General features: G+C 70.5%; 103 protein-coding genes, 4 tRNA genes and 1 pseudogene (1 of these 108 running past the window's edge). 83 read left to right on the top strand and 25 right to left on the bottom strand.

Annotation, left to right across the window (positions count from 1 at the left end):
* Positions 1-350 precede the first annotated feature (350 nt).
* From recR to M1L56_RS16050, 7 genes are all read left to right on the top strand, one after another.
* Entirely contained in the window at positions 351-947 is a 597-nt protein-coding gene (gene recR, locus M1L56_RS02305) for a recombination mediator RecR (RefSeq protein ID WP_067948856.1), read from the top strand.
* Positions 948-998: 51 nt separating this feature from the next.
* Positions 999-1352, top strand: a complete 354-nt coding sequence (locus tag M1L56_RS02310; RefSeq protein ID WP_067948854.1) for a nuclear transport factor 2 family protein — start codon at positions 999-1001, stop codon at positions 1350-1352.
* A 131-nt stretch (positions 1353-1483) separates the two neighbouring features.
* A complete protein-coding gene (locus M1L56_RS02315) occupies positions 1484-2758 on the top strand; it encodes an aspartate kinase (protein ID WP_248597990.1) in 1275 nt (424 codons plus the stop codon).
* Between the two features lie 154 nt (positions 2759-2912).
* Complete coding sequence (locus M1L56_RS02320; RefSeq protein WP_067948849.1) at positions 2913-3968, top strand: aspartate-semialdehyde dehydrogenase; 1056 nt, start codon at positions 2913-2915, stop codon at positions 3966-3968.
* Between the two features lie 253 nt (positions 3969-4221).
* Complete coding sequence (locus M1L56_RS02325) at positions 4222-4881, top strand: LPXTG cell wall anchor domain-containing protein (protein WP_248597991.1); 660 nt, start codon at positions 4222-4224, stop codon at positions 4879-4881.
* Positions 4882-4960: 79 nt separating this feature from the next.
* Positions 4961-6634 (top strand): PAS domain-containing sensor histidine kinase, encoded by a 1674-nt coding sequence (locus M1L56_RS02330; RefSeq protein ID WP_248597992.1) that lies wholly within the window; start codon positions 4961-4963, stop codon positions 6632-6634.
* On the top strand, positions 6631-7788 hold the full coding sequence (locus tag M1L56_RS16050; RefSeq protein ID WP_248597993.1) for a diguanylate cyclase domain-containing protein: 1158 nt from the start codon (positions 6631-6633) through the stop codon (positions 7786-7788). Before M1L56_RS02330 ends, M1L56_RS16050 begins: the two co-directional genes overlap by 4 nt.
* A gap of 9 nt (positions 7789-7797) precedes the next feature.
* Here the strand turns inward: M1L56_RS16050 and M1L56_RS02340 are convergent, their stop codons facing one another.
* Entirely contained in the window at positions 7798-8433 is a 636-nt protein-coding gene (locus M1L56_RS02340; RefSeq protein WP_248597994.1) for a hypothetical protein, read from the bottom strand.
* A 162-nt stretch (positions 8434-8595) separates the two neighbouring features.
* Here M1L56_RS02340 and M1L56_RS02345 point away from each other — a divergent pair, with 162 nt between their 5' ends.
* Positions 8596-10098 carry a glycosyltransferase gene (locus M1L56_RS02345; protein WP_248597995.1) on the top strand — a complete coding sequence of 501 codons (1503 nt, stop codon included), beginning with the start codon at positions 8596-8598 and terminating at the stop codon, positions 10096-10098.
* A gap of 25 nt (positions 10099-10123) precedes the next feature.
* On the opposite strand, the gene M1L56_RS02350 is transcribed toward M1L56_RS02345, so the two are convergent.
* Positions 10124-11029: a response regulator transcription factor gene (locus M1L56_RS02350; RefSeq protein ID WP_248597996.1), complete on the bottom strand. Its 906-nt coding sequence runs from the start codon at positions 11027-11029 to the stop codon at positions 10124-10126.
* A 31-nt stretch (positions 11030-11060) separates the two neighbouring features.
* Complete coding sequence (locus tag M1L56_RS02355) at positions 11061-12092, bottom strand: glycoside hydrolase family 6 protein (protein WP_248597997.1); 1032 nt, start codon at positions 12090-12092, stop codon at positions 11061-11063.
* Positions 12093-12222: 130 nt separating this feature from the next.
* Here M1L56_RS02355 and M1L56_RS02360 point away from each other — a divergent pair, with 130 nt between their 5' ends.
* The 9 genes from M1L56_RS02360 to M1L56_RS02400 all read left to right on the top strand — a co-directional run bounded on the left by M1L56_RS02360 (position 12223) and on the right by M1L56_RS02400 (position 22171).
* Positions 12223-13722: a malate:quinone oxidoreductase gene (locus M1L56_RS02360; protein ID WP_308198806.1), complete on the top strand. Its 1500-nt coding sequence runs from the start codon at positions 12223-12225 to the stop codon at positions 13720-13722.
* 414 nt (positions 13723-14136) lie between these two features.
* Positions 14137-15894 (top strand): ATP-binding cassette domain-containing protein, encoded by a 1758-nt coding sequence (locus M1L56_RS02365; protein ID WP_248597998.1) that lies wholly within the window; start codon positions 14137-14139, stop codon positions 15892-15894.
* 132 nt (positions 15895-16026) lie between these two features.
* Entirely contained in the window at positions 16027-16518 is a 492-nt protein-coding gene (locus M1L56_RS02370; RefSeq protein ID WP_248597999.1) for a cupin domain-containing protein, read from the top strand.
* A gap of 98 nt (positions 16519-16616) precedes the next feature.
* Complete coding sequence (locus M1L56_RS02375) at positions 16617-17672, top strand: Rv2578c family radical SAM protein (protein ID WP_248598000.1); 1056 nt, start codon at positions 16617-16619, stop codon at positions 17670-17672.
* Between the two features lie 154 nt (positions 17673-17826).
* On the top strand, positions 17827-19029 hold the full coding sequence (locus tag M1L56_RS02380; protein WP_248598001.1) for a sensor histidine kinase: 1203 nt from the start codon (positions 17827-17829) through the stop codon (positions 19027-19029).
* The gene (locus M1L56_RS02385; protein ID WP_248598002.1) at positions 19026-20168 is read left to right on the top strand and encodes a hypothetical protein; all 1143 of its coding nucleotides are present in this window, start codon (positions 19026-19028) and stop codon (positions 20166-20168) included. Before M1L56_RS02380 ends, M1L56_RS02385 begins: the two co-directional genes overlap by 4 nt.
* Positions 20158-20868 carry a response regulator gene (locus M1L56_RS02390; protein ID WP_248598003.1) on the top strand — a complete coding sequence of 237 codons (711 nt, stop codon included), beginning with the start codon at positions 20158-20160 and terminating at the stop codon, positions 20866-20868. Before M1L56_RS02385 ends, M1L56_RS02390 begins: the two co-directional genes overlap by 11 nt.
* Positions 20869-21483, top strand: a complete 615-nt coding sequence (locus M1L56_RS02395; protein WP_248598004.1) for a thymidine kinase — start codon at positions 20869-20871, stop codon at positions 21481-21483.
* Positions 21484-21727: 244 nt separating this feature from the next.
* Positions 21728-22171: a hypothetical protein gene (locus M1L56_RS02400; protein WP_248598005.1), complete on the top strand. Its 444-nt coding sequence runs from the start codon at positions 21728-21730 to the stop codon at positions 22169-22171.
* 30 nt (positions 22172-22201) lie between these two features.
* Here M1L56_RS02400 and M1L56_RS02405 read toward each other — a convergent pair whose 3' ends face one another.
* Positions 22202-22933: a CPBP family intramembrane glutamic endopeptidase gene (locus M1L56_RS02405; protein WP_248598006.1), complete on the bottom strand. Its 732-nt coding sequence runs from the start codon at positions 22931-22933 to the stop codon at positions 22202-22204.
* 332 nt (positions 22934-23265) lie between these two features.
* On the opposite strand from M1L56_RS02405, the gene M1L56_RS02410 reads away from it, so the two are divergent.
* The 17 genes and pseudogenes from M1L56_RS02410 (at position 23266) to M1L56_RS02485 (ending at position 41836) form a co-directional block, all read left to right on the top strand.
* Positions 23266-24669, top strand: a complete 1404-nt coding sequence (locus M1L56_RS02410; RefSeq protein ID WP_248598007.1) for a polysaccharide biosynthesis tyrosine autokinase — start codon at positions 23266-23268, stop codon at positions 24667-24669.
* Positions 24666-25265 (top strand): low molecular weight phosphatase family protein, encoded by a 600-nt coding sequence (locus M1L56_RS02415; protein WP_248598008.1) that lies wholly within the window; start codon positions 24666-24668, stop codon positions 25263-25265. The genes M1L56_RS02410 and M1L56_RS02415 overlap by 4 nt, the downstream gene beginning before the upstream one ends.
* Before the next feature lie 43 nt (positions 25266-25308).
* Entirely contained in the window at positions 25309-26217 is a 909-nt protein-coding gene (locus tag M1L56_RS02420) for a hypothetical protein (protein ID WP_248598009.1), read from the top strand.
* The gene (locus M1L56_RS02425) at positions 26211-27689 is read left to right on the top strand and encodes a sugar transferase (protein ID WP_248598010.1); all 1479 of its coding nucleotides are present in this window, start codon (positions 26211-26213) and stop codon (positions 27687-27689) included. Before M1L56_RS02420 ends, M1L56_RS02425 begins: the two co-directional genes overlap by 7 nt.
* A gap of 100 nt (positions 27690-27789) precedes the next feature.
* On the top strand, positions 27790-28599 hold the full coding sequence (locus M1L56_RS02430; protein WP_248598011.1) for a glycosyltransferase: 810 nt from the start codon (positions 27790-27792) through the stop codon (positions 28597-28599).
* Positions 28596-29564 carry an NAD-dependent epimerase/dehydratase family protein gene (locus tag M1L56_RS02435; protein ID WP_248598012.1) on the top strand — a complete coding sequence of 323 codons (969 nt, stop codon included), beginning with the start codon at positions 28596-28598 and terminating at the stop codon, positions 29562-29564. The genes M1L56_RS02430 and M1L56_RS02435 overlap by 4 nt, the downstream gene beginning before the upstream one ends.
* Positions 29565-29594: 30 nt before the next feature.
* Positions 29595-30680, top strand: a complete 1086-nt coding sequence (locus tag M1L56_RS02440; RefSeq protein WP_248598013.1) for a glycosyltransferase — start codon at positions 29595-29597, stop codon at positions 30678-30680.
* A gap of 329 nt (positions 30681-31009) precedes the next feature.
* Entirely contained in the window at positions 31010-31183 is a 174-nt protein-coding gene (locus tag M1L56_RS16190; RefSeq protein ID WP_374255822.1) for a hypothetical protein, read from the top strand.
* A gap of 100 nt (positions 31184-31283) precedes the next feature.
* Positions 31284-32285 carry a hypothetical protein gene (locus tag M1L56_RS02445; RefSeq protein ID WP_248598014.1) on the top strand — a complete coding sequence of 334 codons (1002 nt, stop codon included), beginning with the start codon at positions 31284-31286 and terminating at the stop codon, positions 32283-32285.
* Positions 32270-33601 (top strand): O-antigen polymerase, encoded by a 1332-nt coding sequence (locus tag M1L56_RS02450; RefSeq protein WP_248598015.1) that lies wholly within the window; start codon positions 32270-32272, stop codon positions 33599-33601. Before M1L56_RS02445 ends, M1L56_RS02450 begins: the two co-directional genes overlap by 16 nt.
* Before the next feature lie 90 nt (positions 33602-33691).
* A complete protein-coding gene (rfbA, locus tag M1L56_RS02455; RefSeq protein ID WP_248598016.1) occupies positions 33692-34561 on the top strand; it encodes a glucose-1-phosphate thymidylyltransferase RfbA in 870 nt (289 codons plus the stop codon).
* Positions 34561-35559, top strand: coding sequence for a dTDP-glucose 4,6-dehydratase (rfbB, locus tag M1L56_RS02460; protein ID WP_248598017.1), 999 nt, complete (start codon positions 34561-34563; stop codon positions 35557-35559). The genes rfbA (M1L56_RS02455) and rfbB (M1L56_RS02460) overlap by 1 nt, the downstream gene beginning before the upstream one ends.
* Positions 35560-37008, top strand: coding sequence for a bifunctional dTDP-4-dehydrorhamnose 3,5-epimerase family protein/NAD(P)-dependent oxidoreductase (locus tag M1L56_RS02465; RefSeq protein ID WP_308198808.1), 1449 nt, complete (start codon positions 35560-35562; stop codon positions 37006-37008).
* On the top strand, positions 37005-38834 hold the full coding sequence (locus tag M1L56_RS02470; RefSeq protein WP_248598018.1) for a DUF4012 domain-containing protein: 1830 nt from the start codon (positions 37005-37007) through the stop codon (positions 38832-38834). The genes M1L56_RS02465 and M1L56_RS02470 overlap by 4 nt, the downstream gene beginning before the upstream one ends.
* A 94-nt stretch (positions 38835-38928) precedes the next feature.
* On the top strand, positions 38929-39435 hold the full coding sequence (locus M1L56_RS02475) for a hypothetical protein (protein ID WP_248598019.1): 507 nt from the start codon (positions 38929-38931) through the stop codon (positions 39433-39435).
* 172 nt (positions 39436-39607) lie between these two features.
* A pseudogene (gene galU / locus M1L56_RS02480) lies at positions 39608-40488 on the top strand (UTP--glucose-1-phosphate uridylyltransferase GalU).
* 46 nt (positions 40489-40534) lie between these two features.
* Complete coding sequence (locus tag M1L56_RS02485; RefSeq protein ID WP_248598020.1) at positions 40535-41836, top strand: UDP-glucose/GDP-mannose dehydrogenase family protein; 1302 nt, start codon at positions 40535-40537, stop codon at positions 41834-41836.
* On the opposite strand, the gene M1L56_RS02490 is transcribed toward M1L56_RS02485, so the two are convergent.
* Entirely contained in the window at positions 41833-42252 is a 420-nt protein-coding gene (locus tag M1L56_RS02490) for a VanZ family protein (RefSeq protein ID WP_248598021.1), read from the bottom strand. The two genes, M1L56_RS02485 and M1L56_RS02490, sit on opposite strands and share 4 nt — an antisense overlap.
* A gap of 202 nt (positions 42253-42454) precedes the next feature.
* Between M1L56_RS02490 and M1L56_RS02495 the strand changes: the two genes are divergently transcribed.
* The 5 genes from M1L56_RS02495 to M1L56_RS02515 all read left to right on the top strand — a co-directional run bounded on the left by M1L56_RS02495 (position 42455) and on the right by M1L56_RS02515 (position 49185).
* The gene (locus M1L56_RS02495) at positions 42455-43933 is read left to right on the top strand and encodes a sugar transferase (protein WP_248598022.1); all 1479 of its coding nucleotides are present in this window, start codon (positions 42455-42457) and stop codon (positions 43931-43933) included.
* A gap of 89 nt (positions 43934-44022) precedes the next feature.
* On the top strand, positions 44023-44898 hold the full coding sequence (gene rfbA / locus M1L56_RS02500; RefSeq protein ID WP_248598023.1) for a glucose-1-phosphate thymidylyltransferase RfbA: 876 nt from the start codon (positions 44023-44025) through the stop codon (positions 44896-44898).
* A complete protein-coding gene (rfbB, locus tag M1L56_RS02505) occupies positions 44895-45905 on the top strand; it encodes a dTDP-glucose 4,6-dehydratase (RefSeq protein ID WP_248598024.1) in 1011 nt (336 codons plus the stop codon). The genes rfbA (M1L56_RS02500) and rfbB (M1L56_RS02505) overlap by 4 nt, the downstream gene beginning before the upstream one ends.
* Entirely contained in the window at positions 45902-47341 is a 1440-nt protein-coding gene (locus M1L56_RS02510; RefSeq protein WP_248598025.1) for a bifunctional dTDP-4-dehydrorhamnose 3,5-epimerase family protein/NAD(P)-dependent oxidoreductase, read from the top strand. The genes rfbB (M1L56_RS02505) and M1L56_RS02510 overlap by 4 nt, the downstream gene beginning before the upstream one ends.
* A gap of 5 nt (positions 47342-47346) precedes the next feature.
* Positions 47347-49185, top strand: a complete 1839-nt coding sequence (locus M1L56_RS02515) for a DUF4012 domain-containing protein (RefSeq protein ID WP_248598026.1) — start codon at positions 47347-47349, stop codon at positions 49183-49185.
* A gap of 7 nt (positions 49186-49192) precedes the next feature.
* Here the strand turns inward: M1L56_RS02515 and M1L56_RS02520 are convergent, their stop codons facing one another.
* Positions 49193-49723: a GtrA family protein gene (locus M1L56_RS02520; protein WP_248598027.1), complete on the bottom strand. Its 531-nt coding sequence runs from the start codon at positions 49721-49723 to the stop codon at positions 49193-49195.
* Positions 49724-49786: 63 nt separating this feature from the next.
* Here M1L56_RS02520 and M1L56_RS02525 point away from each other — a divergent pair, with 63 nt between their 5' ends.
* The 3 genes from M1L56_RS02525 to M1L56_RS02535 are packed head-to-tail and all read left to right on the top strand — an operon-like array spanning position 49787 to position 53321.
* Positions 49787-50551 carry a glycosyltransferase family 2 protein gene (locus tag M1L56_RS02525; protein ID WP_248598028.1) on the top strand — a complete coding sequence of 255 codons (765 nt, stop codon included), beginning with the start codon at positions 49787-49789 and terminating at the stop codon, positions 50549-50551.
* Positions 50548-52122 (top strand): glycosyltransferase 87 family protein, encoded by a 1575-nt coding sequence (locus M1L56_RS02530; RefSeq protein ID WP_248598029.1) that lies wholly within the window; start codon positions 50548-50550, stop codon positions 52120-52122. Before M1L56_RS02525 ends, M1L56_RS02530 begins: the two co-directional genes overlap by 4 nt.
* A complete protein-coding gene (locus tag M1L56_RS02535; RefSeq protein WP_248598030.1) occupies positions 52119-53321 on the top strand; it encodes a DUF418 domain-containing protein in 1203 nt (400 codons plus the stop codon). Before M1L56_RS02530 ends, M1L56_RS02535 begins: the two co-directional genes overlap by 4 nt.
* A 64-nt stretch (positions 53322-53385) precedes the next feature.
* On the opposite strand, the gene M1L56_RS02540 is transcribed toward M1L56_RS02535, so the two are convergent.
* From M1L56_RS02540 to M1L56_RS02550, 3 genes are all read right to left on the bottom strand, one after another.
* Positions 53386-53459, bottom strand: a tRNA-Pro gene (locus tag M1L56_RS02540).
* A gap of 97 nt (positions 53460-53556) precedes the next feature.
* Positions 53557-54531 (bottom strand): metallophosphoesterase, encoded by a 975-nt coding sequence (locus M1L56_RS02545; RefSeq protein WP_248598031.1) that lies wholly within the window; start codon positions 54529-54531, stop codon positions 53557-53559.
* The gene (locus M1L56_RS02550; protein WP_248598032.1) at positions 54531-57113 is read right to left on the bottom strand and encodes a transglycosylase domain-containing protein; all 2583 of its coding nucleotides are present in this window, start codon (positions 57111-57113) and stop codon (positions 54531-54533) included. The genes M1L56_RS02545 and M1L56_RS02550 overlap by 1 nt, the downstream gene beginning before the upstream one ends.
* A gap of 132 nt (positions 57114-57245) precedes the next feature.
* Here M1L56_RS02550 and M1L56_RS02555 point away from each other — a divergent pair, with 132 nt between their 5' ends.
* Positions 57246-57473, top strand: coding sequence for a DUF4177 domain-containing protein (locus M1L56_RS02555; protein WP_248598033.1), 228 nt, complete (start codon positions 57246-57248; stop codon positions 57471-57473).
* A complete protein-coding gene (locus tag M1L56_RS02560; RefSeq protein ID WP_248598034.1) occupies positions 57473-57949 on the top strand; it encodes a RidA family protein in 477 nt (158 codons plus the stop codon). The genes M1L56_RS02555 and M1L56_RS02560 overlap by 1 nt, the downstream gene beginning before the upstream one ends.
* Before the next feature lie 126 nt (positions 57950-58075).
* Here the strand turns inward: M1L56_RS02560 and acs are convergent, their stop codons facing one another.
* Positions 58076-60031 (bottom strand): acetate--CoA ligase, encoded by a 1956-nt coding sequence (acs, locus tag M1L56_RS02565; RefSeq protein WP_248598035.1) that lies wholly within the window; start codon positions 60029-60031, stop codon positions 58076-58078.
* Positions 60032-60571: 540 nt separating this feature from the next.
* Here acs and M1L56_RS02570 point away from each other — a divergent pair.
* Genes M1L56_RS02570 through M1L56_RS02585 form a run of 4 tightly spaced genes read left to right on the top strand, consistent with a single transcriptional unit; the run spans position 60572 to position 63335 of the window.
* On the top strand, positions 60572-61696 hold the full coding sequence (locus M1L56_RS02570) for a TadA family conjugal transfer-associated ATPase (protein ID WP_248598036.1): 1125 nt from the start codon (positions 60572-60574) through the stop codon (positions 61694-61696).
* Positions 61690-62700: a type II secretion system F family protein gene (locus M1L56_RS02575; protein WP_248598037.1), complete on the top strand. Its 1011-nt coding sequence runs from the start codon at positions 61690-61692 to the stop codon at positions 62698-62700. Before M1L56_RS02570 ends, M1L56_RS02575 begins: the two co-directional genes overlap by 7 nt.
* Before the next feature lie 55 nt (positions 62701-62755).
* On the top strand, positions 62756-63010 hold the full coding sequence (locus tag M1L56_RS02580; RefSeq protein ID WP_374255701.1) for a DUF4244 domain-containing protein: 255 nt from the start codon (positions 62756-62758) through the stop codon (positions 63008-63010).
* Between the two features lie 16 nt (positions 63011-63026).
* Positions 63027-63335, top strand: a complete 309-nt coding sequence (locus M1L56_RS02585; protein WP_248598038.1) for a TadE family type IV pilus minor pilin — start codon at positions 63027-63029, stop codon at positions 63333-63335.
* A 186-nt stretch (positions 63336-63521) separates the two neighbouring features.
* Here the strand turns inward: M1L56_RS02585 and M1L56_RS02590 are convergent, their stop codons facing one another.
* The 3 genes from M1L56_RS02590 to M1L56_RS02600 form a co-directional block, all read right to left on the bottom strand.
* Positions 63522-63938, bottom strand: coding sequence for a hypothetical protein (locus tag M1L56_RS02590; protein ID WP_157356776.1), 417 nt, complete (start codon positions 63936-63938; stop codon positions 63522-63524).
* Between the two features lie 181 nt (positions 63939-64119).
* Positions 64120-65343, bottom strand: coding sequence for a hypothetical protein (locus M1L56_RS02595; RefSeq protein ID WP_248598039.1), 1224 nt, complete (start codon positions 65341-65343; stop codon positions 64120-64122).
* A 104-nt stretch (positions 65344-65447) separates the two neighbouring features.
* On the bottom strand, positions 65448-66440 hold the full coding sequence (locus tag M1L56_RS02600) for an o-succinylbenzoate synthase (RefSeq protein WP_248598040.1): 993 nt from the start codon (positions 66438-66440) through the stop codon (positions 65448-65450).
* A 139-nt stretch (positions 66441-66579) separates the two neighbouring features.
* On the opposite strand from M1L56_RS02600, the gene M1L56_RS02605 reads away from it, so the two are divergent.
* The 4 genes from M1L56_RS02605 to M1L56_RS02620 are packed head-to-tail and all read left to right on the top strand — an operon-like array spanning position 66580 to position 70089.
* The gene (locus tag M1L56_RS02605) at positions 66580-66834 is read left to right on the top strand and encodes a hypothetical protein (RefSeq protein ID WP_248598041.1); all 255 of its coding nucleotides are present in this window, start codon (positions 66580-66582) and stop codon (positions 66832-66834) included.
* A gap of 51 nt (positions 66835-66885) precedes the next feature.
* Positions 66886-67815: a 1,4-dihydroxy-2-naphthoyl-CoA synthase gene (locus M1L56_RS02610; RefSeq protein WP_248598042.1), complete on the top strand. Its 930-nt coding sequence runs from the start codon at positions 66886-66888 to the stop codon at positions 67813-67815.
* A gap of 16 nt (positions 67816-67831) precedes the next feature.
* Positions 67832-69097 carry an AMP-binding protein gene (locus M1L56_RS02615; RefSeq protein WP_248598043.1) on the top strand — a complete coding sequence of 422 codons (1266 nt, stop codon included), beginning with the start codon at positions 67832-67834 and terminating at the stop codon, positions 69095-69097.
* The gene (locus M1L56_RS02620) at positions 69094-70089 is read left to right on the top strand and encodes a 1,4-dihydroxy-2-naphthoate polyprenyltransferase (protein WP_282573162.1); all 996 of its coding nucleotides are present in this window, start codon (positions 69094-69096) and stop codon (positions 70087-70089) included. Before M1L56_RS02615 ends, M1L56_RS02620 begins: the two co-directional genes overlap by 4 nt.
* Before the next feature lie 9 nt (positions 70090-70098).
* Here M1L56_RS02620 and M1L56_RS02625 read toward each other — a convergent pair whose 3' ends face one another.
* Complete coding sequence (locus M1L56_RS02625) at positions 70099-70407, bottom strand: DUF4229 domain-containing protein (RefSeq protein WP_248598045.1); 309 nt, start codon at positions 70405-70407, stop codon at positions 70099-70101.
* Between the two features lie 74 nt (positions 70408-70481).
* Between M1L56_RS02625 and M1L56_RS02630 the strand changes: the two genes are divergently transcribed.
* From M1L56_RS02630 to M1L56_RS02640, 3 genes are all read left to right on the top strand, one after another.
* Positions 70482-70919, top strand: a complete 438-nt coding sequence (locus tag M1L56_RS02630) for a PLD nuclease N-terminal domain-containing protein (RefSeq protein WP_248598046.1) — start codon at positions 70482-70484, stop codon at positions 70917-70919.
* A complete protein-coding gene (gene menD / locus M1L56_RS02635; protein ID WP_248598047.1) occupies positions 70912-72699 on the top strand; it encodes a 2-succinyl-5-enolpyruvyl-6-hydroxy-3-cyclohexene-1-carboxylic-acid synthase in 1788 nt (595 codons plus the stop codon). Before M1L56_RS02630 ends, menD begins: the two co-directional genes overlap by 8 nt.
* 72 nt (positions 72700-72771) lie before the next feature.
* Positions 72772-73629 (top strand): PPK2 family polyphosphate kinase, encoded by an 858-nt coding sequence (locus M1L56_RS02640; protein ID WP_248598048.1) that lies wholly within the window; start codon positions 72772-72774, stop codon positions 73627-73629.
* 124 nt (positions 73630-73753) lie between these two features.
* Here M1L56_RS02640 and M1L56_RS02645 read toward each other — a convergent pair whose 3' ends face one another.
* Positions 73754-75067 (bottom strand): isochorismate synthase, encoded by a 1314-nt coding sequence (locus tag M1L56_RS02645; protein ID WP_248598049.1) that lies wholly within the window; start codon positions 75065-75067, stop codon positions 73754-73756.
* Between the two features lie 30 nt (positions 75068-75097).
* A complete protein-coding gene (locus M1L56_RS02650) occupies positions 75098-75382 on the bottom strand; it encodes a DUF427 domain-containing protein (RefSeq protein ID WP_067950319.1) in 285 nt (94 codons plus the stop codon).
* A gap of 190 nt (positions 75383-75572) precedes the next feature.
* On the opposite strand from M1L56_RS02650, the gene M1L56_RS02655 reads away from it, so the two are divergent.
* The 13 genes from M1L56_RS02655 (at position 75573) to M1L56_RS02715 (ending at position 89015) form a co-directional block, all read left to right on the top strand.
* Positions 75573-76292: a demethylmenaquinone methyltransferase gene (locus tag M1L56_RS02655; RefSeq protein ID WP_248598050.1), complete on the top strand. Its 720-nt coding sequence runs from the start codon at positions 75573-75575 to the stop codon at positions 76290-76292.
* A gap of 105 nt (positions 76293-76397) precedes the next feature.
* Positions 76398-77519, top strand: coding sequence for a polyprenyl synthetase family protein (locus M1L56_RS02660; protein ID WP_248598051.1), 1122 nt, complete (start codon positions 76398-76400; stop codon positions 77517-77519).
* 19 nt (positions 77520-77538) lie between these two features.
* Entirely contained in the window at positions 77539-78918 is a 1380-nt protein-coding gene (locus M1L56_RS02665; protein WP_248598052.1) for an FAD-dependent oxidoreductase, read from the top strand.
* Positions 78919-79102: 184 nt separating this feature from the next.
* Positions 79103-80935 carry a thiamine pyrophosphate-requiring protein gene (locus M1L56_RS02670; protein WP_248598053.1) on the top strand — a complete coding sequence of 611 codons (1833 nt, stop codon included), beginning with the start codon at positions 79103-79105 and terminating at the stop codon, positions 80933-80935.
* A gap of 95 nt (positions 80936-81030) precedes the next feature.
* The gene (locus M1L56_RS02675; RefSeq protein WP_248598054.1) at positions 81031-81696 is read left to right on the top strand and encodes an A24 family peptidase; all 666 of its coding nucleotides are present in this window, start codon (positions 81031-81033) and stop codon (positions 81694-81696) included.
* Positions 81697-81906: 210 nt separating this feature from the next.
* Positions 81907-82089, top strand: coding sequence for a Flp family type IVb pilin (locus tag M1L56_RS02680; RefSeq protein ID WP_248598055.1), 183 nt, complete (start codon positions 81907-81909; stop codon positions 82087-82089).
* A gap of 85 nt (positions 82090-82174) precedes the next feature.
* Complete coding sequence (locus M1L56_RS02685; RefSeq protein ID WP_282573095.1) at positions 82175-82567, top strand: TadE/TadG family type IV pilus assembly protein; 393 nt, start codon at positions 82175-82177, stop codon at positions 82565-82567.
* On the top strand, positions 82555-83547 hold the full coding sequence (locus M1L56_RS02690) for a pilus assembly protein TadG-related protein (protein WP_248598057.1): 993 nt from the start codon (positions 82555-82557) through the stop codon (positions 83545-83547). The genes M1L56_RS02685 and M1L56_RS02690 overlap by 13 nt, the downstream gene beginning before the upstream one ends.
* Positions 83548-83616: 69 nt before the next feature.
* Positions 83617-84381 carry a Flp pilus assembly protein CpaB gene (locus tag M1L56_RS02695; RefSeq protein WP_248598058.1) on the top strand — a complete coding sequence of 255 codons (765 nt, stop codon included), beginning with the start codon at positions 83617-83619 and terminating at the stop codon, positions 84379-84381.
* On the top strand, positions 84378-85748 hold the full coding sequence (locus M1L56_RS02700; protein WP_248598059.1) for an AAA family ATPase: 1371 nt from the start codon (positions 84378-84380) through the stop codon (positions 85746-85748). Before M1L56_RS02695 ends, M1L56_RS02700 begins: the two co-directional genes overlap by 4 nt.
* Entirely contained in the window at positions 85745-87199 is a 1455-nt protein-coding gene (locus tag M1L56_RS02705) for a CpaF family protein (RefSeq protein ID WP_248598060.1), read from the top strand. Before M1L56_RS02700 ends, M1L56_RS02705 begins: the two co-directional genes overlap by 4 nt.
* A complete protein-coding gene (locus M1L56_RS02710) occupies positions 87199-88152 on the top strand; it encodes a type II secretion system F family protein (protein WP_248598061.1) in 954 nt (317 codons plus the stop codon). The genes M1L56_RS02705 and M1L56_RS02710 overlap by 1 nt, the downstream gene beginning before the upstream one ends.
* A 38-nt stretch (positions 88153-88190) precedes the next feature.
* Positions 88191-89015, top strand: a complete 825-nt coding sequence (locus M1L56_RS02715) for a type II secretion system F family protein (protein WP_248598062.1) — start codon at positions 88191-88193, stop codon at positions 89013-89015.
* Positions 89016-89034: 19 nt separating this feature from the next.
* Here the strand turns inward: M1L56_RS02715 and M1L56_RS02720 are convergent, their stop codons facing one another.
* Positions 89035-89697 (bottom strand): isoprenylcysteine carboxylmethyltransferase family protein, encoded by a 663-nt coding sequence (locus M1L56_RS02720; RefSeq protein ID WP_248598063.1) that lies wholly within the window; start codon positions 89695-89697, stop codon positions 89035-89037.
* Positions 89698-89815: 118 nt separating this feature from the next.
* On the opposite strand from M1L56_RS02720, the gene M1L56_RS02725 reads away from it, so the two are divergent.
* Entirely contained in the window at positions 89816-90943 is a 1128-nt protein-coding gene (locus M1L56_RS02725) for an alpha/beta hydrolase (protein ID WP_248598064.1), read from the top strand.
* Here M1L56_RS02725 and M1L56_RS02730 read toward each other — a convergent pair.
* The 6 genes from M1L56_RS02730 to M1L56_RS02755 all read right to left on the bottom strand — a co-directional run bounded on the left by M1L56_RS02730 (position 90930) and on the right by M1L56_RS02755 (position 98636).
* Positions 90930-91418, bottom strand: coding sequence for a YajQ family cyclic di-GMP-binding protein (locus tag M1L56_RS02730; protein ID WP_067950348.1), 489 nt, complete (start codon positions 91416-91418; stop codon positions 90930-90932). The two genes, M1L56_RS02725 and M1L56_RS02730, sit on opposite strands and share 14 nt — an antisense overlap.
* 82 nt (positions 91419-91500) lie before the next feature.
* Positions 91501-93192: a glycoside hydrolase family 13 protein gene (locus tag M1L56_RS02735; protein WP_248598065.1), complete on the bottom strand. Its 1692-nt coding sequence runs from the start codon at positions 93190-93192 to the stop codon at positions 91501-91503.
* A 103-nt stretch (positions 93193-93295) separates the two neighbouring features.
* The gene (locus M1L56_RS02740) at positions 93296-94213 is read right to left on the bottom strand and encodes a carbohydrate ABC transporter permease (RefSeq protein ID WP_067950350.1); all 918 of its coding nucleotides are present in this window, start codon (positions 94211-94213) and stop codon (positions 93296-93298) included.
* Positions 94213-95148 (bottom strand): carbohydrate ABC transporter permease, encoded by a 936-nt coding sequence (locus M1L56_RS02745; RefSeq protein ID WP_082847317.1) that lies wholly within the window; start codon positions 95146-95148, stop codon positions 94213-94215. Before M1L56_RS02745 ends, M1L56_RS02740 begins: the two co-directional genes overlap by 1 nt.
* A gap of 1 nt (position 95149) precedes the next feature.
* Positions 95150-96478 (bottom strand): ABC transporter substrate-binding protein, encoded by a 1329-nt coding sequence (locus M1L56_RS02750; protein WP_248598066.1) that lies wholly within the window; start codon positions 96476-96478, stop codon positions 95150-95152.
* 31 nt (positions 96479-96509) lie between these two features.
* Positions 96510-98636 carry an alpha-galactosidase gene (locus tag M1L56_RS02755; protein ID WP_248598067.1) on the bottom strand — a complete coding sequence of 709 codons (2127 nt, stop codon included), beginning with the start codon at positions 98634-98636 and terminating at the stop codon, positions 96510-96512.
* 120 nt (positions 98637-98756) lie between these two features.
* Between M1L56_RS02755 and M1L56_RS02760 the strand changes: the two genes are divergently transcribed.
* The gene (locus tag M1L56_RS02760) at positions 98757-99908 is read left to right on the top strand and encodes an ROK family transcriptional regulator (protein ID WP_248598068.1); all 1152 of its coding nucleotides are present in this window, start codon (positions 98757-98759) and stop codon (positions 99906-99908) included.
* Positions 99909-99936: 28 nt separating this feature from the next.
* Here M1L56_RS02760 and M1L56_RS02765 read toward each other — a convergent pair whose 3' ends face one another.
* Complete coding sequence (locus M1L56_RS02765) at positions 99937-100959, bottom strand: LacI family DNA-binding transcriptional regulator (protein WP_248598069.1); 1023 nt, start codon at positions 100957-100959, stop codon at positions 99937-99939.
* Positions 100960-101134: 175 nt separating this feature from the next.
* On the opposite strand from M1L56_RS02765, the gene M1L56_RS02770 reads away from it, so the two are divergent.
* The 5 genes from M1L56_RS02770 to M1L56_RS02790 all read left to right on the top strand — a co-directional run bounded on the left by M1L56_RS02770 (position 101135) and on the right by M1L56_RS02790 (position 105384).
* A complete protein-coding gene (locus M1L56_RS02770; protein WP_248598070.1) occupies positions 101135-101302 on the top strand; it encodes a hypothetical protein in 168 nt (55 codons plus the stop codon).
* Positions 101303-101321: 19 nt separating this feature from the next.
* A complete protein-coding gene (locus M1L56_RS16055) occupies positions 101322-101975 on the top strand; it encodes a PH domain-containing protein (protein WP_248598071.1) in 654 nt (217 codons plus the stop codon).
* A gap of 149 nt (positions 101976-102124) precedes the next feature.
* Positions 102125-102209: transfer RNA gene (locus M1L56_RS02780), tRNA-Tyr, on the top strand.
* Positions 102210-102332: 123 nt separating this feature from the next.
* Entirely contained in the window at positions 102333-103163 is an 831-nt protein-coding gene (locus M1L56_RS02785) for an inositol monophosphatase family protein (protein WP_248598072.1), read from the top strand.
* An 835-nt stretch (positions 103164-103998) separates the two neighbouring features.
* The gene (locus M1L56_RS02790; RefSeq protein ID WP_248598073.1) at positions 103999-105384 is read left to right on the top strand and encodes a M23 family metallopeptidase; all 1386 of its coding nucleotides are present in this window, start codon (positions 103999-104001) and stop codon (positions 105382-105384) included.
* Between the two features lie 123 nt (positions 105385-105507).
* On the opposite strand, the gene M1L56_RS02795 is transcribed toward M1L56_RS02790, so the two are convergent.
* Complete coding sequence (locus M1L56_RS02795; protein WP_248598074.1) at positions 105508-107190, bottom strand: alpha-amylase family glycosyl hydrolase; 1683 nt, start codon at positions 107188-107190, stop codon at positions 105508-105510.
* 241 nt (positions 107191-107431) lie between these two features.
* Here M1L56_RS02795 and M1L56_RS02800 point away from each other — a divergent pair, with 241 nt between their 5' ends.
* The 8 genes from M1L56_RS02800 to M1L56_RS02835 form a co-directional block, all read left to right on the top strand.
* The gene (locus M1L56_RS02800; RefSeq protein ID WP_067950848.1) at positions 107432-108670 is read left to right on the top strand and encodes a maltose ABC transporter substrate-binding protein; all 1239 of its coding nucleotides are present in this window, start codon (positions 107432-107434) and stop codon (positions 108668-108670) included.
* 86 nt (positions 108671-108756) lie between these two features.
* Positions 108757-110376 carry an ABC transporter permease subunit gene (locus tag M1L56_RS02805; RefSeq protein WP_248598226.1) on the top strand — a complete coding sequence of 540 codons (1620 nt, stop codon included), beginning with the start codon at positions 108757-108759 and terminating at the stop codon, positions 110374-110376.
* Positions 110376-111359 carry a sugar ABC transporter permease gene (locus M1L56_RS02810; RefSeq protein WP_157356878.1) on the top strand — a complete coding sequence of 328 codons (984 nt, stop codon included), beginning with the start codon at positions 110376-110378 and terminating at the stop codon, positions 111357-111359. The genes M1L56_RS02805 and M1L56_RS02810 overlap by 1 nt, the downstream gene beginning before the upstream one ends.
* Before the next feature lie 110 nt (positions 111360-111469).
* Entirely contained in the window at positions 111470-111895 is a 426-nt protein-coding gene (locus M1L56_RS02815) for a DUF4190 domain-containing protein (RefSeq protein ID WP_248598075.1), read from the top strand.
* 74 nt (positions 111896-111969) lie between these two features.
* A tRNA-Thr gene (locus M1L56_RS02820) sits at positions 111970-112041 on the top strand.
* A 34-nt stretch (positions 112042-112075) separates the two neighbouring features.
* Positions 112076-112149, top strand: a tRNA-Met gene (locus M1L56_RS02825).
* Between the two features lie 144 nt (positions 112150-112293).
* The gene (locus M1L56_RS02830) at positions 112294-113100 is read left to right on the top strand and encodes a hypothetical protein (protein WP_197467055.1); all 807 of its coding nucleotides are present in this window, start codon (positions 112294-112296) and stop codon (positions 113098-113100) included.
* Positions 113090-113951, top strand: the 5' portion of a protein-coding gene (locus tag M1L56_RS02835) for a cation:proton antiporter (RefSeq protein WP_248598076.1). It continues 392 nt past the right edge of the window; only the first 862 of its 1254 coding nucleotides appear in the window; it begins with the start codon at positions 113090-113092; its stop codon lies beyond the right edge, outside the window. The genes M1L56_RS02830 and M1L56_RS02835 overlap by 11 nt, the downstream gene beginning before the upstream one ends.

Here is a 113951-nt window from a genome sequence, read left to right on the forward strand (position 1 = left end):
GGGGGCCCCCCCCGGCCGGGGGGGCCCCCCCCCCGTTCGGGCGGCCCCCCCCGGCCCCCCCCCCACGGCCCGGCGTCGATGCCGCACCGATCGACGACGTCCCGCCGCCCGATGACGCCGATGCGCCTCCGGCCGACGACGAGCCGCCGTTCGACGCAGCACCGGCTCCCGCGCCGGAGCCGTCCGCGCCGGCGGCCCGACCGGCGCGCGCCGCGACCCCGGCGCGTGCGTCCTCGGGCACCGCTCCCATCCAGCGCTACGGCGAGGCGGTGGTGCGCGACCTGCTCGGCGCGACCTTCCTCGAAGAGGTCGAGGCGCCGCCCGCCCGATTCGGCGAGCGGAGCTAGCGCGTGTACGAGGGCATCGTCCAAGAGCTGATCGACGAGCTGGGCCGGCTGCCGGGCATCGGTCCGAAGTCGGCGCAGCGCATCGCGTTCCACATCGTGCAGACCGAGCAGTTCGACGTGTCGCGGCTCGCCGAGATCCTGCTCGAGGTGCGCGACAAGGTGAAGTTCTGCGAGATCTGCGGCAACGTGGCCGAGCAGTCCACGTGCTCCATCTGCCGCGACCCGCGCCGTGATGCGTCGCTCATCTGCGTGGTCGAGGAGGCGAAGGACGTCGTGGCGATCGAGCGCACGCGCGAGTTCCGCGGCCTCTACCACGTGCTCGGCGGCGCGATCAGCCCGATCGACGGCATCGGGCCCGACGAGCTCCGCATCCGACAGCTCATGCAGCGCCTCGCCGACGGCACCGTCACCGAGGTCATCATCGCCACCGACCCCAACCTCGAGGGCGAGGCCACGGCCACGTATCTCAGCCGGCTCCTCACGACCCTCGAGATCCGCGTGACGCGCCTCGCCTCGGGCCTGCCCGTCGGCGGCGACCTCGAGTACGCCGACGAGGTCACCCTGGGCCGAGCGTTCGAGGGTCGGCGCGTCGTCGGCTGACGCCCGCGCCACCCATTGACGACCGGATGCCGCGCCGATAGAACGGACCACATGAGCGCAGGCAGCGACTGGGTCGAAGGCTACGTCCGAGCGTGGGAGACCAACGATCCCGACGACATCGCGGCGATCTTCACGGATGACGCGGTGTACGAGTTCAGTCCCGACGATCCCGATGCCCTGCGGGGTCGCGAGGCGATCATCGCCGGGTGGCTCGACTCCAAGGACGAGCCCGACGACTGGGAGTTCGACTGGGAGGTCCTCACCGAGACCGACGATCTCGTGATCGTCCAGGGCCGCACCGACTACCCGGACTCGAAGCTCTACGACAACCTCTGGGTCATTCGGCTCGCGCCCGACGGCCGGGCGACGCGCTTCACCGAGTGGTACATGGAGCGCGACCGCTGATCTCCGGCTGCCTGCGCGACGCTCGGGCCGGTCGTCACATGGCAGGGCGAGAATGCGGCCCGCCGTATGATGGACGTTCCGGCGCCGGGTGATCATCTCCCCGGCCCAGACACACCCCCGGGAGCGCCCACGTGAGCTTGATCGTGCAGAAATACGGCGGATCGTCCGTCGCCGATGCGGAGAGCATCAAGCGGGTCGCGAAGCGCATCGTCGAGACCCGCAAGGCGGGCAACGATGTCGTGGTCGCGGTCTCCGCCATGGGCGACACGACCGACGAGCTGCTCGACCTGGCCAACGAGGTCACGCCGCTCCCGGCACCCCGCGAGCTCGACATGCTGTTGTCGGCGGGCGAGCGCATCTCGATGGCGCTGCTCGCGATGGCGATCAAGAGCATGGGCCACGAGGCGCGCTCGTTCACGGGCAGCCAGGCGGGCATGATCACGGATGCCACGCACGGCGCCGCCCGCATCGTCGACGTGACCCCGGTCCGCCTTCGCGAGGCGCTCGACGAGGGCGCGGTCGTCATCGTCGCCGGGTTCCAGGGCTTCAACCGCGACACGCGCGACATCACCACCCTCGGCCGTGGCGGCAGCGACACGACCGCGGTGGCGCTGGCCGCGGCGCTCGACGCCGACGTGTGCGAGATCTACACCGACGTCGACGGCGTGTTCACGTCCGACCCGCGCGTGGTGAAGAAGGCACGCAAGCTCGACCGCATCACGAGCGAGGAGATGCTCGAGCTCGCGTCATCCGGTGCCAAGGTGCTGCACATCAGGGCCGTCGAGTACGCGCGCCGTCACGGGGTGACCCTGCACGTGCGCTCGTCGTTCAACAACAGCGAGGGGACCGTCGTCTACGACCCCGAGCGCCTTCCCGAAGGAGAAGCTGTGGAAGAGTCCGTCATCGCCGGTGTGGCGGTCGACCTGGGCCAGGTCAAGATCACGGTCGTCGGCGTGCCCGACGTGCCGGGGGCCGCGGCGAAGATCTTCAAGATCGTCGCGAACACGAACGCGAACGTCGACATGATCGTGCAGAACGTCTCGGCCGCGGCGACGGGTCGCACCGACATCTCGTTCACCGTCCCGAAGTCCGACGGCGAGCGGTCGCTGAAGGCGCTGTCCGAGGCGCAGGAGTCGCTCGGCTTCGAGTCGCTCCAGTACGACGACCAGATCGGCAAGCTGTCGCTGGTCGGCGCCGCGATGCGCTCGGCGGCGGGCATCTCGGCGAAGCTGTTCGAGGCGCTGTACGACGCGGGCATCAACATCGAGATGATCTCGACGTCCGAGATCCGCATCTCGGTGGTCACGCGCGCCGACTCGGTGAACGACGCGGCTCGCGCGGTGCACACCGCGTTCGAGCTCGACGGCGACGCCGACGCGGTCGTCTACGCGGGCACGGGCCGCTAGTCGCGAACGGATGCCGCGACGCGGCGTCCTGCGCGACATCCGTCGAACGACTGCCGGATTTGAGGAGAAGGCTGCCAGATCAGGACCGAGCGAGGCGCTTTCGGCGGTCGCCCGGACGAACTCCTGAATACTGGATGCCACGAGAGGGAGCACCATGCCACACGGAGTGAACATCGGCGTCGTCGGCGCCACCGGACAGGTCGGCGCGGTCGTGCGCCGGCTCCTCGAGGACCGCGACTTCCCCGTCGCGTCGATCCGCTACTTCGCCTCGGCGCGCTCGGCGGGCACGACGCTGCCGTTCCGCGGCGAGGACGTCGTCGTCGAGGATGCCTCGACGGCCGACCCCACGGGCCTCGACATCGCGATCTTCTCGGCGGGCGCGACCCTGTCGAAGGCGCAGGCGCCGCGGTTCGCCGCAGCGGGCGTCACCGTCATCGACAACTCGAGCGGATGGCGCATGGACCCCGACGTGCCGCTCGTGGTCAGCGAGGTGAACCCGCACGCGATCGCCGAGGCGCGCAAGGGCATCATCGCGAACCCCAACTGCACGACGATGGCTGCGATGCCGGTGCTGAAGGTACTGCACGACGAGGCGGGCCTCGAGCGACTGATGGTCGCCACGTACCAGGCCGTGTCCGGCGCCGGACTCGCGGGCGGCGAGGAGCTGCTCGAGCAGGCGAAGGCCGCCGTCGAGCAGGATGCGATCGAGCTCGTGCACGACGGCTCGGCCGTGACGATGCCCGAGCCGAAGAAGTTCCCCCGCCCCATCGCGTTCGACGTGATCCCGCTCGCCGGCTCGATCGTCGACGACGGCGACCTCGAGACCGACGAGGAGAAGAAGCTCCGCAACGAGAGCCGCAAGATCCTCGAGCTGCCGGGCCTCCGCGTCGCGGGCACCTGCGTGCGGGTGCCGGTCTTCACGGGGCACTCGCTGTCGATCCACGCCGAATTCGCCAACGACATCACGCCCGAGCGCGCGACGGAGCTGCTCGCCGAGGCGCCCGGGGTCCAGCTCAGCGACATCCCGACGCCGCTGCAGGCGGCCGGCACCGACCCGAGCTATGTCGGACGGATCCGTCGCGACCAGTCGGCGCCCGAGGGCCGCGGACTCGTGCTCTTCGTGTCGAACGACAACCTGCGGAAGGGTGCGGCGCTGAACGCCGTGCAGATCGCCGAACTCGTCGCCGCGGAGCTGCCGGCGAAGGTCTGACGACTCGCGAATTCACGCCCCGGGCGCGGCAGACGGATGCTGCGCCCGGGGCGTTCGCGTGCCGTGACCGAATCGTGATCGAATCGGCCGATCGGACTCCGTTCAGGGCATATCTCTCCGCTTCGCGCGAGCCCTAGGCTGAGCATGACCCTGACGTGGTGAACGGCGGCCTTCCCACCCGCCGTTCGACCCTGCCCACGCGCCCGGTCGACTCCGTATCCGAACACCCACTTCCCCCCAGGAGCCCCCTTCCATGAAGTCACCCCGTGCGTTCGCTGCTGCCCTGATCCTCGCCGCCGGCGCCGTCGCATTCACCGCCGCCCCGGCGTACGCCACCCCCAACAGCACCAAGGTCTGCCCCGAGTTCGACACCGGCCACCTCTCCGCGAACGGCGAGAAGGAGTGGACCGCGGTCGCCCCCGAGGGGCAGCTGATCGCCCAGATCTGCGTGAAGGCCGGTTCGGCCAAGCAGGGCCTCGGGCCCGAGCTGATCACGCTCGACCCCTACGCCGAGTCGGTCACCTTCCGCCACAGCTCCGGCAAGGACATCAGCCACTACTCGGTCGCGTACGTCGAGGTCACCGAGACCATGCCGCCGGCGACGCCGGGCGACGGCGACCCGGTGGGTGGCGGCGACCCGGTGGGTGGCGGCGACGGTGACGGCGACCCCGTGGGCGGCGGCGACGGCGACGGCGAGCCGGTCGTCGGCGAGCCGATCGGCGGGGAGACCGACCCGATCGGCGGCGGTGACGGCGAGACCGACCCGGTCGGCGGCGGCGAGGCCACCGAGACGAAGGCGCAGCTGGCGGCGACCGGCTTCGAGAACGGCTGGCTCCTCTTCGCGGGCTTCGCGGCCATCGCGGCGGGCGCCGGTCTGGCGGCCACCCGGATCGTCGCAGCGAAGCGTCGCTGAGCCACCGAACCACGCGAACGCCCGCCCCGCCACCGCGCGGGGCGGGCGTTCCGCGTTCCCGTCCCGCTAGGCTGCACCCGTGACGGCTTCGGGGGGAGGCCGCACGGGCGCATCTGCGACCCTCGACCGATCGGTGGTCCTGTCGCAGTTGCTGTTCGGCGCGGTCGTGGTGGTGGTGGTCTTCGTCCTGTACGTCTTCGCGCCACTGACGGCGGCATCGCCCCTGATGCTCACGGGCGTCGTGATGGTGTTCGGGGCGTGCGGCGTGGCCGTGGCGGTGCCATGGCATCGGTTGCCTCGGGACGTCGTCATCGCGGTGCCGCTCCTGGACGCGCTCGCTGTGGGCGTCATGCGTCTGGGCGAGCCGGCGAGCGGCGTCGGCCTGCTCTGGGTGTTCCCCACGCTCTGGCTCGCCACGTACTTCGGGGTGCGCGGGGCGGTCATCGCGTTCGTGTCCACCACGTCGCTGCTGTGGGCCACCGAGCTCGCCACGGGTCGGGCGTTCACCCCCGCGAGCCTGCCGAGCGTCGTGATGCTGCCGGTGGCGCTGGTGTTCGTCGCGACGAGCGCGCTGCTCACGAGCCGTCGCACGAGCGCGCAGCGGATCCTGCTGCGACGGCAGGCGGAACAGCTCGAGCGTGCGGTGCGGCGACTGCGCCGTCAGCAGGCGCTTCTCGCCGACGTGCTGGCGGCGGTGGGCTTCGGGGTCGTCCGGATCGACCGCGACGGCCGACCCGCCCTCGTCAACCGCGCATACGCGGAGCTCTACGGCCTGGAGCCTGCCCGCCCGGACCTGTCACGAACCGGCATCGAGTACGCCGAGGACCGGACGGCCAGGCTGCGGCCGGAGGAGGTGCCGTTCGCGCGCGCGGCGCGCGGCGAGGAGTTCGACGACGTCGTCACGTGGATCGAGCGCGGCGACGGGACCGCGGTCGCGGTCGCGGTCACGGCCCGCCGCCTGTTCGACGACGGCGACGAGCCCGACGGCAGCGTCCTGGTGGCCCGCGACGTGACCACCGAGCTCCGTGCGGTGAAGGCGCGCGACGACCTCGTCGCATCGGTGTCCCACGAACTCCGCACGCCGATGACGGCGGTGCTCGGCTACGTCGAATTGTCGCTCGACACGCCCGGCGTGCCCGAGCCGGTGCGACGCAACCTGCAGGTGATGGAGCGCAACGGAGAACGGATGCTGCGCCTCGTCGGCAGCATCCTCGAGTCGGCGCGGCGGACGGGCGATGAAGCGCGGGTCGACCTCGACCTCGCGCCGACCGACCTGGCCGAGGTGCTGTCCGAGGCGGTCGAGTCGCTCCGCCCCCGCGCGGACGAGCAGGGAGTGGCCCTGCGGATGACGGAGTCCGATCACGAGCCCGTCATCGCCGACGCGTTCCGCATCCGACAGGTGCTCGACAACGTGCTCTCGAACGCCGTGAAGTACAACCGGGCGGGCGGCGAGGTGATCGCGGGGGTCTCGGTGTACGGCGACGCGGCGTGGATCGTCGTCCGCGACAGCGGCATCGGCATCCCGTCGGCAGAGCTGCCGCGCGTGTTCGACCGGTTCTACCGCTCGGAGTCGGTGCGCAGCAGCAGCACGCACGGCAGCGGCCTGGGCCTCGGTATCGCACGCGACCTGGTCGAGCGGCATGGCGGTCGGGTGCGGATCGACAGTGAGGAGGGCAGCGGCACCACGGTGATGGTCCGGCTGCCCGTGGGTGGCCCGGCAGCAGGCGAGGCGGGGCCGGGGGAGGCAGCGTGAGCATCGACCTGTACACGATCCAGTTGGCGGTGAGCGCGGTGACGATCGTCGCCGGCGTCATGTTCATCCTCGACACGTTCCTCCGGCGAACGGATGGCGCGGGCCGCCTCTGGGCGGTCGCGTTCATGTCCGGCATCGTGGCGTCGTTCGCCTACTCGACGTGGGTGGTCCTGCCGGGCGCGTGGTGGGCGATCGCGGTGGGCAACGCGTGCATGGTGCTGACGCCGGCACTGCTGTGGGCCGGCTCGCGCGCGTACAACGGGCGGCCGGACGCGGCGTGGGCGGCGGTGGGTGGTGCGGCGGTCGCCGCGGTGGCGGTGCTGGCCGGCGGGCCCGACGGCGGAGACTGGGCGGGAGCTCCGGCGATGTTCCTCCTCATCTCCCTGTTCTCCGCGCTGGCGGCGGCGGAGACGTTGCGCGCACCGATGAACGAGCAGTGGGTGGCGAAGGGGCTGACGCTCGCCTTCTCGTTCGTCGCGACGTTCTATGCGGTGAGGACCACCGGCTTCATCCTGCTCGGCCCCGGCGATCCCTGGTTCGACGCGTTCCTCGGTACCGCGGCATCCGCGTTCGTGCTGATCTCGTTGGTCATCGTGACGGTGGTGGCGATGGTGATCCTCCAGGGCGAGCGCGTGCCTCGGGCGCCGCGGCGGGGCGCGCCGATCGCGCTGTCGTACACGCCCGACGCGGTGCTCACGGCGCAGTCGTTCCGGGAGATCGTCGAGGACTGGCTCGAGCGGGCGAACTTCCACGATGAGCAGCTGGTCTTCATGCGCGTCGAGCTCGACGAGCTGCAGGCCGTCCATACGGCGTTCGGTCGAACGGCCGCCGCGGAGCTCACGGCGAGGTTCGTCGAGGCGGTGCGCCGGTACGGGTCGCCGCACTCCGACATCGGGGCGGTGGGCGAGGGCGCGCTCGTCCTGGTCGCCCCGTTCGAGCGGATGTCGGACGCCGAAGCGAGTGCGGAGAACATCCGGACGGGCCTCCGCGAGAATCCCATCGAGGCGTCGGTCGGCCTCAGGCTGTCGGCGAGCATCGGGCTCGCGGGCACCGACCGGTTCGGGTACGAGTTCGACCGCCTGATGCGCGAGGCGGCGCAGGCGGGTGCGCAGGCCCGCGCGCTCGGTGGCGACGAGGTCGTGCTCGCGGTCTGAGGGGCCGGCTCAGCCCGACGGGGCGATCGCGATGGTGAGCGTGTCGACGGCCGTCTGCTTCGCGTAGTCGTTCGACTGCGGCGTCGACTGCTGCAGCAGTTCGTACCGCAGGTCGACCTGGATCGCGATCGCGGTGGGATCGACGGCGGGCAACGTGACGGTCTGGCTGTAGCTGTACGGATCGAGGATCAGGTAGCCGGGTGCGACGGTGGCCTGGTCGACGATCGGCGTGGGGGAGTCGAGTGCTCCGTCGGGTCCGACCACGACGGGGGCAGCGGTGAGCCGCGAGAGGTAGATCCGCTGCCCGTCGTCGGGCGTGATGGTGGCGCGCATGGCGATGCTGAGCGGCTTGGTCGCGGCGGCGGTCCACTGGTCCATCGTGAGCGTCGACCAGTAGTCGATCGTGAGGGTCATGGCGCCGACCTCGAGGGTCTTCGTGGCGGAGCCGGCGGCGAGGTCGTTCTGCACCGGCGCGGCGCTCGGCGTCGTCGTCGCGGACTCGGTCGGCGAGGTGGTCGCGGGCGTGGTGGCGGAGGTCTCGAGCCAGGGCGGGGTCGTGCAGCCGACGGTGGCGAGCAGGACGACGGTGACCGCCGGGATCGCGGCGGCGCGCGACAGCGCTCGGAACGGGCGTGGTCCGGGCACGCGGGTCCTTCCGGGTTCGGCGACGTCTGGCCCCCCAGACGCCGAATCTTGAGGAGATCCTGAGGTGACGTTAGCGCATCGCTGCGCGGTTCCCGCGGTCGGGCGCGCAGACTCGGTGACGTGCGGCGGGGACGCTGCACCCGAACCGTCGGAAGGACCGAGATGCCCGAGCTGATCGCGTCACCCCAGCACCTCCCCCCGGTGCAGGCGCAGAACAGCGAAGGCGTCCACCCGAACCGGTCCTCCCGTCCGCTTCCCGTACCCGAACTCGAAGCGTACGCCGACGGATTCGCCGCGATCGTCGAGATGCTCCCCTCCGCGAGGGCGACCATCGGATGCATCGTCCCCGCCTACAACGAGGAGGCGTCGATCGGCGCGGTCCTGCACTCGCTGCTCGGACAGACGCGTCTCCCGGATGTCATCCACGTAGTCGTGAACAACACCACGGATCGCACAGTGGACGTCGCGGCGGCCTACGCCGGCCGGCACGCCCGTGTCGATGCGGACGGCGTCGAGCAGTCCACCGAGGTGTTCGTCCACGACATCGGCCGCAACCCCGACAAGAAGGTCGGGGCGCTGAACTACGGCTACACGCTGGTCGAAGGGATGGACTTCCTCCTCGGCGTCGACGGCGACACGGTCGCCGATCCGCGCGCGGTCGAGTTCCTGGAAGCCGAGATCGCGTCGGACAGCCGCATCGGCGGCATCTCGGCGATCTACTCGATCGACGACCGGCCGTTCACGGGGCTCGTCGCACCGTTCCTCATCGCTGGTCAGCGCGCGCAGTTCGCGGCGTTCAACCTGCAGAACATGCTGCGCGGCCGCAACATGGCCGTGCTCGGCGGCCAGTACTCCATCTTCTCCATCCGTGCGCTGCGCGACGCGATGACGGCGAACCGGCAGACGACCCCCTGGGTCAAGGACAGCGAGGTCGAGGATTCGCTGCTGTCGCTGCAGATCAAGAGCGCAGGCTACCTCACGAAGATCAGCGCGCGCGCCCGCGCCGACGTGGGCGGGATGACGACCCTGCGGGCGCTCGACGCGCAGCAGGTCAAGTGGAACTACGGCGCCATCGAACTCATGTGGCCGGGGCAGCGCGGCGACACGAAGGGACAGCCGTTCCACCCGAACCTGCGGCTGCGGTGGTGGGAGAACCTGGGCATGGCGGTCAACGCCCTGACGCGCGTGCTGTTCCTGGTGCTCCTCGCCGGGTCCCTTTCGATCGGTGCCTTCGTCTTCAGCCCCTGGTGGCTGATCCCGCCGGTGGTCGCCGTGGCGCTGAACCTGCGGATCGCCCTGTCGATGAAGAACCTGGGCGCTCGCGACATCCTGTTCGCCCTGCTGGTCGTGCCGGCCGAGCTGTACATGTGGATCCGCATCGGGCACTTCGTGCGAGCGTGGTCGAAGTTCGGGAGCAAGAAGCAGGTCGACAACTGGGCCGAGCAGGCGAAGGCGGAACGCGGGTCCGGTCACGCGTACCTCGCGCCGCTGCTGCTCGCGATCGGCGCGGTGGTCGCGGCCGTGGCGGTGTGGTTCCAGCTGACCCCGGTCGTGCAGTCGTCGATCCTGTGGGCGGGCTGGCCGGTGCTCGGCACGATCACCGTGCTGCAGACGCTGGCCATGTTCTCGAAGCTGGTGCGGCGTCACCACGGCTACCGGGTGTGACGGATGCCGCGGCATCCGTCATCGGTCAGGTCATGTCGTCGGCGGTGAGCCGGTATCCGACTCCGCGGACCGTCTCGATCCACCGAGGCTGGGCGGCGCTCTCGCCGAGCTTTCGGCGCAGGTTGGCCAGGTGCACCTCGACCGCTCGCTTGTCGGCGTCGCTGACGTAGTACGAGGTGACGTAGCTCTCGCCGCGCAGCGCGAGCGCGAGGTCGGCCTTGCTGCGGACGCGGCGGCGGGAGGAGACGATGAGCGCGAGCAGGTCGAACTCGCTGCGGGTGAGGTCGACGGGCGTGCCGTCGACGTCCGTGAGCCGCATCTCGGGGTGCAGGCGGAGACCGCGGTGCTCGAGCCATCCGTCGTCGGCGTCGGGCGGCGCCGTCGCGGCGGTCGACGTTCGAGACGGGGGAGCGTCGGGCCCGGGCTGGGCCTCGGGCGCGGCGGTCGGCGCGGGCGCAGCGGTCGGCGAGGGCGCGGTGGCGGCCGGCGGCGCGAGCGCGGGATCGGCGGGCGGCGTGGCGTCGCCCGTCACCGGCGTCGCGATCGGTCCGGTGCCCGCGCGCGGCCGCCGCAGCATGGCGTCGACGCGAGCCCGGAGCTCCCGGGGCCGGAACGGCTTGACGACGTAGTCGTCGGCGCCCGACTCGAGGCCGATGAGGGTGTCGATCTCCTCGTTCCGCGCGGTCAGCATGATCAGGTAGGTGTCGCTGAACGTGCGGATGCGCTTCGCGGTCTCGAACCCGTCGATGCCCGGCATGCTGACGTCGAGCGTCGTGAGCACCGGCCGGTGGCGGCGCACCTTCTCGATCCCGTCCAGGCCGTTGGCGGCGCTGTGGGTCTCGAACCCGCCCTGCTCGAGCACGTCCTCGAGCAGACGACGGATGTCGGGGTCGTCCTCGATGATCACGGCGATGCGGTCCATCTCCGCCATGGTGCCTCCTGTTCGTTCGGGTCGGTGGGCGTCAGCGCGACGCGGGTGGTTCGGCGGCCAGTTCGACGGCCACCTCGGGCCACCACCGGCCGGCGCGCGGGCCGCCGTTGCATTCGCCGTCGCTCTCGCCGGGCGGCTTGATCCAGAGCAGGGCGTCGACGACGGGGTGGTCGATGACATGCGGTGCGTCGCCGAGCGCGCGGCCGCGGGCGTTGCACCACTCGCCGTCGGGGGGCGGGCCGGCGCCGTTGCGCGAGGTGTCGATGACGGCGTGCGCGCCGCCCAGCCGGTCGGCGAGCGCGGTCGCGTACGCCAGTTCGTCGTCGGTTTCCCGGGTGTTGGCGACGTTGGTCGCGAAGCCACGGGCGCGGTCGATGCCGGCGCCGCGCAGCAGGTCGGCCATCCGCTCCACGGCGAGCCAGTCGGAGTGGCCGCCGTCGAGGTAGACCGCGGTCCGGTCGCCGTCGAGCCGTTCGAGCGCCGAGGCGACGAGGTCGATGCGCTCGCCCGGGTCGGCGCAGTCGGTCGACATCGCGAGCGAGTCGGGTTCGAGCACGACGGCGGCGGGCTGGTCGGCGATCCCCGCGGCGATCTGGTCCACCCAGTCCAGGTAGGCGCGCGGCGGCAGCCCCCCGGCCGAGTGTCCGCCGCAGTCGCGGTCGGCGATGCCGTAGACGACGAGCACCGGCTGGGCGTCGGCGGATGCCGCGTCGGCGACGATCGCCCCGACGTGCTCTCGTACGTCGCCGGCGGGCACGTGCTCGGGGGTCAGCCAGATCGCGGCGGGCTGTGCGGCGATGACCGCGGCGGCCGCGCGCTCGGCGGGGTCGGTGGTGGTGCTCGCGGCGCGGGCCGCGGAGCCGTCGGGGTCCAGGTAGAGGTCGCGACCCGCGAACGGGTCCGTCGTCCCGGCGGAGTTGCCGCGGGCGATCCCGACTGCGAGGCCGACGGTAGCGGCGGCGGCGACCCCGACGATGAGCGCGACCGCGACCGTGCGGCCCCGGCGCGGCGACGAGACCGGCGCGCGTCGAGGCGCGCCGAGTCGTCGGTCCTGCTGCGACACGTCGTCCCCTCCCGAAACGCCCGCTGTCCCCCGGTCAGCAGTCTATGGGGGACACGGGGGCCTTCCGCGGCCCGCCACGGGCCCGATCGGCTGGTCGAGCACACATCCGCGCCCACTTACACTGGAACCCGTGACTTCCGAGGAGACCGTCGACGTCGTGCTGATCGGCGGGGGCATCATGAGCGCGACGCTCGGCTCCCTGCTCTCGAGGCTGCAGCCCGACTGGAGCATCCGCGTCTACGAGCGGCTGGGTCGCGTGGCGCAGGAGTCGTCGAACCCCTGGAACAACGCGGGCACCGGCCACGCGGCACTCTGCGAGCTGAACTACATGCCCGAGGCGCCCGACGGCAGCGTGAGCGCCGCGAAGGCCGTGCAGATCAACGAGCAGTTCCAGGTGAGCCGACAGTACTGGGCCCACCTCGTCGAAGACGGCTCGCTGCCCGAGCCTCGCAGCTTCATCAACTCCACCCCGCACATGACGTTCGTGCGCGGCAAGGCCAACATCGAGTACCTGAAGAAGCGCGTCAAGGCGCTCGAGGGCCAGCCGCTGTTCGCCGGCATGGAGTACACGGAGGACCTCGACACGATCGCCGAGTGGGCGCCGCTGCTCGCCAAGAAGCGCAACCCGAAGGCGAAGGTCGCGGCGACCCGCATCGAGTCCGGAACGGACGTCGACTACGGGGCACTCACGGTCCAGCTCATGCGCGACCTCGAGTCGCGCGGCGCGTCGATCCGCACCGACCACCAGGTGACGTGGCTGAAGCGCCAGGAGGACGGCACGTGGCGGATCCGCGTGCGCAACCTCGTGGGCGGCAACGTGCACACCGTGCGCGCGCGGTTCGTGTTCGTGGGCGCCGGCGGCGGGGCGCTCGCCCTGCTGCAGCACTCGGGCATCCCCGAGATCCGCGGCTACGGCGGCTTCCCGATCTCGGGCCAGTTCCTTCGCACGACCAACCCGAAGCTGGTCGCGCAGCACCAGGCGAAGGTCTACGGCAAGGCCGCCGTCGGCGCCCCGCCGATGTCGGTGCCGCACCTCGACACCCGAGTCGTCGATGGCGAGACATCGCTGCTGTTCGGGCCGTACGCGGGCTTCACGCCGAAGTTCCTCAAGACGAGCACGTGGTTCGACCTGCCGTTCTCCATCCGCACCCACAACCTCGGGCCGATGCTGCAGGTGGGCCTGCGCAACTTCGACCTCGTGAAGTACCTCGTCTCCGAACTGCTTGCCTCGCGCGAGAAGAAGATGGCGGCGCTGCGCGAGTTCATGCCCACGGCGAAGACCGAGGACTGGGAGCTCATCACGGCCGGCCAGCGCGTGCAGGTCATGAAGAAGGACCCCGAGAAGGGCGGCATCCTGCAGTTCGGCACCGAGGTGATCTCGGGCGCCGACGGCACGATCGCCGGCCTGCTGGGTGCGTCGCCCGGGGCCTCGGTGTCGGTGCCGATCATGCTCGAGGTCATGGGCAAGTGCTTCCCCGACCGCATGGGCGAGTGGGAGCCGAAGCTGCGCGAGATGATCCCGTCGCTCGGCACGAACCTCTCCGACGACCCGGAGGCGGCGGCCGAGTCGCTCGCGCGCACCGCGGCCGTGCTGCAGCTCACCCCCAGCACCGCGCTCGTCGCCAAGTAGCGCGCCGCTCCCCGGTGGTGGCGGAGCGCGCGCAGCGCCCCGCTCGTCGAGGAGGACGCGAAGCGCCCGCTGGTCGAGTAGGACGCGAAGCGCCCGTATCGAGACCCCCCGAACCAAACCTCGACCAACCCGCGTGGGTCTGCTACAGTCGACCCCGCTATGAAGTGAGCACATCCCATCGTCCCGCGCCCGAGGCGCCGTTGACACCGGGGTGCGCTCCTTCCACTGATCGCGACAGTGTTCGCGCGCACCCAGGCGACGGCAGATGCCCGGCGGGATCCATCATCCGCTCCCGGGTCGTCGTCGCCGTCCACGCGTGACGTCGGGCCGTGTCCGACGCGTCGTCCGCGCCCGCTGAAGCGCGCGTTCGCACGCCGGCGGCCCGGGAGCCTCCTCGCGAAGGGGTTCCGCCTCATGTCAGTCACCCATTCCCACTCATCCCACCTCCGCGTCGAGGGCCTCTCGGTCGCGTTCGGCGATCGTCGTGTGCTGTCCGACCTCGATCTCACCGTCGCGCCGGGCCGTCGCTTGGGGCTCATCGGCGAGAACGGCGCGGGCAAATCGACCCTGCTGCGCGTCATCGCCGGCGGCGTCCTCCCCGGCTCCGTCGTGCACGGGCGCATCGCCCGGCCGCCGCGCACCGGCCTGCTCTTCCAGGAGCTGCCGTTCGACCCGGCGGATCACGTCGACGAGGTGCTCGAGGCATCCGTCGCCGACGTGCGGGCGATCGAGCTCGAGCTCGACGCCGCGGCCTCGGCGCTGTCGGCGCCCGAGTCCGAGTCGACGGATGCCGCAGCCGCCCGCGCGGCGGACCGGTACGCCGTCGCCCTCGAGGCGGCCGAGCGCGCCGACGTGTGGTCGGTCGAGCGGCGCCGCGACGAGCTGCTCGCCGGGCTCGGCCTCGCCGGGCTCGGTCGCGACCGGCGCATCGGCGAGCTGTCCGGTGGTCAGCGCAGCCGGTTCGCGCTCGCGGCGCTGCTGCTGTCGTCTCCGGATGCGCTTCTGCTCGACGAGCCCACGAACCACCTCGACGACGACGCCGCCGGGTTCCTCGAGGAGCGCCTCCGTGCGTGGCGCGGACCGGTCGTGTTCGCCAGTCACGACCGGGCGTTCCTCGACCGCGTGGCGACGGGCCTGCTCGACCTGGATCCGGGGCGGGCGGGCGCTGCGGCACTCGCGCGAACCGGGGCGGCCCCGGCGGGCGCCGGGTCGCGTGAAGCGGTGCTCGCGGCATCCGTCGGCACGGTGTTCGGCGGGTCGTTCAGCGAGTACCTGGCGGTGCGCGCGGAGGAACGTGCGCGCTGGGCTCGGCAGCACGATGCGGAGCAGTCCGAGTTGCGGCGGCTGCGGGTCGTGGTCGCCGAGCGCGCCCGCGACGTCGCGCACGGTCGTGCGGCGCGCGACAACGACAAGTTCCTCAAGCACTTCAAGCGCGAGAACGTCGAGCAGGCGGTCTCCCGGCGGGTGCGGAACGCCGAGCTGCGCCTCGCGGAGCTGGAGCGTACGCAGGTGGCCCGGCCGCCGTCGCCGATGGCGTTCGCGGGCATCCCGTCGGGGTCGCACGCGCTCGAGGGCGACGACGGGCAGTTGCTGCAGGTGTCGGGCGTGGCGGTCGAGGGCCGCCTCGAGCTCGATGCGCTGCAGGTCGGACCGCTCACGCGGCTGCTCATCACGGGCGCGAACGGTGCCGGCAAGTCGACCTTGCTCGCGCTGCTCGCGGGGCGTCTCGCGCCGGATCGCGGCACGGTGCGCCGGCGCCGGGGGCTCCGCGTCGGCCTGCTCGAGCAGGACGTGCGGTTCGCCGATCCGGATGCCACACCGAGGGCGCTGTACGAGCGGGCGCTGGGGGAGCGGCGCGCCGAGCGCGTGCCGCTCGCCGACCTGGGGCTCATCGGCTCGCGCGACCTCGATCGGCCCGTGGGCCGGCTCTCAGTGGGGCAGCAGCGGCGGCTCGCGCTCGCGCTGGTGATCGCCGCGCCGCCGCACGTGTTCCTGCTCGACGAGCCGACGAACCACCTGTCGCTGGCCCTGGCCGGCGAATTGGAGGAGGCGCTCGGCGAGTACCCCGGCGCGGTGCTCGTCGCGAGTCACGACCGGTGGCTGCGCCGCCGTTGGGAGGGGGAGGAGCTCGCGCTCCTGCCGCACCCGGCGGGGGCACTCGCCGCAACGTAGGACCCTCCGCGGAATGCAGGACGCGCGCCTCCGTGCGCGTCCTGCATTCCGCTGGTCGTCCTGTCTCGTGATCGCGGTCGGCACCAGAGAACGGGGTACCGGCGCCCGTGCCCCAGCAGTAGCATCCGATGCATGGACGCGCCGAAGGGTCCCCATGTCCTGCGATCCGCCCAGGTCGAATCCACCGGCGAACCGGGCCTGCTCGACCGGTATCTCATCGAGGGCTCGGCATCGGGTGATCGCGTCGCGCTCGTGGAGCACGTCCTGGCCCCGAAGGCCCTCGCCGCGCCGATGCACCGGCACTCCCGCGAGGACGAGTACTCGTTCGTCCTCGCCGGCACGCTCGGCGTGATCGAGGAGGGGATCGAGGTCACGGCGTCGCCCGGCGACCTCGTGACCAAGGTGCGTGGACGATGGCACACGTTCTGGAACGCCGGTGATGACGAGCTCCGCGTGCTCGAGTTGATCGTGCCCGCGGGGATCGAGGCGCTGTTCCGCCGACTCGCGGAACCGGGCGGCGAGTACTCTCCGGAGACGCTGCCGGCGCTCGCCGCCGAGTACGGCGCCGAGGTCGACTTCGAGGCGACGATGCCACTGGTGGAACGGCACGGCCTGACGTTCTAGGCGGTGACCGTCGGCCTGCGGGTGGTGAGCGGATGCCGCGGCTCGGCGCGCCGCGGCATCCGCTTGCCCTCGATTCGAACATGTGTTCGAATAGCGGGGTGAGGTGGAACACGCAGGAACTCGGCGTCGAGCAGCAGGGCACCCTGCCGGGCCTCGCGCGCCTCAACAACCTCGTGAGGTCGGTGCAGACTCCGGAGTTCGCCGGGGTCACGTTCCACGAGGTGCTGGCCAAGTCGGCGCTGAACAAGGTGCCCGGCCAGTCCTACGTGCCGTTCGGCTGGACCATCAACCCCTACCGGGGCTGCCAGCACGCATGCGCCTACTGCTTCGCCCGGCCGACGCACGAGTACCTCGACCTCGACGCGGGCGACGACTTCGATCGCGAGATCATCGTCAAGGTCAACGTCGCCGAGGTGCTGCAGCGCGAACTCGTGAGGCCGTCGTGGCAGCACGAACCGGTCGCGCTCGGCACGAACACCGACCCCTACCAGCGAGCCGAGGGCCGGTATTCGCTCATGCCGGGCATCATCGACGGGCTCGCGTCGAGCGGCACGCCGTTCAGCATCCTCACCAAGGGCACGCTGCTGCGGCGCGACCTGCCGCTGTTGCAGGCGGCGCGCGAGCACGTGCCCATCGACCTGGCGATGTCGATCGCCGTGTACGACGACGAGGTGCAGCGGTCGATCGAGCCGGGCACGCCGACGACTGCGGCACGGCTCGCGACGGTCACGGCGGCGCGCGACGCGGGCTTCGACTGCTCGGTGTTCCTGATGCCGATCCTGCCGTACCTGACCGACACACGCGCCCATCTCGACGAGGCGGTCCGCCGGGCCAAGGCGGCCGGGGCCACGAGGCTGGTCTACTCGGCGCTGCACCTGCGGGGGTCGGTCAAGCCGTGGTTCTTCTCGTGGCTCGCGCGCGAGCACCCGGAACTCGTCGACCGCTATCGGGCCATGTACCCGGGCGCGAGCGCCTATGCGCCGAAGGAGTACCGCACCTGGTTGGCCGAGCGGATGCGGCCGTTGCTCCGCGCGCACCGGCTCGAGCGCGGCCGCGAAGACGTCGTCACGGGCGGGGTCAGCTCGACGGCACGGAAGCGACCCGCGCCCTCGTCCTCCGGACTCACCCCCGCCGTACCCACCATGCTGTTCTGACAACTGGGATACATTTCAGGCAGGACGCGAACACCCACCGGCGGATGGGAGCACGATGACCCTGGGCCTTCCCGAGCATCTCGCGGGAGCGTCCTTGAGTCGTGCGCTCACGCGCGCGGGCCACAGTGCCGCTGCAGTGTGCCTCATCGCCGCGATGGCGATCGCCGCAGCCTCGGTGATCGACGGCCGCGCCTGGGGTCTGACCGAGCCGCGCACCTCGGCGATGCTGGTGCTGGGGCTGGTGGGCGCTCAGGCAGTGGCACAGACCGCCCTCGCGCGCTGGCCCAACGTCACGCTCACCGTGGTCACCCTCATCGTCGGCGGGGCGGTGTCCTTCGCGCTGACCGACGTGCTGATGCAACCCTCCAGCGACTTCGACAGCACGAACAACGCGATGCTCGCGCTGCCTCGGGTCGCGCTCGTGCTGCTCGGCGGCGCCGGCATCGGTTCCGGCATCGCGATCACCTGGGCCGCACTGGGCTGGGGCATCGGCGAGGCGGCCACGCTGCTGGGCGTGGCGATCACCGACGCTGCCGCCGTCGACTGGGCCGGGGCCGGCGTGTGGGTGCCGAACGTGAGCGCGGCCGCCGCGTTCCTCATCATGGCCATCGTCCGGACCTTCGACGGGATCGCCCGGCGCAACGCGGCACGCCAGGAGGCGGGGCTGTACCGGGCGACGCAGCAGACCCGCGAGCTCGAGATCCGACACGATTACGAGCTCCGCGCCATCGCGCGACTGCACGACACCGCCCTGAGCCACCTCGTGGCGGTGGCCACGGCCGGGTCGGGGCCGGTCGCGGAACGGTTGCGCTCCGACATCCGTCACGACCTGGCCCTCATCGTCGGTCGCGACTGGGCGATCGACCATGCCGACCTCGACGGCGGGCGCCGCCAGGAGGCCGGCAGTCGCACCGCCCGGCGCGTGGCGGCGACCCTGACGGCCGATTCCGGCGACGACGCGGGGCACCGTCCACTCGCCGAGGCGATGGACGTCGCGCGGCATGCGGGCCTCCAGGTCCACCTCTCCGGTGATCCGTCGGCGTTGCGCCTCATCGGGCCGGCACGGCGCGAGGCGCTCGAGGCCGCCGTGACGCAGTGCGTGATGAACGTGATCCGTCACGCCGGCGTCGACGAGGTCGAGGTCGCGGTCGGACCGGGCGACGACCAGGTGACCGTCGCGGTGGTCGACGGGGGTGCGGGCTTCGACGTATCGAACGTGCCCCGGGATCGCATCGGCCTGCGCACCTCCATCCGGGGGCGGATCGAGCAGGAGGGCGGCACCGTGCAGGTGTGGTCCCGTCCGGGCGTCGGCACGACGGTGCTCCTCAGCGTTCCGGTGACGGGGGACGGCTCATGAGGGGCACCATCCGGATGACGCAGCAGGAGGTCGACCCGCTGGGCGGCATCGCCGCGGTGCCGCTCGTCGCCGTCGGCGCCATCGGCACCACGTCGATGGCCGTCGCGCTGACGTGGTGGCACCGCTCCGAGATCGTCTTCCCCGCGGTCGCGGTGCTCGCTGTCGTGCTGGTCGCCGCAGCGGGCGCGATCGCCTGGGTCTCCGCGCTGCCGAACCGCGCCCCGTTCACGGTCGAGCGGCTCGGCCTGGTGGTGCTTCTCGGACTCGTCGGCGCGGTGGCCGAGTACGTGAGCACCGTCGGTCGCAACCGGTACCTGCACGACGACTTCGGCCCGCTCTCGGTGGGACTGCTCCTCCTGGCGCTGGCGCCGTTCTGCTCGTGGGTGTCGCTGCTCGTGGCGGGCGGGCTCTCCGCTGTGGTCGTCGCGATCCTCGGCATCGGGGCGGCGGGCCCGGCGGTGACGGCGGCGCCCGTGCTGTCGTTCGGGATCCTCAATGCGGTCGCGGTGTTCGCGCCGGCATCGGCGGCGGCGGCGTACTCGGCGACCGTGGTGAACGAGACCCTCGCCTGGCAGCGCCGCACGAACGCGGCGGCGCTCGAGCACGAGGGGGCGCTGCGCACGGGCATCGCCAGGTCGGTGCAGCAGGGGCGCGTGTCCGTGCTGAGTCGCGAGGTGCTGCCCTTCCTCGCGCAGGTGATGACGGCCGACCGCATCACCGTGGCGGATGCCGACCGGGCCCGGGACCTGGCCGACGCGTTGCGGCGGGCGCTGAAGGCGGGTATCGAGTCGACCTGGCTCGATGAGCTCGCGGTCTCCACCACGGCGAGCCGTGGCGTACCGGTGACGGTCCATGACGAGGCGGGCGGCGCGGCGCAGCTGCGCGACGAGCAGCGTGCGACGATCACCGCGCTGCTGGCGTGGTTGACCGATGAGCAGCGCGCTGCATCGGTCACGATCGCGCTCGCCGGGCCGCTGCGGGACGAGTCGCGGATCACGATCCTCGCGCGAAGGGGAGCGGCGCCGCTCGCGCGTCGTGACCTCGAGCGGTTCCTCGCCGTGGCCCGCGCCGTGGGTCTGCGTGGCGAGGTGGCCCCGGCGGGGGAGAATGTCCGTGTGGAGTTCCGTCATGACGCCTGATCGCGATGCCGCGCCGGACGCGGGCGACGACCGCCCGCGCTCGCCGGTGCGCGTGGGCATCCTCGACGATCACGCCGTGATCGTCGATGGCATCGCGTTCTGGATCGGCGAGAACGCGCCGGACGTGCAGGTGGCGCTCCGCGCGACGCGTTGGCTCGACCTCATCCGCGACCCGGAGTTCCCGGTCGACATCGTGCTCATGGATCTGCAGCTCGCCGACTCGGTCTCGATCGAGTCGCGGATCCGCGCGTGCCGTGCCGCGGGGTGCGAGGTCGTCGTGGTGACCGCGCTCGACGATGCGGAGTCGCGTGAGCGGTCGCTTGCGGCGGGAGCGGTCGCGTTCGTTCCGAAGACGCTGCCGGTGAGCGAGGTCATCGACGTGGTGCGTCGTGTGGCTCGCGGTGAGCGGGTGCCCAAGCGTCGCTCGGCTGCGCAGGTCGCTGCAGCGGCCGCGGCATCCGCTGCCGCCGACGAGTCGGACATCGACGATGCGCACCTCAGCGCCGCCGAGCGGCGAGCGGTGAGCCTGTACGTGCAGGGTCTGTCGACCAGCGAGGTCGCGCGCCGTATGGACGTCGGCTACGAGACGGCCAAGACCTATTTGCGCCGCGCGCGCGACAAGTACGCGAAGGTCGGCCGTCCAGCCGGTCGACGCTCCGAGCTCATCCGCCGCGCGGCGGAGGACGGGATGCTCGAGTAGATGGCGAAGCTCTACTTCCGGTACGGCGCGATGAACTCGGGGAAGTCGACGGCTCTGCTGCAGGCGGCGTTCAACTACGAGGAGCGGGGGCACCGGGTGCTCCTCGCCAAGCCCGCCGTCGACACGAAGGGCGATCGCGACATCGTCTCGCGGTTGGGCGTGGTTCGCGAGGTCGACTTCACGATCGGGCCCGACGACCAGGTGCTCGAGGTGTTCCAGCGTTACCGCACATCGGTCATCGAGGCGCACGGCCGCGACGTCAGCTGCCTGCTCGTCGACGAGGCGCAGTTCCTCACCGGCGACCAGGTCGACGACCTGCTCCGCATCGCGCTGCTCGACGACATTCCCGTTCTGGCATATGGCATTCGCACCGACTTCCAGACGGCCGCGTTCCGGGGCAGTCGGCGTCTGCTGGAGGTGGCCCACAGCCTCGAGGAGTTGAAGACGATCTGCCGCTGCGGTCGCAAGGCGATCTTCAACGGCCGTCGAGTCGGCGGGCGGTACATCTTCGACGGCGACCAGGTCGCGATCGACGGGGTCGAGGTCACCTACGAGTCGCTGTGCGGCGTCTGCTACCTGCAGGAGAGCGGGGGAGTCCTGAACGGTCGGCACTGACGGCGGGGCAGGCCTGGCGCCGGCGCCAACGGATGAGCACCGCATCGCCCTGACGTCGCGCAACGTGTGCTTCCCGCCTGTCGGATTGCGTTCCGCTGTCGTTCATGTGCCAGCATGGTCCCGCGATTGCCGGGACATTCCCCCATTCCGGCGGTCGCGCGGGAGTTGAGTCGTGGATTCCAGTCACGGTCGTGGACGTGCCGACGCTTCGTCGACCCCGGCCCCGGTCGATCAGCGCGGTCCGGTGCGCCTGGTCGGCACCGGTCGGGCGCACGATCGCGCCTTCTTCGTGGCCGTGGTGCGGCACCTGCACGAGTCGGGGTTCCAGGTCGAGGGCCTGTGGGCCGGCGGGCGCCGCGGGGCGCGGCGGGATGCCGCCGCAGCGGGGATCGCCGTCGCCGGCGGCGGGCTGTCGCATCGTCGACGCGCGCTCGACGCGTTGGCCGCGGCCGATGTGCACCTGTGCTGCGCCAGGTCGTCGCGGTTGCCGAAGCCGGTGCAGCAGAGTGCCGAGCTCGGCGTGGTGACGATCGTGCGCGACGCACCGGCGTTCGACGGGCTCGCGGTGCCGTTCGCCGTGGCCGAGGTGACGGATGTCGCGCTGCTGTGGCCGTCGGTGACGCACCCCGACACGCGTCAGGAGGGCGTTCGAATGCTCTCGGCCGTGGTGGCTCGCGCTGTCAGGTGAGCCCGCGCACCGTCGGGTGAGCTCGCGCCGTCACACCAGCAGCAGCACGAGCGTCAGGTTGAACACGGCGTGCGCGACGATGGCACCGCCGAGCCGTCCGGTGACGGCGACGAGGGTGCCGACGGCGCACCCGAAGACGAAGGTGCTGAGCGCCACGACCCAGGCGCCCGTGGGGGTGGCGGCGTCGAGGGTGTGCAGGAGGGCGAAGACGGCGGCGGTGGCGACGATGCCGATCACGGTCGCGGTGCGGGGTGCGCTGCCGGCGGCGCGCGCGGCATCCGTCACCACCGGCTGGGCGACGCCGCGGAAGAACAGTTCTTCGATGACGGGGGCCAGCAGTACGGGCGCGAGGATCAGCCCGAACCACCAGGCGAGGGGGTCGAGTTCGAGGCGGATGCCGCCGCCGGGCATGACCCCGGTGAGGGCGACCTGCACGATGGCGGCGATGCCGCGGGCGAGCAGCCCGATGCCGATGCCGAAGAGCACGTCGATGGCGGTGAGGCGGAGGCGCGGGCGGGTGGTGGCCAGGATGCCGCGGCCGGGTCGCGCGCGCCAGGCCGCGGCGACGACGACCCCGAGGGGGATCCAGACGGCGAGGTAGGCCCCCACGATCTGCAGCCAGGCGGGCATGACCACGGTGCGGGTCAGGGCACCGAAGGCGAGGGTGAGGGCGATCGCGGCGAGGACGGCGATGGCGATGGCGAGCGTGCCGCGGGCGGCATCCGTTCGCGTCTTCGCCGTATCGGCGGGATCGGGGGACATGCGCTCACCCTAGCGACCCGGCTGGGCGCCGCCGACACGCCGCAGCTCCACCGAAGCGGATGCTGTTACAGAACCGTTATCGAATCCCCCATTCAGGGGTCACCAGGTGCGGTATTGGGTGATTTCGTCCCCCGAAGGGGGGACGTGAGTCCCGCGAAATGCGGACATGCGCCTCCCGTCGGAGTGTGCAAGCGTGTCTTCCGGACGGGTCGAGAGTTACTCCCGGCGTCGTTTCAGCTTTTGCTCCTATGGCAGCATTGGGGGACGTCGGCGGCGCAAGGGGGGAGCGCCGACCGACGTTTTTCCTTGTCCGGGGCCTGAGAGGTGCACATATGGAGCTGCGGGATTACCTGCGCATCCTTCGCGGGTCATGGGTGCTCATCACGCTCCTGACCCTGCTCGGCATCGGCGCAGGCGCCGCGTACTCCATCGTCACCACCCCGAAGTTCAGCTCGTCGGCGAAGGTCTTCGTGTCGACCTCGAATGGAACGACGGTCTCCGAGCTCCAGCAGGGCAACACGTTCACGCAGCAGCGCGTGAAGACCTACGCCGACCTCGTGTCGACGCCGATCGTGCTGCTGCCGGTCATCGACCAGCTCAGCCTCGACCTGACGGGTGAGCAGTTGGCCGAGCAGGTCTCGGCGACGGCGCCGCTCGACACGACCCTCATCGAGATCACGGTGACGGATGTCGACCCGGCTCTGGCCGCGCAGATCGCCACCGCGGTGAGCGAGAGCCTCACCGACGTCGTGAGTTCGATCGAGGCCTCGGAGACCCCCGAGGGCGAGCCGACCAGCCCCGTGCGTCTGACGCTCGTGCAGCATGCTGCCGTGCCGCAATCGCCGGTGAGTCCGAACGTGCCGCTCAACGTGGCGCTCGGCGGGCTGGTCGGCCTCGCTCTCGGTATCGGCTTGGCGGTGCTCCGCGAGACCCTCGACACCCGCATCCGCAACGAGCGCGATGTCGAGCTCGTCACCGAGACGCCGATCATCGGCGGCATCGTGTTCGACCCGAAGGCGAGCGAGCGGCCGCTGATCGTGCACGCCGACCCGCGGTCGCCGCGGGCCGAGTCGTTCCGCACGCTGCGCACGAACCTGTACTTCCTCGACGCCGACCGCGCGAACCGGTCGTTCGTCGTGACGAGCTCGGTCGAGTCCGAGGGCAAGTCGACGACGACGGCGAACCTCGCGATCGCGCTGGCGGATGCCGGTGCGCGCGTGCTGCTCGTCGATGCCGACCTGCGTCGCCCGAAGCAGGCGGACTACCTGGGTCTCGAGGGCGCGGTGGGGCTCTCCGACGTGCTCATCGGCCGCGCCGACCTGCAGGACGTGGTGCAGCGTTGGGGCCGGCACAGCATGTTCGTGCTGCCGGCCGGCGCGATCCCGCCGAATCCCAGCGAGCTCCTCGGGTCGACCGCTATGGTCGAGCTGATCGCCGAGGCCAACCGGTCGTTCGATGTCGTGCTGTTCGACTGCCCGCCGCTGCTGCCGGTCACGGATGCCGCGATCCTCTCGCGCAACGTGGGCGGCTCGATCGTCGTGGTGGCCGCCGGTCGAACGCACCGCGGACAGCTGAAGGGCGCGATGGCGGCGCTCGCGAACGTCGATGCCCCCGTCTCCGGCGTGGTCATGACGATGTTGCCGACGAAGGGCCCCGACGCGTACGGCTACGGCCGCTACGGCTACGGATACGGATACGGCTACGCCTCCGAGGAGTCGGCGGTGACGACGACATGACCTTCCGCGTGCTCTCCGTCTGCACCGGCAACGTGTGCCGGTCGCCGTTCGCCGCGCAGCTGCTCGCTGCGCGGCTCGCGGCGTCCGGCGTCGTCGCCGAGGTGACGAGCGCGGGGACGCACGCGATGGTGGGCCACGCGATGACCCCCGAGGCGGCGGAGATGTCGCTGCGGGCGGGCGTGAACCCGGAGGCGCACGTCGCCCGGCAGCTGACCGCCGACATGATCGACGAGGCCGACCTGGTGCTGGTGGCGTCGCGCGAGCACCGGGCCGCGGTGCAGCAGGTGTCGCCGCGCGCGTCGCGGCGAACGTTCACGTATCGCGAGTTCGCTCGCATCGCCGACTTCGTGGCGGCGGAGAGTGCCGCCGACCCCGCGTTCGCGTACCCGCGCGACCCGCGTGCCCTGGTGGAGGAGGTCGCGGCGTCCCGCGGCCTCGCCGTGCCGCCGGCCCGCCCCGAGGACGACGACGTCGTCGATCCCTATCGCCGCTCACCCGAGGTGTATGCCGAGGCGGAGCGCCTGATCACCGTCGCCGTCGACGGGCTGGTCCGGGCGTTCGCCGCGACTGCTTCGGGAGGTCGTGGTGCCGCGTAGGTCTGGTTGGTCCGCTTCGTCGCAGTACGGCACCCGGTGGTGGGTGATTGCGGGCCTGGTCGCGTTGCTCGTGGTCGATGCCGCGCTGGTGTGGGTCGCGCTGTCGTCGACCCGGTCGCCTGCCTCGGCGGCGGCGGCGCCGTCGACGGTGGAGCTCACCCCCGCCACGCCGGTCGCGGGCGAGACGCCTGAGCCGGAGCCGACCGAGACGACCCCGCCCGCACCGGCCGGGGCGAGCCGGGTGAACGTCGTGCTCGCCGCGTTCGACGCGCAGGTGGCGTACCGGGCTGCGACGGGCGCGTGTCCGACGGCGCAGGCCGTGGTCGAGGTCACGACTGACGGGGGAGCGACCTGGTCGCCCGCCGCACTCGAGGGTGCGAGCGCGCCGACGGCGATCGCGGCGACCTCGCTCGACGAGGCGTCGGTGCTCGCGGCGACGGCCGACGGCTGCGAGGCGGTCGCGTACCGCACGTTCGTTCGCGGTGCCGACTGGGCTCAGGGCGAGTCCTTCGCGGTCGCGTGGCGGCTCGAGGGCGGCGAGGTGGTCGCTCCGGGCGGGGCGCGTTCGACGCCGTGCGCCGAGCCGGCGCAGGTGGCGGCAGCGGATGCCTCGGCGGCGATCGTGCTCTGCGGCGACGCGTCGTTCGCCCGCACGATCGACGGCGGGGCCGCGTGGGCGTCGACGGATCCGATCGCGGGGGCGACGGCGGTGGCCATGCAGCCGGGGGCTGCGGGCAGCGGTGCACGCGTGCTGCTCGCCGGCGTCGACGGCTGCGCCGGCGTGCAGGTGGCATCCTTCACTGCCGAGGGCACGCTGGCTGCGCCCGGCGCGTGCCTGACGACGGATGCCGCGCCCGGCGCGTCGACGCTCGCGGTCGACACCGCGGGCGGCGTGTGGGTGTGGTCGGGCACGACGGTTGCCCGTTCGGCGGATGGAGGAAGCACATGGTGACGGCGGTCGCGCCGAGCTACCTGTTGACGCGGGTGCCCACGAGTACGTGGTCTGCCAAGCTTGCTCGGCGGGTTGCCTTGACGGATGCCCTGGTTCTCGTTTGGGTCGTGTTCGGGGTGCAGCTTGCGTGGCTCGGTCTCGATCAATCGGCACTTGGCTTCAGCGGTTCACGCAATGACATCGAAATCAGCTACATGATGGTGTCGCTGGTGATCATCGCGGGTTGGATGGTCGCGCTCCAACTGTTCGATACGCGTGAGCACCGTAACCTCGGCGTCGGCACGCAGGAGTACCGTGGCGTTGCGGACGCGTCGATCCGCTGGTTCGGAGTAGTAGCGATAGTGGCCTTCTTGTTGAAGGTGGACCTCGCGCGCGGCTATATCCTCATCGCTTTTCCACTGGGACTCAGCGTATTGGTCTTCTCGCGATGGCTCTGGCGTCAATGGCTGGGGGTTCAGAGGCGTCAGGGGCGGTTCGTCTCACGTGTGCTGCTTGTGGGGTCCACAGATTCGGCCGTCACGATCGCCCGCGAATTGAAGCGACATCCAGAAGCCGGTTACCGCGTCATTGGGGCGTGTGTGCCGACAGGTGCTTCTACCGGAGGGTTGGCTGCCATCAATGTTCCGTCATTTCGGGGCGTCTCGAGCGCATTGGCGGTGATGCGAGATCTGGGTGCCGATACCGTCGTTATCACGAGTGCCGACGAGCTGGGTCCTGAGCAGGTGAAACAACTCTCCTGGGGACTGACGCCTGGCGCTGAGCATTTGGTGGTGGCCCCGAGCCTTATCGACATCGGAGGGCCGCGAATCCACACGCGGCCCGTGGCCGGTCTCCCACTCATCCATGTCGAGACACCGAAGTTTGAGGGTCGGAAGCTCCTCGCGAAGCGCGCATTCGACGTCCTCGGATCCGCGATCTTGGTCGCTGTCCTTTCGCCGGTCCTCTTGGTGATCGCGGCGCTAGTGAAGGCGTCGAGCCGCGGCCCAGTTCTATACAAGCAGGAACGAATCGGTCGGAACGGCCAACCCTTCAAAATGCTGAAATTTCGATCAATGGTGCCGAACGCTGATCGTGAACTTCCACAACTTCTCGCCGAGCAGGGAACGGACGGGCAGCCCCTGTTTAAGGTGAAGAACGATCCGAGGATTACGCCAGTAGGTCGAGTCTTGCGCCGCTACTCACTCGATGAGCTTCCCCAGTTGCTGAATGTTCTTAACGGATCGATGAGTCTCATCGGGCCTCGCCCTCAGGTGGCCGCGGAGGTCGCCCTATACAGCGGCGGCGCGCATCGGCGGTTGCTCCTGCCGCCGGGGATGACCGGACTCTGGCAGGTTAGCGGGAGGAGCAACCTCAGTTGGGAGGATGCGATTCGCCTCGATCTCTACTACGTGGAGAACTGGTCGATGATTGGCGATGTAGTGATTTTGTGGCGGACTGCTCGCGCCGTGTTCGGTACGGACGGAGCGTATTGATGCTGCGACCCGTGGGCCGGTTCACATTGTCGGAGCGCGCCAGCAATCGGCTGCGTCGGACGGAGCAAATCATTGTCGAACGTGGACATCGGAGTCAATCGTGAATCAGAACAAACCAACGTGGTCACTCATCACCGTCGCATTCAATAGCCGAGAACAACTTCTCCGCCACTGGTCAGGACTCACGTTTCCTGAGGAGGTGGAGTGGATTGTCGTCGACAACAATTCTGCCGACGATTCTGCGGGCGTGGCTGCCGAGATGGGAGCTCATGTGATCCGTCTCGAAACAAATCGCGGATTTGGCGCGGCGAATAATGTGGGTTTCGAAGCCTCGCGTGCGGAGTACGTTGCATTCGTGAACCCAGATGTCACACCGAATCTCGCAGATCTAGCAGTTCTCCGGCATCATCTCGAGGATTCACCCGATGACCTGGTCTCCCCGCAACTGCTGAACTTGGACGGATCGTTGCAGCCCAACGGTCGCGGCCAACCTCTCCTGCTGCACAAGATCATGCACCGGATCGCGCCAGATCGTCTGGACGGCACCTACCGAATCTTCGCCGGCGCTGGTGAGAAGCGCGAGGTTGATTGGCTGATTGGCGCCGTGGTCGCTGGCACCCGAACTCACTTGAGATCCCTGGGCCCGTGGGACGAGCATTTCTTCGTGTATTACGAGGACAAAGACCTAGGAATTCGGAACGCGCTTGCTCGCGGGCGTTCTGTGTTGATCGGAGACGCCCGGTGGGTCCACGGTTGGGCGCGCGAAACCAGCGGGATAAATCTGCGCGCGTGGAAGTTGGAGCTGTCGTCGATGGCCAAGTTCTACTGGCGTTACCCCGAACTTCTGCTTAGTTCAAACTCGGCTCGGCGGTTGTTGAAGAAGACCAAACCATCGGAAGGTATCGCGTGAAGGCTCTAGTTACTGGCTGTGCTGGGTTTGTCGGCAGTACTCTGACTCGGGCGTTGTTGCGGCGCGGGTGGACAGTTCGAGGCGTCGACAGCTTCACCGACTACTACGACGTCAGTTTGAAGCAAGCCAACGCGGCGGCGCTGGTCGAAGCGGGAACCGCCAATTTCGAGCTCATCCGCGCTGACCTATTGACTGCGGACGTTGCCGCGCTTCTTCAAGACGTGGATGTCGTATTCCATTTGGCGGGGCAACCGGGTGTAAGGAAGTCGTGGGGCGACGACTTCGTAGGGTATACCGACGCGAACATTACTGTGACGCAACGGCTCCTCGAGGCTGCCCGCCGGACGCCTTCTCTCCGCCGTCTGGTGTATGCGTCCTCATCCTCGGTCTACGGTAACGCGGAAACCTACCCGACCGATGAGAATATGCGGCCGTCTCCGATGAGCCCCTATGGTGTCACGAAGCTGGCGGCCGAGCACTTGTGCGTTCTGTACGCCAAGAATTTCGGGATCCCCACAACATCCCTGCGCTTCTTCACCGTTTACGGCCCGCGGCAGCGTCCCGACATGGCCTTCACTCGGTTCTTTCGGGCAGCAATCAGGGGCGAGGAGATCACATTGTTTGGGGACGGCAGCCAGGTTCGCGACTTCACCTTCGTCGACGACATCGTTGAGGCGAACATCCTTGCTGCAACTGTCGATCATGACGCTGGTTCGGTATTCAACGTCTGCGGCGGGAGCAGCGTGACCGTGAATGAGGTCTTGGACTCGATCGCACGGATTTCCGATTCTGCCCTGAACATTGTCCGCTACCCTGCCGTGCCCGGTGACGTGGCACGAACCGGCGGGGACAACGCGCGAATCGCCTCCGTTCTGGGCTGGCAGCCGGCATTCGGCTTGGAAGCCGGTCTGCGAGCGCAATCCGAATGGGCCTCAGCGGTCTTTGCGCCAGAGGCCGCCGCCTAGGACGCCCTGAGTATGGTTACAGGATCCGTAGTGTTCGCGCTGCGCGCTGACGCAATGTCGAAGCCGGGCGGAGACTCCACGAAGGTCACCCGCTACGCGGCCGGTCTTGCGGCGCGCGGCTGGAAATGCGAGGTCGTGACCTCGCCGGCAGACTTGAGCGCGCGTAAGAGCGACGTAGTCCATCTCGTAAATCTCGATCTCCCGCTTGAGAACTTGGAATACGTCAGACGTGCCCGGTCGACGGGGGCGAAGATTGTACTTTCAACGATTCGGCACCCGTATGAGGGCGTCAAGGCCATGTACTCATACGGGAGTGATACGTTCTACCGAAAGACCAAGGCGCTCGGCTTAAGTGTCGAAAATGCGATAACCCTCCGAGAGAAGGTAAAGCTGGCCGCGCGTCGAAACTACAGGCCGGTTATGCGGTCGGGGAGCTTCTTGACGCTCCAAAGAGACTTGCTGGCTTCCGTGGACGCGTACTTCCCCATGACGGAAAGTGAACACAAGGCAATCGAGGCAGAGTTCTCGCCTCGTTCTCGAGGATTTCTGGTTCGTAACGGATCGAGCTTCAAGTCGCCTATCCGGGCCGCAGATTCCGGGTCTCCAAAACGCGACTTGGTGGCCATCGGCCGGATTGAACCGCGCAAGAACTCGGTTGAGTTGGCACGCGCGGCGTTAGAAGGCGGGTTCTCCATTGCTTTCGCGGGCGCTCTGAATGAGCGGCATTCGAAATACGCTAGCGAGTTTGAACGTCTCGCTGCACGGTACTCAAAGCAGATTGACTACCTTGGCAGGGTCGAGCATTCTGATTTGCCACAGGTGTTCGGTAGCGCTCGTGCATACATCAATCCCGCATGGTTCGAGGTGGAATCGCAAGCTGACATCGAAGCTGCTGCACTGGGGTTGCCACTCATCACGACCAAGCACAGCTACATCTTCGACACATTGGGGGAGGACACGCCGCGCCTCGACCCGTGCGATCTCGTGCTTCAGCCCGCTGAGGCGATCGATGAGGCGATGAGCCGGGTTGGCGTCCGCCGGCGTCCGGCGCAGAGAAGCTGGGATGCGTGCGCAGTCGATCTTCAGCAAGCGTACTGGCAGGTGCTCGATCGATGAGCGGGTCGCTCTTGGCGAGTTGGCGTGAGGATGTTCGGTTTCACTACGAGGGCAGGCCCGTTCGAGCGCTGGCTTTGCGTGCCCTCGGTAATCCGTCACTGGTGGCCGCGCTGCTGTTTCGAACCGCGTCACATCAAAATCGAGTGCTGCATTTGCTGAGTCGGTGGGCGCTGGTCTCAATCTTCAGTTGCGACGTGGCTAGAGGCGCTGTTTTCCTCGGACCGATCAACATTCCCCATCCCGTCGGCATCGTCATTGGGCGGGGGGCTCGCGTGGGCAGGGGCGTGACTCTGTACCAGCACGTAACGATCGGGTCGAGTCGCGCAGGGATGTATCCGTCGATTGGTGATGGCGTCACAATCTATGCTGGCGCGACGGTCGCCGGTGCTCTGACGATCGGTGAAGGCTGCGTCATAGGTTCGGGTGCACTCATCATTCGATCTATGTCCCCGGGTGCGGTAGCTCGCGCCCCTCTTGCATCCGTCGACGCTGATGCGATTTAGTGCGAGCCTCGTCCTAGCTGCCTTCAGCTGGGCGGCAATATCGGCGGCGCTCCTCGTCCCTCTGGTTTGGGGGTTGGATAGCAACGCTGTCATCGCAGTCGTGGCTTACGTCGTGGGCATGCAAGCGGCACAGTCGAGCGTTGTCCAGGTCGCCCCCCGGAGTAACCGGCGCCCACTAGCGCACTTCGTCGCCGCTGCATTGTCCGTCCTTCTGACCGGCGTGGGCGCGCAGTTGCAGAACGCGTTCGCCGTGTCTGTTGTTTGTACCGCAGGTGGGGCATGTATTGGCCTGACGCTCGGCGCGCAGGCCAGTCGCGTCTTGCGGGAGCGTGGCGGACTCAAGTATCAGGTTTTCCAAGCGACACGAGCGGTTGTTCTGTTGTTTGGCGTTGCTGCATTTGCGCTCGTTGGAGACGAGACCCCCGCCGCCGCCGGATTAGCACTTTCGCTTCCGATGGTGCTATCCGCCGCGCTACTGCCGATCCAAGCTCGTTTCATAAGTAGGACCCACGCGCCTGCCAGACCAGCGGGCCACCTGTCGCTACTCCAACCTCCAGTTGAAGCTCTTTGGGTCGGCCTCGGAACGATCGCCGCTCTCTTTTACCGCAACGATACGACCTGGCTCCGCGCTTCTTTGGCTGAATCGCCCGAGTTCGATACATGGCATATCGGCTTGGTCATCTACTCAGCTGCACAGGGCTTTGTCGGATTCTTCGTTGTTCAGCGCCTGTTCGCTCATCGCGACGAAATCCGGCCGAAGCTCGTCGGTATCGTCGTTCGGGCGAGATTAGCAATGCTTCCCGCATGGGTCGTCGCCACAACCCTCGCAATTGGAGTTTCAGCGTCCGCGGGTACTGCGGTGTCTATCGCGGCGTCAACCTTCCTCGCAATCGCCATCGGGTTCGCGTCGGGGATTGCCCATGTACTGCAAATGAACTGGCTGCCCTATGTCGCCGGAGTGGCGGGTACCGCACTCCTCCTTGTCTTGCTCACATTCGATTTCCCCCCGGGAGTAGTGCTCGCGTCGGAGAACGGGTTGATTGGGACGATAATCCTGACCGGGCTTGTCGTCGGAGGGAACAAGCCGTGGGCTTCGCGCTGAGTGTTCTGGTCCTCCTACTTCTAGTAGGCGGACTGCAGGTGTTTGCGTGGTATAGGCACCGTATGTTCGCTTCCGCCTTGCTAGGCACCGTGTATCTCATCACGTACCCAGCTGACCTACTTGCTGTCGCTTCCACCGAGCGTGCGTACTTGAGTCCAACGATCTCGCTCAGCCTTGAGGGGACGGATGTCGTACTGAGCGCGACCGTTAGTGTCACCTTGACCTGGATCATCTTCTCCATCGGGATGAGCCTGCTCGCCCGCGGGCGTAACGGAAACGTTCTACAGCGCGGCGCGGATTTAGTCGCGACGATGCGTTTCCGTCCGATCCTCTTTGTGTCCTTAGTCGTCGCACTTACGTGGTCTGTTATTCGCGTCATCGGCGAGCACGGCGTGGAGCAAACGCTTAGACTCCGGCAGGCGGTGTTCGGCGATGACCTGCTCTCGGTGATCGCCTACTACGCCCTGCCCGTGCTCGTCCCTTTCGGTCTTGTAGCGCTCCTGAACATTCGCGGCTTTTCGAGAACTGTGATTTTGGCCGCTATGGGTCTCGCGCTGGTCGTGACCTTCTTGACTGGGAGCCGTTCTGGGCTCTTCCTGAGTTGCGTTGTCCCGGTCGCAGTACTGGTTTGGCGGTTGGCTGGGAGCCGACGCGGCACATTGGCTGGAGATGGGATCCGTCTAGTGACCATGGTCGCAACCGCCGCGGCAGTCGTTTTGGGCGGCGCTTGGTACCTTGGCGAGTTTCGCGATTTCACGGCGACTGAGTCCTTCTTTGCGAGCACCGATCTCTCCCAAGCTGACGCGCTCGCGGCCATTATCGGCTCTGAGTTCAACCCGGCGTACGGCGCATCTTACGTGGCCGCACTTGGCGCGTTCATTCCGCGAGCCATATGGCCCAGCAAGCCATTGCCTGGGAACGTTTTGTCAAGCCTCACCGTAACGCCTGAGCGATACCATCTCACTGGCGCGGAGACGACCGCTGGTCTCGTTGGCGAGGCTTATCTGAATTTTGGGATGGGCGCGGGTCTTGTTGCGGGGCTGATACTAGTCGCGGTCGCGGCGATCTGTGAACGCCTCCTCTCCTCAGCCTCGGCGGAAGTTTGGATTCTAGGTGCAGTGATCATGCTGCGCGGAGTGAACATTGTACGTGGGGACGCGACTAATGTGGTCGCCCCTACACTGATCGCTATCGCCGTGTGGCTGGTCATATTTAAACGCGACCGAAGTTCGACCGGCCTCAGGGGTCGGTCACTCGTTCGATCGACTGCACGGGGAACACCGCGCGGTGATCCGGGGGAGCTGCATAAGCGATAGGAGGATAGCGCCCCTGTTCCCGAGCTGCAGCCGGCCAGTTCGAACTGGGCGGAGGACAGCTGGATGCGCTGTAGACGGTAAGGAGTCTCAATGAAGGGTATTATATTGGCAGGCGGGTCGGGCACTCGTTTGCATCCAATCACGCTGGGGGTATCCAAGCAATTGGTGCCGGTCTACGACAAGCCGATGATCTACTACCCTTTGTCGACGCTGATGCTGGCGGGAATTCGGGATATCCTTGTTATCACGACACCCAATGACTCGGCCTCGTTCAAACGGCTGCTCGGGGACGGGTCGAAGTTCGGGGTATCTTTACGATTCGCACAGCAAGCGTCGCCCGATGGGCTAGCCCAAGCGTTCACTATCGGTGCGGATTTTGTGGGTCGCGACAAGGTCGCGTTGGTTCTCGGCGATAACTTGCTATACGGCCCCGGCCTTGGTACCCAGCTCCAAAAGTACGCGGAAATTGACGGCGCCGCGATTTTTGCTTATTGGGTAGCCGAACCGTCTGCCTACGGAGTCGTTGAGTTCGACGACGATGGACGAGCGATTTCGCTCGAGGAGAAGCCGCGCCAACCGAAGAGCAGTTTTGCGGTGCCTGGACTGTATTTCTACGACAACTCTGTTGTCGAGATTGCCCGGGGGCTCCGCCCGTCTAGCCGCGGCGAGTATGAGATAACTGACGTGAACCGCGCCTACCTCGACCAAGGAGCCCTGCGGGTCGAGGTGCTCCCGCGCGGGACTGCTTGGCTAGATACTGGGACATTCGACCAGATGACCGATGCGGCTGAGTATGTCCGCACGATGGAGAGGCGCACCGGGATGAAGATTGGGGCACCAGAGGAAGTTGCATGGCGGATGGGCTTTCTCGACGATGAGGATCTGCGGGAACGAGCGCACGCGCTGCGGAAGTCGGGCTATGGCTCGTATCTGCTCGACCTGCTGGAGCGGGGAATCTGATGCGTCGGCTCCTAGTAACTGGTGGAGCGGGATTCATCGGATCGAACTTTACGCACCATATCGTCGCGAACACCGAAGACCATGTCACGGTGCTCGACAAGTTGACCTATGCCGGCAACTTGTCGTCCCTACAGTCGCTACCTGACAACCGATTCCGTTTCATCGAAGGTGATATTCGAGACATGTCCCTCGTTGACAGCCTGTTCGCCCAGGTTGATGCCGTTATTCATTTTGCGGCAGAGTCTCACAACGACAACTCACTTCATGATCCCTGGCCATTCATCGAGACCAACATTCTCGGCACATACACCCTCCTGGAGGCGGCGCGTCGCCACGGCGTCCGTTTTCACCACGTATCCACCGACGAAGTTTATGGAGACCTCGAACTCGATGACCCTTCGCGGTTCACGGAGAGCACACCGTACAACCCGTCGAGCCCATACTCGTCGACCAAAGCCAGCAGTGATCTCCTAGTTCGAGCCTGGGTGCGGTCGTTCGGTGTCCGGGCGACGATCAGCAACTGTTCGAACAACTACGGCCCCTACCAACACGTCGAGAAGTTCATTCCGCGACAGATCACCAACGTGCTGCGCGGCGAGCGTCCAAAGCTCTATGGCAGCGGCGAGAATGTCCGAGACTGGATACACGCCGACGATCACTCTTCGGCCGTCCTTGCCATCCTCGATCGGGGCCAGATCGGTGAGACCTATTTGATCGGCGCAGATGGTGAGCAGGACAACCGATCCGTCATCGAGCGGATTCTCACGCTCATGGGTCAGGACGCGAAGGCCTATGATCACGTAGCCGACCGGGCCGGCCACGACCTCCGCTACGCGATCGACCCTACCCGGCTCCGTACCGAACTCGGCTGGTCCGCGAAGTTTCGTGACTTTGATGCAGGGTTGGCTGCCACGATCGATTGGTATCGCGAGAACGAATCGTGGTGGGCGCCATCGAAGGATTCCACCGAACGCTTCTACGCCGCGAAGGGCCAGTGAGTGACTGAGTTCGATAAGCCTCTCAAGCCAACTGCCACCCCTATCCCTGGTCTAGTCATGTGGGACCTTCCCGTGCGCGGCGATCGCCGCGGCTGGTTCAAGGAGAACTGGCAGCGAGAGAAGATGTCTTCTGCCGGTCTGCCCGACTTCGGTCCTGTGCAGAACAATGTCTCCTTCAACCGGTCGAAGGGCACCACCCGCGGGATTCATGCTGAGCCTTGGGACAAGTTGGTCTCCGTCGCGGCTGGTCGGGTGTTCGGGGCGTGGGTCGATCTCAGGGAAGGTGCGACGTTCGGTGCAGTGTTCACCGCGGAGCTCGACCCCTCGACGGCCGTCTTCGTGCCTCGCGGCGTGGGCAACGCGTTTCAGACACTGGAGCCTGACACCGTGTACAGCTACCTCGTCAACGACCACTGGTCGCCCGACGCACAGTACACCTTCCTCAACCTGGCCGATGAAACAGTCAACATCGCGTGGCCGATACCTCTTGGCCAGGCGGAACTTTCAAGTAAGGACATGGCGCATCCTCGCCTCAACGAGGTACGTCGCATCCCGGCCAAGAAGACCCTCGTCATCGGTGCAGACGGACAGCTTGGACGTGCGCTGCAGGCCGAATACGCGAACGACGCCTCCGTCGAGTTCGCCGACCGGAGTGCCCTCGATCTGACCCGAGCCGATCTGGACGGCGCGCGCAACTGGAGAGATTACGAAACCATCGTCAACGCTGCCGCGTACACGGCTGTCGACGCGGCGATGACATCGGCTGGTCGCACTCGAGCGTGGGCTGTGAACGTCGCGGGTGTATCACGCCTCGCGGCGATCGCCGCCGCCAACGACATCACGATGATTCATGTGAGCAGCGACTATGTGTTCGACGGGGCAGCTGCAGTTCCCTACACCGAAGAGGACAGCGTTTCACCGCTCGGCGTCTACGGACAGACCAAGGCTGCCGGTGACGCAGTCGCGGCCACCGTACCGAAGCACTACATCGTTCGCACGAGCTGGGTCATCGGCGATGGCAAGAACTTCGTGCGCACGATGGCCAATCTTGCTGAACGGGGAGTCGCGCCTCGTGTCGTCGACGATCAGGTCGGGAGATTGACGTTCGCAAAGGAGCTCGCTCGCGGCATTCGGCACCTTGCCGAAACCCGTCCTCCGTACGGCATCTACAATCTCACGGGAAGCGGCGAACCAATGAGTTGGGCGGATATCGCCCGCCAGGTCTACGCCCTCACCGGGCACGATCCGGCGCGAGTAACGCCAGTGAGCACCGCCGAGTACTTCGAGGGGATGGAGGAGCCGATTGCTCCGCGTCCGCGCTGGAGTGTGCTCGACCTCACGCGGATCGAATCGAGCGGGTTCCAGCCGAAGGATCATCTCACTCAATTGGCCGAGTATCTCTCGGTCGCGCACGGCAGTTCTGCATCGACGGCGAGCGTTGCGAGATGACTGACCTCGAAAAGCTTGTGCGTGCGACGCCGGCGGCTGAGCCTCGCAGGCGACGACCTGCGGCGCCGCGGGTTGCGCTCGTTATCTCGGCCGTGCTTCTCGCGGCCATCGCTGCGAGTGTCTGGGTTGGCATTCGAGGACTTCTAGCCTCGAGCGAGTTGCTTCGAGCCGTGCCACTTGCCGAGTCCGCCAAAGCCGCGATGACCGCTCAAGACTTCGAGACAGCGCAGAAGGACGCGGAAGCGCTGGCGGAACATGCCGCGTCGGCTGCGGAACTCACGAGTGACCCCGTCTGGCGCGTCGTCGAGCTGACGCCTGGCATCGGCGCCAACCTAATGGTGTTGCGGGAGGCCGCGGCATCCGTCGACCGTGTGGCGTCGGGAGCGGTCGTGCCCCTTGCGCAGCAGGCAGCCGGGCTGGATCCGGCGATGTTCTCGCCGGCCGGTGGACGGATCGAGCTGCAACCCCTGATCGACGCTCAGCCGATCGTCGCCGGCGCGGCCGAGGAGGTCGCTGCTGCGCATGACACCATGACGCAGCCGCGCGTCGCCGACGCAGACGTGATCGGTCCGCTTGCCGCGGCTCGAACCGAGCTGACAGAGCTCCTGGGGGAGACCGATCAGTCGCTCGACGCTCTGTCGCGCTCGCTGACCCTCGGCCCCGCACTTCTCGGCGCCGAAGGACAGCGCGACGTGTTGCTGCTCTTCCAGAACAACGCAGAGCTTCGGTCACTCGGAGGAATTCCCGGTGCCCTCGCCGTGGTGCGAACCGACGGCGGAACATTCGACCTGGGCGCCCAGCGGTCGTCGCGAGACTTTCCGCGCTACGACCCGCCCGTTGTCGAGTTGCCCGTCGAGACGCGCGCGCTGTGGGGCGACAACACCGCTCGATACGTGCAGGACGTGACGTTCACACCCGACTTTCCGACCGCCGCGTCCATCGCATCCGAGATGTGGCGCAGGGAGACGGGCCAGGCGCCTTCGGCGGTCGTCGCGCTCGACCCCGTGACGCTCAGCTACGTATTGCGCGCCACCGGGCCGATCACCCTGCCCACAGGAGACGTGCTCGACGCGGAGAACGCGGTTCGCCTGCTGCTCTCCGACGTGTATGCGCGGTATCCGGACCCGAACGACCAGGATGCGTTCTTCGCGGGCGCGACGGTCGCGGTCATGGACGCCGTCAAGCAGGGGGCGGACCCGGGGGCGCTCATCTCGGCGCTCGCCCAGGCGGGATCCGAACGACGAGTCCTCATCTGGTCGGCAGTTCCCGAGGAACAGGAACTCCTGCAGCCCACGACGCTCGCCGGATTGCGCCCGGTCTCCACCGAAGACGAGATGCGGCTGGGGGTGTACCTCAACGACATGACCGGTTCGAAGATGAGCGCGTACCTCGATGTCGAGCTCGGAGCCGGGAGCGTCATGTGCCGCGACGATGGGCGGCGCAACGCGGCCGTCTCGGTGACCCTCACCAACACTGCCCCAGCGGATGCAGGCTCATCACTGCCGGAGTATGTAACCGGCGGAGGCAGGTACGGAGTGAGCCCGGGCAACATTCGCACCTCGATCCACGTCTACGGCCCTCCAGGCGCTTACAACTTGGGCGTGGAATCAGGCGGAGAGCTCGTTCCGTATCACCCGACCTCCGATTCGGGGTACACGCTGAGTGGCGTCGATTTGGAGCTTGCCCCGGGCCAGAGCGCGACGTACACGTTCGGCTTCCTCGCCGATGTCCTCGGAATGGGGGACACCGTTATCGAATCGACACCTACGATTCACACGAACGCAACGTCACAACTAGCGCTTACCTGTGAGAACGCCCTATGGTGAGACAGTGCCGTTTCAGGGGGGAAGAGGCGGCACCCATTTATGCCAGCGCGCACATGCGCGTGACCGAGTCGACCGAACCAGGGGGACCCTACACATGATTCGCAAGGCACTCGCGACCGCTGCGCTCGCCGCTGTGGCGCTCTTCGCCGTACCCGCCGCCGCCCAGGCCGAAGAGGCGGGCTACACCACGCAGGGGCCGGCTGTGACCGCAGCGCCCGGTGAGGCCGTCAGCCTCACCTTCACCGGCCTGCCGGCCAACACGCCGTCGACCGCCACCGCGCCCGACGCCGTGACGCTCGCTGTGCTGAAGGCCTCCACGGCCTCGAAGCCGACCGACGCCTCCGGCTCGGTCACGTACCAGGCTTCCGCCACCCAGCCCGGCACCTACACCATCACCGTGACCGCCGGTGGCGTCGTCGCGACGGCGACCCTCACCGTTGCGCCGTCCGACACCGCCGGAGGCGGCAGCGGCGACGACCTCGCCAGCACCGGCTTCGACCTGCCCGTGCTCGCGCTCTGGGTCGGTGGCGGAGCGCTCGTGCTCGGCGCCGCGCTCATCGCCGTGATGACCACGGTGCGCCGCAACCGCGGCAACGCCTGATCACGGGAACGCGCCGCAGGCGCTGACCCGACGAAGGGCCCGACATCCGCAGGGATGCGGGCCCTTCGCACGTTCACGGGCCGCGCGCGCCCGTCCACTCCAGCGCGCACCAGCAACGAGAGCACCCGGCCGCATCGCAGCGGCCGTCGCCCGGGGGAGCACCACACCGCACATGAGCGTCATCACCAAGGCCGTCATCCCAGCAGCCGGACTCGGAACCCGATTCCTGCCCGCCACCAAGGCCATGCCGAAGGAGATGCTGCCGGTCGTCGACAAGCCGGCCATCCAGTACGTGGTCGAGGAAGCCGTCGAAGCCGGACTCGACGACGTCCTCGTCATCATCGGCCGCAACAAGAACGCCCTCGCGAACCACTTCGACCGCGTCACCGAACTCGAGCACACCCTCGAGCAGAAGGGCGACGCCGCCAAGCTCGAGCGGGTCATGCACTCCTCGAACCTCGCCGACATCCACTTCGTCCGACAGGGCGACCCCAAGGGGCTCGGCCACGCCGTCCTCCGAGCCCGCAAGCACATCGGCGATGAGGCCTTCGCCGTGCTGCTCGGCGACGACCTCATCGACGCCCGCGACGACCTGCTCACCCACATGCTCGACCAGTGCGTCGGTCACGGCCTCACCGTCATCGCGCTCATGGAGGTCGACCCCTCTCAGATCCACCTCTACGGCTGCGCCGCCGTCGAGCCCACCGGCACCCCCGACGTGGTCAAGGTCACCGAACTCGTCGAGAAGCCCAGCGCCGCCGACGCGCCCTCCAACCTCGCCATCATCGGCCGCTACGTACTGCAGCCCGAGATCTTCGACATCCTCGAAGAGACCCCACCCGGCAAGGGCGGCGAGATCCAGCTCACCGACGCCCTCCAGGTGCTCGCCCAAGAGGGCAAGGTGCTCGGCGTCGTGTTCCGCGGCCGTCGCTACGACACCGGTGACCGGCTCGACTACATCAAGTCCCCATCCAGCTCGCCCTCGACCGCGACGACCTCGGCGCGGAACTCCGTCCGTGGATCAAGGAGCTCGCCGCGGGGATCGACGCGTGATCGCCGACGCGGGACCCCATCGACACAACGTGGAAGGACGCGTCGCATGAGAATCTCCGTCATCGGGTGCGGCTACCTGGGGGCCGTGCACGCCTCGGCGATGGCCGACCTCGGCCACGACGTGGTCGGCATCGACGTCGACGAGCGCAAGATCGCCGACCTGTCGGCGGCGAAGCCGCCGTTCTTCGAGCCCGGCCTGCCCGAGATCCTCCGCTCCGCGTCGGCCAGCGGGCGCCTCCGGTTCAGCACCGACATCGCGGATGCCGCCGACGCCGACGTGCACTTCGTCGCCGTCGGCACGCCCCAGGCGCACGGCCGCGACGCCGCCGACCTCACCTACGTCGACGCCGCGTTCGAAGCCCTCATCCCGCACCTCAAGGACGGCGCGCTCGTCGTCGGCAAGAGCACCGTGCCCGTCGGCACCGCCGCCCGCCTCGCCGCACGGCTCGCGGAGGCCGCACCGCACGCGTCCCTCGCGTGGAACCCCGAGTTCCTCCGCGAGGGCTACGCCGTGAAAGACACCATCGAGCCCGACCGGCTCGTCTACGGGGTCCGCGACGAGCTCGCGGTATCCGTGCTCGACGACGTGTACCGCACCGCCATCGACGCGGGCACCCCCCGCATCGTCACCGACTACGCCACCGCCGAACTCGTCAAGGTCGCCGCGAACGCGTTCCTCGCCACCAAGATCAGCTTCATCAACGCCATGGCCGAGATCGCCGAGGTCAGCGGCGCCGACGTCACCCAGCTCGCCGACGCCATCGGTCACGACGCGCGCATCGGCCGACGCTTCCTCAACGCCGGCGTCGGCTTCGGCGGCGGCTGCCTGCCCAAGGACATCCGCGCGTTCACCGCGCGCGCCGAAGAGCTCGGCCTCGCCGAGTCCGTCGCCTTCCTCCGCGAAGTCGACGCCATCAACTTGCGTCGCCGGCAGCGCGTCGTCGACCTCGCCCACGAACTGCTCGACGGCTCCGTCAACGAGCGCCGCATCACCGTGCTCGGCGTCACGTTCAAGCCCGAATCCGACGACGTGCGCGACTCCCCGGCACTCGACGTGGCCGTGCAGCTCAAGGGCCTCGGCGCACACGTCATCGCCACCGACCCGCACGGCATCGAGAACGCCCGCCAGCGGCATCCGCAGCTCGACTACGTCGCCGACACCACCGAAGCACTGCGCGGCGCCGAACTCGTCGTCCTCGTCACCGAATGGCGCGCGTACCGCGGCCTCGACCCCGCCGCGACCGCCGAACTCGTCGACGCCCCCGTGATCATCGACGGGCGCAACGCGCTCGACGCCGACGCATGGCGCGCAGCCGGATGGCGGTACCAGGGCCTCGGGCGCCCCTAGGCCCGCCGCCGCTCGCGGCGCAGCATCCAGCCGACCCCGATCGCGACGCCCACCGCCGTGCCGACGGTGTTGGCGACCACGTCGAGCGGGGTCGGCGTGCGCTCGGGCAGCAGCAGCCACTGGCCCGCCTCGATCGCCGTGCTCACCGCGGCGCCCGCCAGCAGCACCAGCCACCACCACCGGCGCCCCGTGGCGAGCACCCCCAGGAGGCCGAACGGGACGAACCACAGCACGTTCGCCGTGAACTCGACCACCTCGTACGAGAACCACGGCATCACGTACCGCTGCATCCACAGCACGAACTCGGCGATCACCGGGCTCGCGCCCCGGTCGACCGGGACCGGCAGGAACCCGACGACGACGAGCGCCACGGCGTAGACCGCCATGACCACGCGGAGCCGGATCGGCGAGGACATCCGGCCACGCTACCCCGCCGCCGACCGCGCCCACGACGCATCCGCCATCCCCAAGTGAGGCTTCCCCAGTTCGGGGGTGACTTCACGGAGACCTCTCTCCATGCGGCATCCGCCGGGGGTAGCCTGACCGTGCCCGGCGTACCCAGCGCCGGGAAGCGCCGGTCCGGAAACCCGAAAACCGGGTCGGTGCCGGAGGTGAAGCATGACGCTCACTCGGCAGCCCCAGACCATCACCCCTGCCGAGGCGGTCGCAGAATGGCAGCGCGCCTACGCCAAGCGCCTGCTGATCACCGACCTCGCGGTGATCGTGTTCGCGGTGTACGGATCGCAGTTCATCCGATTCGGCACGAGTGGCGAACCCCTGCTCATCCCCGGCGCGGGAGAGGAACCACTCGCGATCGTCAGCTACGCGGTGGTCTCCGCCGTGCTCGTCGTGGGATGGTTCCTCTCCCTCTCGATCTTCGCCACCCGCGACCGCACCATCATCGGCGCCGGCACCGCCGAGTACCGCCGCATCGCCGACGCCACCGTGCGAGTGTTCGCCGCGCTCGCCGTGCTCGCCTTCCTCCTCCGCTCCGAGATCGGCCGCGCGTACGTGCTCGTCGCGTTCCCCGTCGGACTCACCCTGCTCGTCGCCGGCCGGTGGGCCTGGCGCAAGTGGCTCACCCGGCAACGCCGCGCCGGACGCTACGTGCACCGCGCCATCCTCATGGGCGAACGGCTCAAGTCGGCCCACGTCGCCGCGCAGATCGCCCGCGACGGGGTCACCGGCATCGAGATCGTCGGCGCCGTCACCGAGCACGGCGGCTCGCCCGACCAGATCGCCCCCGGCATCCCCGTGCTCGGCGACTACAGCGCCCTCGACCGCGTGCTGCAGACCGTCGAGGCCGACACCGTCGTGTTCACCGGCGCCGACACCATCGACCCGCGCGGCATGCGCGAACTCGGCTGGCAACTCGAGCGGTCGTCGACCACGCTCGTCGTCGCCCCCGCGCTGACGGATGTCGCGGGCCCGCGCATCCACGCCCGCCCGGTCGCCGGCCTCCCGCTCATCCAGGTCGACTACCCCGCCTTCACCGGCCAGAAGTACGTCACCAAGCGCGCCTTCGACCTCGTCGTCGGCACCGCCCTGCTCGTGCTGCTGAGCCCCGTCTTCCTCCTCATCGCCATCGCCGTGCGGCGCGACAGCCCCGGACCGGCCATGTTCTCGCAGGAACGCGTCGGACTGAACGGCGAGCGGTTCCACATGGTCAAGTTCCGGTCGATGGTGATCGACGCCGAAGCGCAACTGCCCGCGCTCGCCGCCCGGACCGACGGCAACGGCGTGCTGTTCAAGATGCGCAACGACCCCCGCGTCACCCGCATCGGCGCCGTGCTGCGCCGCTACAGCCTCGACGAGCTGCCGCAGCTCATCAACGTGCTGCGCGGCGAGATGTCGCTCGTCGGCCCGCGCCCGCCGCTCGCCTCCGAGGTCGTGTTCTACGACGACTGGGCACGCCGCCGCCTGCTCGTCCGCCCCGGCATGACCGGCCTCTGGCAGACGCAGGGTCGCTCCGACCTCTCGTGGGACGACAGCGTGCGACTCGACCTCTACTACGTCGAGAACTGGTCGCTCACCGGCGACCTCGTGATCCTCTACCGCACCGCCCGCGCCGTCCTGCGCGCACAGGGAGCGTACTGAGTGGGCCGCGCGACCCCGGTGCACCCGGCACCGGAGCCATCGGCGTCCGACCGTGGCCACAGCGGGCGGCGACCGGCAGGATCGGGACCATGAAGGGCATCATCCTCGCCGGCGGATCGGGCACGCGACTGCACCCGATCACCCTCGGCGTGTCCAAGCAGCTCCTGCCGGTCTTCGACAAGCCCATGGTCTACTACCCGCTGAGCACCCTCATGCTCGCCGGCATCCGCGACATCCTCGTCATCACCACCCCGCACGACGCCGAGCAGTTCCACCGCCTGCTGGGCGACGGAACCCGATTCGGCATCCGGCTGCAGTACGCCGAGCAGCCGCACCCCGACGGACTCGCGCAGGCGTTCGTCATCGGCGCCGACTTCATCGGCGACGACGAGGTCTGCCTCGTCCTCGGCGACAACATCTTCTACGGGCCCGGGATGGGCACCCGGCTCGAACGGTTCCGAGGCCTCGACGGCGCGGCCGTGTTCGCCTACCGCGTCGCCGACCCGGGCGCCTACGGCGTCGTCGAGTTCGACGGCGACGGGCGCGCAATCTCCATCGAGGAGAAGCCGGCGCAACCCAAGAGCGCCTACGCGGTGCCCGGCATCTACTTCTACGACAACGACGTCGTCGGCCTCGCGCGGTCGCTCGAACCGTCGGCGCGCGGCGAATACGAGATCAGCGACATCAACGCCGCCTACCTCGCCCAGGGCCGGCTGCACGTCGAGGTGCTGCCGCGCGGCACCGCCTGGCTCGACACCGGCACGTTCGACTCGCTGTCGGACGCCTCGGAGTTCGTCCGCACCATCGAACGCCGGCAGAACCTGAAGGTCGGCGCACCCGAGGAGGTCGCGTGGCGCCAGGGCTGGCTCACCGACGGCGACCTCCGCCAGCGAGGCGAGGCGATCGGCAAGTCGGGGTACGGCGCCTACCTCCTCGGCCTCGTCGACCAGGGGAGGGACGCATGAGCACCCTCCTCGTCACCGGCGGCGCCGGCTTCATCGGCTCGAACTTCGTTCGCCACGCCCTCGCGAACACCGACCACGACGTCGTCGTGCTCGACAAGCTCACCTACGCCGGCAACCTCGCCTCACTCGGCGGCCTCCCGCCCGAGCGGTTCCGGTTCGTGCGCGGCGACATCGCCGACGCCGAACTCGTCGCCGACCTCACCGCGGCACTCGACCCCGCGACCGACGCGATCGTGCACTTCGCCGCCGAATCGCACAACGACAACTCCCTCGCGGCGCCTCGACCGTTCGTCGACACCAACATCGTCGGCACGTTCACCCTCATCGAGGCGGCCCGCCGCCGCGACCTCCGGTTCCACCACATCTCCACCGACGAGGTGTACGGCGACCTCGAGCTCGACGACCCCGCGAGGTTCACCGAGCGCACCGCGTACCGGCCGTCGAGCCCGTACTCGTCGACGAAAGCGGCATCCGACCTGCTCGTCGCGGCCTGGGTGCGAAGCTACGGGCTGCGCGCCACGATCAGCGGCTGCTCGAACAACTACGGCCCTCACCAGCACGTCGAGAAGTTCATCCCACGGCAGATCACCAACCTCCTCCGCGGCGACCGGCCCAAGCTCTACGGCACCGGACGCAACGTGCGGGACTGGATCCACGTCGACGACCACAACAGCGCCGTGCTCGCGATCCTCGAGCGCGGCCGAATCGGCGAGACCTACCTCATCGGCGCGAACGGCGAACGGAGCAACCTCGACATCGTCGAGACCCTCCTCGAACTGCTCGGCCGGCCCCGCGACGGGTACGACCTCGTGGGCGACCGGCCCGGCCACGACCTGCGGTATGCGATCGACGCGACGAAGCTCCGCACCGAGACCGGCTGGACCCCGCGGTACACCGACCTCCGCGAGGGGCTCGCGCGCACCGTCGACTGGTACCGCGACCACGAGGACTGGTGGGCGCCGCAGAAGGCGCCCACCGAGGCGCGCTACTCGGAGATCGGCCGGTGAGCGCCGCCCCCGCGCCGCTCGCGGTGCACGAGACCGCCATCGACGGGCTGCTCGTCGTCGACCTGCCCGTGCACGGCGACGCGCGCGGCTGGTTCACGGAACACTGGCAGCGCGCGAAGATGACGGCGCTCGGCCTGCCCGACCTCGGGCCCGTGCAGCAGAACGTGTCGTTCAACGCCGCCGTCGGCACCACGCGCGGCTTCCACGCCGAACCCTGGGACAAGTACCTCGGCGTCGCCACCGGCCGCGCGTTCGGCGCGTGGGTCGACCTGCGACCCGGGCCGGGGTTCGGCCGCGTGGTCACGCACGACCTGCGCCCGGGCGTGGCCGTCTTCGTGCCGCGCGGCGTCGCCAACGCGTTCCAGACCCTCGAACCCGACACCGCCTACACGTACCTCGTCAACGACCACTGGTCGCCGGATGCCGCGTACTCGGCCGTCGCCCTCGGCGACCCCGACCTCGGCGTCCCGTGGCCCGTTCCCCTCGAGCGCGCCGTGCTCTCCGACAAGGACCGCGCCAACCCGCCGATCGCCGACGCGGCGCCCGTGCCGCCGCTCGTTACCATCGTCGTCGGCGCGAACGGGCAGCTCGGCCGCGCGCTGCGCGCGTCGTTCGAAGCGGATGCCGCAGCGGACGGCAGCGCCGGGGCGATCCGCTTCCTCGGCCGCGACGACCTCGACCTCGGCTCCGCCGACGCCGTCCGCTCCCACGACTGGTCGGGCGTCGGCACCATCGTCAACGCCGCCGCGTACACCGCCGTCGACGCCGCCGAGGGCGCCGGGCGCGCCGACGCGTGGGCCGTCAACGCCACCGCCGTCGCCGCCCTCGCCGAGGTCGCCGCCCGGCGACGGATGACGCTCGTGCACGTCTCGACCGACTACGTGTTCGACGGGCTGCGTCATCCGCACCGCGAAGACGAGCCGGTCGCACCGCTCGGCGTGTACGGCGCATCGAAGGCCGCGGGGGAGCTCGCCGTGCGGCAGGTGCCCCGCCACTACCTCGTGCGCACCAGCTGGGTCGTCGGCGACGGACCCAACTTCGTGCGGACCATGCGACGCCTCGCCGAGCAGGGCGTCGACCCCGCCGTCGTGAACGACCAGACCGGGCGGGTCACGTTCGCCGACGAGCTCGCCCGCGGCATCCGTCACCTGCTCGACCACCACGCCCCGTACGGCGTCTACCACCTCTCGAACGGCGGGCCCGTCGTCAGCTGGTACGACCTCGCGCGACAGGTGTTCACCGCGACCGGGCACGACCCCGACCGCGTGCGTGCCACGACCGCAGCCGACTACGCCGCCGAGCTCGCCGACGCCGGACGCGTCGTCGCCCCTCGCCCCGCCCACAGCGAATTCGACCTCGCGAAGCTGCGCGCAACCGGATTCGAACCCGAACCCGCGGCCGACGCGCTGCGCCGGTATCTCGAAACGCCGAGGTGATCCCCGTGTCCGAACGCCCCAGCCGCCGCGCACGCGACGACGACCGCGCCGACAAGCCGCTGCTGCGCCGCGCGAGCTTCTGGGTGCCGCTCACCCTCGGCGTGCTGCTGCTCGCCATCATCGGCATCGGCATCGCCGGGTGGCAGATCGCCGAGCGCGGCCTCGCCGCACAGGACGAGCTGAGCCGGGCGATCCCGCTCGCCCAACAGGCGCAGGACCAGATCCTCGCCGGCGACCAGGCCGGCGCCGCCGCCACCATCGACGAACTCGCCGTCCACTCCGCCGAAGCACGCGAACTCACCGACGCCCCGATCTGGCGCGCGTTCGAATGGGTGCCGACCGCCGGCGAGAACCTCACCGCGGTCCGCGTGGCATCCGCCTCGGTCGACGAACTCGTCGACGGGGTCATGCGTCCCGCCACCGGCCTGACGCTCGACTCGCTCAAGCCCGTCGACGGCGCCATCGACGTCGCCGCGCTCGCCGAACTCGCCGCCGTCCTCGACGACGCCGCCGCCACCGTCGAACGCGTCGCCGCCGACCTCGCCGACCTCGACCGCGACCAGCTCATCGGACCCGTCGCCGACGGCATCGCCAGGCTCGACGACGCGGTGGAGCAGGTCACGCCCATCATCGAACCCGCCCGTGCCGCGCTGAACGTGCTGCCCGGCGCGCTCGGCGCCGACGGGCCGCGCAACTACCTCGTGCTCTTCCAGAACAACGCCGAATCGCGAGGAACCGGCGGCAACCCCGCCGCGCTGCTGCTCGTCAACGTCACCGACGGACGCATCAGCATCGCCCAGCAGGCGTCGAGCTCGAGCTTCGACCCGCCCCGCACCGAGCCGATCATCGAACTCGACCCCGAATCCGAAGCGCTCTACGGCGACAAGATCGGCCGGTACGTGATGGATGTCACCACCACGCCCGACTTCACCGAGAGTGCCGAGCTCATCCGCGCCTGGTGGGCCGACGAGTTCGGCACGCAGGTCGACGGCGTCGTCTCGTTCGATCCGGTCGCGCTCGGCTACCTGCTCGGCGCCACCGGACCCGTGACCCTCTCGACCGGCGACACGCTCACCGCCGACAACGCCGTGCCGCTGCTGCTCAACGAGGCCTACTACCGCTTCGAACCGGAGGAGCAGGACGCCTTCTTCGCCGCGGCCGCCGCATCCGTGTTCCAGGTGCTCACCTCGGGCGCCGGCGAGACCGACGCGCTCATCGACGCGGTGACGCGCGCCATCGACGAAGGACGGCTCATGTACGCGCCATCCGACGCGGGCGAAGCCGAGTACATCGCCGGCACGCGCATCACCGGCACGCTGCCCGCCGACAACACCGAACAGACCATGCTCGGCATCTACGTCAACGACATCACCGAGGGCAAACTCGACTACTGGATGCAACTCGACGCGACCGGCACCACCGACGCCTGCACCGTCGACACCGCCACCGCGCCCACGTTCACGACCACCGCGACGCTCACCTCCACCCTCCCGCCCGACCAGGCCGCGAACCTGCCCGAACGGATCGCCACCGGCCGCTTCTTCGCGAAGGGCCACGTCTCCACCGACGTGGTGCTGTACGGCCCCGTCGGCGCGACGCTCGCGTCGGTGACCGTCGACGGCGCGCCCGCCGACGTGAGCGCGCTCCCGCACCTCGGCCGGCCCGCAGTGAAGGTCAACGTGCTGAACCCGCCCGGCGCGGTGCGCACGATCACCGCCGTCTGGACGGGGGAGGCCGCCGCCGTCTACGGCCCGCTCGAAGTGCGGCACACCCCGATGGTGCGGCCGGCGAACGTCACGATCGACGCCCCCGGCTGCGAGGCGCAGGCGAACGCGGCGGAGTGAGCGCGCCTCAGGCGCGGGAGGCAGGCTCGGCGGGTTCCGCCGGCCCCGCGGCATCCGTCACCGGGGCCGGCGCAGCGGATGCCACGTGCTTCGCCGGACGCTCGCGAACCCCCCGGAACACGACGTAGTGGTACAGCAGGAACCGCAGTACGACCACGACCACGATGCTCGCCAGGTTGACGAGGTTCACCGCGATCGGACCCGCCGTGCGGCCGAGCATCGCCGACGCCGCCTCGACGCCGCCCCACACGATCAGCGCACCGAGCCCCGTGCACGCCGCATTGACGATCACGAACAAGGTGATCTCGACCGAACGACGGTGACCGCCGCGATGCCGGAACGTCCACTCGCGATTGCCGAGATAGGCGTTCACCAACGCCACGAGCGACGCGATGACCTTCGACCAGACCACGTCGACGCCGAGCCCCAGGTAGAGCAGGTTGAACACCGCGATCTCGATGAGGGTGCTCACCGCGCCGACCGTCAGGAAGCGTGCGCCGAGACCGGCGAGACGACGCCATCGAGCATGCTGGGACACCTCGACTACGCTACTCCACGAGCCTGCGCCCCTTCCGCGCAGCCCAGCCGCAGGGGAGGCCGCGTGGACCTGGACCATCTCGCCGTCGTGATGCCCGCCTACAACGAGGCGGAGGGTCTGCCGGAGTTCCTGCGTGAACTCCATGCGGCCCTGTCACCGTTGGCGGGCCGACTCGACCTCGTCGTGGTCGACGACCGGTCGACGGATGCCACGGTGCCGGTGCTGCGCGAACTCGCCGCCGACCTCCCGGGCCTCACCGTGATCGAGGCCGAGGCGAACCGCGGACACGGTCCGACCGCCCTCGCCGCCTACCGCGCCGGGCTCGCCTTCGAACCCGATCTGATCGTCCACGTCGACGGCGACGGGCAGTTCCATGGGATCGACCTGGCCCGGGCCGTGCGCGCCGCGGTCACCACCCGCGCCGACGTCGTCCACGGCATCCGCCGCGGCCGCGAGGACCCCTGGTTCCGCCGCGTGCTCACCGGCGTCGTCGGCGTGGTCGTCGGCTTCGCCGCCGGCCGCCGCGTGCCCGACGTGAACACGCCCCTCCGCGTCTACCTGCCCGGGCCGCTCGCCGAGCTGCTCGCACTCGTCCCCGACGACGCGCTCGTGCCGCACGTGCACTTCTCGCTCGCCGAGGCCCGCCGCGGGTTCCGGGTGCGCTACCTCGAGGTCGCGAGCCTGCCTCGCCGCGGATCCAACCCGACGGGCACGATGTGGGGCGTCGACCGGCCGCCCCTGCTGCCGCCGAAGCGGCTGCGCCGGTTCGCGCGCGACGCCGCCGTCGAGCTGTGGCGGGTCTCGCTCCGGCCCCGGGCGGCCGGATGACGGCGGCGCCCGCCGGGACCGACGTCGGCCGCGGCGCACGCGGCGGACGCGGCGGCGGGCGTGTTGCCGCCGGACGCCGCCTCGCCGTCGACCTCGCCTTCTGGGTCGCCGTGGGCCTCCTCGCCGCCGCGAACGTCGTCGTGCTCGCGAACGGCATCACGACCGTGCGGCTGTGGGAGGACGAGGCCTTCAACCTCACCGTGCCCGTCAACCTCGTGCAGGGGCTCGGGTACACGAGCGACGGCACCCTGTCGGGCAGCGAACCGGCGCCGTTCGACGTGCGCATCTCCACCGGGCCCGTCATGCTCCTGCCCATGGCCGGGCTCATCGCGCTCGGCGTCGACCCGGTCCTCGCGGGCCGCGCCGTCGCCACCCTCGGCTACGCCGGGCTCCTCGCGGCGCTCGCGCTCGTCGGGCACCGCCTCGGCGGTCGCTGGGCCGCGCTCGTCGCGGTCGCCGTGCCGCTCGCGTTCGAGACGGGCGCGATGCCCTCGCCCATCCAGACACCCGCCGACATCCTCGGCGAGGTCACCGCGGCCGCGTTCCTCGCCGCCGCCCTGCTGTTCGTGCACCGCCGCCCCTGGCTGGCCGGCCTCCTCCTGGGCCTCGCCATCCAGGTGAAGTTCATCGCCCTGCTCGCCGCGCCCGCGTTCGCGCTCGCGATGCTGCTCGATGCGCCCGGACCGTGGGGCGCGCGCCTGCGCCGCACCATCCCGAGGGTGCTCGCCGCCGCCGGCGCGGCCGCCGTCCCCACCGTGCTGTTCGAGCTCGCGAAGCTCGTCGCGCTCGGCCCGGCCGCGTACTGGCAACTGCTGCGCGAGTTCAGCTGGTTCCTCCGATCGGGCGGCCAGCAGGGGTACGCGACGTCGCCGCTCGACAAGCTCGCGACCCTCGCCGGCTCCTGGAACCTGCCCGCCCTGCTCGTCGCCCTCCTCGCCGTCGTCGCGGTCGTCGCCGGTGCCGTGGTCATCGTGCGCGCCCGCAGACGGATGCCGCAGCCCGCCGCCGAGTACACCACGATCGTGCTCGCCGCGGGGCTCGCGCTCGCGACGTTCCTCGCCTGGTGGCTGGTCTCCCGGCACACCCCGGCCTGGGTGCGGCACCCCGCCCCCGCGGTGCTGGCGTTCCTCCCGGTGCTCGCGGCGGCCGTCGTGCCCGCGGTCCGGGTGCTGCTCGGCGCGCGCGACCGGTCGGCCGCCGACGAGCCCGCCCCGCGGCGGGTCCACCCCGGCGGGATCGCCGCCGCCGCGGCATCCGTCATCGCCGTCGTCGTGCTCGCCTGGTCGATCGGCGGCCGCGTCGCCGGCGTCGGCACGCAGTCGCGACCGACGGGGGAGACCCTCGCCGACCAGCGCACCGCCGCGCGCGACATCGCCGAATTCGGCTACGACCACGTCGCGACGGTCTGGGGCCCGGCCGTGAGCGTCGGCGTGCTCGCCGGGGCCCGGGTGGGGCTCACCGACGCCGTCGACGTCACCGCCGACCTGCCCCGCATCTGGTTCGGCGAGCCGCCGCCCCGGTGCGACATCCGGCTGCAGAGCGGCCTCTACACCGTCTGCGTCCCCGAATGAGCCGGCCCGCGACCCCGCCGTCGCCGCCCGAGCCGCCCGCCCGCGGGGGCACCCGCACGGCGGGACGCGCCGGCCTGCTCGACCGGGTCGACGGTGTCGACGCCGCCCGCGGCATCGCCCTCATCGGCATGTTCGTCGCGCACCTCGCCCCCGCGGACGTCCCCGTCGACGCCGCCGAGCTCATCGCGCTCGCCGACGAGCGCCCCCGGCTGCTGTTCGCGCTCACCGCCGGCATCGGCCTCGGCGTGCTCACCGGCGCCACCCGGCCCGTCGTGGAGCGCGCCGCCCGGTGGGCGCTGCGCCGGCAGATCGCCATCCGCGCGCTGCTGCTCATCGCGCTCGGACTCATCGTCGTCGCGGTGTTCGCGCCGCTCGTGTTCGTCATCCTCGACGTGTACGGCGTCGCGTTCCTCCTCATGCTGCCCCTGCTCTTCCTCCCCGGACGCGTCGCCGTCGCGCTCGGCGCCGTGCTGCTCACGATGACGCCCGCCATCGCGACGATCGCCGAACGCGACCCCGAGACCGTCGCGCTCGCCGACCAGCCGCTCGGCCTGCTCGTCGAGTGGTTCCTCGTCGGCGCGTACCCGGTCATCATCTGGGTACCCGTCATGCTGATCGGGCTCGGCCTCGCCCGGCTGGACGTCGCCGCACCCCGCGTCGTCGCCGCGACCGCGCTCGCCGGCACGCTCGTGGCATCCGTCGCCCTGCCGCTCTCGCACGCGCTGCCCGACCCGCGGAACCCCGCGCTCGACCCCTCGACGGCCGCATGGGCCGCACCCCTTCGAGCCTCGCTCGAGACGCTCGGCAACACCGCCGTCGGCCTCGTGATCGTCGCCGCCGCCGTCACCCTGACGACGCTCGCACGGCCCCAGGTGCGACGCGTCGCGGGCGTGCTGCTCTCGCCGATCGTCGCGATGGGCGCCATGCCGCTGACGATCTACACGGCACACCTCGTCATCATCTCGTTCGGCAAGTACCGCCGACCCGACGGGGTCATCAGCGACGACTCGTGGCCGCTGCTCATCGGGCTGACGATCGGATCGATGGTGTTCGCGTGGCTCTGGCGCCGCTATATCGGCCGTGGCCCGCTCGAGCAGGCCCTGCGCTGGGCGAGCGGTCGCGGACGCCGTCGCCGCCGCGGAGCGCCCGCCGAAACGCCGACGGATGCCGCAGCCGCGCGCATCGACGGCACGCCCTGACACGACGAAGGCCCCCTCGCATGGAGGGGGCCTCTCGGCCGATGCTCTCGCATCGACCACCCGGTCGGGGTGACAGGATTTGAACCTGCGACCTCTTCGTCCCGAACGAAGCGCGCTACCAAGCTGCGCCACACCCCGGGGGCCCGAAGGCCTCAACAAGCATAGCCGAGAAAACGGATGCTCCTGACCACCCGGCGGTGCGGACGGCTCGGGCAGCGCAGGCGGCTCGGGTGCCTCAGGCGGCGGGGACGAGCGTGAGCAGCGTGGCCTCGGGCGGGCACGCGAAGCGCACCGGCGCATAGATCGACGTGCCCAGGCCCGCCGACACGTTCAGGTACGCCGAGCGGAGCCCGTGGCGCCACACGCTGAGACCGCTCACCTGCTCGCGGGGGATGTCGCAGTTCGTGACGAGCGCGCCGACGCCGGGCACGCACACCTGGCCGCCGTGCGTGTGACCGGCGAGCAGCAGCTGGGCGCCGTGGTTCACGAACGAGTTGAGCACGCGCCGGTACGGGGCGTGGGCCACGCCGATCGTGACCGCCGGACGGCGCTCGACGCCGCCCTCCCGGTCGGGCCAGTCGTCATCGGCGAACGGGTCGCCGGCGCGGAGGTCGTCGATCGCCGCCGCGACCCGGTCGAGGCGGTCGTACCCGCGATGCGGGTCGTCCACGCCGAAGAACTCCAGGTGCGTGCCACGCACCTCGAGGGCGGCCGCGGTGTTGTCGAGGTCGGTCCAGCCGAGGTCGCCGAAGAAGTCGTGCAGTTCGTCGATGTCGAGCCGCTCAGCCTTCGACGCCGGTCCCGACGGACCGCCGAAGTACGTGAACGGGTTCTTGATCACCGGACCGAAGTAGTCGTTCGACCCGTTCACGAAGACGCCCGGCACACCACGGAACGGTGCAAGCGCGTGCCTGACACCCTCGATGCCGCGCCGGTGGCCAAGGTTGTCGCCCGTGTCGACGACGAGATCGGGACGCAGGTTCGCGAGCGAGCGCACCCACTCCTGCTTGTCGCGCTGCCACGGCGCCATGTGCAGGTCGGAGATGTGGAGCACACGGATGGGGTCGGCACCCTCCGGGAGCACCGGAACCTGCACCTGGCGCAGGGTGAACCGCCGCCGTTCGACCAGCGATCCCCACGCGAACGCGGCGGCGCCCGCCGCGCCGATCGCCAGTGCGATGCGGGCGACGGGCGCCAGGGAACGACCCATCAGTCGTCGTTGCCGTTGCCGTTGCCGGGAAGCTCGACGTTCCCGCCGCCCTGCAAACGGCCGACGACGATCTGCACCTTGTCACCCGGCTTCGCATTGCCGCTCGGGTCCTGCGACAGGACGATGCCGTCCTGCGCCTGGTCGGTGACATCCTGCTGCCTGCGTTCGACGCGGAAGCCCGCACCGGACAGTGTCGCCTCGGCCTGGTCAGCGGACATGCCGACCACGTTCGGGACGCCTGCGACGTTGCCGCGGCTCACCTGCAGCGAGATGATCGCGCCACGACCCGCCGTGCCCGACGGCGACTGGGCGCCGATGGTGCCGGCCGGCTGGCTCGAGTCCACCTCGCCGTCCATCCGCCAGCCGAACCCGGCGGACTCAAGCGCCTGCTGCGCCGCCTCGGGCGAGAGGCCGATCACGTCGGGGACCGCCACCTGCGGGGCGTTCAGCACCGAGCCCTTGGGCTCGGGGAACGCGTCGCCGCCGTACTTGGCGTTCGCGTACGACATGACCCGAGGCCAGATCTGGTGGCGCAGCTGCGCCGCCTGACCGGCGTCGAAGTACGTGTCGCGCAGGTTCACGTGACCCGTGACGTTGAAGACGCCGACGACGGTGGAGACCTTCGTCGATGCGCCGCTCATCCACGTCGCCTCGGCGTTGTCGGTGGTACCGGTCTTGCCGATCATCGGGACCCACGGGTCGGTGCGGTAGCTGGACGACGAACCGGTGCCGTCGCTCATCACCCGCTGCATGGCGTACGCCGTGCCGGCGGCCACGTCGGGGGTGAGCGCCTGGGTGCACTCCGACTTCGGCGGCTCGACCTCCTCGCCCTTCGCGTCGGTGATCCGGTCGATCGCGATCGGGGTGCAGGCGACGCCGTTGCCGGCGATGCCGGCGAAGGCCGTGGCCATCGAGAGCGGTGCGACCTCGTTCGTGCCGAGCACGGCCGACGGGAACTGCGACAGCGGCTGGTGGTCGGCACGGTGCACGCCGAGCGACTCGGCGGTCTTCGCGATACCGCACAGGTCGAGCTCCTTGGCCATCGCCACGAAGCCGGTGTTGTACGAGTTCACGGTGTTCTGCACGGCCGTCCAGTAGCCGCCGCCCTCGCCGCCGTCGTTACGGGGGTTCCAGCCGTCGCCGGACATGTTGCCCTCGCACGAGTTGGTGAACTGGCCCCAGTTGTCGCGTCGGCGCGAGTCCACGGCCTCGTTGAGGGCGTGCCCCTCCTTCAGCCACTCGGCGAGCGTGAACACCTTGTACGTCGATCCCGGCTGGAAGCCGCTCGAACCGCCGTAGTCGATGTCGGAGTTGTAGTTCACGGCCGTGTAGTTGCGACCGGACTCGAGGACCGCCGGGTCGTTCGAGTAGTCCTTGTTCTGCGCCATCGCGAGGATGCGGCCCGTGCCGACCTCGACGCTCACGACGGTGCCGCCGATGTCGACGCCCTCGGCCACCTTCGGCACGTTGTCGTTCAGCGCGTTGATCGCCTCGTTCTGCAGACCGAGGTCGAGCGTCGTGTAGATGTCGAGGCCGCCCTTCTGCAGCATCTCGCGGCCCTCATTGACATCCGGCGTGGACTCGTCGTCGAACTTGTTCTTGATCTCCCACGCGACGTAGTCGCAGAAGAAGGCGTGGCCCTTGGCCGACACGCAGCCGGTGCTCGGCTCGGTGATCGCCGGCGTGACCGGCTCGGCGATCGCCGCGTCGTGCTCCTCCTGCGTGATCTTCTTCTCCTTCAGCATCTCGCCGAGGATGTAGTCGCGCCGGTCCTTGTTGGCGGCGTACGGCACCGGGTTGCCCGCGGCGTCGACCGACGCGGCCCCGTTGGCCTCGCTGTTCGGGTAGTCGAGGCGGAACTTCTCGGGGTGGTTGACGATCGCGATGAGGCTCGCGGCCTGCGCGAGCGTCAGGTCGCGCGCGTTCGTGCCGAAGTAGTACTGTGCGGCGGCCTGCACGCCGTACACGCGGCCACCGAAGTGGGCGATGTTGAGGTAGCCGAGGAGGATCTCGTCCTTCGAGTATTTCTTCTCGAGGGTGATCGCGTAGCGGATCTCCTTGAGCTTGCGCTCGGCGCTGACCTCGGTCGCGGCCTCGTACGCGGCCTGCTTCTCCTCCTCGGTCGTCGCCTCGGAGACGCCGTTGTTGATGAGCACGTTCTTGACGTACTGCTGCGTGATCGACGATCCGCCCTGCGTGTCGCCGCCGATCACGGTCTTCAACGCACCACGCACCGTGCCCTGGATGTCGACGCCGCCGTGGTCGTAGAAGCGCGGGTCCTCACCCGCGATCGCCGCGTCCTTGAGGTACTGCGAGATGTAGTCCCACGCCACCTCCTCGCGGTTCTCGTCGAAGAAGCTCGCCATGGCCGAGGGGCGGCCGTCGACCATCGCGTAGACCGTGGACTTCTCGGCGAGCTCGTCGATCTCGAGGTAACCCGGGAGGTTCTCGAACATCGTGATGCTGTTGTTGGCGGCCATGCCCGTGACGGCGAGCGCCGGGGTGACGGCGGCCGTGACCAGCACGCCCGCCAGCGCGCTCATGCCGACGAAGCCGAGGATTCCCCCGGCGGCATCGCTCATCGTTCGTTTTTGGGCAGACATAGAGTGGAGCCTAACTGAGGAAGGCTGGCAAAATCCGGCATGCCGAACGGCCGCTGCGCCGTCGGCTCGAAACCTCAGAATAGCCGCTCGATCCGATACCGAGGAGACGCCATGCCCGCATGGGAGTACATCACCACCCCGTTGCTGATCCACAACACCGCTGCGATCCTCAACAACTGGGGCGCCGAGGGCTGGGAGCTCGTGCAGGTCGTGCAGGGGCCCGAGGGCGGCCTCGTGGCCTACCTCAAGCGTCCCGTCGGCGGCGAGTCGTCCGCTGCGGCATCGGCCGGCCAGGCCGCCGCCGCCCAGGCCGCCAAGCAGTTCGAGGGCGACGCCTGATGGCCGCGGCATCCGCTGAGGCCCGCCTCGCCGAGCTCGGCATCGAGCTGCCCGGCGTGGCTGCCCCCGTCGCCGCGTACGTGCCGGCCGTCGTCACGGGGTCGTACGTCTACACCTCCGGCCAGCTGCCGTTCGTCGACGGCGCGCTGCCCGCGTCGGGCAAGGTCGGCGAGGGCGAGGGGCTCGTCGCCGCGGCCGACGCGAAGGAATACGCGCGCCTGTGCGCGCTCAACGCGCTCGCGGCCGTGCGCGCCGAGCTCGGCTCGCTCGATCGCATCACCCGCGTCGTCAAGCTCGTCGGCTTCGTGGCATCCGCCCCCGACTTCACCGGGCAGCCGGGCGTGGTGAACGGTGCGTCCGAGCTGCTGGGCGAGGTGTTCGGCGAGGCCGGGCGCCACGCCCGCTCGGCCGTCGGCGTCGCGGTGCTCCCGCTCGACGCGCCGGTCGAGGTGGAGCTCGTCGTCGAGTTCGCCTAGCCGCCCCGCCCCTCCGGTTTCTGCGGGCGCGGCACGTGTCCTCATTCGTGCGGGGCCGGGCGCAGGTGCAGCAGAGCGGATGCCGCGGCGGGGCTTCCCGGCCGCGGCATCCGCTCTGCTCGTGGGCTAGCGCACCTGGGCGCTGATGACCTGCATGATCGAGGTGTCGGCGAGCGTGGTGGTGTCGCCGACCTCGCGCCCCTCGGCCAGGTCGCGGAGGAGGCGGCGCATGATCTTGCCCGAGCGCGTCTTCGGCAGCTCGTTCACGATGAACACCTGCCGCGGGCGGGCGATCGCGCCGATCTGCGAGGCGACGTGCTTGCGGAGCACCTCGCTGACGTCCTCGAGGGTCGAGGCCGCCTCGGCCTGGCTCTGCTTGAGGATGACGAACGCCACGACCGCCTGACCCGTCGTCTCGTCGGCCGCGCCGACCACGGCGGCCTCGGCCGTCCACGGGTGGGCGACGAGCGACGACTCGATCTCGGCGGTGGAGAGGCGGTGGCCCGAGACGTTCATGACGTCGTCGACCCGGCCGAGCAGCCAGAAGTCGCCGTCCTCGTCGCGGCGGGCGCCGTCGCCGGCGAAGTACTTGTCGCCGAACTTCTCCCAGTACGTCTCCTTGAACCGCTCCGGGTCGCCCCAGATGCCGCGCAGCATCGACGGCCACGGCTCGGTGATGACCAGCAGGCCGCCGCCCTCGCCGTGCACGGGCGTGCCGTCGTCGTCGAGGATCGCGACCTCGATGCCCGGGACCGGCACCTGCGCCGCGCCGGGCTTCAGGTCGGTGATGCCCGGCAGGGCGGAGATCATGATCGCGCCGGTCTCGGTCTGCCACCACGTGTCGACCACGGGGATCGAGCCGCCGCCGATGACGTGGCGGTACCAGATCCAGGCCTCGGGGTTGATCGGCTCGCCCACCGAGCCGAGCAGGCGCAGCGTGCGGAGGTTGAACTCGTGCGGGATCTGCCGGCCGAGCTTCATGAACGAGCGGATGGCGGTCGGCGCCGTGTAGAGGATGGTGACGCCGTACTTCTCGACGATCTCCCACCAGCGGCCGGGGTGCGGCGTGTCGGGCGTGCCCTCGTAGATGACCTGCGTCGCGCCGTTGGCGAGCGGACCGTAGACGACGTACGAGTGGCCGGTGATCCAGCCGACGTCGGCCGTGCACCAGTAGACGTCGCGCTCCGGGTGCAGGTCGAACACGTTCTTGTGCGTGAACGCGGCCTGGGTGAGGTAGCCGCCCGAGGTGTGCAGGATGCCCTTCGGCTTCCCGGTCGTGCCCGACGTGTAGAGGATGAACAGCGGGTGCTCGGCGCCGAACGCCTGCGCCTCGTGCTCGTTCGAGGCGGTCGCGACCGTCTCGTGCCACCACAGGTCGCGGTCGGCGTTCCAGTCGACCTCGTTCTCGCCGCGCTTGACGACGAGCACGTTGCGCACCGTGCCGCCCTCGGCCTTGCCGAGCGCCTCGTCGACCACCGGCTTGAGGGGGAACACCCGCCCCTTGCGGTAGCCGCCGTCGGCGGTGATGACGACGGATGCCTCGGCGTCGTCGATGCGCGAGGCGAGGCTGTCGGCGCTGAACCCGCCGAAGACGACCGAGTGGATCGCGCCGAGCCGGGCCACCGCCAGCATCGACACGACCGCCTCGGGGATCATCGGCAGGTAGATGGCGACACGGTCGCCCTCGCGCACGCCGAGGTCGGCCAGGGCGTTGGCGGCGCGCTTCACCTCGTCGGTGAGCTCGGCGTAGGTGACGGTCCGGGAGTCGCCGGGTTCGCCCTCCCAGTAGAAGGCGACCCGATCGCCGAGGCCGGCCTCGACGTGACGGTCGAGGCAGTTGACGGCGACGTTCAGCTCGCCGTCGTCGAACCACTTCGCGAAGGGCGGGTTCGACCAGTCGAGCGTGCGGGTGAAGGGCTTCTCCCACTGGAGAAGCGTGCGGGCCTGGTCGGCCCAGAATCCGAGCCGGTCGGCGCGGGCGGATTCGTAGAGGCTCTCGTCGGCGACGGCCTGGGCGGCGAACTCGGGGCTCGGGCGGAAGCGCCGGATCTCCTCGAGCGCGTGATCGATCTGCGCGTTCATAGTGGTGCGATCGCTCCTTCGCGAATGGATCTTCAAGGTGGGTCGCCTGCCCCACACAGCACCATACCGCCCGCACGACGGGTGTCGTGTCGCCGTGACGCCGTCTGACGGCGTACGCTATGTCGGGTCGTGCGGGTCGCACGACCATGCTCGGATCCGCGATGGCTGCGGAATCAGTGCAGTTCTCGGTGCTCCACGTTCGATTTCATGGGTTTCCCACGACGTCGGTGGAGGAACACGCAGAGATTTCTGTGTGTCCGCACAAATGAGGACAAAAAGTACTTGCGCATGAACCGCCAACCCATACACTGGGTACCGCCCGAACGTCGTTTCGTGGCCTGCGGCACATGCGATTCCCCCCAATCGTCGTGCTGCCGAGGCGGCACCTGTTCCCCCCAATGGGTGCCGCCCCCTTCGTTAACGGGCATCGACTGATGCCTCTGATCGAGCCCTCCTCCACAACGACGTGGCGGAGGGCTCGATTCGTCTCCGGGCGTCTCGACCGTCGGCGGGACCACCTCGACGCCTAGCGTCGGCGGCATGCCAACACCGTTCGTCGCCGTCCCGTCGTGGGAGCTCGAGGGCGGCGCCGCCTCTCAGGTCGTGGAGCAGCCCGCGCCCGTGCCCCCGCGCCCGGCGAGCCCCGTCGTCGAACCGGAAGCCGACGCGGCATCCGATGCCTCGAGGGCGTGGTCGGGCCCGGCAGCTGCCGGACCGCCTCGCCCCGCCGCGGGGGTCGCCGCGCACGAACTCGACGCCCTCGGCCCGCTCGCCGAGTTCGCCATCGATGGGCCCGTCACCGATCTGTTCGTGAACGGCGAGGCCGGCCTCTGGATCGACCGGGGCGGCGGGGCGGAACGCGATCCCCGCTGGACGGCCACCGAGGCAGAGGTCCGCGCGCTCGCCGTGCGGCTCATCGCGCGGGGTGGTCGTCACGTCGACGAGGCGACGCCGGCGGTCGACGTGCGCCTGGCCCGCGGCATCCGCGTGCACGCCGTGCTGCCGCCGCTGTCCTCGAGCGGCACGCTCCTGTCGATCCGGATCCCGCGGGTGGCCGGCTTCTCGCTCGCCGCACTCGCCAAAGCGGGCATGCTCGACGCCGAACGCGAGCAGGCGCTGCGTCGCGCCGTGCTCGATCGGAAGAACCTGCTCGTCTCGGGAGCCGGTGGCACCGGCAAGACGACGCTCCTCGGCGCCCTCCTCGCCGAGGCCCCGCATCGTGAGCGGATCGTGGTGCTCGAGGACGTGGCAGAACTGCGGCTCGATCATCCGCACGTCGTCGCGCTCGAGGCGAGGCAGGCGAACCTCGAGGGCAGCGGCCGCATCGCGCTCGACGTGCTCCTGCGCGAGGCGCTGCGCATGCGTCCCGACCGACTCGTCGTGGGGGAGTGCCGCGGCCCGGAACTGCGCGAGCTGCTGGCGGCGCTGAACACGGGGCACGACGGCGGGGCCGGCACCCTCCACGCCAACTCCCTCGACGACGTGCCCTCGCGACTCGAGGCGCTCGGGTCGACCGCGGGCATGACGCCAGACGCCGTCGCCCGCCAGGCGGTGAGCGCGTTCGACCTCGTGGTGCACCTCGAGCGGGTCGACGGGCGCCGTCGCGTGGCGCAGGTGGGTCGGTTCGCGCTCGACGGCGGCCGACTGGCGGTCGAACCGTGCTGAGGGCTGCCTCGCGGCTGGCGGGGTCGCTCACCCGGCGCAGCGATCCGGCGGCGGCCATCGATCGCATCGCCGCCGTCGCCGAACGTCTCGCCTCCCTGCTCGGCGCCGGCCTCGCGCCCGCGGCGGCGTGGGGCAACGTCGGTCTCGATGATCCGGAGGCCGGACGGCGCCTCCGGTGGACCGGTCGGACCGTGTCGGACGGCGATCGTGCGGTGCTGACCGCCGCGGCCGACGCGGCGGCCGACGGGGCGGACGTGGCCGCGGCCATCGAGCAGGCGATGCGCGTCCAGCCGAGTGCCAGCACGGCGTGGTCGGTGCTGGCCGCGGCCTGGGCGGTCGCCGAGACGGCCGGATCTCCCCTCGCACTGTGCCTCACGGTCCTCGCCGGGGCACTCCGCGACGAGGCGCAGCTGCGACGCGAGGCTCGGGCCGCCCTCGCGGGCCCGGCGGCGAGCAGCCGGCTCGTCGCCGCACTCCCGCTCATCGCCCTCGGCTTCGGCGCGATGCTCGGCTTCGACACGGCCGGAGTCCTGTTCGGCAACCCCGTCGGCATCGCGTGCCTCCTGGCGGGGTCGGCGCTGCTCTGGGCCGGCGCGCGATGGAACGCCGCGCTCATCGCCCGCGCCGCGGTCGCCCGTCCGGCACCGGGACTCGAGCTCGAACTCCTCGCCGTCGCGATGTCGAGCGGCGCCTCCCTCGACCGGGCACAGCAGATCGTCGGCGCGGCCCTGCGCCGGCACCTCCCCGAGAACGGCGGCATCGGGACTGCCGCGCCCGTGCTCGCGCTCGCGGAACGCGCCGGGGCGCCCGTGGCCGACCTGCTCCGCGCCGAGGCGGCCCGGCTGCGCGGCACGGCGCGGGTCGAGGGTGCGATGCGGGCTGCAGCGCTCGGCGTGCGCCTCATGATCCCGCTCGGATGCTGCGTCCTGCCGGCGTTCGTGCTCCTCGGCGTCGCGCCGCTCCTGATCTCCGTCGTCACGGGCACCCTCGGCGGTGCCGCGTGACGGCCCGTCGACTCGTGCCATCCCGCCGCGACCGCGGCCAGAAGAGAGGAACCACATGCACCCCGACCCCACTCACGCCGACCACGCGAACCGATCCGGCGGCGCGCACTCGCCGCGTCCGACGATGCCCACGGGGCTGCGCCGGCTCGCACGGCGACTCGCGGGCGAGCGCGGCGCTGCGACCGCCGAGTACGCCGTCGCGACGATGGCCGCCGTCGGTTTCGCCGGCCTGCTCGTCGTCATCCTGCGGGGCGACGAGGTGCGCGGTATCCTCACCGATCTCGTTCGGAATGCGCTCTCGGTGGGCTGACGCGGAGCGGGGCAGCGTGACGGCGGAATTCGCCGTCGCGCTGCCCGCGATCGCGCTGGTGCTCGCGCTCGCCATGGCATCGGTGCACGTCGCCGCGGTGCAGGTGCGGTTGACGGATGCCGCGGCCGATGCCGCTCGCGCACTCGGCCGTGGCGAGGCCGCGGGCGATGCCGCCGCGATCGCCACGCGGAACGCCGCCGATGCCCGGCTCTCCACGAGCACGGACGACCGGTTCGTCTGTGCGACGCTCACGGGCAGCGCCGGCGGCCTGCTCGCCGCCGTCGAACTCCGCGCATCGTCGTGCGCGCTCCGGGGTGGGCTGTGAGCGCGGCGCGGGAACCGGGCGCCGGGGGGGGCCCCGGGGGGGGGGGGGGGGCGCCGCCCCGCCGGGCCGCTCGGCCCGTCGCCCGGGTCCCCCCGCCCGGGCGACGACCCGCGCACACGGCGATGCCCGGCGCTCCCTACGCGCCGGGCATCGTCGTGTCCGCACCGCGGTGCGGAGGCCGGATCCTCAGAACGGCAGCTCGGCCCCGCAGGCGTCGAAGCTGCCCATGATGTCGGTGCCGTGGGCGGCGAAGATCTGGTCGATGCCGGTGCCGTCGGACGCCTTGTCCGGGTGCGGGTTGTTCGAGGCGATCGTGCCGCCCTGGCCGTTCGCGCCCTTCACCAAGATGGTGAACGACGAGGGTGCGCCGGTCTCGGCGTACGCGTCGAGCACGCAGGAGGCGGTCACGTCGTCGAGGTGCGAGGTGAGCTCCTCGACGTGCACCGTGAGCCACGCCTGCGAGTTCGACGCGCCCGCGTTGCCCTGCTCCGAGCGGTTCGGGTTGAAGCACTCGTGGGCGTACGCGGCGGCGCCCGTGCCGAGCACCGCTGCGGCGGCCAGTGCAACGCCGGCGCCGATGTTGGTCATGGTCCTGGAGATCATGGTCTTCCTTCTCGATCGGGTTTCGCGAGGCCGGCGAAGGCCGGCCGTCTCTACCGTGGATCGAGCGCCTGATCAGGACATCCGTGCTGACCCCGAGCCCGGGTGCGCCGTATGGAGTGCTCGACGACGCGCGAGGACGCCCGACGCGGTCCGTCTCCGCGTCGGGCGTCCGAGTGGGATCTCAGCCGGAGACGACCGCAGCCTGGCGCGGGGCCACGTCGAGCTCGGCCTCGGCGAGGACCGAGGCCCCGTCGAGATCCACGGCCGTGACCCGGTTGGCGGCGGGCTCGGTGACGTACGCGACGCCGTCGTGCACGACCACGCCCGGGGTCGGCGTCCCGTGCCCCTCGGGAGCCGTCCATGCGTCGATCGCCGGGATCGACGTCGTGATCTCGCCGGCGTCGAGGTCGATCAGGTGGAGCGCACCGTCGAGGCCGAGTACGACGCCGCGGTCCTCGCCGTCGCGAGCGAGCGAGCTGTACGAGTAGCCGGTCGGCAGGGCGACGAGCCGGACGGTGCCGGACTCGACGTCGATGAGCGCCACGGTGTCGCGGCCCTCCTGGCTCTCGCGCGAGTAGTCGGCGAACAGCACGGGCGACTCCGCGTCGCCCTTCGGCCCGCCGACGCGGCCGTCGGCGTCGGGCAGCGCGATGCGGTCGAAGGCGCCGTCGGCGTAGGTGGTCACGGCGCCGATGCAGCCGAACGCGACGGTCTCGCCGGCGGCGATCGTCTCGCCGTGGATGCCGGTGCAGTCGTCCGTCCGGGCGAGCTCCTCGCCGTCGGCGTCGAGCGCGACGACGGAGTCGTTCGCCGTCTCGTCGCCGTCGGTCGTCAGCACGACGCCGTCCTCGAGCTGCAACGCGACGCCGTGGTGGGCCGCTCGGAGCTCGATGCGGCGGAGCTCGTCGGCCCCGTCGGCCAGGTCGCTCGTATCGACGAGCACGACCTCGCCCTCGCCATCGCCGAACAGGGCGGTCACGCCGTCGTGCTCGACGACGTGGCTGGGCTTGGCGAGCTCGAAGCGCAGGTCGGTGAGGGCGGGCTCGGTCTCGTAGGAGTGGCCGTGGTCGCCGTGGGCGTCGGACCACACGCCCAGGTCGAGCACGCTCACGCCCTCGGGGTCGGTGAGGAAGGCGTGGCGGCCGTCCTCGGCGGCGACGGCGTGCGGCGTGGCGTCCGTCGGGATGTCCGCGACGACGTCGAGCGTCGCGGCGTCGAGCACGACGACCCCGTCGTCGTGGGTGACGGCCAGGCGCGGCCGGGGCGCGTCGAGCTCGGCGACGTCGGAGGCGGCCTCGGTCTCCTTGGGGCCCGAGGCGGCGCCGCCGGGCGTGGCGCACCCGCTCAGGGCGAGTGCGGCTGCGGCGGTGAGCGCCAAGGCGCCCACGGTGGTGGTTCGGATCATGTGGGTGGCGCCGCGGTGGTGCCGCGGCATCCTCTCTGGTCGGTGGACACGGGTGACGTGCGCGCATCGGTCAGTGTAGCGTAATGAGAACCGTTCTCAATAATTCAGGACGCGAGGATCGCGTGGCAGCGCTCGAGCCGCGCCAGCCACCACGCCGTCCGCTCCTCATCGGCGGCGTGGCGTTCGAGCAGCGCCGGGTCCGGAACCACGCGCCGCACCTCGATCGCGCCCTCGCGGGGAAGGAGCGGCGCGCGGGTCACGTCCGCGGCGAGCAGCGAGGCCGTGCCGAGTCCGCAGTCGTATTCGAGGTCGTCGACGGATGCCGCGAGGTGGGCGCCCATCGCGAGCCCGACGCTCGTGTCGAGGGCGCTCGACACCACGATCGGCAGGCCGGCGCGCGCGACGACGTCGAGGGCGCGTCGGATTCCGCCGAGCGGGGCGGCCTTGACGACGAGCAGGTCGGCGGCGCCGGCCTCCGCGACGGCGAGCGGGTCCTCGGCGCGGCGCACGCTCTCGTCGGCGGCGATCGGGATGCCCATGTACTTCGTGCGGCGGCGGATCTCGGCGAGCTCGCCGACCGTCGGGCACGGCTGCTCCACGTACTCCAGGTCGAACGGCGCGAGCGCGTGGATGGCGTGCTCGGCCTCGTCGATGTTCCAGCCGCCGTTCGCATCGACTCGGATGCGACCCTCGGGGCCCCTCGCGTCGCGCACCGCGCGGACGCGCGCGACATCCTGCGCCAGGGTCTGATCGGATGCCGCGACCTTCACCTTCGCGGTGCGACACCCCGGGAACCGCTCGAGTACCGACGGCACCGCGTCGGGGTCGACCGACGGGACCGTCGCGTTCACGAGGACGCGATCGCGGTGGGCCGACGGCGGCGCCTGCCATCCGAAGTCCACCGCCGCGGCGAGCCAGGTCGCCGCCTCCTCGTCGTCGTACTCGGCGAACGGCGCGAACTCCGTCCACCCCTCGGGGCCCTCGATCAGCACCGCCTCGCGCACGTCGATGCCGCGGAACCGGGTGACGAGCGGGAGCGCCACCACCCGCGCGGTGCCGAGCAGGTCGGACAGGGGCGGCAGGGCGACGTCGCTCATGCCCCGAGTCTGCCACCGCGCTGCGTTTCTCAGGACGGCGCGCCGCCGGCGCCTCCAGGGCCCGGCGTGTCGTCCTGAGGAACCGGGCGATCCCGCCGGGGGCTCCTGAGAAGGGAACCGGCGACGTAGGCTGGAACGCATGGCAGACGAGCGCACGGTCGCGGACCGTCCGGCGGACACGGCGGACGGCATCGACGCGCTCGGCGTCGACGCCGTCGAGGTGCACGACTCCGCCGCGCGCAACGCCTGGATCGCCGTCGTGGGCATCGCCGTGGTCATCGCGGCGCTCGTGCCGCTCGTCTACGGCGCCGTCTGGGTCGGGTCGATCGTGTACGCCGCCGTGCTGTCGTTCCTCACCGGCGGTCCGGCGGAGGTCACCGGCACCGCGGTCTGAGCCCGCGCCTCGGCGCGTCGTGCCCGCGGGCGCGGAAGTAGGCTGGACGGCATGGCAGGCGAGGTGTCGGAACTGTTCGATCCGAGCGAGTGGGTGGATGCCGCGGCATCCGTCACCGGCGCTGGCGGGTTCACCGACATCACGTACCACCACTCGACCGACGGGCGCATCGCGCGCATCGCGTTCGACCGGCCCGAGGTGCGCAACGCGTTCCGCCCGCACTCGGTCGACGAGCTCTACCGCGCCCTCGAGGACGCACGGACGAACCCCCGCATCGGCGTCGTGCTGCTCACCGGCAACGGCCCCAGCCCGAAGGACGGCGGCTGGGCGTTCTGCTCGGGCGGCGACCAGCGCATCCGCGGCCGCGACGGCTACAAGTACTCCGACAGCGAGACGGCGGTGGTCGAGGGCGCGACGCACGCTGCGGTCGGCCGCCTCCACATCCTCGAGGTGCAGCGGCTCATCCGCTTCATGCCGAAGGTCGTCATCGCCGTCGTGCCGGGGTGGGCTGCGGGCGGCGGGCACTCGCTGCACGTGGTCTGCGACCTGACGATCGCCAGCCGCGAGCACGGGCGGTTCAAGCAGACGGATGCCGATGTCGGCAGCTTCGACGCCGGCTACGGGTCGGCGTACATGGCCCGGCAGGTCGGCCAGAAATTCGCGCGCGAGGTCTTCTTCCTCGCCGAGGAGTACTCGGCCGAGCGCGCCCACGAGATGGGCGCCGTGAACTGGGTCGTGCCGCACGCCGACCTCGAGCGCGAGGCGATCCGGATGGCGCGCACCATCCTCACGAAGTCGCCCACCGCCGTCCGCATGCTGAAGTTCGCGTTCAACGCCGTCGACGACGGGCTCGTCGGCCAGCAGGTGTTCGCGGGCGAGGCCACGCGACTCGCGTACGGCACCGATGAGGCCGTCGAGGGCCGCGACGCGTTCCTCGAGAAGCGCGACCCCGACTGGGGCCCGTTCCCCTGGCACTACTGAGTCGACGGATGCCGCGATGAAGCCGCTGCTGCAGGTGCCGGTGACGGAGGTCGCCGCACTGCGCGCGCTGCTCGCCGAGGCGCTCGCCGGCGGCCCCGCCGTCTGGCCCGTGCCGGCCGCCGAGCCCGCCGGTGCCGAGCCCGCCGCCGCGACCGCGCCCACGCCGGTCGCCGAGGTGGGCGACGGCGTGGCCGTCGTCGTGGAGACCTCGGGCTCGACGGCGGCGCCCAAGCGCGTGCTGCTCTCGGCCGACGCGCTGCGGGCGAGCGCCGAGGCCTCCGCTGCGGTGCTCGGCGGACACGGCCGATGGCTGCTCGCGCTGCCGGGGCACTACATCGCGGGCGTGCAGGTGCTCGTGCGCGGCATCGTCACCGGCACCCCGCCCGCGGCGATGCCACCGGGCGAGCCGTTCACCGCCGAGGGCTTCGCGGCCGCGACGGCGCGCCTCATGCGCCTGCGCGATGCCCTGCCGCGGTACACGTCGCTCGTACCCGTGCAGCTCGCTCGCGTGGTCGGGGCCGCCGAGGCCGATCCGTCGGGCGACCTCGCCCGCGACCTCGGGCGGTACGCGGCGATCCTCGTCGGCGGCCAGCGCGTCGATCCGGCCCTGGTCGACCGGGCCGCTGCCCTCGGCGCGCGGGTGGTGCGCACGTACGGCTCGAGCGAGACGGCGGGCGGCTGCGTGTACGACGGTCGTCCGCTGCCGGGGGTGCTCGCGCGCACGGTCGACGGCGAGCTCGAGCTCGGCGGACCGACGCTCGCCGACGGCTACCTCGACGACCCCGCCCGCACGGAGGCCGCGTTCGCGACGGATGCCGCGGGCCTCCGCTGGTACCGCACCGGCGACCTCGGCTCGATCGACGCCGAGGGCGTGCTCCGCGTGCGCGGACGCGCCGACGACGTGATCACGTCGGGCGGGGTCAAGGTCGTGCTCGGCGAGGTCGAGCGGGCCGTGCAGGGGGTGCCCGCCTTCGCGGACGCGGTCGCGGTCGCCGTGCCCGATCCCGTGTGGGGCGAGCGGGTCGCGATCGTCGTCTCGGCGACGGCCGATCCCGGCTCCGACGCGCTGGCGGCACTGCGAACGGCGACGGATGCCGCGGGCCTCCCTCCCGCCGCACGCCCCGTGCTCGTGCTGCGCCCGCCCGCGGGCGAGCTGCCGAGGCTCGCGTCGGGCAAGCCCGACCGGGTCGCGGCATCCGCCCTCGCCCGCGCCGCGGTCTCGAACGGCGGCGACGCGCCGAATACGATGTCGGGGTGGCACGCCCGAAACCCCAGCGCATGAACCCGTCCGCGAAGATCGCGGCGTCGAAGACCCCGTCGAAGGGCCGTCCTCCGGGGCGCTCCGGCAACCCGGCCAAGGCGGCGACCGCGCCCGCCGTGCAGCGCGGCCCGATCACCTGGCGCGACTGGGTCGCGGGGGCACGCCTGCGCACCCTGCCGCTCGCGATCGCCCCCGTCGCACTCGGCACCGGTGCGGGCGTGCTCATGCTCTCGTTCGTCGACGAGCCGTGGCACCCGTGGCGGTTCGTGCTCGCGCTCATCGTCGCCCTGGCGCTGCAGGTCGGCGTGAACTACGCCAACGACTACTCCGACGGCATCCGCGGCACCGACGCGCACCGCGTGGGCCCGTCGCGGCTGACCGGTTCGGGCCTCGTGCCGCCCAAGCGGGTGCTCGCGGTCGCGCTCGTCTTCTTCGGCATCGCGGCCGTCGCCGGGCTCGTGCTCGTGGTCCTCACGCAGCAGTGGTGGCTGCTCGCCGTCGGCGCGGCGGCGATCGTCGCGGCCTGGTTCTACACGGGCGGCAAGCGGCCGTACGGCTACTCCGGCCTGGGTGAGCTGTTCGTGTTCGTGTTCTTCGGCCTCGTCGCGACGGCCGGGTCGGCGTTCGTGCAGGCGCTCGACGTGAACCTCGAGGCGTGGACGGGCGGCGCCGGCGTCGGCCTCATCGCGTGCGCGGTGCTCATGGCCAACAACCTCCGCGACATCGACCAGGACCGCGCGGCGGGCAAGCGCACCCTGAGCGTGCTCGTCGGCCCGCTCGTCTCGCGGATCCTCTTCGCGGTGTTCCTGCTGCTGCCGTTCGGGCTGGTCGTGTTCTGGTCGTTCGTGTACCCGACGGCGACGCTCGTGCTCTTCGCGCTGCTCGCCGCGATCCCCGCGTGCGTCATCGTCGGGTGGGGCCGCACGCCGCGCGAGTTCGTCTCGGCACTGCAGCTCGCGAGCCTCACCGCCCTCGCCTACGGCGTCGGGCTGGGGCTCGTCTTCGCGCTGTAGCGGATGCCGTTACTCGGACGAGCGGCGCTCGTCGTCGGCCGTCGACGCATCGACGGTCGACGCGTCCACCGCGGCATCCTCGACCTCGTCGTCGTCGCGGGTGACCGGCGCCTCGCGGTGGCGCGCGGCGTACAGGTCGGTCGCGAGCTGCTCGCGCTGGCGGCGCAGGAAGATGAGCGACGCGCTGAAGCCGAAGAGGGCCGCGACGAGCACGGCGATCCACGGGGTGACCCCGGCGATGAGCAGCACGGCGAGCGGCGCCGCGAACAGCAGCACGCGGAGCAGCGTGTATCGGAGCCAGAGGGGGAGCGCGTTCACCCGATCAGTGTAGGAGCCCGATTCTGGGTGACCGCTCCCAGCCGACCGTGATGCTGCGCGCCTAGAATCAGGACATGGTCCGCTTCTGGGTGATCGCGATCGTGGCCGTGGTCGTCTTCACGATCTACGCCGTGGTGGACTGCGCCCTCTTCGATCGGTCCCGCATCCGCGGGCTGCCGCGCGGATGGTGGATCGTCGTGATCCTTCTCGTGCCCGTCATCGGCGGCGCGCTCTGGTTCCTGGTCGGTCGCGGCCGACCGCTGAAGTTCGGCCGCGGCGGAGGACGCCGCAGCAACGCGCCCGACGACGACCCCGAGTTCCTGCGTCGCCTCCGCGAGGATGCGGCGCACGAGGAGCGCATCCGCAAGCTCGAGCAGGAGCTGGCCGAGCTCGACTCCGACGCGCCCGACACGCGCGAGCACCCCGACGACGCGCTCGGCACCGACGGTCGCCGCCCCGACGGCAACGACAACCCCGGCGAGCCCGGCGGCTCGGGCCGGCCGAATGCGTGACGCGCCCGCCGTCGCCTCCGCGGCGACGGCATCGGCGCTCGCCCTGCTCTCCGAATTCGTCCGCCTCGGCGTGACCGACGTCGTCGTGGCGCCCGGGTCGCGGTCGCAAGCGCTCGCACTCGCCGCGGCCGAGCTCGAGCGGGTCGGCGCGTTGCGGTTGCACGTGCGCATCGACGAGCGCGGGGCCGGATTCCTCGCCATCGGCCTGGCCGTCGAGACGGGGCGCCCGGCCGTGGTCGTCACGACGTCCGGCACGGCGGTGGCCAACCTGCACCCGGCGGTGCTCGAGGCGCACCACGCGGGCGTGCCGCTCATCCTCGCCACGGCCGACCGGCCCGCCGAGCTGCGCGGCATCCGCTCGAACCAGACCACCGTGCAGCCCGGCATGCTCGCAGGGGCGGTGCGACTCGAGCGCGACGTCGAGGCGCCCGAGGGGCGCGCGGGCGAGGCGGATGCCGCGACCGCCCTCGCGCGCGAGGCGTACCGGGCCGCGATCGGCGTCGACGCCGACGGGGGGCTCGTGCCGCGCCCGGGCCCGGGTCCGGTGCACCTGAACCTCCAACTGCGCGAGCCCCTGTCGACGCCGGTCGCGCTCGCCGCGGGCGAGGTGCCGAGGGCGGATGCCGCGGCATCCGTCACCCGCACCGCCGACGCCGACCGCACCGGCCTGCACGTCGCCCGACTCGCGCACGGTCCCCGAACCGTCGTCGTCGCGGGCGCCGGAGCCGGCCCGGAGGCCGAGGAGCTCGCGCGCGCCGGCGGATGGCCGCTCCTCGCGGAGGTGACGAGTGGGGCGCACTTCGGACCGAACCTCGTCGTCGCGTACCGCGAGCTGCTGACGGAGCCGGGCTTCGGCGACGAGGTGGAGCGGGCGATCGTGTTCGGCCATCCGACCCTCTCGCGCGAGATGCCCGCGCTCGTGCAGCGACGCGACGTCGAGGCGATCGCCGTGGCGCCGTGGGGCATCGAGTGGTTCAACCCCGGGCACGCGGTCGACCGGTTCGAGCGAGCCGTCGCGGTCGAACCGCACGAGCCCACCGCCGAGGAGCGCGCGTGGACCGGCCGGTGGGTGCGGGCCAGTCGCATGCTGCTCGACGCGGCGGACGGGCGACCCGAGACCGACGGTGCCGACGGCGAGCCCATCCGGAGCGGCGTCGACGAGACCGGGCACGTCTCCGACTTCGCCGCCCAGCGTCGCTACCTGCGCGACCAGCTCGCGCGGATCCGACAGCCCGTCGACCGGCGCATGCTCGTCGAGTCGCTGTGGGCCGCGACGTGGCCGCACGACCGGCTCGTCTTCGGGGCGTCCCGACTGATCCGCGACGCCGACCGCGTCGTGCCCGGCCGCCGCATCCTCGCCCACGCCAACCGCGGGCTCGCGGGAATCGACGGCACCGTCGCCACGACCCTCGGCATCGCCGTCGCGAGCCAGGCCGGCGAACACGCGCACGGCACGACCCGCGCCCTCATCGGCGACCTCACCCTGCTCCACGACGTCGGCTCGCTCCTGCTGGGCGAGGGCGAACCCCGCCCGCGCGTGCTCGTGATCGTCGGGAACGACGGCGGCGGCACCATCTTCGACGCGCTCGAAGTGGCGGCATCCGCCCCGGCCGAGGCGTTCGACCGGGTGCAGTACACGCCCCACCGGGTCGACCTCGCGCAACTCGCGGCGGCCTACGGATGGGAGTACCGGCGGGCGTCGACGCGCGGCGAACTCGACGAGGCGCTCGGCACCGCCGTCACCGGGCCGACCCTGCTCGAGGTGCCGCTCGAGCGCTGACCCTTGCCGCGGCATCCGTCACGCCCCGATGATGGGGGAGCGGCGCCGCTGCCGCGACGAGAGGGGACCGGCGTGGGGCTGGAGACGTACTGGAACGAGGACCCGTCCGACCAGCTGCGCGTGCGGCAGGGGTTCCGCCTCGACGAGGTCGACCCGCGCAGCACGCCGGGCTACGACGGTGACAAGCACGCGGCCGAGGCGTCGCTCGCCCAGGGTGCGGAGATCCTCGCCGGGCTGCAGGAGCAGCTGTTCGCGGGCAGCCGCATGGGCGGCGATCCGCGCCGCATCCTGCTCGTGCTGCAGGCGATGGACACCGCCGGCAAGGGCGGCATCGTGCGGCACGTCATGGGCGCCGTCGACCCGCAGGGCGTGCAGTTCGCGGCGTTCAAGAAGCCCACCGAGGAGGAGCTCGCGCACGACTTCCTCTGGCGCATCGAGAAGGAGCTGCCCGGCCCGGGACTCATCGGCGTCTTCGACCGATCGCACTACGAGGACGTGCTCATCGCCCGGGTGCGCGAACTCGCGCCGCCCGAGGAGATCGAGCGGCGGTACGACGCCATCAACGAGTTCGAGGCCGAGCTCACCGGCTCGGGCGTCACGATCATCAAGGTCATGCTGCACATCTCGATGGAGGAGCAGAAGCAGCGCCTCATGGAACGGCTCGAGCGCCCCGACAAGCACTGGAAGTTCAACCCCGGCGACATCGACGAGCGCCTGCTCGCGCCCATGTACCGCGAGGCCTACCAGCTCGTGTTCGACCGCACGACGACGCCGCACGCGCACTGGTACGTCGTGCCCGCAGACCGCAAGTGGTACGCGCGGCTTGCGGTGCAGCACCTGCTCATCGACGCCCTCGAGGCGATGAACCTCGACTGGCCCGTCGCCGACTTCGACGTGGAGGAGCAGAAGGCGCGGCTCGAGGCGAGTTGAGGTCTCGGTACGGGCGCTTCGCGTCCTACTCGACCACCGGGTCTCGGTACGGGCGCTTCGCGTCCTACTCGACCACCGGGTCTCGGTACGGGCGCTTCGCGGCCTCCTCGACCACCGGGTCCGGCTACGGGATGGGCGGGGAGGGCGGGGGTGCCCCGAACGCCTCGACGATCGGACGGAACTTCATGTCGGTCTCGGCGAGTTCATCGGCGGGCACCGAGTCGTGCACGATGCCGCAACCGGCATATGCCCGGACCGTGCCGTCCGGCGAGACCTGCGCGCAGCGCAGCGCGATCGCCCACTCGCCGTCGCCGTCGGCGTCGATCCACCCCACCGGGCCGGCGTAGCGACCGCGGTCGAAGCCCTCGAGCTCGGCGATCGCCGCGAGCGCGACCTCCCGTGGCGTGCCGGCGACGGCGGCCGTGGGGTGCACCGCCTGCACGAGGTCGAGGGAGCTCGAGCCGTCACCCAGGGTTCCCTTGAGATCGGTCGCGAGGTGCCACAGGTTCGGCAGCTGCAGCGTGAACGGCTCGGGGCTCGCGTCGAGGCGCGCGGTGTGCGGCGCGAGCGTGGCGACCGCGCTCTCGACGGCGAGGGCGTGCTCGGCGAGGTCCTTGTGCGATGCGGCCAGGCGGGCCGCCTGCTCGCGGTCGGATGCGGCGTCGCGACCGCGCGACGCGGTGCCGGCGAGCACGCGCGCCGAGACCGTGCCGTGGTCGACGCGCACGAGCGTCTCCGGGCTCGCGCCGATCAGGCCGTCGACCGCGAAGACCCACGTGTCGGGGTAGTCGTCGGCGAGCTTCGCGAGCGCGGCGCGCAGCCCGGCGTCCTCGTGCAGCTCGCCGACGAGCTCCCGTGCGAGCACGACCTTCTCGAAGTCGCCGCCGTCGATGCGGGCGACGGCGGCGCCGACGGCCGCGGTATATGCCTCCGGCGGCATCGCGCCGGGCGTGAACCGCACCCGTGGCACGTCGCGCTTCGGCGCGGGTTCGGGCAGTTCGACCGGGGCGGGCTCGCCCGACGCCGAGTCGAGCCGCTCGATCCGCGTGACCCATGCGCGGCCGTCGCGCCGGCCGAGCACGATCTCCGGCACGACGAGCACGCTCGTCGCCGCGGATCGATCGGCGAACGCGATGGCGCCGAACGCCACGAGTCCGGACCCCGGCAGTCCGACGCGATCGTCGAGGTCGGCCTGCTCGACAAGGCGCCGCCACTCGCGGGCGGCGTCGGCGATGCGGTCGGGACCTCGGGTCTCGATCCGCAGCAGCTCGCCGAGCCCGATAATGCCCTCGCCGCGGCGCATCCAGAGCAGCGGATGCCGTGGGTCGAGCCGCGGCACGAGCGGCGCGGTCTCGTCGACCGCGACCGTGCGGACGCGCAGTCGCGCGGGGGCGCTGGTGTGGGCGTCGGCCGGCGCCGCGGCATCCGTTCGCGTCACCGGACCAGCCTACGCCGCGGGCGCGGGCCGCTACGCGGGGACGACGTCGACGCCGCGCCAGAACGCGACGTGGTCGCGGATCTCGGCTGCGGCCTCGGAGGGCTCGGGGTAGTACCAGGCCGCGTTCGGGTTGCGCTGGCCGTCGACCTCGACATGGAAGTACTTCGCGGTGCCCTTCCAGTGGCAGACGCTGCGGTTGTCGCTGTCGGCGAAGAACTCGGGGCGGATCGCCTCGCGGGGGAAGTAGTGGTTGCCCTCGACGACGACCGTGTCGTCGGACTCCGCGATGACCGTGCCGTTCCAGATGGCCTTCATGCCGTTCCTCCTGTGTCCTGCGGCGGCAGGTGCGCCGCGACCGTCACGTGATTCCAACGCGGATGGCGCGGTGGTCCATCCCATTGCATGGAATCTCACAGGGTTCCGACAGGGGATGCCCGGTTTCGGGCGGGAACAGCGGGCGCGCGGCTCCCCGGCGGCGCTCAGCGCCGAAACGTAGACTCGCATCATGGCGCGCGCTGACCTCGGCAAGGACCCCCGTGACGTCTCGGCGATGTTCGACCGGGTCGCGGCGCGGTACGACCGCACGAACACCGTGCTCTCGGTGGGCAACGCGTCGCTGTGGCGCGTCGCCACGACGAAGGCGGTCGCGCCGAAGCCGGGCGAGCGGATCCTCGACGTCGCCGCCGGCACGGGCACCTCGAGCGCGAGCCTCGCCAAGTCGGGCGCGAGCGTCGTCGCCGCCGACTTCTCGCCCGGCATGATCGAGGTCGGCCGACGCCGGCAGGCGCACGTGCCGAACCTCGTCTTCGTCGAGGCGGATGCGATGGACCTGCCCTTCGACGACGCGTCGTTCGACGCGGTCACGATCTCGTTCGGGCTGCGCAACGTCAAGGAGCCGAAGGTCGCGCTCGCCGAGTTCCTGCGGGTGACCAAGCCCGGCGGACGCCTCGTGGTGTGCGAGTTCTCGCACCCGCCCGTCGGCATCGTGCGCGCCGGGTACGACTTCTACCAGCGCGTGATCATGCCGCCCCTGGTGAAGCTGTCGAGCTCGAACGACGACGCCTACGAGTACCTGAACGAGTCGATCAACGCCTGGCCCGACCAGCCCACCCTCGCGGCGTGGATCCGCGAGGCCGGGTGGGCGGATGTCGCCTGGCGCAACCTCACCGCCGGCATCGTCGCGCTGCACCGCGGGCGCAGGCCCGAGGGCACGGCCGCCGAGTAGGACGCGCGGCGCCCCGCACCGGGACCGCCACGATGGAGCGTGGGCGGGTTCGCGTTCGACAAGCTCGCAGCATCCGCTCGGCTCGCTCTCGGTAGGCTTGGCGACGTGAATCCGAGCCATCCGGTCGTCCGCCGCGGGTCGAAGCTCGCGGCCAACCTCGGCCTCAGCGAGCGCGTGTTCGCGTCCTCGGCCGACCGGGCGATGGCGAACGCCATCGACGACGGGCTCGACCGGGTCGAGGCCGGCCTCGTCGACGAGGTGCGCTTCGCCGACTCGCTCGCGGACGTCTCGGGGCGCTACCTGCTCGAGGCCGGCGGCAAGCGCGTGCGTCCGATGCTCACGCTCCTCACGTCGCAGCTCGGCAAGGGCGTCGTCGACGACGTGGTCACTGCCGCCATGGCCATCGAGATCACGCACCTCGGCTCGCTGTACCACGACGACGTCATGGACGAGTCCGATCGTCGCCGCGGCGTGCCGACGGCGCAGAACGTGTGGGGCAACTCGGTCGCGATCCTCACCGGCGACCTGCTCTTCGCGCGCGCCAGCCAGCTCATGGCCAAGCTCGGGGAGCGCGCCATCCGCATGCAGGCCGACACCTTCGAGCGGCTCGTGCTGGGGCAGCTCAACGAGACCGTGGGGCCCGACCCCGACGAGGACCCCATCGAGCACTACATCCAGGTGCTGGCCGACAAGACCGGTTCGCTCATCGCGGCGGCCGCGCAGTCGGGCATCGTCTTCTCCGACGCCGACCCGGCGCTCGAGGCGCCCATCGTCGACTTCGGCGAGAAGATCGGCGTGGCCTTCCAGCTCATCGACGACGTCATCGACCTGTCGCCGCAGCCGGAGGAGACGGGCAAGGTCCCGGGCACCGACCTGCGGGCGGGTGTCGTGACCCTGCCGCTGCTGCGCCTCGAAGACCTGGCGAAGACGGATGCCGCGTCGGCCGACCTGCTCGAGCGCATCCGCCGCGACGTCCTGCCGCCTGACGGCATCGGCGTCGACGATCCCATGGACACCAACACCGGTGCCTCGCGGATCGTGCCGTCGCGGGCGACGATCGACGCCCTCGTCGACGAGCTGCGCGAGCACGAGGCCACGCGCGCCACGCTCGCCGAAGCCCACCGGTGGGCGCGCGAGGCGGTCGCGGCGCTCGCGCCGGTTCCGGAGGGCAGCGTCAAGAAGGCGCTGACGCGTTTCGCCGACACCATCGTCGAGCGATCGAGCTGATCACAGGAGGACCGTGCAGGTGACGAGGAACAAGCTGCGCCTGGCCATCATCGGCGCCGGACCGGCGGGCATCTACGCCGCCGACATCCTGCTCAAGGCCGAGCGGAACTTCGACGTCTCCATCGACCTCTTCGACCACCTGCCCGCCCCGTACGGGCTCGTTCGGTACGGCGTCGCGCCCGACCACCCGCGCATCAAGGGCATCATCACCGCCCTCCGCGAGGTGCTCGACCGCGGCGACATCCGCATCTTCGGCAACGTGCGGTACGGCACCGACCTCACCCTCGACGACCTGAAGCAGCACTACAACGCGGTCATCTTCGCCACGGGCGCCGTGCGCGACGCGTCGCTGACCATCCCGGGTGTCGAGCTCGAGGGCTCGTTCGGTGCGGCCGACTTCGTGAGCTGGTACGACGGCCACCCCGACTACCCGCGCGAGTGGCCGCTCGAGGCGCAGTCGGTCGGCGTGATCGGCAACGGCAACGTCGCGCTCGACGTGGCGCGCATCCTCGCCAAGCACCCCGAGGACCTCCTGCCCACCGAGATCCCCGCGAACGTGTACGCGGGCCTGAAGGACTCGCCCGTCACCGACGTGCACGTCTTCGGCCGCCGCGGCCCGACCTCGGTGAAGTTCACGCCGCTCGAGCTGCGCGAGCTCGGCGAGCTGCGCGACGTCGACATGATCGTCTACGACGAGGACTTCGACTACGACGACGCCGCGCGTGCCGCGGTCGCCGGCAACAAGCAGGTCTTCGTCATCGACAAGGTGCTGCAGCAGTGGCGCAAGCGCGAGACCGGCCAGGCGTCGCGGCGCCTCCACCTGCACTTCTTCGCCAAGCCCCTCGAGATCGTCGACGACGGCACCGGCCGGGTCGGCGCGATCCGGTACGAGCGCACCGCGCCCGACGGTGAGGGCGGCGTGGTCGGCACGGGCGAGATCCGCGAGATCCCGATCCAGGCGCTGTACCGCGCGGTCGGCTACTTCGGCTCGCCGCTGCCCGGCATCCCGTTCGACAAGAAGTTCGGCGTCATCCCGAACCATGAGGGCCAGGTGCTGATCCGCGACAAGGAGACCGGCCAGTCGCGCCAGATGTACGGCGTGTACGCGACCGGCTGGATCAAGCGCGGCCCGGTCGGGCTCATCGGCCACACGAAGTCCGACGCGATGGAGACCATCAAGCACCTCATCAACGACCTCGGCAACTGGTGGCGGCCGTCGTCGCCGTCGGAGGAGTCGATCGTCGAGCTGCTCGACTCGCGCGGCATCCGCTGGACCGACCTCGACGGATGGCACCGGCTCGACGAGCACGAGCAGGCGCTCGGGTCGGCCGAGGAGCGCGCGCGCATCAAGGTCGTGCCGCGCGACGAGATGGTCTCGATCTCGCGCGGCGAGGTCTGACCCGCCGGTGGTCGAGGAGGACGCGAAGCGCCCGTACCGAGACCCGGTGGTCGAGGAGGACGCGGAGCGCCCGCACCGAGAGCGGTGGTCGAGTAGGACGCGAAGCGCCCGTACCGAGACCCGCCGCCCCTGAAACCCTGTCAACCCCGCAGCATCCGTCGCCCATCGTGCCTAACGTGACCGGATGGACGCTTCGACGGACGATGCAGGCCAGGGCGGCGGCGCCGACGCGACCGTCGCCGACGCGATCGTGGCGCGGCTCGGCGAGTGGGGCGTCGACCGCATCTTCGGCTACAGCGGCGACGGGATCAACGGGGTGCTGCTCGCGCTGCGCCGGTCCCCGGACGCGCCCCAGTTCGTGCAGGCCAGGCACGAGGAGAACGCCGCGTTCATGGCGGTGGCGCACGCGAAGTACACCGGCCGGGTGGGTGTCGTCGCGGCGACGCAGGGGCCGGGCGCCATCCACCTGCTGAACGGCCTGTACGACGCGAAGCTCGACGGCGCGCCCGTCGTCGCGATCGTGGGCCAGCAGGTCAGCACCGTGCTCGGCACCGAGTACCAGCAGGAGGTCGACCTGCTGCGCCTGTTCGCGGATGTCGCCGCGCAGTACGCGACGATGGTCGTCTCGGCCGAGCAGGTGCCGGCGGCGATCGACCAGGCCGTGCGGACGGCGCTCGCGACGCGGTCGCCGACGGTCGTCATCGTCCCGCACGACGTGCAGGACGAGCCGGCCGCCGAGCCGTCGGGCGAGCACGGGCACGTGACCTCGGCGGTCGGCTACCGCCCGCCGCGCGTACTGCCCGACGCCATGGCGGTCGAACGTGCCGCGGGGGTGCTCGCCGCGGGCGAGCGTCCGGTGCTGCTGCTGGGCCAGGGTGCGCGGCACGGCGTCGACGACGCGATCGCGCTCGCCGAACGCCTCGGCGCCGCCGTCGTGACGAGCCTGCTCGGCAAGCCGCTCGTCGATGAGTCGCTGCCGTTCGCGGCCGGCACCATGGGGCACCTCGGCACGACCGCGAGTGCGCGGGTCATGGCCGAGTGCGACACGCTGCTGATCGTCGGCTCGAGCGACCCGTGGACGGAGTTCTATCCCGAGCCGGGGCAGGCTCGCGCGGTGCAGATCGACATCGACGGCCGGGCGGTCGGCCGGCGCTATCCGGTCGAGGTCGGCATCGTCGGCGACGCGAAGGAGACCCTGCGGCAGCTCGCCGTGCGCCTGCCGCAGGTGCGCACCGAAGGATGGCGGGAGCGAGTCGTTGAGCATGTGCGCGAGTGGCGGCGCATCGCGGACGAGCGGGCCGAGACATCCGGTGACGCGATCAACCCGGAGTTCGCCGTGCGCGCGCTCAACGGGCACCTGCCCGACGATGCGATGGTCGCCCTCGACGTCGGCAGCGTCGTCTACTGGTACGCGCGGCAGCTGCGGCTGCCGCAGAACGCCGATGCGCACCTGTGCAGCACGCTCGCGAGCATGGGATGCGGCGTCCCGTACGGGCTCGCGGCGAAGCTCGCCTTCCCCGGCCGGGCCGCCGTGGTGCTCGCGGGCGACGGCGGCATGCAGATGACGGGGATCGCGGAGCTCATCACCGTCGCCGACCGATGGCGGTCGTGGGCGGACCCCACGTTCGTCGTGCTCGTGCTCGACAACGGCGACCTCGCCGAGGTGTCGTGGGAGCAGCGCGAGGTCGAGGGCGAGGCGCGGTTCGCGGTGACCCAGGAGCTGCCGGCGTTCCCGTACGCGCGGTACGCCGAGCTGCTCGGCCTTCACGGCGAGGTCGTCGACTCGCGCGACGACGTCGATGGGGCGTGGGGGCGTGCGTTCGCGGCCGGTCGGCCCGCGGTGATCCAGCTCGTGAGCGACCGTGACACCCCGCTGCTGCCGCCGCTGCCGCAGGGGCGGGATGCGCGCGAGACGATGGCGGGAGCGCTCCGCGCCGAGGGCGGGGCGCCGCTCGCGCGGTTCGAGGAGTACGTGCGGATCGAGGGGGAGTACGACGAGCCCTCGGTGGTCGAGTAGGACGCGCAGCGCCCGTACCGAGACCCCCGGTGGTCGAGTAGGACGCGCAGCGCCCGTACCGAGACCCCGCCCCCGGACCCGCTACGCTGCACCTCATGCCCGTCGCCGCCGTCCCGGTCCTGACGGTGCTGCTGCCCACGCTGCTCGGCGCGGCGATCGGCTGGGGGCCGCTGGTCGACTGGGCCGATCGTTCGATCCATCGGCCGTCGGCCGAGCGGATGCCGCTGCGCCGGCTGCGCGCGTGGTCCGCGGTCGCCACCGCCGTGACGTTCGGGCTCCTCGCCTGGCGGTTCGGCCTCCACCCGGTGCTGCCGGCGTTGCTCGCGCTCGCGGCGACGGGCGTGGTGCTCTCGATCGTCGACCTCACCGAGCACCGGCTGCCGAACGCGGTGATGCTGCCCACCCTGATCGCGCTGGCCGTGCTGCTCGTGGTCGCCTCGGCCATCTCGGGCGAGTGGATGTCGCTGCTCTGGGCGCTCGTCGGATGCGCGGGCATGTTCGGCCTCTACCTGGTGCTCGCCCTCATCTCGCCGTCGGCGATGGGCATGGGCGACGTGAAGTTCGCCGCACCCCTCGGGCTCGTGGTCGGCTGGTTCGGATGGACGGTGTGGTTCGCGGGGGTCTTCGCCGGGTTCGTGATCGGCGGTATCGTCTCGCTGATCGCCCTCGCGACGCGACGCGTGGCGCTGCGCGGATCCATTCCGTTCGGGCCATCGATGCTCGCCGGAGCGCTCGTGGCGCTGCTGGTTTTCGGCGCCTGAACCGGCCTTTCGGACCCTGCCCTCCGAAACCGGCCGAAGAGGTTAGCAGCGCCGCGGTAACGGCGCGGACACAATCGTCCCACGGAATCACCCCCAAACAAGGGGAGACCCGAAATGGGGCATATGCACACGCATACGAGCGCGGATAGCGTGCGGTTTGCCGCTTCCCCATGGCGGCCCATGTATTTACCGACCCGAAGGGTGACCGAAATGTCCAAGCTCATCACGAAGGCGCAGGCGCGCCTCAACTCGTTCCGTACCCAGGAGGAGGGCGCGACCGCCGTCGAGTACGGCCTCATGGTCTCGCTCATCGCGGTCGTGATCATCGCCGCGGTGACCCTCATCGGCACCAACCTCGACGCGATCTTCACCGCGGTCGCCGCCGCGCTGTAGCCGTCGCCTCTCGTCAGTTCGCAGCACTGGAGGTCGTCCCCGGGACGGCCTCCAGTGATTGCACTCGTGAGGGAGGTGCGGAGGAATGAGGGTTCGGTCCTCACGCGGGGAGCGCGGAGCCGCGGCGATCGAGTTCGCCCTGGTGCTGCCGATCCTGCTTCTGCTGATCCTCGGGATCTTCGAGTTCGGCCGCGTGTTCAGCATCCAGGTGTCGCTGTCCAACGCGGCGCGCGAGGGCGCGCGGGTGATGGCGATCCAGGATGACCAGGCAGCCGCACGCAGCGCGGCGATCGCCGCGGCGCCCGGGGTGACCCCGGCGATCGGCGCCGGTCAGATCGCCATCTCGCCGGCGAGCTGCGCCGGCGTCGAGAACGGCACGGTGCAGGTCACGATCACGTACCCGGTGACCCTGATGACGGGATGGTTCGGTGCATCGTTGCCGCTCGAGGGCAGGGGAGTGATGGTATGCGGAGGCTGAGGAACCGGCTACGGCACGAGCGGGGCGCATCCGCGGTGCTGATCGGGCTGCTGATGGTGCCGTTGCTCGGCTTCGCGGCCATCGCGATCGACGTCGGGGCGCTCTACGTGGAGCGTGCGCAGTTGCAGAACGGTGCCGACGCGGGCGCGCTCGCTGCCGCCGCGACGTGCGCCAAGAGCGGATGCGGGAGTGCGGCAGGTGTCGTCGGCCCCTACGTGAACGGCAACGCCAACGACAACGCCTCCACTCCGACGTCCGTCACCTACCCCGCGCCGGGGAAGGTGACCGTGGCGGTCGAGACCATGGACGCGCAGGCCGGCGGAAACACGGTGAAGCACTGGTTCGCACCGATGCTCGGGCTCGACGAGACGACGGTCGCCACCGAGGCCACCGCTGAGTGGGGCCAGCCGGTGGCGGGAAAGGCGCTGAACCTCGCGATCGGCGAGTGCGAGTTCGATCGGGCGGTCCCCCAGGAAGGCGTCGTCAACCCGCAGAAGATGGTGATCGCCTGGCACGAGAACCAGCACAAGACGTGTCCCGGGCTGAACCCCGCCGGCGGGTTCGGTTGGCTTGTGGGGACGAACTGCGAGACGGTGTACGACCTGAGTGCGACCGGCGAGATGATCGTCTCGGCCGACACCGGTCTCTCCCCGAAGTGCGATCTCTCCCAGTTCCGCGGCAAGACCATCCTGATCCCGATCTTCTCGAGCATTTCGGGCACGGGCTCGAACACGAAGTTCACGATCACCGGATTCGCGGCGTTCACCGTCACCGGATACAAGACGAGCCCCGGCAACCCCTCCAACTCCCCGACCGTGGACAAGACGGCGCCGTACTGCCTCGACAACAAGGGCAAGGTCGACAACTCCTGCGTCTTCCTCCAGGGCTACTTCGAGCGTTACGTGGCGATCGGCGAGTACTGGGAGATGGGGGAGACCACGGGTGACTACGCCCTGAGCGTGGTGCGCCTCATCGAATAGCACCTCCCACGTGCAACTGTCGGATGCACCACCGATCCTCCCTACGAACCCCGAGCAGAAGGCAGTCGGATGAAGACCCGAATCATCGGAGCGGTCGTCGCTCTCGTCCTCGCGATCGTCGGCACCGTCGTGCTCGTCGGGTATGTGCGAGGTGCCGACCAGCGCGCTGCGGAGGGAGCGGAGTTCGTCGACGTCTACCTCGTCGACGAGGCCATCACCGAGGGAACCCCGGCGTCCGAGATCGAGGAGTTGATCTCGCGGACGCAGCTGCCCGCCATCTCCGTCGCCGAGGATCGGGTCACCGATCTCGCCGATCTCGAAGGGCTCGTGGCCTCGGCGGACCTGCTGCCGGGGGACCAGCTGCGGATGGAGCGGTTCGTCGACCCGGCGGTCCTGGCCGCACGGGGCGACGTGCCGGTGCCCGAGGGCATGCAGGAGGTCAGCGTCGCGCTCGAGGTGCAGCGGGCGGTCGGCGGTGCCGTCCGTCCCGGCAGCAGCGTCGGCGTGGTCGTGACGAACAAGTTGCAGCCCGGGCCCCCCACCGGGGACGGCGGGGCGACCACGCAGCCGGCCACCCGGTTCATCCTGAACCAGGTCCTCGTGACCAGGGTGCAGGCCGGCTCGAACTTCACCCCAGAGGACGCCGAGGCGGACACCGGCGCCGTGCAGACCATCATGGTCACCATGGCCATGACGACCCCTCAGGTCGAGAAGCTCGTCTGGGCTCGCGAGATGCAGGAGGACGACCTCGCGGGCGTCTGGCTCACCCTGCAGAACGAGAACACGAGCACCGACGGCTCGACCCTCATCGGACCAGCGAATATCCTGCCGTGACGCGTTACCTCCTGATCAGTCGCAGCACGGAGTACGAGGCCCACCTCGGCTCGATGCTCGACGGCGAGCTGGCGAGCGTCCCCGGCGAGTACCTGAGCTTCGGCGTCGACCAGGTCCTGGCGCAGGTGCCGCCGCAGGAGCCCCACATCGCGTTGCTCGGGCCGGTGCTGAACTACGAGGAGACGAGACACCTCGTGGAGTCGCTCCTGGAGCGGTATCCCGCGATCGGGATCATCGTGGTCCGGGAACAACGGGCCGACCTCGAGGACTGGGTCGACAACATGCGCCTGCACGCGGTGCTCGCTCCCGACGCGAGTCACGCAGTGACGCAGGCGTTGTTCGAGCGGCTGAAGGGATGGCTGTCCCACGTGCACGGCGTCGATGCCGTGCGGGGCGACTGGGGCGAGCGCGCCTACGTCCCCGAGCTTCATCCCGCCCCAGTCGGGGATTCGGAGTTCGAGACCTCGGCGGGCGACGACGAATCGCAGGCCAGAAGCACACTCGGCACCCTGGTCGCCGAAGCCCCACCGAGTCCGCAGCCGACCGAGGCCGCCGAAGACGAATGGCTCTTCCCGCCCGATCTGCCCGAGGGGGCGCACACCGAGGTCATCGCCGTCGTCGCGCCGAAGGGCGGACAGGGCAAGACGACCGTCTCGATCAACCTCGCCACGGGGCTGGCCGCCGCCGCACCGAACTCCGTCGTCCTCGTCGATGCCGACGTGCAGTTCGGGGACATCGCCGCCGCGCTCGACCTGGAGCCGGAGCATACGCTCGTCGACTCCGTCCAGGTCGCTGCCACCGGTGACGAGCTGGCGCTCAAGACCTTCCTCACCCGGCATCCCGAGGGGTTCTACGTCATTCCGGGGGCGCTCTCGCCGGAGGACGGCGATGACCTCTCCCCCGCGCAACTCGGCCTGATGCTGCGTCAGCTGGCAGGGATCTTCCGGTACGTCATCGTCGACACGACTCCGGGACTGGGCGAGCACACGCTTGCGGTGATCGAGAACGCGACCGATGCCGTCTTCGTGACGAACATGGGCGTGCCGAGCCTTCGTGCACTCAGGAAAGAGCTCGAACTGTTGCAGCAGATCCACCTGCTGCCGGCGAATCGGCACATGGTGCTCAACTTCGCCGACAAGCACAGCGGTCTCACGGTGCGCGACGCCGAGCGAATCGTCGGAGCCCAGATGAACGTCGTCATGCCGAGGTCGAGCGCGGTCCTGCTCGCCAGCAATCGGGGCGCGCCACTCCTCGTCGACGATCCGAAGGACCATGCGGCCGCGTCGCTCCGCGATCTCGTCCTGCGCATCGACCCGTCCGCGCAGGTCCGCCGCCGCCGCACCGGTCGAAAGGGGGCCGCAGAATGAGGCTGAACGAACGGCTCGACGCCGCACGAGGTGTCCGTCGAACTCTGGAGACGGACGAAGCGCCCGGGCGGACTGATGAACCCACCCAGGACGAGCGAGACGTGGTCGTGGAGGTCCGCGAACCGGACCCGTCGGTGACGGCTGCGCACCTCGAGCACGCCGACGACCCGCTCGCCGGGTTCAAGGAGGCCGCCGCCCAGGAGCTCTTCGCTCGCATCGGGTCACGTCTCAACGACTCCTCCATGACCGAGGACAAGCTGCACGCGCTCGCACGAACCGAGCTCGGCCAGATCGTGGCAACCGAGCAGGCCGTCCTCACGCCCGGGGAACGAATCCGACTGATCGACGACATCGCCGCGGACGTCCTCGGATACGGTCCGCTCGAGACGCTGCTCGACGACCCGACGATCACCGAGGTGATGGTCAACCGTCACGACCAGATCTACATCGAGCGGAACGGCCGGCTCCTGGAATCGTCGTTGCGGTTCACCAGCGAGGCGCAGCTCCGCCGGGTGATCGACCGGATCGTCTCGCGCGTCGGACGGCGCATCGACGAGTCGTCACCCCTCGTGGACGCCCGCCTCGAGGACGGTTCCCGCGTCAACGCCGTGATTCCGCCGCTCGCGGTGAACGGTCCGTCGCTGACCGTGCGGAAGTTCGCACGGACGCCGTACACCGTCGAGGACCTGATCTCGATGGGCACCATGTCGAGGGAGATCGCGACCGTCCTCGATGCGGCGGTGCGCGGAAAGCTCAACATCCTCGTCTCCGGTGGAACCGGCACGGGCAAGACCACGCTCCTCAACGTGCTCTCCGCGTTCATCCCGCCGACCGAGCGGATCATCACCATCGAGGACGCGGTCGAGTTGCAGCTGCAGCAGGATCACGTCGTCCGCCTCGAATCGCGGCCGGCGAACATCGAGGGTCGTGGGGAGGTGACGATCCGAGAACTCGTCCGGAACTCCCTCCGCATGCGGCCGGACCGCATCGTGATCGGCGAGGTGCGCGGCGGCGAGAGCCTCGACATGCTCCAGGCCATGAACACCGGCCACGAGGGCTCGATCTCCACCATCCACGCCAATACGCCGCGCGACGCCATCTCCCGAATGGAGACCCTCGTGCTCATGGCGGGCATGGATCTCCCGCTCCGGGCGATCCGCGAGCAGATCGCCTCGGCGCTCGACCTCATCGTCCAGATCGGTCGGTTGAAGGACGGGACTCGTCGAATCACCCACGTCACCGAAGTGCAGGGGATGGAAGGCGAGATCGTCACGCTGCAGGACGCGTTCGTCTTCGACTATTCGGCGGGCCTGGACGAGCAGGGCCGATTCCGCGGTCGCGCCGTCCCGACCGGGGTGCGACCGCGATTCGTCGAGCGTCTCGCCGATGTCGGCATCGCCTTCCCGATGTCGGCGTTCCAAGTCGAGCCGAGGGCCGCGAGGGAGTTCTGATGACCCCCGCCCTGCTCCTGACCGGCGTCATCGTCACGCTGGCGGCGCTGCTCGTCCTCGTCCTCTTCGTCCTGTTCCCCGCGCCCCCTCGGATCAGCAAGAGCCGGCGCTCCGCTCCGGGGGAGGAGCCGGATTCGGCATTGAGTCGATTCGCCGACCAGGCGGTCTCCGCGGTCGAGACCGCCACCCGGGGACGCGACGACAGCATGCGCCGCTATCGACTGGAGCAGGCCGGGATCAAGCTGGAACCGTCGGCGTTCCTGCTGCTGACCATCTCGGCCGCGGTGGTCCTCGCGGCGTTCGGCTTCGTCCTGGGCTTCGGCAGCATCTGGGGAGTCGTGCTGGCCATCGTGTTCGGCGCGCTCGCATTCCTCGGTGCGAAGATCCTGGTGTCGATCAGGACCAGTCGCCGTCGCGCGAAGTTCGAAACGCAGCTGGACGACACGCTGCAACTCCTCGCGGGCGGCCTCCGCGCGGGGCACAGCCTGCTGCGGGCCATCGACTCCGTTGCCCGGGACGCCGACGCCCCGACGTCCGAGGAGTTCGCCCGGGTGGTCAACGAAACGCGACTCGGTCGGGATCTCGGTGAGGCGCTCGCCGTGACCGCCGAGCGGATGCAGAGTGACGACTTCTCGTGGGTGGCGCAGGCGATCGCGATCAACCGCGAGGCGGGCGGCAACCTGTCGGAGGTCCTCGACCAGGTCGGCAACACGATCCGCGAGCGCAACCAGATCCGGCGTCAGGTCAGCGCCCTGAGCGCCGAGGGCAAGTTGTCGGCCATCGTGCTCATCGTGCTGCCGATCGGCGTGTTCCTCTTCCTGCTCTGGGTGCAGCCCGGGTACTTCGTCCCGATGTTCACGACCCTGATCGGATGGATCGCCCTCTTCATCGCGGCCGTCCTGCTCGTCGTCGGAACGATCTGGATGTACTTCACCGTCAAGGTCAAGTTCTGAGGGGGTGGGATGAGATGTGGATCGGCCTGATCGCGGCGATGACCGTCGGAGTCTCCCTCGGCCTCGTCGCGTGGTTCCTCATCGCCGGCGGCCGGGCGAGGGCGGCGGCCGAGGGTCCCGTCGATGCGGAGATCGTTCAGCGCCCCACCTTCGCCGAGACCCTCGTGGACGCCGCGCCCAAGGGCTACATCGGATGGCTGGAGCGGCAGATCACCTACGCCGGTCGGCCCGACGGCTGGAGCCTCTCCAAGATCTTCCGCATGAAGATCTTCCTGGTCGCGGCCGTCGGCGTCCTCGGTTGGCTGCTCATCACGAACGACCCGCAGCCGATCCGCTTCTTCCTCGCCATCGCCGGACTCGCGCTCGCCTTCTTCCTGCCCGACGTGATGATCAACAGCCGCGCGCACGATCGGCAGAAGTCGATCCAGCTGGCGCTGGCCGACACGCTCGATCAGATGACGATCGCGGTGGAGGCCGGTCTCGGTTTCGACGCGGCGATGGCGAAGGCTGGGCGGAACGGGCGCGGTCCCATGGCGGAGGAGCTCATCCGCACGCTGCAGGACATGAGCATCGGCCGCACCCGACGCGACGCGTACGCGGCACTCGAGCAGCGCACGAACAGCGAGGACCTGCGCCGGTTCGTCCGGGCCGTCCAACAGGCGGACGCGTACGGCGTGGCCATCGCGGACGTCCTTCGTGTGCAGGCCGCCGAGATGCGCATCAAGCGCCGTCAGCGCGCCGAGGAACAGGCGATGAAGATCCCGGTGAAGATCGTGTTCCCGCTCGTCTTCTGCATCCTGCCCGTGCTCTTCATCGTCATCCTCACGCCGGCCGTGATCGGCATGATCAACACGTTCAGCTGAGCCGCCACCGGCCTCGGGTTCAGAAGAGCCCCGGCACGAACCGCTTCGTCCGGAGCTTGTATGCCGTGTACTCGGGGACGTGCTCCTCGAGGAGCCGCTCCTCCTGGATCGCGCGGTAGACCTGGATCGCGCCGATCACGATCAGGATGCCGACCTTGGCGAGACTCGGCGAGAAGCAGACCGCGCCGGCGAGGACGACCATCTCCCCGACGTACAGCGGATTCCGGATCAGGCGGTAGGGCCCGTGCTGGACGAGCGTGCGGACCTTCGCCTCCACGCCGAAGCTGCGGCCGAGCACCACCAGCGAGTACACGGTGAAGGCCATGCCCAGCGTCATGAGCACGACGGCGAAGACCGCGACGCCGTCGGGCACCTCGGAGCCTCCGGCGAACGCGAGGGTCATCGGGAGGAACGTCCCGAGGTACGCCGCCGCCCGGGGAGCGAAACCGCGTCGTTCCGCCTTCGCCGGAGCCCGAACGACGAGCAGCACCACGGCGATCACGTAGAACGCGATGAGGAGGACCAGGTACGCCACGTAGAGATAGCCGGCGAGCCCGGACGAGGCGTGTCTCTCCACGCCCGAGAGCAGCGACAGCACCGTCAGCAGGAGCAGCAGGACCAGGGCGGGAACGAGCACCACGCGCTCGACATCGATCGACTTCAACTGCTCACGCAACTGCACGGATGCCCCCACTCCGGACGCCGCCCGGTCCGATGATCCGAGCGTCCCGGCCCGATCATATCCGCGCCCCTCCTCCGGACACCCGAGCGCTGCGCGCGCCGCCGCCTAGGCTGGCCGCATGGAGGGGGACGCGACCGCCACCACCGCATCGGCAGCCGAGCGGACGGCATCCGCCGCGTGGGCGCCCGACGTCCTCGGCCCGGACTTCGAGCAGCTCACCCTGCCGCTCGGCGAGGACGACGAGGGCGAGGTCGTCGCGACGCTCGTGCGGTACGTGCCGCCGCCGCGCGAGCCGCGGCGCGAGCCGCGCTGGCGCTGGCCGTGGCAGCCGGCGCCCGAGCCGGAGGAGCCGCCCGCGGCATCCGGCGCCGACGTGCTGTACGTGCACGGCTGGAGCGACTACTTCTTCAACCCGGGCATCGCGCGCTTCTGGGCCGACGCCGGGGCCCGCTTCTTCGCGCTCGACCTGCGCAAGTACGGGCGCTCCCTCCGCGACGGGCAGACGCCCGGGTACGTCACCGACCTCGCGACGTACGACGCCGACATCGAGGCCGCGCTCGCCGTGATGGGCCACGGCCGCCCCGGGTCGACGACGGATGCCGCCGGCACGGCCGGCCCCGCCGCATCCGCTCGCCCGCTCGTGCTCATGGGTCACTCGACCGGTGGTCTCACGCTCAGCCTCTGGGCCGACCGCAATCGGGGACGCGCCGTGGCGCTCGTGCTGAACAGCCCGTGGCTGGAGTTCCAGTTGCGGAGCATCGGCCGGCAGGCGATCTCGCCGGTGATCGAGTTCGGCGCGCGCGTGAACCCGTCGCGGTCGCTGCCGAACATCGACCGCGGGTTCTACGCGCGCTCGATCTCGCGCCAGTTCGACGGCGAGTGGGAGTACGACGCGCGCCTGCGGCCCGACCGCGGCTTCCCCATCCATCCCGCCTGGCTGACGGCGATCCTCGCCGGGCACAAGGCGATCGACGCGGGGATCGACGTGGGCGCCCCGGTGCTGACGCTGCTCTCGGCGCGTTCGACGTTCCAGCCGCGGTGGGATGACGCGATGCTGACCTCCGACACCGTGCTCGTCGTCGACGACATCGCCCGGCACGCCATCGACCTCGGCTCGGAGGTCACCGTCGTGCGGGTCGACGGCGCGCTGCACGACGTGTTCCTGTCGCGGGAGCCGGCGCGCGCCGCGGCCTACGCCGCGATCACCCGCTGGCTCCGCGGGTACGCGCCGCCTAGCGGAAGTTGACGAACTGCAGGTCGACGTCGAGGTCGGCGGCCTTCAGCAGGCGGATGGTCTCCTGCAGGTCGTCGCGGCTCTTCGACGAGACGCGCAGCTCGTCGCCCTGGATCTGCGACTTCACCGTCTTCGGGGCCTCGTCGCGGATGATCTTGCCGATCTTCTTCGCGTTCTCCTGCGAGATGCCGTTCTTCAGGGCGATCTCGATGCGGAACTCCTTGCCCGACGCGTACGGCTCGCCCGAGTCGAGCGACTTCAGCGAGATGCCGCGCTTGATGAACTTCGACTGCACCACGTCGAGCACGGCCTTGACGCGCTCCTCGGAGGTCGCCTTCAGCAGGATCTTCTCGCCCGACCACTCGACCGACGCGCCCACGCCCTTGAAGTCGTAGCGCTGCTCGACCTCCTTGCGGGCCTGGTTGACCGCGTTCTCGGCCTCCATCTTGTCGACCTTGCTCACGATGTCGAACGTCGAATCTGCCATGCGGGCCAGTCTATCGAGGGGCCGAGCGGATGCCACGAGCCGACCTGGCGACCATGGTGATCGCCGGCGCGCCGGCCGCGCGTCAGCGGTACCAGACGGTGATCTCGCCGGGCAGCACCGCCGGGTCGCGGTGCGGCCCGCTCGCGAGCACCAGCTCGCGCTCGGCGAGGGCCGCGGGCAGCGCGACGGGCGAGGTGCCGAAGTTCGTCACCACGGTCCAGCCGCCGGGGCGCTGGAACGCGAGCACCTCCGGCTCGTCGAGCTGGACCCACGCGAGCTTCTCGGTGCCCTGCAGCTCGTGCCGCAGTGCGAGCGCCCGTCGGTACATCGACAGGGTCGACGTCGGGTCGTCCGCCTGCACGTCGACCGCGTACGACGCGAACCACGCCGGCTGCGGCAGGTGGGATGCCGCGGTCGGCCCGAACCCGAACGACGGCGCGTCGGCGACCCAGGGCAGCGGCACGCGGCATCCGTCACGCCCCACCTCGACGCCGGCGTTGCGGAAGAACGACGGGTCCTGTCGCTCCGAGTCGGGGATCTCGGCCACCTCGGGCAGGCCGAGCTCCTCGCCCTGGTACAGGTAGGCGCTGCCGGGCAGGCCGAACAGGAACAGGCTCGCCGCGCGCGCCCGCCGCAGCCCGCGCTCGGTGTCGACCTCGGCCGGGTCGCCGCCGTCGAGCAGCCACTGCCGGCCGACGTCGCCCTCGTTGTCGGGGTCGTCGGGCAGGCCGTACCGCGTCGCGTGGCGGACGACGTCGTGGTTCGAGAACACCCACGTGTTCGACGAGCCCGTCTCGGCCGAGAAGGCCATGTTGCGGTCGACGATCTCGTGGAACTCGGCGGCGTCGAAGTTGGCGCGCAGCAGGTCGAAGTTGAACGCCTGGCCGAGGCTCGTCGGCGCGGCGTACCGGTGCCGGCGCGACGGCGCGACCCACGCCTCGGCGACCGCGATGCGCGGCGGGTCGTACTCGTCGAACACGGCGCGCCACTCGGCGTAGATCTCGTCGAGCTCCTCGCGATCCCACAGCGGGTGCGAGCCGTCGGTGGCGAGCTTCATCTCCTCGAGCTCGGCGTGCGAGCGCAGCGGGTACGTGAGGTCCTTCGCGAGCGCGTGCGCGACGTCGACCCGGAACCCGTCGACCCCGCGGTCGGACCAGAAGCGGAGGGTCCGCAGGAAGTCGTCCCGCACCTCCCGGTTCGCCCAGTTCAGGTCGGGCTGCTCACGCGCGAACAGGTGCAGGTAGAACTGCCCGTCGCCCACGGGCTCCCACGCCGACCCGCCGAAGATCGACTGCCAGTCGCTCGGCGGCTCCGTGCCGTCCGGGCCCTCGCCGTCGCGGAAGAGGTAGCGGTCGCGGGCCGCCGACCCGCGGGGCGACGCGAGCGCCTCGCGGAACCACTCGTGCCGGTTCGACGAGTGGTTCGGCACGATGTCGGCGATCAGGCGGATGCCGGCGGCGTGCAGCGCCGCGATCATCTCGTCGAAGTCCGCCAGCGTGCCGAGCTTGGGGTCGACGTCGCGGTAGTCGTCGACGTCGTACCCGCCGTCGGCGAGCGCCGACGGGTAGAAGGGCGACAGCCACACCGCGTCCACGCCGAGCTCGACGAGGTACGGTATGCGCGACGTGATCCCCTTCAGGTCGCCGATGCCGTCGCCGTTCGCGTCGGCGAAGCTGCGCGGGTAGATCTGGTACACGGCGGCCTGGCGCCACCAGTCCGGGTCGGCGGCGAGCACGGTTCCGGCGTCGATCGTGGTCGGGCGCGAGGTGGTCATGCGGTGCGGTTTCCTCTCGAGGGGTGGTGCGGTACGTGAGGTCGAGCGGATGCCGCGGGGCGGCGGTGTGCGCGATGCGCCCGCCCCGCGGCATCCGTGGACCCTACTTGATCGATCCACGCGTGACGCCGGAGATGACCCAGCGCTGGCTGAAGATGTAGATGATGAGCAGCGGCGCCATCGCCATGAGGTACGACGCGAACGCGACCGTGTAGTCGACGTTGAACTGGCCCTGGAACACGTACTGCACGAGCGGCAGCGTGCGGTGCTCGGGTTCGGTCAGCACGACGAGGGGCATGATGAAGTCGTTCCACGCCCACACGCACGTGAGGATGCCGACCGTGGCGTTCATCGGCATGAGCAGCGGGAAGATCACCTGCCAGAACACCCGCCAGGTGCCCGCGCCGTCCACGCGCGCCGCCTCCTCGAGCTCGATCGGGATCGAGCGGATGTATGCCGTGTAGATGAAGATGTTCAGCGACAGCCCGTAGATCGTGTACAGGATGATCAGGCCGCCCGGGTTGTCCATCCCGAGGATCGCCGTCTGCTTCACGAGCGGCAGCATGATGATCGGGAACGGGATGAACAACGCCGCCAGCAGGTAGAAGAACACGACCTTGAAGAACGGCCGGTGCAGGTTCCGGGCGATGCCGTAGGCGACGACCGAGCTCGTGAGCAGCGTGAAGACCACCGAGCCGACGGTGATGAACGCGGTGTTCAGCAGCGCCTGCGGGAAGTTCGTGCGCTCCCACGCCTCGGCGAAGTTCTCGAGGCGGATCGGGTTCGGCCACTCGAAGCCCGAGCCGCCCGCGAGCTGGTCGGGCGTCTTCAGCGCGACCACCACCGCGAGGTACATCGGGATGAGCACGGTGAGCGAGCACACCGCGATGAGGGCGGTCGCCCACCAGTTGATGCGGCGGGTGTCGTCGGATTCGCGTCCGGGGCGGCGGCGTCCGCGGCGTGCCCGCTCCTCGGGCATCGCCTCGGAGGCCTGCGCCGCCGTGGTCGTGGTGGTGGTCATCAGAATTCGGCCTCTCTGCGCTGAAGGACCCGGAATTGGAAGAGCGAGACGACCGTGATGACGATGAAGAAGATCACCGCGTTCGCCGTCTGGTAAGCGAACTCGCCGCCCGAGAAGCCGCCCTTGAAGATGAGCAGCGTCACCGATTCGGTCGAGGTGCCCGGCCCACCGTTGGTGAGGGCCACGATCGGGTCGAACACCTGCAGGAAGCTCTTGAGGCTCAGCACCACGTTGATGGTGAAGAACGCCCCGATGAGCGGGAAGGTGATCGACCGGAACTGCCGCCACGAGCCGGCACCGTCGATGGATGCCGCCTCGTAGAGCTCCCCGGGGATCGTCTGCAGTCCCGACAGGTAGATGATGATCGCGAACGCGCACGCCTGCCAGACCGCGAGCACCACGATCGCCGTCCACGCCAGATCGGGATTCGTGAGGATGTTGTCGCGGAAGACGGGGATGCCCGACAGGATCTGCGGCAGCGAGTTCGCGAAGAAGAACTGGAACACGTAGCCGATGACGAGGATCGCCAGCACGTAGGGCACGAAGAACACGCCGCGGAAGAAGTTCCGCCCCACGATCTTCGCGTTCAGTCCGAGCGCGATGGCGAGGGAGAACACGTTCGTCAGGATCGTCGCGACGATCGCGAAGAGGAACGAGAACCCGTACGCCTGCAGCACGCGTTCGTCGCCGAACAGGTTGGCGTAGTTCGACAGCCCGACGAAGTTCCACGCGCCGTAGCCGGCGTAGTTCGTGAAGCTGAAGAAGATGCCCACGAGGACCGGCAGGGTGTGGAAGGCCGCGAACGCGATGACCGCGGGCCAGACCATCCAGTAGTACGCGGGCGCGGCCCGCCTGCTGTCCGAGCGCATCCGGGTGGCGCGCTTCGCGCCGCCGCCGCCCGTCGACGACCGCGTCGCCTGGGTCAGGGTGCTCATGTCATTCTCCCGTCACGGGGATCGTGCGAGCGGCGACCTTGGCCCACTCGCGGTCGAGGGTGGCGAGCGCGCGCTGCGGATCGCCCGTGAAGAGGGCCTGCTGCACCGTCGCGTCGAGTGGGATGCCGGGCGGCACCTGGTGGTCGATGAAGCCGGTGATGCGGCCCTCGTCGAACCACGGTGCGACCGACTGGATCGCGGGGTCGTCGCTGAGCTCGGCGCCCTCCACCGAGGGGATCATGTTCTGCGACGCCGCGAAGGCCGTGATCACGTCCTCGCTGAAGAGGTACTCGATGAAGCGCATGGCCTCCTCGCTCTTCGGCGCGTCCTTGCCCATCGTCACGACCACGTCGACGCCCGACACGAGCAGCCGGTCGGCGGGGTCGTCGGTCGGGTACGGGAAGATGCCGAGGTTGATCTCCTCGTTCACGCCCTTGATCGGGTTCACCGCCCAGATGCCCTGCATGTACATCGCCGCGTCGCCGTTGGCGAACGCCGCGTTGCCGTCGTCGTAGGTGCGGCCGCGGTAGCCCTCCTGCGCGTACGAGTAGAGCTGCGCCTGCCGGTCGAGCACCTCCGGGTAGTCCTGCTCGAACGAGACCGACGAGTCGGGGCCGACGTCGGCGCCCTCCTCGCGCATCTCGTCGAAGAACCCCTCCTGCGCCGGATAGGCGCCGAGGCCGTTGAACGACGGCAGCGTCGTCCACGCATCGCCGAGCGTGCCGTAGAACGGGGTGATCCCGGCATCCTGCAACTGCTCGCACACCTGGATGAGCTCGTCGAAGGTCTCGGGGACCTCGATCCCCTGCTCCTCGAAGATGTCGATGTTGTAGATGATGCCGTTGGCGTTGTTGACGTAGCCGAGGCCGTTGACCTCGTCGCCGAACGTGCCGAGGTCCGCGAGGATCTCCTGCACCGCCGGGTTGATGGTCTCGAGCACGGGATCGTCGCTGAAGTCGTGGAAGACCCCGGCCTGCGCGAGGCGGCCGAAGTTCCCGTTGGCGTTCAGCGTGATGACGTCGGGCGTGCGGTCCTTCACCAGGAGCGTGCGGATCAGCGTGTCGGCGTCGGCGACCTGGTTCTGCACCACGTCGATGTCGGGGTTCTCGGCCTCGAAGTCGTCGATGATCTGCTGGAAGTCCTCGAGCGCCTCGCCCTTGAACTGGAAGAAGTCGAGCTGCGTCCGGCCGTCGCCGCCGTCGCCGGTCGCGCACCCGGCGAGCAGCAGGCTCGCGGCGGTGGTGAGGGCGACGGATGCCGCGGCGACGGGCGCTCGTCGCCGACCTCGCCGTCTCCGGTGCGAATGCGTGCGGATGGTCTGGTCCCTCATCGTGCGCCTCCTTGCGCGTTCGGGTTGAGCGTCAGGCGGTGGTGAGCTCGAGCAGCACGAGCTGCCCGGGGAAGAGCACGGGGGCCTGCAGGCCTACGGTGCCCAGTTGCCGGCCGGTCAGCACGATCGGCTGCTCGGCCCAGGGGAGCGTGGACTGGCCGGGGCCGTGGTCCACGCGTCCGGCGGCGATCCGCACCGCGTACCTGCGGTCCGGGTCGAGGCCCGGCAGCGTGAAGCGGCCGGGCGGGTGGGTCACGCTGGTGGTCACCTGCGTGAACGTGAAGAGCGCGGATGCCGCGTCGCCCGCGACCACCCCGCGCACGTCGGTGGTGTCGTCGCGGGTGTCGCCGTGCACGAGCGTGCCGGTGTGGATGAGCGCGCGGTGCCGCTTGTGGAGGTCGACCCATTCGCGCACGCGGGCGAGCCCGGCGTCGTCGAGGGTCGTCAGGTCCCATTCGACGCCGAAGTGCCCGAACAGGGCGACGCCGGCGCTCGTGTCGAGCTGCACGGTGCGGCCCGTGGTGTGCACCTCGGGGCTCGTCAGGTGGGCGCCCATCATCTCCGTCGGCACGAGGATCCCGGTGTAGCGCTGGATCTGGAGGCGCTCGATGGGGTCGAGGGTGTCGCTCGTCCAGATGCGGTCGGTGTGCTCGAGGATCCCGAGGTCGACGCGCGCGCCGCCCGACGCGCACGACTCGATCTCGAGTCCGGGGTGGCGGCGCTTGAGCTCGGCGAGCAGCCGGTACAGCGCCTGCACGTTCTCGTGCACGCGCGCTCGGCCGGTGTGGGCGCTGCCGGCCTCGAGCAGGTCGCGGTTGTGGTCCCACTTCAGGTAGGCGATGTCGTACTCGGCGAGCAGCGCGTCGAGCCGCTCGAGCAGGTACTGCCAGGCGTCGGGATTGGCGAGGTCGACCACGTACTGCTGGCGCGCGGGCACGGGCAGGTCGTCGCGCCCGCGGAGGATCCAGTCGGGGTGGTTGCGGGCGAGCTCGGAGTCGAGGTTCACCATCTCGGGCTCGACCCACAGGCCGAACTCCATGCCGAGCGACGTGACGGTCTCGATGAGCGGACCGAGCCCGTCGGGCCACACGGTCTCGTCGACCCACCAGTCGCCGAGGCCCGCGGTGTCGTCGCGGCGGCCGAGGAACCATCCGTCATCGAGCACGAACCGCTCGACGCCGACGGATGCCGCACGCCGGGCCAGCTCGTCGATCTTCTCGCGGTCGTGGTCGAAGTACACGGCCTCCCACGTGTTGAGCGTGACCGGGCGGGGGCGGCGCGGATGCTGCGGACGCGCGCGCAGTTCGCGGTGGAACCGGCTCGACAGCTCGGTCAGCCCGTCGCCCCACGAGCCGATCGCCCACGGCGTCGCGTACGACTCGTCCTGATCGAGGACGACCTCGCCGGGGGCCAGCAGCTCGCCCGCGCCGAGGGAGGATTCGCCCGTGGGCAGGCGCTCGGCGAGGAGGCGGTGGTTGCCGCTCCAGGCGGTGTGCACGGCGTGGACCATCCCGCGTTCGAAGCCGAATCCGCGGCGGCCCGCGGCGATGACCAGGCTCGCGTCGGCGCCGGGCCGCCCACGGCGGCTCTCGCGCAGGTGCGTGCCGATCGTGAACTCGTGGCGCTGCGGCGACCGCTCGCGGAGGTGGCGGCCGGTGGTGTCGAGGAGTTGGTCGGCGGTGGCGGGCACGGGGAAGAACGGGGTGAGCGCGACGACCGAGTAGGGCGCGTCCGCGAGGTTCCGCAGGGTGATGCGCTGCCGGAACAGGCCTGAGGCGGTCACCTCGAGTTCGATGGTCGCCTCGAGGCCGGCGTCGTCGTCGCGGGCGGTGATCGTCGCGGTGGCGGCATCCGTCTGGACGTCGACGGTCGCGAGGCGCGTCGAGAAGTCGCGGCCGTCGCGATGACCCGCGAGACCGGGGGTGCCGAGCCACCCCGACGACTCCTGCGGGATGAGGGTGAGGGCGGCGGGTACGTCGATGCCGCCGGAGACGCGCTGGGGGATCGCCGCGAGGGCCATGGCCGCGAGCTCGTCGGCGCCCACCTCGCCGAGGTCGGATCCCCAGTGCACGATCGCGGGGAGGGGCGCGTGGTCGAGGGAGAGCACCACGCTGGTGCCGCCGTTGCGGAGGTGGATCGGGTCGGTGCCGCGCTGCATGACGTTCTTTCTATGACAGAAATAAATGATCTGTCAATCCCGTTGCGCTCGGCGCTGGGGCCGTGTTTCGTAGGTACGTTCGTGTCAAGATGGAACGAACCACGGCGATGGAGGGCGGCGATGACGCAGGTCGAACTCGGCGGCTCCGCGCGAGAACTGGCCCGTCAGGTGCTCATCCACGGCCCGATCTCCCGCGCCGACCTCGGCCGCCGCCTCGGCCTGTCGCCCGCGAGCCTCACCCGCCTGTCGAAGCCGTTCCTCGACCGCGGCCTGTTCGTCGAGGCACCCGACCTCGTGCAGGGCGCCACCGGCCGGCCCGCCCGCCCGCTCGACGTGCGCGCCGACGCCCGCCGATTCGTCGGCGTGAAGCTCAGCGGCGACGCCGCCCATGCCGTGCTCACCGACCTGCGCGCCACCGCGGTCGCGCGCGAGGAACGCGCGCTCGACCGGCACGACCCCCGCGCGGTCGTCGGCGTCATCGGCGACCTCGTCGAGACCCTGCTCGCCGCCGAGGGGCCCGACCTCCCGAGGGTGTCCGGCCTCGGCGTCAGCGTCGGCGGCAACGTCGCCGACCAGCGCGTCGTCACCCGCGCCCCGTTCCTCGGCTGGCGCGACGTCGCGCTCGCCGACCTCCTCGAAGCGCGCCTCGGCCTGCCCGTCGACGTCGAGAACGACGTGACCGCGCTCACCACCGCCGAACAGTGGTTCGGCCCAGCCCGAGGGCGCGACGCGTTCGCCGTCGTCACCGTCGGCGCCGGCGTCGGCTACGGACTCGTCATGCACGACCGGGTCGTCACCACGCCCGACACGGGCCTCGGCCTCGGCGGCCACCTGCCCCTCGACCCCAGCGGCCCGCTCTGCGTGGACGGTCACCGAGGATGCTCGACCGCGATGCTCTCGATCCCCAGCATCTGCGCGCAGGTCGGCATCGCCCTCGGGCGCGAGATCGGCTACGACGAGGTGATCGAACTCGCGGCGGCGCGGCATCCGCTCGCCCGTTCGGTGACGGATGCCGCGGGCCGCTCGCTCGGCCGCATGATGGGCTACATCGCCAACCTCGCCATGGTCGACGCGATCGTGCTCTCGGGGGAGGGCGTCGGACTGTGGTCGGTCGCGGGCGACACGACGCTCGCCGCGCTCGCCGCGGACCGCGACCCCGAGGCGTCCGAGGTCGTCGTGCACGTCGACGACACGGGCTTCGACCCGTGGGCGCGCGGCGCGGCCGCCGTCGCCATCCAGGGCGCGCTCGCGCGCCTGCGCCTCCCCGCCTGACCCTCCCGCCCCGCCGCGCGGGCAGCGGTCAGAGCTCGGGCGGGGTGGCGGTCGAGGAGCGCACGCGCAGCTCGAACGGCAGCTGCGTCATCGACGCCCCGGGGGCGGCATCCGGCCCCGGCTCGAGCTGCTCCATGAGGATCTCGACGGCCTGCTCGCCCTGGCCGCGCGGGAACTGCGCGACCGTCGACAGCCCGAAGAAGTCGGAGAGGTCGTAGTCGTCGATGCCGATGATCGACACGTCGCGCGGCACGACCAGCCCGAGGTCGCGCGCGGCGAGGATCGACCCGATCGCCATCTCGTCGGACGCCGCGAAGATCGCCGTCGGCCGGTCGTGAGGTCGCCCGAGCAGCTGCTTCGCCGCGTGGTAGCCGCCGCGGATCGTGAAGTCGGCCGGCGCGAACAGCGTCGGGTCGGGCTCGACGCCCACCTCGCGCAGCGCCGCCTCGTACCCCAGTCGTCGGTTCGTGGGCAGGTGGAAGTCGAGGTCGAACTCGAGGTCGCCGCCGATGTGCGCGATCCGGCGGTGGCCGAGCCCGATGAGGTGCTCGGTCGCGAGCCGCGCCACGGCCACGTCGTCGATCGTCAGGGTGCGCACGCCGGGGATCGGACCGCCGACGCCCACGAGCGGCTTGCCGAGGTCGTGCAGGCGCTGCACCTCGTGCTCGGTGAGCTCGAGCGACACGGCGATGACCGCGTCGACGCGCTGGCGCAGCAGGAAGTGCTCGAACACGCTCAAGCGCTCGCGCCCGTCGCCGGACAGGTTGTAGAGCGTGAGGTCGTACCCGCGGCGCAGCAGCGCCTGCTGGGCGCCCTCGAGCACCGACGAGAAGAACCACCGGTTGAGGAACGGGATGACCACGCCGATGTTCCGGGTGCGGCCCGAGGCGAGGCTCGACGCGTTCGACGACACGACGTAGCCGAGCAGGGCCGCCGCCTCCTCGACCTTCGCCTTCGACGTGGGGGAGACGTGACCGCGGCCGCTCAGCGCACGCGAGACGGTCGCGGTGGAGACCCCCGCGAGCTTCGCCACTTCCTCGATGCCGGCCATCGCTCCTCGCCCGCCGCGGACTGCTCGGGGTGCAGGCCGGCGGCACCCGATCCTATCGCCGCGCGGAGTGGCGCATTGCCGCGTCCCTCGGACTGGGGTAGGAAAGCAGCGTTCAGGGCTCGTCCTCCGGGGGGACAGGCTTGCCCACCTGCACCGTGATGAAAGGGAAGTCCGCGTGAAGTGGGTCAAGCGCCTCGCCCTGGGGCTCGTCGTCGTGTTCGCCCTGTTCTACATGATCACCCGTCCGGAGGATGCCGCCGGCGCGGTGCAGGGCGCGGTCGCCGCCGTGTGGGGCGGCGTCGAGGCGGTGGCTCGGTTCTTCTCGTCCCTCGCCGCCGCGTAGCCGCGAACGGATGCCGCCGGTGACGCCGAACGCCCGCAGCCTGTTCGACCCGCGGGTCGAGCGGTTCCTCATCGCCGACGAGGGCGAGGTGATCGTCGACGAGGTCGCCAAGCACTGGGCGGCGATCGTCAAGCCGGTCCTGCTGCTCGTCGCCGCGGTGCCGCTGCTCATCATCGCGTTCTGGGTGCCGCCGCAGGCGTGGTGGCTGCCGGCGCTCGCCGCCCTCGTGCTCGCCGTGTGGGGCCTGTGGCGCATCCTGCAGGCGCAGATGGACCGCTTCGTCATCACCAACATGCGCGTGTTCCGCGTGCACGGCATCCTCACGCAGAACATCGCGACGATGCCCCTCGCGCGAATCCTCGACATCTCGGTGCGCCGACCGGTCGTCGGCCGCATCTTCGGCTTCGGCCACTTCGTGTTCGAGTCGGCCGCGCAGACCCAGGGGCTCAAGGAGATCCGCTACGTCGGGGCGCCCAACGAGCGCGACCTCACCATCCAGCGCGTCATCGCCCGCGCGGGCCTCCGCGGGCCGGTGCGCGGCACCCAGCCGATCGCGCCCGTCCCGCAGGCGTTCCAGCCGTCCGCGACGCGTCACCCTGCCGGCCCCGACGAGTACCGCGACGGCCGGCGCGACGAGCTCGGCCCGAACGACACGATGCCGATCCACCTGTGAACGGATGCCGCCCGGCGGGCACCGCCGGGACGGCCGCCGCGCGTGCGGCGCGGGCGCCGTGGCATCCGCTCGCCTCGATTTCTGGACACGCCGCCGCATGGGTATCCTTGTGTGGCCCCCGGTCGCGTGAGGAACGTGGTCGGGTGTACGGCGAGTTACCCAAGCGGCCAAAGGGATCTGACTGTAAATCAGCTGGCATAGCCTTCGGGGGTTCGAATCCCTCACTCGCCACCACGTGAAAGCCCCGGTCCGCCGGGGCTTTCGTCGTTCTCGGCGACGGATGTCGCGTCGGGCCGCGGTCCGTGCACGGGCGATCGTGGTCGGGACGGATGCCGCGGCGGGGCGTAGCGTGGGGGCATGACGCCTGACGCCGGCCACGCGGCATCCGCAGACCTGCTCGCCATCGCCCGACGGATCGCGCTCGCCGTCGCCGAGACCGCGCTCGAGGAACGTCGCCGCGGCATCGCCGTGGAGGCGACGAAGTCGACGCCGACCGACGTGGTCACCGCCGTCGACCGCGACACCGAGGCGCGCATCAGGTCGATGATCCTCGACGCCCGCCCCGACGACGGGATCTTCGGCGAGGAGGACGACACGCACGTCGGCACGAGCGGACTCAACTGGGTCGTCGACCCGATCGACGGCACCGTCAACCTGCTGTACGACATCCCGGCCTGGTCGGTGAGCATCGCCGTGGTCGACGGGCCGCCCGACCCGGAGCACTGGAACGCGGTGGCCGGCGTCGTCGTGAACCCGGTGTCAGGGGAGGTGTTCGCCGCGTCGGCGGGCGGCGGCGCGCACCTCGGCGACCGCGAGCTGCGGGTCAACACGGACGTCGCACTGCCGCAGGCGCTCGTCGGCACCGGGTTCGGATACGCCGTCGAGCGGCGGCGCACCCAGGCCGAGGCACTGCTGCACGTGCTGCCGCGCGTGCGCGACATCCGTCGTATGGGCTCGGCCGCGCTCGACCTCGGCGCGGTCGCCGCGGGCCGGCTCGACGCGTTCTACGAGCAGGGCCTGAACCCGTGGGATCACGCGGCGGGCGCCATCGTCGTCCGCGAGGCCGGCGGCCGCGTCGGCGGGCCCCACGGCGGTCGCGAGAACGAGCGACTGCTGCTCGCCGCGGCCCCGTCGGTGTTCGACCAGCTCGCCGCGCTGCTGCACGACGCGGGCGTACCGGCCGACTGAGCCGGCGGCGCCGGGTTCTCCACAGGCGCGTCCACGCGCGACACGCGTTCGCACACCGACATGGCGCCGCGGCGACCGAGCGGTTACGCTTTATCGATCCGTGACCTTCGACTCCGTTCGAAGGTGCGCGGCCCAAGGTCCCCCGATCCCGAGCCGAAAGTCCCCCCACGTGCCCGAGACCCCCCTCGTGCCCGACGGTTCCACGCCAGGCACTCAGGCCCATTCGCGGCCTGAGCGACCCCTGACCCGTCGCGAACTGCGGGACCGCTCCACCTCGTCGGCCGAGCCGGCCGGCCCTCGGGCCGGCATGGACTCGGCCTTCGGCGTCTCCGGGGGAGGGCCGTTCGAGTCGTTCCTTCCGGGCCGCGGCGCCGCGCCCGCGCCGTCCTCGGCGGGGTCGTCTCCGGCTTCGGTTCGAGCGGATGCCACGGGGCCGCTGCGTCCGCGCGACCGTCGTGAGGCGCCGTCAGCCCCGGTCGCGCCGGCTGCCCCGGCCGCTCCGGCCGCGAGCTCGCGCCGCCTTCGCCGCGAGGCCGAGACGCTGAGCGGCGAGCTCGCGCACGTCGCACCTCGTCCGACCTCTGCTGCCGCGTCGCCGGCGCCTGCGGTTTCGGAGCGGCAGGGTCCGACGTCGGCGGCGGAGTCTGCGCCGGTTGCGCCGCGGACGGGCCGCCGTGCCGCGCCGGCTGCGCCCGCGCCCGCTGCTGCGCCCGCGCCCGCACGGACCGCCCCGCCCGCACGGACCGCCCCGCCCGCACGGACCGCCCCGCCCGCGCCTGCCGCTGCGGCGGGCCCGTCGCCCCTCGAGCGGCCGATCGCCGAGCGTCCGGCCTCGATGCGTCCGCTGCAGCCGCCCGCGCCGCGCGTGATCCCCGCCGACCCGCCTCGCCGCGATGAGCGGCCCGCCGCCCCGCGGCAGGAGCGTCCCCGCGACCTGCGCGCCGAATCCACCGACGACCTCTCCGCCGTCCTCGCCGCTGCGGCGAACACGGGCCGTGCGCCCGAGGGGCTGGAGTTCCGCGAGTTCGATGTCGAGCCGCCGCGTGAGCGTCGCCCCGCGGCTGCGCCCGCACCCGCGCGTCCGGCACCGGGCGCGCGCGGACCGCGTCACGAGCCCGCACCGGCCGCCCGCCCGTCGGCATCCGCCCGTCCCGCGGCTGCGCCCGCCGCCGACGGACGTCCGGCCGCCGACGTCGCCCCGACGGCGCGCCCGTCCCGCCCCGCCGAGGGGCGCGGACCCGCCGAAGCGCCGGTCGCGCCGGCTCGCGGACCGCGCGACGACCGGGCCCTCGACCGTCGCGTCGCTCCCCGTTCCGCCGAGCCCGCACGCACCGGCGGCGGCGAAGCGCAGCCGTCCGCCTCGGATGCGCGTCGTCCCGACGTCCCGGCCCGGTCAGATGCACCGCGCGACGTGACCGAGCCCGCTCCGCGGCGCTCCGCCGCCGCGCCGGCCGCGGCATCCCGCCCGGCGCCGCGCCCCGCGGGCCGACCGGCCCCGCGCCGCACGCTGCGCCGAGCGATCACCACGCGCGTGGCCAGCCTCGTGGCGATGAGCTTCGTCGCCCTGCTCGCCGTGGCGACATCCGTGCCGTCGCTGTCGCTGCTGTCGCCGGCCGACGTGCAGGCGATGGCCCTCGGCGACACGACCGTCGTGACCCTCGACGGGCAGCGCGTCGACATCACCGGCGGCGCGACGGCCGCCGCGGTCGGGCGCGAGGGCTACCAGGCGCAGACCATCGAGGAGTACGCGCGCGCGGCCGGCATCCGCCCCGAGGCGACGTTCACGAACAACCCGCTCGGCACGATCCAGTGGCCATTCGCGGTCGGCGTGCACATCGGCGACCGGTTCGGGTACCGCAACTGCGCCGGCTGCTCGACCAACCACCGCGGTCAGGACTTCAACCCGGGCGACGGCGCCGAGATCCAGGCGATCGCCGACGGCGTGGTGTCGGTCTCCACCGACGCGGGCGGCTCGCTCGGCGCGGTCACGATGATCGACCACGTGATCGACGGGCAGACCGTCACGAGCGTCTACGCGCACATGCAGTACGGCACCCGCCGATTCGAGGTCGGCGACCGTGTCGAGGTCGGCGACGTCGTCGGCAACACGGGCAACACCGGCATGTCGACCGGCCCGCACCTGCACTTCGAGATCCGCATCGGCGGCGTCGGCGGCACCCACGTCGACCCGCTCGAGTGGCTCTGGGCCAACACCAACTGACGGATGCCGCGGGCTCCTCGCCCGCTACCCTGCGGGCGCGCAGGGAGCGTCGTGCCGCCGATCCTCATGCGTGCGTGAACGCAACGGGGGCGGATGCCGCAGCATCCGCCCCCGTCGTTCGCGCTACGCGCGCAACCAGACCGTGGTGTCGGCCGGCAGCTCGCCGCCCGACACGTCACCGCTCGCGAGCAGCACCTCGCCCGCGGGCAGGGCCACGGGGGTGGAGCCGGTGTTGCCGATCACGGTGACCGGGCCGTTGCGGAACGCGAGCACGTCGTCGCCGAAGCCGTCGAGCCACGCGACGGAGCCCGTCGCGAGCGCGAGCTCGCGGCGCAGGCCGAGCGCGGTGCGGTAGAGCTCGAGCGTCGACCCCTCGGCTCCGCGCTGGCGGTCGCGGGCGAGGGCGGCCCACTCGGCGGGCTGGGGGAGCCACGCGGCATCCGCCGGCCCGAAGCCGTACGAGGGGGCGTCGGCCTCCCACGGGATGGGCACGCGGCATCCGTCGCGGCCGTATCGTTCGCCGTTCGTACGGAACCAGGTCGGGTCCTGGCGCGCCTCGTCGGGCAGGTGGATGGCCTCGGGCAGGCCGAGCTCCTCGCCCTGGTAGATGTAGGCGGAACCCGGCAAGGCGAGCATGACGGCCGTCGCGGCGCGGGCGCGGCGCAGGCCGACGACCGGGTCGGGCAGGCCGGCGCTCTTCGGGCCGATGCCGTGGCCCTGCAGGCTATCGGCCTGCAGCGCGAGCCGCGAGGCGTGCCGGATCACGTCGTGATTGGACAGGACCCAGGTCGAGGGCGCGCCGACCGCGCCGAACGTCTCGATCGAGTGGTCGATCACGTTGCGGAGCGCGGGCGCCTCCCACGGCGTCTCGAGGTACGCGAAGTTGAACGCCTGGTGCATCTCGTCGGGGCGCACCCACTTCGCCACGCGGGTCAGCGGGTCGACCCAGGCCTCGGCCGCGAGGATGCGCTCGCCGGGGTAGCCGTCGAGCAGCTTCCGCCAGTCGCGGTACACCTCGTGCACGCCCTCCTGGCCCCAGTACGGTGCGCCGTCGCCCTCATCGTGGATCTCGGGCTCGAGGGGCACGCCGGCCTCGAGGCCGTGCGCATTGCCGCCCATCGAGCCGGCGTCGGCGGGCGGGGTGTAGTCGGGCAGGCCGTCGGCCTTGATGAGGCCGTGAGCGACGTCGACGCGGAAGCCGTCGACCCCGCGGTCCAGCCAGAAGCGGAGGATGCGGCGGAACTCCTCGCGCACCTCCTCGTTGGTCCAGTCGAAGTCGGGCTGCGAGCTGTCGAAGATGTGAAGGTACCACTGCCCGGGGGAGCCGTCGGCCTCGGTGACGCGGGTCCACATGGAGCCGCCGAACACGGACTGCCAGTTGTTCGGCGGCAGCTCGCCGTGCTCGCCCTTGCCCTCGCGGAAGATGTAGCGGGCGCGCTCGGGACTGCCGGGCGCTGCGGCGAGGGCCTCCTGGAACCAGACGTGCCGGTCGGAGGAGTGGTTCGGCACGAGGTCGACGATGACCTTGAGGCCGAGCCGGTGGGCCTCGGCGAGCATGTCGTCGAAGTCGGCGAGCGTGCCGAACAGCGGGTCGACGTCGCAGTAGTCGGCGACGTCGTATCCCGCGTCCTTCTGCGGCGACGCGTAGAAGGGGGAGAGCCAGATCGCGTCGACTCCGAGGTCGGCGAGTTCGGGCAGGCGAGAGCGGATGCCGGCGAGGTCGCCCATGCCGTCGCCGTTCGCGTCGGCGAACGACCGGGGGTAGATCTGGTAGATCGCGGCGGTGCGCCACCATTCGGAAGTCATGAGGGAAGATCCTAGGTCAATCTGAAAGCGTTTGCAGATCTGGACTCCGCGCAGTTTCCTGAGTAAGCGGTATCGATCCGATAACACCGAGTTGTCAATGGGACCTTGACAGGGTATACCTGAAACCGCTTGCAATCACGATGCGAGCGACATCCAAACGGAAGAACGGCCTTTCGAGCACGGTGCGCACGTCACCAGGCGAAGGCGCCGGTCTCACGCACACTGAGAAGGGCACACACCAATGCGGGTGAACAAGAAGCTGTTCGCGGCCGGCGCCGTCGCCGTCGTCGCGACCCTGGGGCTCGCGAGCTGCGCGAGCGGCGACGCCGACAACGGCGAGAACGGCGGCTCGGCCGAGGGCGGCACGCTGACCGTCTGGGTCGACGCCGAGCGCGTCGACGCGGTCCAGCCCGCCGCCGACGCCTACTCCGAGGAGAAGGGCGTCGAGGTCGAGATCGTCGGCAAGGACGTCGCCACCATCAAGGACGACTTCATCCAGCAGGTCCCGACCGGCGAGGGCCCCGACATCACGATGGGCGCGCACGACTGGCTCGGCGAGCTGTCGACGAACGGCGTCGTGGCGCCGCTCGAGCTCGGCGACTCGGCCGGCGACTACCTCGACGTCGCGATCAACGCGGCGACCTACGAGGGCACCGTCTACATGCTCCCCTACGCGGTCGAGAACATCGCGATCCTCCGCAACGCCGACCTCGTCCCCGAGGCCGCGACGAGCTTCGACGACATGATCGCCAAGGGCCAGGCCGCGGGCCTCGACAAGCCGTTCGTGGTCGAGCAGGGTGCCGAGGGCAACCCGTACCACCTCTACCCGTTCCAGACGGCGTTCGGTGCTCCGGTCTTCGGCACCAACGACGAGGGCTACGACCCGACCGACCTGCAGCTCGGCAACGAGGGCGGCATCGAGTTCGCGAACTGGCTGGGCAGCCAGGGCAAGAACGGCGCCGGCAACTTCAACACCGACATCGACGGCGACATCGCCAAGCAGGCATTCCTCGACGGCACCGCGGCCTTCTGGCTGACCGGTCCGTGGAACGTGGGCGCCGCGGTCGACGGCGGCATCAACGTCGCGATCGACACCATCCCGAGCCCGACCGGTGAGCCCGCCTCGCCGTTCGCCGGCGTCAAGGGCTTCTTCGTGAGCTCGGAGTCGGACAACAAGGTCGCCGCGAACGACTTCCTCGTGAACTACATCGGCACCGAAGAGGTCCAGCTCGACCTGTTCGAGGCCGGCAACATCCTGCCCGCCCTCTCGTCCGCGGCCGAGACCGCCTCGAGCGACCCGATCATCGAGGGCTTCGCTGCCGTCGGTGCCGAGGCCGTCCCGATGCCCGCCATCCCCGCCATGGGTTCGGTGTGGCAGTACTGGGGCATCGCCGAGGCCTCGATCATCAACGGTGAGGACCCGGTTGCGACCTGGGAGAAGCTCGCCGCCGATGTCCAGGCTGCGATCGACGCCAAGTAACGACTGAGCGCTCCGGGTCGGATGCCGCAACGGCATCCGGCCCGGGGCACTCCCGTTCCACGAGAAGAGCGAGCAAGATGAGCAGCATGATCGACGAGGACGTCGCGGCCGACCCCGGGGCCGACAGGAAGCCGACGAAACGGCAGCGCCAGGCGGCGAAGATCGCCGACGCGGCATCCGGCAGCATGAAGGCCTTCGTCGTCAAGCTCGTGCTGATGGGCCTCGTCGACGCGATCGCCCTCTACGCGGTGTTCATCCTCGCGCTCCAGCGCGAGTGGATCGTGCTCGGCGTGATCGTCGCCGTCACGGTCTTCGTCAACTGGATCTACTTCTCGCGCCGTCGACTGCCGGCGAAGTACCTGACGCCCGGCATCATCTTCCTCTCCCTCTTCCAGGTGTTCGTGCTCCTCTACACGGGGTACGTCGCCTTCACGAACTACGGCACGGGGCACAACGGCTCCAAGGAGCAGGCGGTGAGCTCGCTCATGGCGGCCTCGCTCGAGCGCGTGCCCGACTCGCCCACCTACCAGGTCACCGTCGTCGACCAGCTCGGCACGCTCGGCCTCCTCGTCACCGACCCCGACGGCGACGTGCAGCTCGGCACCATGGAGCAGCCCCTCGCCGAGGTCGACGGCGCCGAGATCGAGAACGGCAAGGCCGTCGCCGTCGACGGATGGACCACCCTCTCGTTCGGCGAGGTCATCTCCCGCACCGACGAGATCACCGAGCTCGCCATCCCGGCCTCCGACGACCCGAACGACGGCGCGTTGCGGACGCCGGACGGGTCGAACGGCTACCTCTACACCTCGAACCTCGAGTACGACGAGGCCGCCGGCACGATGACCGACCTCGGGACGGGGACCGTCTACACCGACATCGGCACCGGCGCCTTCGTCGCCGAGGACGGCCAGGAGCTCCGCCCGGGCTGGCAGATCGTCGTCGGATTCGACAACTTCATTCGCGCGGTCACCGATCCGCGCCTCGCCGGGCCGCTCGTCTACGTGACGCTCTGGACCTTCGCGTTCGCGCTCATCTCGGTCGCGTCGACCTTCTTCCTCGGCCTGTTCCTCGCCATCACCTTCAACGACCTGCGCATGCGCGGCCGCAAGGCGTACCGCATCGCGATGATCCTCCCGTACGCGATCCCGTCGTTCCTGTCGGCGCTGGTCTGGGCGGGCATGATGAACCAGAGCTTCGGGTTCATCAACCAGGTGCTCCTCGGCGGTGCGTCGGTGCCCTGGCTGACGGACCCGTTCGTCGCGAAGATCTCCGTGCTCATCGTGAACCTGTGGCTCGGCTTCCCGTACATGTTCCTCGTGTGCCTCGGCGCGCTGCAGTCGATCCCCGACGACGTGCAGGAGGCCGCGACGGTCGACGGCGCCAGCTCGTGGAACGTGTTCCGCCTGATCAAGCTGCCGCTGCTGCTCGTCAGCGTCGCCCCGCTCCTGATCGCCTCGTTCGCGTTCAACTTCAACAACTTCAACGTGATCTACATGTTGACCAACGGCGGGCCGCGAGATACCGGCGCCCCGATCCCGGTCGGCTTCACCGACATCCTGATCTCGATGGTCTACAAAGTGGCGTTCACGGGCCAGACGCGCGACTACGGGCTCGCGTCGGCGTACTCGATCATCATCTTCATCGTGGTCGCGGTGATCTCGATCATCGCCTTCCGCCGCACCAAGTCGCTCGAGGAGATCAACTGATGGCCGAGCCGCGTCCCATCTCCGGCACCGAGACCGGACTGCTCCAGGGCGAGCTCGTCGAGCAGCGCGCCGCCGTGAAGGCGGGCGGCGACCCCGAGCTCACCCGCGAGGTCGCGCCGAAGCGGCCGTTCAGCTTCGGCCGCTGGTTCAAGGCGACCGGATGGCGCCACCTGGTCGGCATCGTCGTCGTCGCGTTCGCGCTGTTCCCGATCGTGTTCGTCATCTCCTCGTCGCTGAACCCGACCGGCACGCTCACCGGCTCGAACGCGCTGTTCTCGCAGATCGGGCTCGACGCCTACGCGCGCATCCTGACCAACCCGCAGGTGCCGTTCACGACGTGGTTCGGCAACACGATCCTGATCGCGGGCATCACGGCGCTGCTGACGGTGTTCCTCGGAGCCCTCGCGGCGTACTCGTTCTCGCGCATGCGGTTCACGGGCCGCCGCTTCGGGCTCATCTCGATCGTCGTGATCCAGATGTTCCCGCAGATGCTCGCGGTCGTCGCGATCTTCCTCGTGATGAGCGCGATCAGCGACTGGTTCCCGGCCATCGGCCTGAACACGCACATCGGCCTGATCATGGTGTACCTGGGCGGCGCGCTCGGCGTGAACACCTACCTCATGTACGGCTTCTTCAACACCATCCCGTCGTCGATCGACGAGGCGGCGAAGATCGACGGCGCCGGCCACGCGCGTATCTTCTTCACGATCATCCTGCGGCTCGTCGCGCCGATCCTCGCGGTGGTCGCGCTGCTGTCGTTCATCTTCTCGGTGAACGAGTACGTGGTCGCGTCGGTGATCCTCATCGACACCGAGAAGCAGACCCTCGCCGTGGGCCTGGTCAAGCTGGTGTCGAACCCGCGCTACGCCGACTGGGCCGCGTTCTCGGCCGGTGCGGTCATCGCGGCGCTGCCCGTCGTGCTCCTCTTCCTCTACCTGCAGAAGTACATCGTCGGCGGGCTCACGGCGGGTGCCGTGAAGTAGTCGACGCCGATTCCGGCGAACGGATGCCGCGCGCGGGCGACCGCGACGCGGCATCCGTCGTCTCGGCGATAGCATGTCGCTCGGCCCGCCCCCGACCCCGATGGAGCCCCATGGACGCCCCCGCCGCCCAGACCCCCGCCGTGCCGCCGGCGCCGCCCGCGCCCGCCGCTGCGCCGCCCGTCGCTCACGCGCCCTCGCATGCCGGCTACGGCTACGGCTCCCCGTACGGCGCGCCCGCGGGCTGGGCTCCGGCGCCGCCGCGGCAGAACGTGCTCGCGTGGGTGGCCTTCGCCCTCGCCTTCGGCGGCCTCATGCTCGGTCCGCTCTCGTCGATCGCCGGCGTGGTGTGCGGGCACATCGCCCGGCGGCAGATCCGCGAACGCGGCGAGCAGGGCGACACCGCGGCGCTCACGGGCCTTATCGCCGGCTACATCGTCACGGCCCTGTGGGTCGTCGGCATCGTGCTGTACGTGCTGTTCATCGTGGCGATCATCGCCTTCTCGGCGACCGCCGCGGGGGTGTCCGCGATGCCGTGAGATCGGCGTCGCCGCCGATTTAATGGTGGCGCTCCGAGGTGATATCCTCGTGTGGTTGCCGCGCGAGCGGCACTGCCCCGATAGCTCAGTGGTAGAGCACTTCCATGGTAAGGAAGGGGTCGTCAGTTCAATCCTGACTCGGGGCTCTGGTTCCTCCGGATCCGTTCGGAGCGGCCTTGCGGCGGGGTAGCTCAGGTGGTTAGAGCACACGGCTCATAATCGTGGTGTCGCGGGTTCGAGTCCCGCCCTCGCTACCGTCAACGGTCCGGTTCCCTCTCGTGGTGCCGGGCCGTTCTCGTTGACCGGCCCCCCGCCTAGCGGATCGAACGGCTTCCGTCGACCGCCTTCAACCGCCCTGCCGTCCCGCCTACCGTGGCGGGGAGGTGAGCGGAGTGGGCATGCGGAACCAGGCCGGGAATCCCGCGGGGGAGAGCGGGCGAACGCTCGAGGTGCCCGCGGGGAGACGCGAGTCGGTGTCGCGCGGCCGACGTGCCGCGCCCCTTCCCGAACGCGAGCGGGTCGACGCGGCCGAGCGGCTCGCGGTTCGGCTCGATCGGCCGATGGGCGTCCTCGGCATCCTGTTCCTCTTCGTGGTCCTGGGCCAGGTCCTGGCGAGTGATCCGGTGCTCGTCACCGTCTTCTCCGTCCTCGGGTGGATCTTCTGGGGGATCTTCGTGGCGGAGTTCGTCCTGCGTGCCGTCGTCGCCCGCTCCATCGACTTCTGGCGTCGCAATTGGTGGCAGGTCCTGTTCCTCGCCGTGCCGTTCCTGCGCTTCTTCCGCGCGCTCTCGGTCATCCGCGTGGCTCCGGTGGCTCGACTCGGCGGAATCCTCACGGCGGGGGTGCGCGGATCTCGGTCCGCCGGTCGGCTCCTGTCGGATCGGATCGCCTGGCTCGCGGCCGTCACGGCGGTGGTGATCCTGGCGGCCAGCCAGCTGCTCTACCTGCTCGGCGATGGCATCAGCTACGGCGAGGCGCTCTACCAGGCCGCGCAAGCGACGGTCACGGGCGCCCCGCTGGAGGGCGACTCCGTGTTGACGCGCATCCTGCACGTGGCGTTGTCAGTGTACTCGGTGGTCGTCTTCGCGACGCTCGCCGGTTCACTCGGCGCGTACTTCCTGGAGAAGCCGGCCAGGACCGCGCGCCCCGACGCGCCGCGGGACACCGCAGACCCGACCGGGACCGGAGGTCGGCATGGGCATTGAGACGAACCTGACCCTGGCGCTCTTCGGCGGCGTCGTCCTGCTCCTCTCCCTCTTCTCGTCCGCCTTCCAGCGGATGAGTCTCCCGGGGCCCGTGCTCGCGCTCGTGTCGGGCGTGCTGATCGGACCGTTCGCTCTCGACCTGCTCCGGATCGAGGATCTCGCGCAGGACCCGCGGATGCTGCTGGAGGAGGGTGCCCGACTCACGCTGGCCGTCGGCCTCGCGGGCGTGGCCCTGCGACTGCCGCACGGCTACTGGCGTCGGAACCTCCGCTGGGTCCTGGTGATCATCGGCCTCGGCATGCCGCTCATGCTGGTCGTCGCGACCGGCGTGCTGACGGTCGCGGCAGGCGCCCCGTTCCTGCTCGCCCTCCTGGTCGGCGCGATCATCACGCCGACGGACCCGGTCGTGAGCACCCCGATCGTCACCGGCTCGCTGGCGGAGGAACGCATCCCCGAGCGAGTCCGCCACAACATCTCCTCGGAGAGCGGCGTGAACGATGGGCTCGGCTACCTGTTCGTCATGCTCCCAGTGCTCCTGATCACTGCTCCGGATGCCGCCTGGCGCGATCTCCTCGGCACCGTGCTGCTCCGCGAGGTGCTCGGCGGCGCGGCGTTCGGGGCGCTCGCGGGATACTGCCTCGGGAAGCTCTTCACCATGGCTCGCCGGCGGAGCCTGATGGAGGAGAGCGCCTACCTCGGGTTCCTCGTCCCGTTGGCGCTCGCCGTGCTGGGAGTGGCGAAGCTCATGGGGACGAACGACCTCCTCGCCGTGTTCGTCGCCGCCGCCGTATTCGGCCAGGTGATCCCGCAACGTGACGAGGCGCAGGAGGACAAGGTGGAGGACGCCGTGA

Origin of the sequence: Agromyces sp. C10 (assembly GCF_023217995.1) — a bacterium.
Taxonomy (GTDB): domain Bacteria; phylum Actinomycetota; class Actinomycetes; order Actinomycetales; family Microbacteriaceae; genus Agromyces; species Agromyces indicus.

What these genes read in the sequence shown, in the direction of transcription:
- M1L56_RS02310 (WP_067948854.1), top strand. Translation starts at nt 999, where the DNA reads ATGAGCGCAGGCAGCGACTGGGTCGAAGGCTACGTCCGAGCGTGGGAG.
- M1L56_RS02320 (WP_067948849.1), top strand. Translation starts at nt 2,913, where the DNA reads ATGCCACACGGAGTGAACATCGGCGTCGTCGGCGCCACCGGACAGGTC.
- M1L56_RS02325 (WP_248597991.1), top strand. Translation starts at nt 4,222, where the DNA reads ATGAAGTCACCCCGTGCGTTCGCTGCTGCCCTGATCCTCGCCGCCGGC.
- M1L56_RS02345 (WP_248597995.1), top strand. Translation starts at nt 8,596, where the DNA reads ATGCCCGAGCTGATCGCGTCACCCCAGCACCTCCCCCCGGTGCAGGCG.
- M1L56_RS02350 (WP_248597996.1), bottom strand. Translation starts at nt 11,029, where the DNA reads ATGGCGGAGATGGACCGCATCGCCGTGATCATCGAGGACGACCCCGAC.
- M1L56_RS02365 (WP_248597998.1), top strand. Translation starts at nt 14,137, where the DNA reads ATGTCAGTCACCCATTCCCACTCATCCCACCTCCGCGTCGAGGGCCTC.
- M1L56_RS02370 (WP_248597999.1), top strand. Translation starts at nt 16,027, where the DNA reads ATGGACGCGCCGAAGGGTCCCCATGTCCTGCGATCCGCCCAGGTCGAA.
- M1L56_RS02380 (WP_248598001.1), top strand. Translation starts at nt 17,827, where the DNA reads ATGGCGATCGCCGCAGCCTCGGTGATCGACGGCCGCGCCTGGGGTCTG.
- M1L56_RS02385 (WP_248598002.1), top strand. Translation starts at nt 19,026, where the DNA reads ATGAGGGGCACCATCCGGATGACGCAGCAGGAGGTCGACCCGCTGGGC.
- M1L56_RS02390 (WP_248598003.1), top strand. Translation starts at nt 20,158, where the DNA reads ATGACGCCTGATCGCGATGCCGCGCCGGACGCGGGCGACGACCGCCCG.
- M1L56_RS02395 (WP_248598004.1), top strand. Translation starts at nt 20,869, where the DNA reads ATGGCGAAGCTCTACTTCCGGTACGGCGCGATGAACTCGGGGAAGTCG.
- M1L56_RS02405 (WP_248598006.1), bottom strand. Translation starts at nt 22,933, where the DNA reads ATGTCCCCCGATCCCGCCGATACGGCGAAGACGCGAACGGATGCCGCC.
- M1L56_RS02410 (WP_248598007.1), top strand. Translation starts at nt 23,266, where the DNA reads ATGGAGCTGCGGGATTACCTGCGCATCCTTCGCGGGTCATGGGTGCTC.
- M1L56_RS02415 (WP_248598008.1), top strand. Translation starts at nt 24,666, where the DNA reads ATGACCTTCCGCGTGCTCTCCGTCTGCACCGGCAACGTGTGCCGGTCG.
- M1L56_RS02425 (WP_248598010.1), top strand. Translation starts at nt 26,211, where the DNA reads ATGGTGACGGCGGTCGCGCCGAGCTACCTGTTGACGCGGGTGCCCACG.
- M1L56_RS16190 (WP_374255822.1), top strand. Translation starts at nt 31,010, where the DNA reads ATGTATCCGTCGATTGGTGATGGCGTCACAATCTATGCTGGCGCGACG.
- rfbA (WP_248598016.1), top strand. Translation starts at nt 33,692, where the DNA reads ATGAAGGGTATTATATTGGCAGGCGGGTCGGGCACTCGTTTGCATCCA.
- rfbB (WP_248598017.1), top strand. Translation starts at nt 34,561, where the DNA reads ATGCGTCGGCTCCTAGTAACTGGTGGAGCGGGATTCATCGGATCGAAC.
- M1L56_RS02470 (WP_248598018.1), top strand. Translation starts at nt 37,005, where the DNA reads ATGACTGACCTCGAAAAGCTTGTGCGTGCGACGCCGGCGGCTGAGCCT.
- M1L56_RS02475 (WP_248598019.1), top strand. Translation starts at nt 38,929, where the DNA reads ATGATTCGCAAGGCACTCGCGACCGCTGCGCTCGCCGCTGTGGCGCTC.
- M1L56_RS02485 (WP_248598020.1), top strand. Translation starts at nt 40,535, where the DNA reads ATGAGAATCTCCGTCATCGGGTGCGGCTACCTGGGGGCCGTGCACGCC.
- M1L56_RS02490 (WP_248598021.1), bottom strand. Translation starts at nt 42,252, where the DNA reads ATGTCCTCGCCGATCCGGCTCCGCGTGGTCATGGCGGTCTACGCCGTG.
- M1L56_RS02495 (WP_248598022.1), top strand. Translation starts at nt 42,455, where the DNA reads ATGACGCTCACTCGGCAGCCCCAGACCATCACCCCTGCCGAGGCGGTC.
- rfbA (WP_248598023.1), top strand. Translation starts at nt 44,023, where the DNA reads ATGAAGGGCATCATCCTCGCCGGCGGATCGGGCACGCGACTGCACCCG.
- rfbB (WP_248598024.1), top strand. Translation starts at nt 44,895, where the DNA reads ATGAGCACCCTCCTCGTCACCGGCGGCGCCGGCTTCATCGGCTCGAAC.
- M1L56_RS02530 (WP_248598029.1), top strand. Translation starts at nt 50,548, where the DNA reads ATGACGGCGGCGCCCGCCGGGACCGACGTCGGCCGCGGCGCACGCGGC.
- M1L56_RS02535 (WP_248598030.1), top strand. Translation starts at nt 52,119, where the DNA reads ATGAGCCGGCCCGCGACCCCGCCGTCGCCGCCCGAGCCGCCCGCCCGC.
- M1L56_RS02545 (WP_248598031.1), bottom strand. Translation starts at nt 54,531, where the DNA reads ATGGGTCGTTCCCTGGCGCCCGTCGCCCGCATCGCACTGGCGATCGGC.
- M1L56_RS02550 (WP_248598032.1), bottom strand. Translation starts at nt 57,113, where the DNA reads ATGAGCGATGCCGCCGGGGGAATCCTCGGCTTCGTCGGCATGAGCGCG.
- M1L56_RS02555 (WP_248598033.1), top strand. Translation starts at nt 57,246, where the DNA reads ATGCCCGCATGGGAGTACATCACCACCCCGTTGCTGATCCACAACACC.
- M1L56_RS02560 (WP_248598034.1), top strand. Translation starts at nt 57,473, where the DNA reads ATGGCCGCGGCATCCGCTGAGGCCCGCCTCGCCGAGCTCGGCATCGAG.
- acs (WP_248598035.1), bottom strand. Translation starts at nt 60,031, where the DNA reads ATGAACGCGCAGATCGATCACGCGCTCGAGGAGATCCGGCGCTTCCGC.
- M1L56_RS02570 (WP_248598036.1), top strand. Translation starts at nt 60,572, where the DNA reads ATGCCAACACCGTTCGTCGCCGTCCCGTCGTGGGAGCTCGAGGGCGGC.
- M1L56_RS02580 (WP_374255701.1), top strand. Translation starts at nt 62,756, where the DNA reads ATGCACCCCGACCCCACTCACGCCGACCACGCGAACCGATCCGGCGGC.
- M1L56_RS02590 (WP_157356776.1), bottom strand. Translation starts at nt 63,938, where the DNA reads ATGATCTCCAGGACCATGACCAACATCGGCGCCGGCGTTGCACTGGCC.
- M1L56_RS02595 (WP_248598039.1), bottom strand. Translation starts at nt 65,343, where the DNA reads ATGATCCGAACCACCACCGTGGGCGCCTTGGCGCTCACCGCCGCAGCC.
- M1L56_RS02600 (WP_248598040.1), bottom strand. Translation starts at nt 66,440, where the DNA reads ATGAGCGACGTCGCCCTGCCGCCCCTGTCCGACCTGCTCGGCACCGCG.
- M1L56_RS02605 (WP_248598041.1), top strand. Translation starts at nt 66,580, where the DNA reads ATGGCAGACGAGCGCACGGTCGCGGACCGTCCGGCGGACACGGCGGAC.
- M1L56_RS02610 (WP_248598042.1), top strand. Translation starts at nt 66,886, where the DNA reads ATGGCAGGCGAGGTGTCGGAACTGTTCGATCCGAGCGAGTGGGTGGAT.
- M1L56_RS02615 (WP_248598043.1), top strand. Translation starts at nt 67,832, where the DNA reads ATGAAGCCGCTGCTGCAGGTGCCGGTGACGGAGGTCGCCGCACTGCGC.
- M1L56_RS02620 (WP_282573162.1), top strand. Translation starts at nt 69,094, where the DNA reads ATGAACCCGTCCGCGAAGATCGCGGCGTCGAAGACCCCGTCGAAGGGC.
- M1L56_RS02630 (WP_248598046.1), top strand. Translation starts at nt 70,482, where the DNA reads ATGGTCCGCTTCTGGGTGATCGCGATCGTGGCCGTGGTCGTCTTCACG.
- menD (WP_248598047.1), top strand. Translation starts at nt 70,912, where the DNA reads ATGCGTGACGCGCCCGCCGTCGCCTCCGCGGCGACGGCATCGGCGCTC.
- M1L56_RS02650 (WP_067950319.1), bottom strand. Translation starts at nt 75,382, where the DNA reads ATGAAGGCCATCTGGAACGGCACGGTCATCGCGGAGTCCGACGACACG.
- M1L56_RS02655 (WP_248598050.1), top strand. Translation starts at nt 75,573, where the DNA reads ATGGCGCGCGCTGACCTCGGCAAGGACCCCCGTGACGTCTCGGCGATG.
- M1L56_RS02670 (WP_248598053.1), top strand. Translation starts at nt 79,103, where the DNA reads ATGGACGCTTCGACGGACGATGCAGGCCAGGGCGGCGGCGCCGACGCG.
- M1L56_RS02675 (WP_248598054.1), top strand. Translation starts at nt 81,031, where the DNA reads ATGCCCGTCGCCGCCGTCCCGGTCCTGACGGTGCTGCTGCCCACGCTG.
- M1L56_RS02680 (WP_248598055.1), top strand. Translation starts at nt 81,907, where the DNA reads ATGTCCAAGCTCATCACGAAGGCGCAGGCGCGCCTCAACTCGTTCCGT.
- M1L56_RS02685 (WP_282573095.1), top strand. Translation starts at nt 82,175, where the DNA reads ATGAGGGTTCGGTCCTCACGCGGGGAGCGCGGAGCCGCGGCGATCGAG.
- M1L56_RS02690 (WP_248598057.1), top strand. Translation starts at nt 82,555, where the DNA reads ATGCGGAGGCTGAGGAACCGGCTACGGCACGAGCGGGGCGCATCCGCG.
- M1L56_RS02695 (WP_248598058.1), top strand. Translation starts at nt 83,617, where the DNA reads ATGAAGACCCGAATCATCGGAGCGGTCGTCGCTCTCGTCCTCGCGATC.
- M1L56_RS02705 (WP_248598060.1), top strand. Translation starts at nt 85,745, where the DNA reads ATGAGGCTGAACGAACGGCTCGACGCCGCACGAGGTGTCCGTCGAACT.
- M1L56_RS02710 (WP_248598061.1), top strand. Translation starts at nt 87,199, where the DNA reads ATGACCCCCGCCCTGCTCCTGACCGGCGTCATCGTCACGCTGGCGGCG.
- M1L56_RS02715 (WP_248598062.1), top strand. Translation starts at nt 88,191, where the DNA reads ATGACCGTCGGAGTCTCCCTCGGCCTCGTCGCGTGGTTCCTCATCGCC.
- M1L56_RS02725 (WP_248598064.1), top strand. Translation starts at nt 89,816, where the DNA reads ATGGAGGGGGACGCGACCGCCACCACCGCATCGGCAGCCGAGCGGACG.
- M1L56_RS02730 (WP_067950348.1), bottom strand. Translation starts at nt 91,418, where the DNA reads ATGGCAGATTCGACGTTCGACATCGTGAGCAAGGTCGACAAGATGGAG.
- M1L56_RS02735 (WP_248598065.1), bottom strand. Translation starts at nt 93,192, where the DNA reads ATGACCACCTCGCGCCCGACCACGATCGACGCCGGAACCGTGCTCGCC.
- M1L56_RS02740 (WP_067950350.1), bottom strand. Translation starts at nt 94,213, where the DNA reads ATGACCACCACCACGACCACGGCGGCGCAGGCCTCCGAGGCGATGCCC.
- M1L56_RS02745 (WP_082847317.1), bottom strand. Translation starts at nt 95,148, where the DNA reads ATGAGCACCCTGACCCAGGCGACGCGGTCGTCGACGGGCGGCGGCGGC.
- M1L56_RS02750 (WP_248598066.1), bottom strand. Translation starts at nt 96,478, where the DNA reads ATGAGGGACCAGACCATCCGCACGCATTCGCACCGGAGACGGCGAGGT.
- M1L56_RS02755 (WP_248598067.1), bottom strand. Translation starts at nt 98,636, where the DNA reads ATGCAGCGCGGCACCGACCCGATCCACCTCCGCAACGGCGGCACCAGC.
- M1L56_RS02760 (WP_248598068.1), top strand. Translation starts at nt 98,757, where the DNA reads ATGACGCAGGTCGAACTCGGCGGCTCCGCGCGAGAACTGGCCCGTCAG.
- M1L56_RS02765 (WP_248598069.1), bottom strand. Translation starts at nt 100,959, where the DNA reads ATGGCCGGCATCGAGGAAGTGGCGAAGCTCGCGGGGGTCTCCACCGCG.
- M1L56_RS02785 (WP_248598072.1), top strand. Translation starts at nt 102,333, where the DNA reads ATGACGCCTGACGCCGGCCACGCGGCATCCGCAGACCTGCTCGCCATC.
- M1L56_RS02790 (WP_248598073.1), top strand. Translation starts at nt 103,999, where the DNA reads ATGCGTCCGCTGCAGCCGCCCGCGCCGCGCGTGATCCCCGCCGACCCG.
- M1L56_RS02795 (WP_248598074.1), bottom strand. Translation starts at nt 107,190, where the DNA reads ATGACTTCCGAATGGTGGCGCACCGCCGCGATCTACCAGATCTACCCC.
- M1L56_RS02800 (WP_067950848.1), top strand. Translation starts at nt 107,432, where the DNA reads ATGCGGGTGAACAAGAAGCTGTTCGCGGCCGGCGCCGTCGCCGTCGTC.
- M1L56_RS02805 (WP_248598226.1), top strand. Translation starts at nt 108,757, where the DNA reads ATGATCGACGAGGACGTCGCGGCCGACCCCGGGGCCGACAGGAAGCCG.
- M1L56_RS02810 (WP_157356878.1), top strand. Translation starts at nt 110,376, where the DNA reads ATGGCCGAGCCGCGTCCCATCTCCGGCACCGAGACCGGACTGCTCCAG.
- M1L56_RS02815 (WP_248598075.1), top strand. Translation starts at nt 111,470, where the DNA reads ATGGACGCCCCCGCCGCCCAGACCCCCGCCGTGCCGCCGGCGCCGCCC.
- M1L56_RS02830 (WP_197467055.1), top strand. Translation starts at nt 112,294, where the DNA reads ATGCGGAACCAGGCCGGGAATCCCGCGGGGGAGAGCGGGCGAACGCTC.